Source organism: Halalkalirubrum salinum (assembly GCF_005543295.1).
GTDB lineage: Archaea > Halobacteriota > Halobacteria > Halobacteriales > Haloferacaceae > Halalkalirubrum > Halalkalirubrum salinum.
Window position 1 is genome coordinate 1 of the sequence record NZ_SRSG01000023.1, and the last position, 107,757, is coordinate 107,757.

Here is a 107,757-nt window from a genome sequence, read left to right on the forward strand (position 1 = left end):
GTTGAAGAACGAGAGATGCAAAACCGTCCAAACAACTTTATCGTTAGCGGTGGTTGGTTGAGCCAGCAGAATTTCCATAGGTGAATACAGAGCGCAAGTCGGTCACGACCAACAATCGACAATTTCGTGCGTGACGGTCACGGGATTTGGATGCTCAACACGACGAATACAATCTTATCGACAGCTGAGCCAGTCTGTCCCAGTCTTTATCACCGAGTCACGGAAAATATCCGTTGATTGGAATATGACCGACTATCTAGGGGTGTCCCGGCGAGATGTCGGGGCGGGCCTCGCGGGGGGCGGCTCGGCACTACTCGCTTCCGTTCTGATCAACCCCGAACCGGTTTCGAAGACGTGGTCCAACAACAAACGCGACGAGCAGTGCGGAGCTGATTCCAATAGCCAATCCGGCCGCGTCACCGAACAACGCACTGCCAGCGATCAGGGTCACGACAAAAACGACCGCCGCAATGAGCACGACCAGCCACCCACTCAGCTCCATAATAGCCCACCCTTTTAGGCCTGCTACGAGTTCTTTGAGTAGACTCATATCTATCACTCAAAAAGTCACTGTAACAACTTTTTGGTCGCGTCGCAAAGAGGTCTAGAGTTTCGAGTGGTGGTTGCGTAGACTACTCGGGCTGCTATTTCTAACGCTCTCAAATCACGTACACTTGGTGCACGCCATTCTAACGCAGTATTTTCAGTTGTACGAAGTGCTGTCGAGACGCTCAGCGGCAAACTCTAGAGGACTTTGCGACGCGACCAATCGATTGCTGAATCTATCCTCTGTATCTCGCACGCCAATCCTATCAATACTTATGGATTTTAACATAGCCTATTGTCTCTCTATCTGGTTCGATACTGAGCGTACTGACTGATTGGCCGACGTTGATGTAATACACTTCGACAGTGCCTTTGGTCGGTGTCGTCAGGTTGGTGCTATTCTCCGGTGTGGTATCTTCGGGTGTTCCATTACTGTGCAAAGGAACCCGTAATCGGTACGTATTGAATTGCTAACCTTCCAAACAATTATTATTAGTTGTTGAATTGGTAAAACAAAGAGATGGATGGTTCTGATACGCCTCAAGAAGACAAAGAAGATTCTTCAATAGAAAACATGATGCAGCATCTCCCTGCTGCGAAAGAACGGAAGAAATCAAAGTCCAATACGGGCTCAAAAAAGCCACGTCGGACGGGACTTCAAAGAAAGGTTCGCCAACATTCCAACGTGGCGATCCTGTCAAAAAACTTCTCAGATCGTCTTGACGAACTTGTTGAGTCCGATGCAATTACCCATCGCTCAGGTAAAAAACTAAAATCCGCAGAATCAGCTGTCGACGCCCACGGGCGGCTTCCAATTTATTATCGGAGCGGCGACACTGTCACTCACATCGGTGTGATTACAGATATAATCATCAACCCAGATCCAGATTCTACAGCAGCGAAAAAGTTTCGTGACCACATTAGTAAGGCCGATACCTACAGCGAGTACAACGACGAGCTTGACACTACCACCTATATTGTGAAGAATGGGAAGAAACTCGATGAGCCATTTTCGATGACCCAATTAAACAAAGTAAGCGACAACGAGCCTGTAGATGAAAATTTCTGGCGATCACCAGCATATGTATTTCAGCGAGACGGTGACTTTGATTCGGTACTATAGTAGAGCGTGTCATAGAACTCTTCACGCACTATGATCGGTCTGATCATCAGTATAATATTAGATCAACAGTGCGTCTGCCCAGTGCACGGAGTTCAAAATGGGTTAGAAAGTATCCTTTCGTTTTGGCGGTGTTCAGATAAGTATGAAGAGTGAGGCGGTGTGTTTTCTGAGTGATTCATGCCCGAAAACACACGCCTCAGCGGTACTATCGACCAGATCGAATTAGGTTTTGTGGAACGAGAAGCGACACCGAGATTGCTGATAAAGCTCGGTATTCAGCTCCATCTTGCTGGTCTATCACTTTCGAATACCGTTTCTATTCTTGAAATATTCGGTGTCAAACGTGCTCGATCAATCGTCCATAATTGGGTTCATAAGGCCGATCTACAGCCCGAATCGGGTCGGTCTCCGGATCACATTGCGGTTGACGAGACTGTGATCCGACTCAACGATGAGCAATATTGGCTGTATGCCGCCGTCGATACTGAGACAAACGAATTGCTCCATACAAAGCTTGAACCGACGACAACAAAGGTTCTCGCTCATTCGTTTCTGACGGAACTCTCCGAGAAACACGACGTCTCTGACGCCGTGTTTCTCGTCGATGGATCGCACTCGTTACAAGATGCGTGTCAACGCAACGGCTTCGATTTCAGATACGAAAAACACGGAAATCGGAACAGCGTTGAACGTATCTTTAGAGAGATAAAACGTAGAACTATCTGTTTCTCAAACTGTTTCAGCAACGCCGAAGCAGAAACCGCCGACGATTGGATCAGATCATTCAGTTTCGCATGGAATCAGCTTATCTGAACACTACCTTCGTTTTCGAATAATGATTTTTTGCACAGGTTCAATGCGGTTCTTGGATTGAACTATGCTGTGAGGATGGCTTCGCTGATTTCGTATAATAGGCCCGCCCAACTGAATATGCCAAACCACGTTGTCGAACCTATTGAACATCCGTCTTGAGAGTGATCGACGACTTCATTAGGAGCGTATCGCCGGCGGGTTAGCCAACAGACCCGGGCAGAAATTAGAGTATGTGTTGGTTAAGACAGCTGCTGATTAGAACGGCACGCATCGGCGAGACATACATAGAGCGTGAGAAGTAGTTACCCCAAAGAGTCGAGAAAGCGATTCCGACAGCGACCGAACTTCTGGACGCTAAGAATCATTTGCCCCGGGCGAACGGTGCCGGGGTACTCACCAGTCCGGTCGTTGAATCCTCAACAAAAGCTCAATCAAACGTTCCTAAGTGATTGATCAAGTAAATAACGACGATGAGAAGGTACGATACAACGCAATTTTTAATTTTGCCCGAGTTACGAAACAGTATCTTGAAGATGTCTAACCGGCGATTCCATCGTTGCCAGACGAAGACTTCGAATACCGGTGTTAGAATGCGTGCTGGGTGCTGAGGTATGTTGAGATGGAGTTAACACGTCAGTAGCTCGATTGATTTAATGTGACTTCCATCTCGTAATGATATAGCGTTAATTCCTGAACCGCAGACATCGCATATTCAAGTTTTTCAGATGACTCACTCACAATGAGTCGTCCTTCGACCTCGGCATCAGTGCTTACGCCTTCTAAATCTTCGAGGTGGGCACGAACCCAGCCGACGTAGCGAAGAAGTTGGCCGACTGCCCGATCGCTAGTTCCGCTCCGTTTTAATTCAAGAACACAGACACGCGCATCCGACGTGTGCGTTAGCAGTATATCTGGTCGACCAATGCCAGTTGAGAATTCGACCCCTGCCTGCGGGTCATCCGCGTCAGAATATATTTCCCACTGCTCTGAGAGTCCCATTCGATCCCAATGGTTTACGAGATATTGCTGTAAATGCCGCTCTTTGACGAACTCTCCGGTTCCTCCTACGTCCTCCATTGTCTCATCATCATCAGTTTCCTCACTTTGGACGAGATATCCAAGTAACGCGTCTAGATCCCAGTAATCAAGATCCAATTCGGTGCTGAGATCCTGTAGGACCTCATGCACGCGTCCATACCGCTGGCCAAAATCACTTCCGTACTCGAAATCTGGCCAGAGATCTAACTGTTTGAGAGCCTCTTCGGATCGGTTGTTCCATACTCCATAATCCTCAGGATACGCAGTTACAAGAATCGCAGAGATCGTCGCTTTCCCCATCCCATCGACCATATCCTTGGTTGTCTGAACACGTGACCCAAGATCCCGTTCCTTGTCTACGAGGATTTCTAAACCTTCTCTGAGTTGTTCCATATCTTCCGTCATCATAGAGCCCTTCCGATGTAGCCCGGTCCAGTGACGGTTGTTCTCATATAGTAGGAACTGTTTGAATTCTTGTTCGGTGAGGACCTCAATCTCCTCTGGTTGAAAGAGAGATCGATAATCGGCAAGGGCTGAATCTTTGTGCTCAATAGCGGCCGGTGGATCTTCACTCATTTTGATCTCTGCGGCCCGCAATCGCTCAACTGCGGAATCAAGGCTCATATCACCGTGATATTGATATTTAGCTGTATTAATACCTCAGGTGGTATGCTGCACCCTTACTGGTCATACGCTACACTCGCCACACTAACTAAGCGTCTACAAAATTCTGTGCAAATAATATGTCCAACACAGGATCTATTCTGTTAGCACGAAATCCGACTACTTTTTTCATTATAATCGATGTTTGAATTCTATTCGAAAAACACCCTATCTGACGAATATCACCACCACGAAATAGTACAAAGATCGGTGCCTTCGTGAGACATGATGGCGCGCATTTGGTTACAAATGGTACGCCTATGGCACCGGGAATACACGGACTAAGCACACGCCTTGTCAAATCCAAGCGTATCTGACTCGGACACGAGACAAATAGTAGTCGATGGAACCACAGCAGATCAACAATATCAGTTATGTTGGTTTAGTATTATATTCCAGTATGAACGACTTAGAGCGTGCAATTGACATTGCGTTGACTGCGCACACTGGTGACACTGACAAGGGAGGAGCGACATATATCCGACATCCACTTCGAGTGATGGAACAGATGGATTCCGAAACCGAGCGAGTCGTTGCGGTTCTTCATGATGTTATCGAGGACGCTGAGTACGAACTCGATGACATCCGCACTGAGTTCGGATCGGATGTGCGAGACGCTGTCGATGCACTAACGAAACGTGACGATGAGGCGTATCTTGCGGAGTTCATTCCACGATGTGCGCAGAATAAGATTGCTCGCCGAGTCAAACGGGCAGATATTAAAGACAACATGGACCTTACGAGGCTTCCGGAGGTTACCGAAGAGACCGCACGTCGTCAAATAAAGTACCATCGAGGGCTCCAACGACTCGAATCTCCTGAGAACTGATACCGATCGATATTGGCTGTGGACCGTTCACAAACTCCCGGGCTCCTCAAGAGGCAATGATGCGACTTAACGAACCCTGAACCGAGGGGAAAAACAAGTGACCCTCACCCCCCGTTGTCGATGTGTAAACCCATACTCATCGGCGCTAGTGCGGATCTTGTATACCTTCTCTATCAATATCTTAGTGTTCGCACCGAGATCAAACCGATGTGCTCGACTGTCGTGTTAGCGGCGATCGGGGTGTTCGTGTTCAAAAAAATGTGGCGGGCGTCGTAAGCCGCTTTCAGCCGGCCGTGGCGTGCCTCCCAGCGTGGATTGATACGATCGACCTTTGAGGGTGAGTCGCCCAGAGGCCGTATGATTTGTGAGCTTCGTCGACCGGAACAATCTCTAGGACCTGCACCTCCTTTTTATCTTCTAACACGGTATAACTCAGAGAGAGGTGCATGAGAAACAGATCTCGACAGCGGTCGATCGGGAGCTTTTCTTTGTCTCCCCGGCCACAGTTTGGATACAAAATCGCTTCGAGATCGCCGAGATAGAAATTTCAATTTGATCTGTCTCGGCAACTGTCTGTTGCCAGATACAACAGTTAATGATCATCCTCTACACAGAGTAAACCGTTTCAACAGAGTGATTATGCTAACTCTTCTGTATCAAGCGCGCTGTTGTCAATTTCGAAGATATCTTCGGGTCGGCGACACATCGATCATGCAAAAAATTACCAGTGGAAATACCAACGCTCCTGCAATCGCTATCGGTGAGCGCGTAGCTGAGCTAATTACAGAACATTGAGGAGAAATCCCACGACTTCAGTTGTCTGGAGAATGTCAAGGCTGCACATACAAATTGTCCGATCAAAACCGAGTACCAACGCGAGTCCGACGTAACTACTGTGGCCTAACCGGGTCACCGCACTGGGAGCATTCTGCAAAGAGTCTCTTTTCACCATTTACCTCGTATTCGATGAGTACTGCAGTGTCGGGGACCGCAGCGCTGCAGAATGGGCATGTTCCGATCGTGGATGCTGCATGCGACATGAGTGTTGTGGGAAGGAACTTGGAGCGTGTGACATTGTCCAAGTTCCATGTATTCGTTTGTGTTCTGGAGTGAAAAGCGCCAGCCAACCGTAGTGAAAGTGAAATCGAACTGGCTTCGCTTTGTCACCGATAGACGGCTGAGTACAGAAGATCACGGAGAAAACCCACAACATCAGTCGTATGTGGGGTCACTTTTCGAATCTAAGATCGACCGCGATCGATTCTGGTGCACAGGGGAGCTGGTTGTGTTGCCAGCATTAACAGTATGCACCTAAAAAGTACGGCTGAACGAGAATTGAGCACTACGGTACAGAAGTTAGCTGAGATCACCAGCACCAACCAGTACTGGCACCAACAGTCCGTTGACTGATTTCTGTTCTTCTTTTTGCTTGCCGAGCATAGCAGCTCGGAACATCTCGTTCCGGACGGCAGCTTTCTGTGCCTCCGCTGCAGTGGCCACAGCAGCGCCCGATTCAAACGCATCGTCTGAAGCCGATATTGGCATGAGATAATCCATCTCGACAAATTCCGGATCAAGATGGCCGAACACGATCTCGTCGCCATCGCGGCAGTAAACTCCCGCAATCATTGCCTCTTCGATCCGGTCGGTTGTCGGCGGTGCCTCACTGTTTATTTTGAGTCCAAAAACTAGCGTCGCACTGGTCTGTGTCGGCAGTTTAGCAACCGCAGTCCGGGCCGTTCGCAGTGGCTCTTCGAACATGGCGTGCCACTCCCGTGGTTCAAAATCAGAGAGTAACTTAGCGATACTTTTTGTTAGAACAAAATCGTCTTCTACGAGGTGAGTTACCTTGGCTGGAATCGAGAACTCACCGGTTACTTGGCTGATAGCAAGCGTGTCGCCTTGATGTTTGAGTGATTCAGGATGAGCCAAAATCATCTGTTCACGGCGATCGGCAAGATCAATTTCATCTGCAAGCAGGAACTCAGCAGCCGTCAAATCGGGATCGATGGCGAATCGGGTCTCATCGAGCGTCGGTTCAACCAGAAATTCCGTTTTTTCGAACGTGGTCTGTCCGGTAAATCGTGCATCGCTGAAGTCCGGATGGCCAGCAAACGTCGCCTCATCGAACCAAACTCGGTTACCGAAGGTACTTGATCTAAAAAGTGCCTTTTCTGTGAATTCAGCCCGGCTGAAGTCAGCCTTCTGGCGAACGGTAGCCGAGAATTGGAAATGCTTGAATGAGGCATCTGTACAGTCACAATCTCCGCCGATGGTTGAACCATGCAAAAAGAACTGGCCAGTCGCTACGACCTTTCGAAGCACCAGGTCACCTTCGAACGCTGCATCTCGAAGATGAGACACCCCATTGAAAGTTGCACGCCCGAAATCTGCCCGCTTGGCAATTGTTGCGTGTGTGAACCACACCTCGTCATCGAACGTTACCTCTGTGAAAGATATTCGACCATCCGGGACTGTTAGCGTCCCAAAATCTGCTATCGAATCGAATTGTGCGCCATCAAAATTGATTGTGGTCCCGTCCACAGTTACATCTTCGAAGCTTGCTTCCGATTCAAAATGGGCATCCACTGCGGTGAGATCCTCGTTAATTTTAGCGTGACCCCAATCAGTATCTCCTCCTACGTTGATTTTCCGTAGCTCAACAGCACCGTCAACAGTTGCAGCGATACAGTCAAACTCAGCATCAATTTCAGCGTCGTTCGCAATCAAATCACCCGCTACGGAGAGACTTGTCGCATCTAAACTCCAATCAAACGTCGCTCCTTCGAGAGTCATATCGCCTCTGACTGTTGCTCGCGCCAAGACAAGATTCGACGCAAACGAGGCTCCGTCTAGCAGGAGTGGTCCATCGACAGTAATACCACGCGCATCGACATAGCCCGCGTTCAAATCGGTCCCAATTATTCCACCTTCGACGGTCGCTCCATACCAGTAGATTCGCCCACGGATATCACACTTGGTAAGACTTACAGGTGCATTGAAATCTGTTCCCTCAGCGTAGATTGAGCCAGTTACTGCCGCGCCGTCAAGCAAAATCGGCACTTCGATGGTTGCGTTCGTTAGGTTGAGATCACCATTGATCAGTACCCCGCGAAGGTCAATTACCTCGCCACCTGCTGTCTTGACTGTCTTTCCTTCGAGATTCAGCGTTTCTAGCCTACCACCAGCGAACGTAGGTGAGACAGCTTCGTCTGCGAGAGTCTGCAGGAATTGTTCAGTAAATCGCTCATTTGGATACTCTGTGTTACCTGCATGAAACAAGCATCGCTCTTCATCAGGATCAATCGCTTCGTGCGGACACTGCTCGTAATCAGGGCGATGGAGTTCCACGGGATTGTCTGGCCACGAAGATTCCGGCGGATCATAACGGTATGTACACTGACGGGATGATTCAGTCATGATATCGTGTTATTCATGTTACAATATAAAAACAATCATCGATCAGTGAAGCACTCTCGCCTGAAATTGCACCGATCGTGTCACGGTGGCGGTCCACTGGCGACCAAACACGCAAAAAATGCGATCGAGAAGTACTCAGTATGAATCGGCCCACAACGTACGAATGTGCTACGTGTGTCACAGGCTTTTCGAACACGATGCCCCACACCGAGATCGTACGGCGTGATTTCGTTGACGTTCCGCAATCGTCTCGCATCGAACGGCTCTGTTGAAAGCCTCGACAAATGATCGATTCTAGCAACCGTGCTGAATAAACAGTGTGAACGTAGTATTTTGCTAAAGAACTTCTTGACCGATATATAGTGTGGAGAACCGACTTACCGAATCCCCGAAAAGAATAATTGCCGCTATGTCTCAATGTTAGACAGATATCAACTCTAATACCTGTACCGTAACCACGGGATCCGCATGTACTGTAGCTAAAGCGGTGTCGAGTTCTTTATAATACTTTCTTTCTTTATGTGGATCACTCCTTTCGATTCGAGACTCTGAAGTGCTTCCTCCAGTTCCGAAGTGGGAAGGTCAACTCGATTCCGTAACTCGACTTTCGAAAGGGAGTCGTCAAACGATTGAAGCACCATCAGTTCTCGATACACTCGCTCGGTGATCTCCCCGACGATATCCGAGAGGGGCGTCGAGATGTTGTGTCGCTCTTCCAGTTCCGTAAGAGCCTCGTTCACGTATGTGACGAACAATTCTTGCTCAAGTAGCTCGATTTGTCGCCCCAGTTCTACCTCGACGACATCGAAGTCCAGGCCAGTTTGAATCAGGACGAACATATCCTCAACGTCGTCGGTTCGTCCGGCAACCGCCTTGAACAGGAAGATGTCTTCAGTGCTCACGAGAGCGATCGACAGACCACCGACGTTGAGATAGGTCTGGCTTCGCTCACGCATCCCCTCCGAGAGAACAAGTTTATCCACGACACGGCGGTTGAAGATGTCGATTCGACATCCGTCCTCATTTTCGAGAATCCGTGTCGCGCCTAGGTCATCATACTCCGCATTCGGCTCTCGGACGACGTCGTACCCATTTGCTGTTAACACCCCTTGCAACGCTTGAAGATCCTCGCCATCGGTAACGACGAGATCGATGTCCTTGGTAGTATCCTTGAGTCCGCGGAATGACATCGCTCCACCACCGATAAGGTACGCGGTTACCGAAGTTTCGAGTTCGGCCCCAATACGCTTCAGCTCTGACTCGATGTAGTCGCTGTCGAATCGGTCTCTCATACGGTCACCCCGTACTCGTCGGCAAGATCACGGAACTCGGTCCAGCGCGGCAGACTCCCAGATCGTTCTTCACCCTCACTATCGAGGTACGCGAGCAAGTTTTTGACGATTTCCTTTACGTCGTATCGTTCCGCGGTCGTGAGTAGGGTTTCACGGTCGAAGCTTACCTCGTGAAGAAGGAGGAGGCAATAGGACTGCGAACGGGTTCCGTCGTCGATTACCAGCATGTGGCAGCACAATTCAACCGGCGATATTTCACTGGCTGACTCCGAGTAGAGGTAGTAGCGACGTTGCCGTGCCAAGAGTGGTAATCCGTAATCCTGGAATCGCTCCGGTCCCGTTAGGTGAAACCGTTTGTCGTCGATTTCTTCGTCGGTTTGAACGAGTACTTCATCAAGCGACTCCCAGAGGATAGTGTAGGACGTGACCTGGTCGTCCACACGCTCCCGGTTTCGGAGATGAGAGAACGACTGAGCGAGAACTGAAAGGTCTTCGAACTCGCCGTTGAGAGCATACTCTCCATTGATCTTGTAGACAATACCCCGGTTTTCGAGTGGAGAGAGGGATCGATGGACAGTACTGAGGTGAACATCGGCTTGTTCGGCAAGTTCTGTCGCAGACGCTGGGGAGTCAAGGTTGTACAGAATTTTGAGTGTTGCCCCGGACAGGAGTTCGGGAAACGGGATATGGGTGTAACGGTGGACGAATCGGTCGTACAGTTCGATAGCGTGTGCGTCTGACCGCTGAATGCGCTTCGTTTTTCCTTTCGAGGAGGTGTGGATGAGGCCTTTCGACTCCATCCGCGTGACGAGTTCGGAGGTGTAGCTGAGGCTCCGCTCAAGATTGTCAGCAAGATCGCTGACTGTTGGCTCATCCTCTATTGTCGCCAGCGCACGAAGTTCGGCCTCGCTGTACACAGTATTGCGATAATACGAACTGTATATAAATAAGTTCGTGTTTTCGCAATTCTATTGAGCGATCTGAGCTGAGAGACGCTTATCGACCCCAACTGGTCAAAATGGGTCTGGAATACTTGTGTGATGATCGGATTTTTATGATCTTACAGCAATATTTTCGTATGCTCAAGCAGTTTCGAGAAGAATTGACTGACGGACCACTCGGCGAAGTATGGTATCGTACCAAAAGCCGGACCTCTTGTCGAGAGCGAATCGCTGTATTCGTTGTTGTTCCAGTTCTTCTCCTAATTGTTGCTGCACTCCCTCAACCCGTCAAAGAGGCGTGGACGTTGCATCTCGGCACCCCCTCGCTTATAGAAGCATACCTGACGAATTTCGTTCACGGTGGATTGATCCATCTCGGTAACAATCTTCTTTCGTACGTCTTCCTGATGGCTGTCCTTCTTCCTCTGGCAGTCTTCGCAGATTGGAAGCGAGAGCTGTACGTGACGAGTTTCTTTTTTATCGCTGTTGTCCCCTTCATCGTCTCCTACTACTCCGTGTGGACGCTACAGGGGACTGGAGTTGAGACGACCGTGGGGTTCTCCGGTGTTGTTGCTGCTTTCCTCGGGCTACTCCCTATCCTACTGTTTGCATTCTTCCAGCGAGCAGTCAGCTCGAATATCCGTCTTCATCATGCCTTGGCTCTCGTCGCTCTCGAACTGGCAGTTATCTTCTTTTCTTGGTATGGCGTCTCGACTTCCGTGATCGCTCTCAGTATGCTTGGCACGCTCGGGCTCGGGTTGGTCTGGTGGGATACTCGTGGCGATTGGAAACCGCTCGTGTCCTCTAATGCGAACCTGCTTCTCGTTTTCACCACGATTCTTGTGTTCACCTACGTGTCATACAGCATCCACGCTAATACCGGCCCAAATGTCAACGTGTATGGCCATTTCATCGGATTCGTCTCCGGGTTCATGTTCCCCGGCTTTCTGTCATTGGTGCTGGATCTCCGCGAACGGTTCACCTGGATTGATGACCGACTCTCCCTCGCGGTTTGACACAGTGTGATGGTCAGACTGGCGAAGCAATAATGCGCATCTATTTCATCTTATCAGGTGTCCGTTGTCACGGTATCTTCTCCACAGCGGTACGTAGATCATCTGGATCAGCCCATGGAATACATCGATCATGAAGCTCAAAAAGCCGGAATTCGTTCAAGTGAACCCAACTATACGACGTGAGGTCTGGACCTTCCTCTTCCCGCTCTTCGATTCGATCGTTAAGCTCATCAATTGAGATCTCGATTCCATTTGAGTTGGCATTCTCAACGAGTGCCTCCAATTCCTGTTCGATAGTCTCCTCTTCAGTATCTGGATTCAGGGCGATTCGAACAGCGGCAGCGAACACATCCTCTTTGGTTTCTAGGTTCCGATCAGTCATCCAAGCGTAGTCGCGCGGCAGCACATACGAATGCTCGAAAAACGGTGTCTCGCTGATTTTCCCAAGCTCAGTCACTTCTCCGCCAGCATCTTGCTCGTGGACCGCTGCAATCGTATCAGCGTACGGGGCTATGATGTAAAATCTGATGCGAAAGGTCGGGAGTCGAGGAATCTCGATGTCTCGTAAATCTCCAAGGACAAACGCGTATGTGCTGACTCGTTTGTTTAGTTCATTCTCCACAATACGGAGGCGGCGTTCGTACGGTGATCGGAAACTGCCAAGAATAAAGTATGAGGTTTCAGGCGTCTGAAGGTGTGGAACCTCTTCGTTTGCGAAATTCAATATTTCGGATGTCTCGTGTGGATCGAGTTCGAGTCCGTGTAGAGCTTGATCTACGTGTTCTTTAATGTCGGCTGCGTTCGGTGGAGGCCCGGGGGATGCCATCATGCAGGTTTAACTGACCTACCAATAAAGCCGTTTCGACCAATCTGGTTTTCTTAATCTAAACCATATCAGTTCACCCAAAGTATTAACCGCTTCTCCAGCCAAGCCCTACATGAGTCCAGATGAGCAACGCAACAGAGAGGAACAAAGGCGGCCCCTTCGAGGAACAGCGGGAGATTTACCAATTGCTCTCCCAGGAAACCCGCCACCTCATTCTGCAGTACGTTCTGGCTCACCCCAAGCACCTCCTTTCACTCGACGAGCTGGCATACCTTATTCCAAAGAACAAAGCCGCTATCGGCGATCAGCTCCAGCGTCTTCAGGAAGAAGACATACTCAATCTATACGAATACCCTCCTAATGAGGATTCGCGTGACCTGCCGTCCCAGTTTTATGGACTTACGGAATACGGGATTGAAGTCCTCTACGAGTACAACTACCTCCGAGGACTCCCCGTTGCAAGGGCATTGTATGACAATACCCGCCTCTCAGAAAAGGCAGAGCGGCACCGGGACGCGCCTCGTCCAGAACTCCCTGAAGCAGTAGAGGAGGCACTTCAAATCGGCAACGAGGGTGAGTCGGTAGATTTCGACCGACTTGTCTCCTATATTCAGGAGAGGAAGGACCATACGCACAGTCTTGAGGATCAGATTACTGTTGCAAAAGCCTTCTACAGAAACGATGTCGGTCCGGATCATGAAGGCCTCAAACGTACGGAAGTAGCTGAGCAGTTAGATGTAGATATTCAGTACCAACTTCGGACCATCTTGCTACATTTAGTAGAAATCGAGATCTTAGAAGAGACAGAGCCGGCTGGTCCCGATGTCTTTGCAATAAGCGAACGAGTAGACGAGATTGTGAATGGTCGAGTAGGAGAAGAAGCAGAGGAGAACCTTGAGGCGCTTATTGAACACATTGACGATGAACTTCAGACAGTCCAATTAGAAGAGGATGCCGCAGAGTGGTCTGAGCAGGGTACCCACGTAACCTCACCATCTGTTGCTCTTGCTGACGGTGCTGGCAGGACGATTAGGAGCATCCTTGCGTCAGAATTTGATAGAAACCCAGAAGAAGTCACCAAATTCCTTCGCTCCGGAAACCCCGTAGACCGCCTCAACGCAGCTGTCGAGGCGATTGAGTCATCAGAAGAAGTGACGAAGTCGGAGGACTACGGAAAAATCCTCTTTGTCTCCCCTGCATATCGATACCGCCTCACTCAGACTGCTATCGATCTCTTCTAATCTTGTACAAGTAATCATTACGTGTTGATCTACTGTCGGTATCTTTCCTACAATCTGATCAGTCCAGTAGATAGCTGAACAGTTCCAGCATCTGTTCCCCTTCCTCCGTGATCCAGACCTGCTTCTCCTGCCCGCGACGTTGTTCTTTGATAAAGCCGCGATTTTTCAAAGGTTCGAGGATTTCCTTGTTTACTGGTCCGTATAGATTTTTGAGTTCCTGCCGATCATACTTGGACAGAAGCGGGAACTCCTCTTCCTGCACAAACTCCACCACCTGCCCCTTCGCAATCTGGCCTTGGTCCTCAAGATACCGTAGCACCTCAAGATACTGCTCATCGGGCAAGCCAATCGGATACGCGTTCAGTGACACAGCCTCTCCTGCTCCCTCAGCAATCGTTTCACCATGATATCCTTCCGCCATCACATAGTATGGCGTAGCTCCGGTCGCCATGCACGCAATCATACCGCCAATAGCAGTGATTTTGCTGCCTGTTGAGAGATTCACAAACAGGTTCTCTTCAGAATATGTTTGGACCGTTTCAGCGAATGTCCACAGCGTTCGGTTGAGATCAAAAAAGTCACAGGTTTTTTCTTCCACAGGGATCTTTTCTGCCTCTAATAACCCAGTGGCTGTGTCCAAACAATCGATTCCTTTTTCAGTGTCTTCGTCATGGACAAGCAGCACAACCCGATCCGCATCATGTTCAATCGCCGGTTTAGACACCCGCTCCGTCTCATAACCTTGTGGGGCAATATGAACATCTTCTGGTCCGCTCAGTGTCATTACAATTCGATACCATACGGTGTCTAAAGAGGTTTGCTACTGCATGTCACAATCGCTAGAAAGGTCCAGACCTTATAGACCGGTCGGAATCTACTAGAAATATATAGGAATATTGTTATTTTAAACCCACCGGCCTACAAGCTTACTGTATGCTGTAAAGTCATGGTTGAATGCAAGATCAGTGGTATGGCAGGTATCCGCCCGATCCAGCGAGCGGATGCTGCCCCTGAAGGACTGATTGGGTTTCGTCTGCGTCCATTCAGACACTCAGCCAATTACTACTTAATTCCTTCGGGAGAGATGACGCGCGTCAGACATTCCAACTTGCTGAATGACCGAAGACGAACTTGAAGAATACATCCGACACGAGAAGCACAGTACAAAAAGCGTTGACGAGCAGATCCAGATCACTGTGGCGATGCTGGACGAACCCATCGGGCCACTACACGATGGTGTAAAACGGGCCGATCTAGAGGATTATCTGGGTCTCGATCTCGAATACAATATCGGCACGTCGCTCTTCCATCTGGATGAGATTGGTATTGTTGAAGAGTTCCTACCGCCTGGGCCAAGCGGCTACGCCATCAGCGAACGGCTGGATGAAATCGTCAACGGCCGCGTCGATGAGGTCGCGGAGGTTGACATCGAACACCTCATTGACCACATCCAAGATGACGACCCGACCAGCAGCGACGGTGATGTTGCTGTTGCCGACGGTGGCGGGACTACAGTCCGATCTGTAGTGGCCGACGCGTTTGACCTCGGTCCAGAATCGGTGGGAACATTTCTTCGGCGGGGGGACCAGGTCGAGAAGTTGAACACGTCAATCGACGCCATTGAGGAGAACGAGAAAGTTGAGAGACGCGATGAGTACGGTCGAGTCGTGTTCAGGAATGCAGCCTACCGCTACCGACTCACCGAGTGGACCATTGAGATAGTAGAACGGTAACCCCCCGATTCTCTTTGTGGTCGTAAGCTCAAACGCAGTATCTTCAACCGAAAATGGTTCAATGAGCTCTTTATGTGCGTAGATAGTCTCCGATGGTGCCCCTCAGAGGTTGTCCAAGTATTCTCGGCGCTGTTCCATCTTTTCACGCTTCGTTCGTCGGTCGTAGTGCTGTTCGAGTACCATTTTACTCACATTTGCTCGATCTGAAGTTGCATTTTCGGGCATATCGCTGTTGAGTGAGTGCGTGATGCTACCTCGTCGAATCGCATGTGGGCTCACACTTGATGGACATTCGAACGCTGCGTCTCGGTGCGTCGCATCACACTCATCGGGGTCTCGGTCGTGTGGACACTCCTCTCCATACGCACACGGTCGGGTGACTCGATAGCAGTAGCCTCGAAGCGTAGTTCGGTGAGCGCGTCCCTGCACTGAGGCGAGTAGTGGTTCCCGCCCGTTGTCGTCGGTTACCTCCGGTCGCTTGTTTTCGATCCAGTCATCAAGCAGTTCACAGATCTGCTCAGACAAGGCAACTAGGCGTTCCCCGTCTTCTTTGTTCTTGATCGGCGTCCCAGTTTCAGGACGGTGACAAACTTCGAGGTATTGTTCGTCCGGATGGTAGTCATCCAGATCGAGCGCGTGCGCAGCTCCGACTCGCATCATCGTGTGCCACAGAAGAGCGACGGTAACGTGTCCGAAAGTCGCGTACTCGTACTTTTCGAGATACGCGAGTACTTTCTTGGCCCGTTCCGTATCGAGCATCACGTGTCGGGTGTTCTGCTCGGGAGAGAGCGATGGTGAGCGAACCTTCGTGCTGAGGTCCTGCTCGACGCCATCCACCTGCTCTAACCATCGGACGAACACACGAAGGGTGTCCATCTGCGTCTTCTCTGAGGCGATCGAAAGGTCTCCTTCCTCGCGTCGCCATAGGCGGTACTTGTGGAGTTGGCGGCCGGTGAGGTTATTGAGATTATCTATTTCTTGGTCGTCGCACCAGCGGACGAAGTGGCCGAGTCGTGATTTGTGAGAGTACAGCGTGGCTTCGGTCAGTTCGTTTTCTCTGTCTGCGAGGTACAGTTCGAGTGCGGTCTCTGGGTCGATTGGTTCGAGTGACATAGTTGCCAGTTTGGGTGCGAATCCCTCACCGGCAATCGACTGGCCCGTGCGGAGAGAGCGACTGCTACCGTCACGTTGTCTGTTGAGATTGGATCGATCAGAAGGCGAATGAGGCGCGTTGAAAGTAATTTGTTCAGGTGCTGAACCGATGCCTGCAGCGCCCATATTTTGAGAGATGTAATCGCCCGAAAGCACCGGGTATCCCCTAGTTGAACGCGACGCCGTTGCTTTCGTTCGATAGCTGGTGAGGCGAGTGGTGTCCACGGGAATTCGCGTACAACCTAACTGATCGGAGCGAAGAAAATCAATCGTTGATTGACACGAAACCTTCCTTTTCTGTCAGAATTCGCGTGCTGAATGTAGAGGATGTAGTCAGCATTACAGCTGTGTTTGTTTCACACCGAGACTGCTGATCCAGCCGCTCACTACACGCGTGCAAATTAGTGTATTAATCGTCGTATGATGGAATCTACAGTTGGATAATAACAGTCTTTATATAAACACGCCAACGAATTAGTATTGTAGTGTTTGGACAAGATAATTCGGCAAGTCGGATCGGCTCGCTCACTCAACTCCAGTGGATTGCAATCGCGTTGGTCGTCATCACGGGCGTTCTTCACGTGTTTGCTGGCGTCGTCGAAGGGCGGGCACCAGTGGCACTTGCAGGCGTTGGCTACGCCGGTGCACTTGTGCTTTTTTTCCTCGACTACCGGCGTCGCCTGCTCTACCTCATTGGGATTCCGTATACGGCCGTGCAATTCCCCCTCTGGATTGTGGCAAAGTCAGAATACGGGATAATCGACTACGTTGACAAGGCGGTCCAAGTCGTCTTGATTCTCGTGTTGATCTATCTCTATCTAAACACGCCGTCGGAGTCAACCGGAAACGCGGCAACGGCAGCGGACTGAACGAGCGAATTCACGAGCAATTCGCGCGCTCAGTTTATTCAAATCACTATAATTTTCACCTGGCTTACGCCGTCAAAGTCACGAAGTCGGTAGGTTAATTCGTGACCGCGTTCACCGATCCCTTGACAGAACAAGGACTCCAGATACCACTCCCCTTGGTGCGTGTGACTCGTATTGAGGATCACGTCCTCATAGTCGTGTTGGACGCCGTGGAGTTCCACGATAACCTCGTGATTTGAGGTGCGTGGCGAGAACTCGGAGGCAATGGTCAAGTTTCGAGATTATTGTCACAAAATATATTTCGATAGCGATTACCGCCGTCCACGCCATGTTGCCGATCCAAGGAGAGGGCTACAAGTTAACCGAGACGCAGCGCGAGGCGTTGGTGTGAGCCTACGTGCGCGGATATTTCAACTCGCCGCGCGAGGTGTCGCTCGAAGAGATCACCGAAGAACTCGGGATCTCCCAGCAATCGCTTTCCTCACGCCTTCGACGCGGGCACCGACGCCTCATTACAGCGACGCTCTGCAGTTTCTCGTGATTGTTCGTGCGGACAGTGAATTTAAACCCTGTGTATGGTCAGATCCCTATTCAACCGACACAGACGGCTACCACTAGCCAAGATGGACGCAACCGGATTGGGATTAGCGTTGAAGCGGTTGAGCACCCGCTGAGGTCTGGGACTGTTCGTACCCAGTTCGATGAAAAAACACCTGCGAGTATGACGATTATTGCAACGCTGGCAGACCTACTGGATACCGACCCTGTTGCACTGGATCCGCTCTATTCAACTGACGATCCGGATGCGCTGGACGCACTCTTTAGTGTTCGGTACGGGACAACTGGAGATTTCCACGTTACATTCACTCATGAGTGCCACGCGATAACAGTATACTGCTCCGTTGTATTCAGCATAGATGAAAAAAGGACCCACGGCGAATACCTACGAAACTGACGCCGGGAATGACTTCTGAGGATCTCCCGATTATGTCAAAAGTGCCGTTGAACGCCGAAGTAAAAGCGCTTCTTCCGAGAATCTACGAGCGTTGAGTCATCGTCGAGGGCCGATTCAACTGTCGGGATGGGGCCGGCCATCCTGCATGGAACGTGATTGTCACGGACGTAAAAAAAGCGATCGCACAGCGAGACCGACAATGAGAGTCGGTCGATCGGAAATAGATTTTTGAAATAAGCACACTCTACGGATGATCGTATCGAACAGGTGCTCGAAGCCCAACAGCGGCGAGTATTATAGTAACGTTTGCAACTCTTTGCAAGAGCCACCTCGAAATACAGTCTGAGAGAACGTGAACCGGCAGTTCCTGAATCGAAGTGGAAAAATAATTGCAAACGCTACTATAGATGCGCTCCTAGACGAGCGTGCGATGGTTGCAGATCCGATTCTTTGTGAGGGAGAGACACTGGACTCAGCGGAGTACCTCACGATCTGTTATGAACTCCATCACAATCTACTCCCCGAGTTAGCCGATATGAAGCTTGTCGAGTTCGACAGAGGCGAAGACGAGGTACGCCGAGGACAATGATTCGACGAGTTGCGCCAATCTTTCGAACAGATCGCTGATGATCTTGACAAGTGACTTGGGCTCGCAACCGCTTCGGCACACAACCCGCCAGATGGTTGGTGGGTGGAACAGTTGAGTAGACGGTTGCTGCATGGAAAAGAGCTGAAACAGTGCGTTCGAACGCCTGCGGTAGGTGTGATATCGGCTACCCATCCAGGAAAGCGTTCCTGCAGGCTGGACGGTTATCCGAGAGAACGGCTACCATTGATGACCGCCAATCGAGACGATCGCGCCACAGCGAGCACATTCAGAGACTTGCAACGGATCCGATCGAGAGTGTCGTACGACAACGTTGTCACCCCGGGTGGGACTGTTGCACCGCTTACAGACATCTGGCCAATTTTCTATCATTAGTAGTACTATTCCTCAGATGCTCTGAGTTACCAACAGTCATAGCCTTACCGGCGTATATTATGATTCTATGACAAATCAGCAGGTACGCGCCTACTACGTGCATACGGCCCCCGGCCACGCCCCGCTTGTGACGTCACCACATCAGCAAAGCGGACTACAGTTTCAGTCTACTATCGCTCCTCTATTGCCACCGTTTATTGATGGTACTAAGATTGGACTGATGAACTCCGCAGGCAGCTGTGTGCCAAGGGTGGTCAGCGTAATCTGGTTTTGCTGTGAGTCCCAGGTGAGAAGTCCGGCTTCGGCCAGTTTTGGGAGATGCATGTGGTAAAGTCCGAGCCTGATCGCGGAGAAGTCCTCCTCAGTAGAACCATGCTCCCACTCGAGGAGGTGTTGTGCCACATCCTCGAGTTGCGCCTTTTGCATGTGTTGGAGATATCGAAGCAACTCACGTCTCTCCTCACGGGCCAAGGCTGTATAGATCTGGTTCCAATTCTTCTGGTCAACTGGTGGCATTATTTAAGAGTTCGATGCCGCCTATAGTGAGCCTTCACCTGTTATGTAAGGCAATATAAATCCGTCTGTTGAAATACTTCAGCAGTGACATATGGCAGAGATCATATTTCGCCCCGTTAATTGTGAGATCGCTAGTCCCGGTTATAATCGGTGGCTCAGCCAATTGCACGGATCAAAGCGGCTTTGTCCACAGAATCACACGTGAACTCTATTCGGCTAAACAGACATCATCGCTGCCCCAGTAAGACGTTCTTTAACACTTTGTTGGCCCCTCTTCGGAGGTTCTCCGAGGCAGTCTGTTCGGTGATTCCGATTTTATCCCCGACCTCGCCGAGTGTCGTTCGACGAGGCACTTCGAAATACCCATCTCTCACCGCCTGGAATAGCGTCTCTCGTTGTGAATCGGTCAACTCGAACTTCGGAGGCGTTCCACTGTCTGTCAACGAATACAAGTTGTGCAGTTTGACAGAGATACTGTGTCGTCGACAAAAGGTATTGAACGCAGTAAGTTGTCTGTGAGAATCAAAACGGATTCGAAAGAACCACTTCTCTTTTCGACGGGCCTCTAGAATCGTTGCGTTAGTCTCGATTATCCCATCAATGAGTCCTTCCTGTTCGTCCCCCCACTCGATGCGATACAACGCACTGTCGTCTGTTTGATCTAATTTTGTGAGGGTTTCGACTTGCTCGCTGTCGCGGATGGATGACTCTGTTTGATCAAGTCCGTTCCCATATATCCAGACATATGGCATTATCTGACGACTTGCCGGGACAACGCACTCCAATTCGAGGTGGGCAACTGAGTCCTGCGAAAAGATTTGTCCGAGGAGGAATTCATCGGCATCGATGGTGAACTCTGCAACGACACTCATACCTGATCAAATGGTGTTATATGATATGAATACGCGCTAGTCAAGATGGTATATGAATATGCGATAGTCACCCCTGCCTGTCAGGCGTTGAAAATGTTTGTACGGGTTCTTTCGCGTCTTGCCCCGTCGCATTAGGGGCCAATCTGCTCTATCATCGGGTTCGCTCCCGCCCGCTCTCTCCCGCTCGAATCCGTCCGCCCTCTCCGGTCCTGTAGTGTATCCTCGCCGGTGGCGTACTTCGACGCCGTACCGCGGTTTGCAGTCAATTTGCGGGGTGACGGGGTCGACGACACCAGTTTATCCTTTGGCAACCTACAATAACTTATGACACAACGATCCCTCCTCGTACGCGCGCTGTGGTTCGTGTTTGTCGGCTGGTGGGCAACACCGGTCGTCGTCAACACCGCATGGGCGCTCAATGTCACGGTCGTCCTGATCCCGATCGGAATCAAGCTGATCAACCTCGTCCCAACAGTGCTCACCCTCGCGGAGCCGCGGTCGCTTTCGGAACCTGAATCCGAGCGAGGCCAACGCTCGCTCCTCCTTCGAGCGATCTACTTCGTCTTCGTGGGATGGTGGCTGAGTCTCCTTTGGGCGAACATCGCGTCCATTCTGGCGATCACAATCGTAGGCCTCCCGATCGCGATCTGGATGCTCAACCGGCTCCCATACGTCACGTCGCTGTACCGATTCCACGGGTGATCGTGGCGGTCACGGCTTGATCATTGCTGTCGGCCGTTATTCCTCGATCACTCCAACATCACTAGACAGCTTGTACCTCGCGTTTTATGTAGGAGACTGCGTGTCGACCACAGAATTATGCCGTTCGATCCCGATATCGAACGGGATGGCAGACACAAAAGAGGGGCGCGAAAACCAAGCCGATCGGGAAGAAAAACGCCAGCAAGAGCGCGAGATGGCGGAGGCGCGCACCCGTGCGGACGAAGTCGAACCACCTGTGGAAACAGTGGATGAGACTGAGGGAGCTCACGGTAAAGATGACGATAGCCCAGACTCGCCGCGTCAGTGCCACCGCCGTGGTTGCGACGAACCGGCGACGTTTGCGGTTCTTGAACGGTACCAAGAAGAAACAGGTCACGGTGCAGTTGAGGCAATGGCCGTCTTATGTCAAGACCACGCAGACGAAGAAAGCCCGACAAATCTTGATAGCGCCTACGAAGACTACGTGTTCCAGGTCAAGCCGCTTACACCGACGAGCGAGCCGGACAGAGTGTAAGCAAGGGCGAGCCGGACAGAGTGTAAGCAAGGGCGAGCCGGACAGGGTGTAAGCAAGGGCGAGCCGGACAGAGTGTAAGCAAGGGCGAACTGGACACTAAATGAGTGTTACGAAACGTAACACTCTTCGAAAACATTCATAAAACCCAGACAATTCGACCGATACAGCGGCGTACAAGCCTGCATGTGTTGACCTGAAACCGGTGAGATGCCCTGAAGTATCTTAATCTATCGGGTCGTACCATCAGAACATGTACGATACCATTCTTGTTCCGACAGATGGGAGTCAGGCAGCAGAAACGGCAGCCGACGCGGCGCTTGTGCTCGCCCAACGGTTCGATGCCTCAATCCACGCAATCACGGTCACTGAGCGGGATAACGTTCCACCGGGAGTCGAACTAGATGCGACCGAGAAACTAACCCAACGTGGAGAGGAGACACTGGCGAGATTCGTCGAACAGACAACGGAAGCTGGAGTCGCGATGACGACTGACCTCATAGAAACAAGTGAGCCAATACACCAAGCGATCAACAACTACGCTGCAGACAACGACGTAGATCTGATCGTGATGGGGACCCACGGAAGAACAGGGCTGAATCGGTTCGTCCTTGGGAGCGTTACTGAACGGACGTTACGCGTCTCGCCAGTACCGGTTCTCACTGTCCATGAAGACGCCAGCCTTGCTCCGGGGTTCGAGACGATTCTTGTGCCGACAGACGGGAGTGACGCAGCAATTTTTGCTGCAGAGCACGGGATATCGCTCGCAGTGGCGATCGGTGCGTCAATGCACGTCGTTCATATCACCGACCTGACCCCATTTTATGCAGAGTTCGGGAGTGCTGAGGTTCTCGATGCGTTAGAAGAGGCGGGGAAAAAGGCGGTCGATAATATTCTCGACAGTGCTGACGAGGCGAATGTGCGATCCGTTGAAGCGTCAGTTCTCAGCGGAGCGCCAGCGAAAGCCCTCCTCAATTACGTCAACGAACGCGATATCGATCTCATCGTAATGGGGACACACGGCCGAACTGGGCTCAACAGATACTTACTCGGTAGTGTCACCGAGAAGATTGTCCGTCTCGCAGATGTACCCGTCTTGACTGTGGCACCACCTGAAGACGACTGAACGCACGGCGGAAGCGATCGGCTGTCAAAATTCTATCCGATCGGACCGATACTACAGGAGAGGAGCGAAACCCCACCGATAATCCACAGTAGCTGCCGGTACACATCGAGATGACGCCGACGGTGAGGAGAACAACTAGAAATGGACTGACCCCAGTCAGCCCGCGGCCGCAGCCTGTGACGCCGGTACACCAATCCCGCTCGCTTTGCTCTTCCACTGTCGACACATACCGAACTCGATACTGTCACGGCAGTCCGCAAGCCAGCACGTGCAATGATCGAATACGCTGACGACCACGACACCGATCAAATCGTCATGGGCAGCCACGGCCGCTCAGGAATCGACCGGACTCTCCTCGGGAGCGTTGCCGAGACAGTCACTCGTCGAGCACAAATTCCTGTGACGATCATCAGCTGAGTTGTTCGGACAAGAGGGATAGTAAGGCGCGCCGAGGTGTCGAGAACCCGCTCTCGTATCTCCTTAGACAAGGACACAGTAACATACCTCCAATGCAAAGTCAACACAAACAGTTTGGAGTGATCACGTGACTGTTACTGAATCTCCTCCGTTATCGACGTTTACCATCGAAATCGAACGAAGAGGTGGTCGTGGCGAAGCAGGGGCGCGAGCAGTCGAACGACACCTCCGGGACGCACCTGGCGTCCACGATGTTGACGTCTCGTTCCGAACGGGGAGCGTTCGGATCAGCTACGACGAGAGCGCCACCTCAGAGGAACGGCTTCGAGAAGCGGTCCGCGACCGCGACGTCTCGATCCGGGACGAACCCGACACGGCAACCAACGAGGTGGCTTCCCGCTCGGAACTCAGACGTGAAGCCGTATTCGTCGGTCTGACGCTGCTCGGCATGGTGACCGGTCTCGTAACAGGGTGGCTCGATGGACCACCACTACTCATCTGGACTGGCTACGGTGTCGCATACGTCTTCGGCGGCTGGTACGGACTCAAAGGCGCAATCGAGACGCTCCGCCACCGCGCAGTCGATATTGACCTCTTGATGATCGTTGCCGCACTCGGTGCGCTCTCGATTGGGGCACCGTTCGAGGGTGCGATGCTTCTCTTCCTATTCTCGCTGTCGAACACGCTACAGCATTACGCCATCGGGCGCTCGCGCCGGGCGATCAAATCCCTTGTCGGGATGCGACCGGACGAGGCGCAAATCTTGCGCGACGGTGAGGAAGTCACAGTCCCCATTGACGAAGTGGCCGTCGGCGACGTGTTCGTCGTCCGACCTGGTGACCGAATTCCGCTGGACGGCGTCGTCACGTCCGGTGAGGGGACCGTCAATCAAGCGTCGCTCACCGGCGAGTCGGTGCCCGTGCCGAAGGAACGCGGCGACGATGTATTCGGTGGGACGATCAACGAGAGCGGGAGCCTCGAAATCAAAGTCACGCGGCAGGCTCACGAATCGGCAATCACCCGCCTTATCCACATGGTCGAACGCGCACAGAGCGAGAAAGCACCGACCCAGCGGCTCATCGACCGCCTCGAACAACCGTACGTCATCGGGGTGTTCGCACTCACAATCGCAGCGATTGCGATCCCCCTCGCGCTCGGCGGCGAGTTTACCAGCACGTTCTACCGTTCGATGACGCTCATGGTCGCCGCTTCGCCGTGCGCAGTCATCATCTCGACGCCTGCGGCGGTCCTTTCGGCGATCGCGTCCGGCGGCAGACAGGGCGTCCTATTCAAAGGTGGCGAGCACGTTGAGGCGGCAGCGACTATCGACGCGGTCGCATTCGACAAGACAGGCACGCTCACGAAGGGCGACACGCAATTGACCGACGTCTTCGTCCGCGAGGGCGTGGATGACGGTGCCCTCACTGACGACGATTTGCTCTCGCTCGCAGCTGCGGTGCAAGCCCGGTCGGAGCATCATCTTGCTCGTGCGACCGTGACGGCGACCGAAGAGCAGTCGTTGGAGGTGCCTAGTGCACAACGATTTAAATCAGTCGCTGGGAAGGGGGTCCAAGCGGATGTTAAAAACGGAACCATCCACATTGGGAATCGAAGTTACTTCGAGACCGTGGTAGGAGACGCACCAATCGATGGCCTCCAACTAGGGGTAGACCGGCTCCAAGCACTAGAGGCAGAGGGAAAAACAAGCGTCCTCGTCGCCAGAGAGCAGGATGACGACATCATCGTTTTGGGATGGCTCGCGTTCACTGACACGGTTCGACCGGGCGCTGCCGAGATGATCGACGACCTCCGCTCGCTCGGGGTTGAGCACATCGTGATGCTGACAGGCGACAACGAGCGCGTCGCACAGCAAATCGCTGACGAGGTCGGCATCGACGAAGTACAGGCTGAACTCCTCCCGGGCGAAAAGGTGACTACCATTGAGGACTTGATCGAACGATACGAGAACGTAGCGATGGTCGGCGACGGTGTCAACGACGCACCGGCGCTCGCCACAGCGACCCTCGGCGTTGCAATGGGTGGGGCGGGGACAGACGTCGCGCTCGAAACCGCCGATGTGGTGCTAATGGGCGACGATCTCAGTAAGATTCCATATGTCCTCGGACTGGGACGGAAGACTCGCTGGACACTCACTGTAAATCTCGCCATTGCGTTCGGGGCGATTGCACTCATGGTCGGTACGATCCTCATCTGGGGTATCCCGCTCCCGCTCGCAGTGGTCGGTCACGAGGGCTCGACAGTTCTCGTCTCGCTGAACGGCCTTCGATTGCTCGGCTATCGTGGGTGAATACTCTCTGACCGGATACCGAACTCGAAGTAGTTGGATCGATAGCTTTGGAAGTACTGGTTTAATATAGTAGCGTTTGCAACTCTTTTCAGCAGCCATCACCATATCTGATTCGAGAGAGGCTGTTCCAACAGATTCTGAATTGAAGTGGGAAGATAATTGCAAACGCTACTATATTGCTCTGGGTGAACTCAAGTATAAAGCGTTGTTGTTCACTCAGACCACTGTAGTACGCCACTCTGCTCAGCTTTTTTGTTAAATACCTTTGAGTATAGTATTCACTTGTTACGTTCCCGCAGACGATCGATGCGATCCTGTAATGGCGGACGGCTTTTGAATATCGTCCCAACGCCACCTGATGGGATGTCGACATTCTGTTCTGTGGCCATCCGCTCGAAAGCGTCAGCGACAGTCGCTGCGCCCACTTGGTCGGCGGCGTAGTCGTCTCCGCGTCGGACCGCCTGCCGCGCTGCCCACAGTACTGGCAGCCAGCCGATGAGTGCACTCCCGATCATAATCGCATACCACAGTGCTGATCCCCACGCGAACGTTGCGATGCCAACGATAAGGAATCCGAACAGCGGATAGAGCTTGATCGCCCGGTAATGGTGCGCAATACCCCCGACATTCGCCGCCAGTACTGCACCCAGTGCTTCGTCGTCGAACCTCTCCAGCCCGAATACTGAAATGTACAGGTGGCGTCGTCCCGGGAGTCCGCGCAGGTGGATCTCTAGCGTCTCATCGGCGTCGGTCAAAATCCAGACGCCGTCCACGTCTAGACCAGCACGCTCACACAACGATTTGAGGCGATCGCGCTCCTCGTGGGTAGGTTCACGAACAGACCGGAAGACACGAAGCAGAGCCGGCGTCACGAACGGGAATGCAAATATAACCAGTATAAGCGTCACTGGAGTGAATCCTAGATTCTCTCCCATTACGATCCGTTCGAACGGGACGAACAGGATCGTCAGAAACCCCGTGAGGACGAGGGCGAACCGGCCGACTCGACGAATCGCTGTCCACGTCGAGAGGTCAATCTCTCTTGTCTCTCGGATCGCGGGCACAGTGACGGCATACGCAGCGAGTGTCATACAGGCGGCCGAGAGAAACAGCGTGAACTGCGCTGCAACATCGCCCACAGTCGCAGTCACTGCTGTCGGGATCGCAGCCGGGAAAAGTATCGTGACGGCCTGCTGTGCGACTTCTCCGGTCCCGGCGAATCTGGATAGAAGATACGCGAGTGCCCCGGCGGGAATAAGAGTGATGAGGAGGCGACGAAGCCAGATTGTCGGGGCGGACGTTCGGAGACTCACTCGGGCAGCCACCCAGTACACTGGGAGCGTCACGAGTACAAACCCAAGTGCAGTCCCAATTTGGAGGGCAAGGGACATAGATGAGGAGTTTATAATCCGGGAGTGTAACATATTCGTTTCCGGGCCACGATTACAAACGTCAGCAGCAGGCCGTTCACGACCGTCTTTTCCTGTGGTATTGATTTGCCTTGGTTCTCCTCTACGGCCCCAGAATTTCCGGCAGTCTCCTGGTCAGACCGAGGCAACATCCCGCTACAGCCGGCGATCCACGCCAGTAGTCCGACGACCCCGGCACCCAAATACTGGCGTCTTTACATAACGGAGAGATGAGAGGATTTCACATATAAAATCGGAGTAGAGTCAAACACTCCTTTTATGAAGCTGAACGTTTTTGAGGTTCACAATCTTCCAGCGAAGTAGTGATCCCCGCTATTGACCCCATACGAATACATAGAACAGGCGTCAGTCCCAACGGAGGCTGGCCGAAATAGCGATGCGTCGACGAACGTTTCTCGCAGGCTCTGTCGGATCGATTGCCGCAGTAGCGGGATGTCTCGGCTTCGGAGATTCTGATCGAGCGTTGCCGGACGATCCGACCGGTCAGTGGCACCAGTATGCGTTCGACAGTCGAAAGCGCGGTGAGAGCGATGTCACCGTTCCCGATCGAGGAAATCGGGCCTGGAATGCCGGTGACGCACAGTCTGCGGAACCGCTGGTTGCCGACGGTCTCGTGATCTCCGCCGCAGATAGCGTCACCTCCCTTGATGCGAAAACCGGGGAACAAGAATGGAAACAGGAACTCGAGGGAACGACAGACGAAACGCCGGCGATCGCTGACGAGCAGGTACTTGTCGCAGCTGACGACCACCTCGTGTCGTTGGCCATCGAGGATGGCTCCGAGCAGTGGTCAGAGTCGCTTCCGCGCCGTGCGAATGATCCACTCACGACCGATGGTTCGCAGGTTGTGGTTCCGCTCGAAGCTCGGCGCGATGGTGTGGGGCTCGTCGCATATGACGTCACCGACGGTGCGCAACTCTGGACGGGCCGAACAGTCTCCGCAAGCACGGTGGCGATATACGAGGATGTGGTGTACACCACTGGATACAAGCAGGATGGCGATACAGGGGTGCTGCAGGCACTGTCTGCGACGGACGGTTCCCAGATATGGGAGGTCGAACTCAATCAGCCAGACACCTCGCCTGTCGCTACTGATTCTGGTGTTCTAGTGTGTGACGGCGGTGTGCTCGCTATCCATGACCACGATACCGGTGAACGGATGCGTCAGCTTGGAACTTTCGGTGATCGGATCGCCGAACCGCCTGCCGTAGCGGACGGACTCGTGTTCATCGGATCGAACGACCCGGCGCTCGTCGCCGTCTCAGTCGACGACGGATCGACCCAATGGACCAGTAGTATGGGCGTCGCCGCGAGACCGAGTCTCGGCCGCGAGACGATCGTCGTTTCCGCGGAAAGTCTTCCTGAGGCGAACGCGGCGGGTATTGCTGCGCTCGACCGATCGACGGGCGATCTGCGGTGGGAACACTCGCTTGAAGGATTCGACGTCTACCCGTCGACTGCCCCGGTACTAGCGGACGGTGCAGTCTATTTCGTGAGTAACGAGAGCAGCGGCGTTTCTACCCTTGGTGACCTTCCGTCCGAAGAGGAATCGTGAGCCGAACGGCGGAGTCGCAATCAATTCCGCAACTGCACCATCTGCCCGGCCTCGGAGTACCTATCGCGTTCCTACTCAATGAGTATGCAGTACCGAATTTGGTCTCGTTTTAGACGCTTCTGGCACGCCGATCGAACGAGTCGACCAACGAGATGCGCTACACTTACGAGAGCCATCAATGCTCCCGCAAAGGCGAGGAAAATGAGCCACGTAGGTGAATCGGTACTCGGGGGCAAGACGAGATGGTAGCGGAGTAATTAGTCCCATTAAAGTCGTGGGAATGTTATCGAGCTGTTGACCGGTGGCCACGTACAGTACTCGCTCAACTCCAAACGTCAGAAGTGTTCTCGCGCCTAAGAGGAGAGCCAACACGTGGTTATGTGTTAAACAGGGATAGACCATTTTTGGAGGGATTCGGGGCTTCCATAGGGGAAGTGCTGAACTAGTAGATGATAATAATTCCTCCTACTATGAGTTCCTTTACGACTCTCATTTACATCAGACGACCGGTGCAACCTGGACGATAAATTCGAATGCGAAGAGTGCGGTGACGGCCGTCCAAATCGACTTTGTCCGCGCGTAACCCGCTGCAGCGGACGTGAACGCGACGACGTAGAAAAGTTCCTCAATAGGCGTGTACGGATCGACTACCAGCACGAATAGGCCGACAGCAGCTACCGCATACACCGGTACGAACAGTGGCGAGACAGCGATCATCACGTCCCCAGCGTCGACGGCGCGATAGATGACGCCAACGGCCGCAGCAATGCAGCAAGCCGCGACGATGCCGAACGCAATCAAGGCGAACTGTCTTGGCACGATCGACGAGAGCGATCCCACGCTCAACTGGGTAATCGTCTCGACAGAGACAGGGAAGAATCGGAGGATAACGATGACAGCGGCGGTGAGAACGAGGGCGTCACGGTCGGATAGGCTGACGCGTCGACGGATAGTTTCGTAGGCAACGCCGCAGACGATGAGAGCGTACCCTGCGGCGAACCACGCTGCATTGGAGGCGGCACTGACAATGATGTACCAGTCGGGGACTACCGGGGCGAATCGGTTCGAGGAGAAGAGTTCCGAAACCACATCAATGCCGAATATCGCTCGCGCGAGGATACCGATCGCGATGACGGCCAGCGGAGTGAGAATCGAAGCCACGCCGGCGGTTACGTGGTATGGGTGCCCCGCGTCGACGGAGAGATTTCGAGACCGGACGTAGACGAGTGCCGCGACGACCACGCCACCGACATACGTCACGGCATGGGCAGCGTTGAGGACGATGAACGGCTCTGTCGGGGGAATGAACGGAAGGAGTATATGACGGATGACGACAGACGAGATGCTCGCCGCAAAACAAACGATCACCACGACGTTCAGTTCAACGGGCGGCGAGAGCGATGCAGCGAGGCGATACCGTTGTGCAGAGAGAGGCACACCGACGAATCTGACTGTTGATGATATAGGTGTTTTGAGTGCTCACCGCCACCGACCGCACGTTACGACGGTCCGGTCACTGCCCGCAATGTCTTTCCAATAATTTCGAACGAAGAAGTCGCTAATGCTCTCGTACCCTCAGGATACGACATCCAGCAGCGTACGCCGGTTCCAGCATCGATGCGATCGTACATCGACTATCCGATGGAAACATTCGATATATCTAAAGGAAACAGCGAGGGTTCCACGGGTTTCCGAAAACGAACGGTTTCGGCTTTCGTAAATCTCCAATATGCTCAACACCTGATCCGTGGGCGAAAGACGTTGTGTAGACGTTGAATCGGTTAATTACCGGACTCACAAAATCCAACCGTTGGTTCGGAAGGTGAACCTGTCTGGGTCGAGGCGCTCAGTAAACCGCCCATCCTAATCCCGCGAAATCGCTTCGCATGGAGTGGTCTTGGTGTAGGCTGAGGGAACTACAAACACCACGGGTCACCCGACCCGTGATCGTTTACAGGATTTGACAAAAGCAGGGCTGCTCGATCGTGAGGCTTACGACGAGGTCCCGCCTCGCATAGAATACACACCGACGGAGAAGACAGAACAGCTGTTCCCCGTATTCGCGCACCTCCACCACTGGGCGATCGAGTACGAACTTTAGCTTCGATTTCTGTAGTAACGAGGGTGTCCTAGAACTATTCACAAGGGGCTGTTTCTATCTCAACAGGAGCCGTCGTCTACGATACTGCCTGTTCTTTCGTCTGAAACATTCCGCTCTCGGGACCACAGGTGTACCGATGGCTGTACCACACAGCCGTTACTCTGCCACTCGGACGACCTGTTTGCCGATGTTTTCACCAGAGAACAGGCCGAGAAACGCGTCCGGTGCGTTCTCTAAGCCGTCGACGATCGACTCGCGGTGGACGAGATCACCGTTCGCAACCCATGTCGTCAGTCGCTCGTTCGCTTTTTCGAATCGCGTGGCGTAGTCGGTAATTAGCAATCCCTGTACTTTCGCACGCGGTGCGATGAGCTGCGGCAGCTTTCTGGGGCCCATCGGCACCTCCTCGTCGTTGTAGTGCGCGATCTGTCCACAGACCGCCACACGAGCATCGAGATTGAGTTTTGTAAACACCGCGTCCGTGATCGGGCCGCCGACGTTATCGAAGTAAACATCGACGCCCTCCGACGCAGCTTCCTCAAGAACAGCGCCATAGTCGTCGGTTTTGTTGTAGTTGATTGCTGCGTCGAATCCCAGTTCGTCAGTAAGCCAGTCAGTCTTTTCGTCCGTCCCGGCGAATCCCACGACCCGACAGCCGTTCAGTTTGGCAATCTGTCCAACAACCGATCCAACCGCCCCTGCAGCTCCGGACACGACGACAGTATCACCGGGCTCAGGCGCTCCGACCTCAAGCAGGCCAAAGTACGCTGTCCGACCAGGCATCCCGAGTGTGCCGAGGTACGCCGGCAGCGCAGCAACGTCGGGATCAACGGGGGCGACATCGGCAGCATCGAGAACGCTGTAATCGGCCCATGTTCCTTCGCCGGTCACGAACTCTCCTGCGTCGTAGTGGTCGCTGTTGCTTTCGACGACTTCGCCGACGATACCGCCTTTGAGTATATCGCCGACAGCCCACGGCTCCGCATACGACTCTCTGTCTCGCATCCGGCCACGCATATACGGATCGACAGAAAGGTACTTGACACGAACGAGCAACTCTCCTTCGCTGGCTGTTGGAACCTCTCCGTCCCGAAGTTCGAAATCGTCCATGTCCGGTTCCCCTGTTGGTCGCTCTGCAAGGTACCATCCGCGATTTGTCTCTGTCACACAACTAGTCCACCCGTGACGTCAAAGAGTGTTCGGGGTCTGTCTTAATCCATCGACCGTTCCAATTTTCAGTAGCTTTCAGTAGCACACCGTATAAAACGGGTACACTGTTGGACGACTGGGCCACGTCCATCACTACCATCCGCATTCGACTCGGGCACGGCGACAGCGGGCGCTATGACAGCCGACCCACCACCAGCGGTCGCCGCTGCTTGGTCGGGTTCGTAGGCGACGATGCCAGACCCGAACGTGAGCCGCGTGCCAGCGTCAGAAGCGAGTTCTGACGTGGATCGCGAAGCTGCGCTTCGCTCACCAGCGGAACGGCCAGCTAGCACGGTTTCACAGTCCCCCGTGTAGGAGGATGTGAAACCGTGGTCTAGCTCATCCGTGTCGCTGAAGAACACACGGGCGACGTTCAGCGCCCCGATGTAATCCCGGTCGCCTTCGAACCCACACCGGGCGTTGTCACACCGGAAATGCCCGCCCCACCAGTGTTCTTGCTGGTGGTCGGGCGATTTGCATGTGTGGCCGGTTGAGCCACACCGGGGACACGACCGGCTCGTCCCCTGTGGATAGACTCGTTCAACAGCTACTCCAGCGCAGTCTGCTCGGTATTCGATGTTCTCGATGATCTCACGCCGCGCCCACGACGACAATTCCCACGACAACGTGCCTTCGTCACCCGGTGGGGAGAGCGACCGCAAATCCTCGTGGACAATCGCGTTCACGTCGTAGGTGAGCGCAAGTGCGAGAACCTGGTTGGCTACATCGTGCGTCAGTTGTTCGCGCTTGTGCCGAATCTTGCTGTTTACCCGTTCGTATTCGCTCTGGATGTGCGCGAACTCATCAGTATGCGAGCGACCATCACGGCGCAACGCGGCAAGGCGGTCGTTCAGGCGGGTTCGTTCACGGTGGAGCCGTCGCATCCCGTCACGGTCAGTGAACTGGATGAAATGTGGCTGAGACAGTTGTTCGCCGTCGTCAGTGACCACCACGGCAGTCATATCTTTCCGCATCCCAGCGTCGAGGGCTAGCACGCAATCAACGTCGTCGTTCGTCTCTATCTGATCGACTTCGACGGGAAAGGACAGTTCGTAATAGGCGTCACCGGTCTTTCGCCGGGAAAGTTGGAACTCAGGAGCCGAGAGATCACCGTAGGACAGTAGCTCGTGAAACGCTTCGTAGCCGTCGCGCTCGTACTCCGTCCACGACCAGTCCCCTCGTGTCTCCGGCGACGGCGTGTCTGGCGTCTTGAGCCGGATGATCAACATCTCACTGTCGGCGTCGTACTGGTATTTGACGGCTTGGCCGCTCGTTGGGCCGTCGTCCGCAGAGAACGGCAAGACGCCGCTATCGTACTCAGGACAGTCCTGCATTTCGAAGTACGTGGCTGGATACGCCCCGTGACGGTCGTAGTAGCTGGTGAGTTGGTCGATGAGGATGTCAACGTAGCCAGACGAGAGGTAGTCACCGTCATCCCAGAGTTGTTCTTTGATGCGACGACGGTGGATGCGTCGGATTTTATGCTCGGGCAACACGCTCTGGATAGACTGGAAGGCGTCTCGGCGGTCGGCGTGACTGCGGAGCGTTTCCCCGACTTTCTGCAAGATGCACCGTCGAAACCGCGAGGGGAGATACAGGTCGAGTTCTTCGAACGGTTCGTGTTCATCGAAGTATTTCCACGCCTGATGCGATGCGTCAGCAATCCCGTCCAGATGGACTGGCGTCCAGTGGTCTTCGAGGACGTGGTTGGCGACACGCTGAGTGAGTATTGCCAGTCGCTCGAATCGGTTGTCCTCTTCGTCTGGCAAGCGAATTGGGAGTGAAAGGTGGTCACTCATCGGGTTTCACCTCTGATTCGACGGTATTGACGACCTGCTGTTTTTTATTGGAGCGCATTCCGTAGAGTTTGCCGCTGAAGCTGGCGACGAGTTTGATGAGGTCATCAACAAGTTCTTCCTGTGCAGATTTGTCCGTCTCGTCTTCGGTGACGGTGATGGAGACGCCGTAGCAGTCGAAATACCGTTCGAGATACGAGAAGCCAAACCGAGTGAGTCTGTCCTCGTAAGTCACGAGCATGCGCCCGTAGTCGGCTTCTTGTACGTCATTGAGAAGGGAGTTGAGCCCACGGCGGTCTTCATTGAGGCCACTTCCAACGTCGGTATAGGTGTTTTCGACACTCCATCCGTGGTCGTGAGCGTATTCTGTGAGTCGGTCGAGTTGGCGGTCGAGGTCGCCGTTTTCTTTCTGGCCGTGACTTGAGACGCGGGCGTAGAGTGCAACACAGTCTGTTGGGCGGGTGTCGCCTGCGAGTCGGCGGAGTTCTCGGTGTGGAATTCGACGTTCACCGCCGGGTGTTCGGGTGTAGTCGAGATCGTCGTTGCGACACCAGCGTTTGACGGTTTGGACGTGAACACCGAGTTCGTCCGCGAACTCACCAATCGAGTACGACCGTGGCATCCTGATGTTACTGTTTATTACTGGTAGCTACTTATAAATACTGGATTTTATAACAGTTACACTACCCCACCGACACGACTTCATATATTCCGCGGAAATTAAAATACATGGCTGAATCAGCTGTCTCTGATCCACACCCGCTGGATACGATGCTGGCCGTCTCTGACGTCATTCAAAAAAACCGGTTGGCGCGTCTGTACGCCAGGGTACTGAAACTCGATACCCCGACTGTCGAGGAACTTGCCAGCCGTTCTACGAGCTCCCAAACCACTGTCTACGATGATGTCAAGCACCTCGTCGAGATTGGCGTCCTCGAGCGCGTGACCGATTCCCAACCGCACCGCTACCGAGCTCGTCGGGTTGATATGACCATTCAGACGGGAGAAGAAACATTCCAAATCACTCCAACACTCCTCGTCGCCCTTGCTCAACGCGATTCGTACGAGAATATCGAGCTCTACATCGGACGTCACGGAGTGAGTGGTCTGGCGACAGCCATCGAATACGCTCGGGCCTACACAAAATCGGAGATGAATGCCCGGATAATGGCTCGTGAACAGGAGATTCCTGTCCTCGAAGCCGAAACAATCCTCGATGAACTCCAGGAAATTCTCTTGGATGTAGAGGATGAGAGCTTGACTCAACTCGATATCGAGGCGTTGGATGCAGCAGTAGACGAGGCTGTCGACGAGTAAAAACCGTGCCGGAGCAACTCTTTCACGATGTCGAGAGCCACCTCATCGACACGAACCTCTTCATTCGATTCGAACGCCACGATACAATTGGCCTGCTTGAGCGGGCGATGACCGAACACGATATCGTGCTTTTACTCCCTAAACGAGTGTATGAAGAACTCACGCCAGAATTCTATCCCCATGGCCAACCGCCAATTGACGATGCGATCGAAGCCGGCTGGGCGTAGGTCTTAGAGGAACCAGACTATTCGAATCCCGTTGTTTCTACCACGAGGGATATGGTTCGACACTATATTTCTGCTGCCACAGATCGTCCCGAGCACACGATAGAGCAAGCGGAAGTGGGTGGAGCAGCTGCTACACTTTTCGAAGACGGGTGCACAAATTCGATCGCGATCGATACGAATGACAAAGCTGCATTCCGCGGCATTGAGCGAGCGCTCTCCCAACACAACTACGAGAATCACGTCCAATTGGTCAACGCGTTCGATTTTGTCAACACTATCGAAAAGAGATACCAGTTCACCGAGTGACTGGATCAAGCGACTTCATCGAGAAGTCGGATTTCGAGCAGTACCGTTCGGCGACGTCCAGCAGCGCCCGAGTTCGCCGAATATCCCTGTCCTGATTGGACTTGATCTCCTGTTGAGGGTATCGTCGTCTTCTTGCTGTCACGTGCCTCGAGTTCCGATGTGGAATAACGGGCCCAATGACCCTTCCGGAGCGTTCTCGGAGGATTTCTGCGATGTATAATCTGCTTCCATCACACTGGCAACAACTGTTATGTGGATTTGTCCGGTACGTCTAGGTGGATTATGACGATGGAACTCACGTGGCACGGCCACTCGACGTGGTACGTCCAGGTAGACGACACGAGCCTGCTCATCGATCCGTTCTTCGACAACCCGAAGACGGATCTCAAACCCGAAGATATCGACAATCCAGACTATCTACTGTTGACTCACGGCCATGCCGACCACATCGCACACGCCGGCGCGTTCCCCGACGCGACGGTTGTGGCGACGCCGGAACTCGCGTCGTACGTGAACGACGAGTTCGGCCTGGAGAACGCGATCGGCGGGATGGGCATGAACCTCGGTGGAACCGTCGAATGCGGCGACGCGTACGTCACGATGGTTCGCGCAGACCACAGCAACGGCATCGAAACGGGCTATGATACGTCTGCGGGCATGCCCGCTGGGTTCGTCGTGAGCGATACGAAGCCGACACAGATCGCTGATGAGGATTCGACGACGTTCTATCACGCGGGCGATACGAGTCTCATGTCGGAGATGCGTGACGTGATCGGACCATATCTCGAACCCGATGCCGCGGCGGTTCCGGCCGGCGACCACTTTACCATGGGGCCGTGGCAAGCCGCAATCGCTGTCGACTGGCTTGACGTCAAGCACGCGTTCCCGATGCACTACGACTCGTTCCCGCCGATCGAAATCGACACTGAGGACTTCGTTCGCGAAGTCAAAGCGACCGGCAGCGATACCGAGGTACACGTTCTCGACGGCGACGAGACGTTCGAGTTGTAGCGGCCAATCGAGGCGGCTGCTAGCTCAGTTCTTGAGGGCAAACGGGGGGGAAGGTCACTCGTGCGCGAGGGCCGACCAATGAAGCAATCTTTAGGACCGTTCCGACCGTCTCTTTGAATGCAATGACGGATATCGAAACCACCACAGTTAGCGAGGAAGGGTTTGCAAGCACGAGTCAAGTCGGGGAGTTCGAGCTATCGATCGACGCACTCGATGAGGCCGGCCCGAATCCCAACGCCGTTCTCGTCGCCGATTATGCGTCCTGTTTCTTGCCGGCGTTCCGCGTCGGCGCGCAGAAAGAACGCGTTGACGACCTCGGCAAGGTACAGATCGACGCCGAAGCCGATCTCGACGACGAGGACGACCTCTCGGCGGTTCGATTTACGATTCACGTCGAAGCCGATCTCAGTGACGAACAGTTCGACGCGATCACCGAGCGCGCAGAGGGTATTTGCCACGTTCACTCGGCGTTGAAACCCGAACTCCACGCCGACGTGACCGTCCACGGCGGCGCGTTCTGAGACGGTCTCACAGCCCGAAAGGGGCGACGCAGTTCAAAACGGCTTACTTTTTGTGGTCCAACAGCAGCATATGAGTCTCCACGACGACGCCTATCGTGCGCTTTTTGAGCAATCTAGCGACCCTCTCGTCGTATTCGATCCCAACACAGGGGAGGTGCGCGAGCGCAATCGTCGTTTTGATACACTGTGTGGAGACGAGGAAGGTAATATGGGGCCCACGTCGATCGAGTCGCTATTTAGCGATAATGCCGGGGATGGCAACGTCCTTACAACGCTTCGGGCGGCCGCTTCGGACGCAGAAAGTATCACCGTCTCGCTTGAGACGGCATCTGGGGCAATGCAAGTCGACACTGCCCTGTCGACAGTTCAGACAGCTAAAGACAGTCTGGCGATCGCACGAATCTGCTCGCAATCGCCCTGCGCAGCCAGAGGGAAACTCAAAAGCCAGGTTGTTGACCACGTACCGATCGGGATTCTCCGAACAAAGTTGTCTGACCTAAAGTCAGTTGAGTACGCGAATCCGACTGCGCAGTCGCTTTTTGCTGTTGATTCTGTGGCGACCCTGCGTGATCGCGGGATCGATACGTTCTACCTCGAACCATCGAGGCGTGAGAAGGTAACGGAATTAGTAGAACGCGGTCGCGAGCGTGTCCGATACGAGGCGGTGATCCAGACGATGGCGGGTGACACGAAAGACGTGATCGTTACTGGCTTACTCGTCACCGACGACACGGGAGCCGAATACTGTTATGAGGTATTTCAGGATGCCACCCGCAGGAAAGAGTACGAAAAACAGCTGCGACGGCAGCGCGACAACCTCGAGATTCTGAACGAGATGGTCAGACACGACATCAGAAACGATCTGCAGTTGGTCACGGCGTATGCGAATATGGTTGCAGATCACGTCGACGAGGAGGCACACTCCTACGTTGAGATTATCCAGAAATACGCTACACACGCCGTTGAGTTGACTCAGACCGCCCGTGACATGGCCGACGTAATGCTCTCGACCGAAAGCGATCACAAACCGATCGATCTGTGGAGCACGCTCGAAGGCGAACTTGACGCGATTCGTGCTGAGTATCCGAACGCCGCGATAACCGTCGAGGAGACGACGGGAGAGACCACTGTCATCGCAGACGAGATGCTCGATTCGGTGTTTCGCAATCTCCTGTCGAACGCAATCCAACACAACGACAAGAAGGTGCCGACAGTGACCGTCTCAGCAACACGAACGGACGGATCAGTACAGGTAACGATCGCTGACAACGGCCCCGGAATACCGGACGATCAAAAAGAAGACATCTTTGGCAAGGGCGAGAAGGGTCTCGAGAGCGCAGGGACAGGGATCGGGCTATACCTGGTCAAGAGCCTCACAGAGCTATATGGCGGAACAGTCTGGGTGGAAGACAATGACCCAGCGGGTTCGGTATTCGTCGTTGAGTTGCCGATCGCTGATGCCGACGATCGAGAGCGGCGTTGATCGATTGTTCGCTCGATCAGCCAAGCACGCAATCGATCTCACTGATCGAATCCAGCACGTAATCGGGCTCGATAGGTGAGTCTGCCAGTCGACGATCGTCGGTGATTCCGGTCTGGACGAGAACAGTAGTCATCCCGGCCCGATCGCCAAGGAGAATATCGGTGTCGAGACGATCGCCGATGACAAGACAGCGCTCGGGTGCAGGATCTCCGAGGCGATCGAGTGCCATCGATGCGACGTGCGTGGAGGGTTTGCCACAGATGACGTCGACCGATCGCTCGGTAACTGTCTCGATTGCGCCGATAATCGCGCCAGATCCCGGAATGTTGCCCGTGTCGGTCGGGATGACGATATCGGGGTCAGTTCCAATAAACGGGACCTCCGGATCTGCGAGCACTCGAAGCCCCTGTTGCATGTCGTCGTAACTAAACGCAAAGTCGATCGACGCAACGAACACGTCAGCATCAGTGGGGTGATTGGCCACTGTAATCCCCGCATCGGTGAACTGTTCGGCCAGTTCAGCCTCGCCAACGAGGTAGACCGTGTCACCGTGGTACTCTTCGTCTAAGTACGATGTCGTTGCAGTTCCAGCAGTGATGACCTCCGCTGCGTCGACATCGAACCCCGCACTCGTGAGCCGGCGCTCGTACGCTGGGGGGCGTTTCGTTGGATTGTTCGAGACGAACAACCGATCCAGCCCGGCACCGTCGATCGCACTGAGCCCGCGATCGGCTCCGTCAATTGGCGTATCGCCACGGACGATCGTCCCGTCGACGTCAATAATCGCAGCCTGATAGTCCATACCCATAGTACGTGATCTCTGTAGTTGTATTCGCCGATCGCTCATTTGCATTGGCACCTGCCGGGCTCATTCCGCGAATGTGACGCCCAACAAAAACGGAAAGACACTACCTTGTGCAAACCGAACCAACGTGTACTGTGACGAGAACCCAGTTGACGCTCATCCAGATCGACAACTACGGACCGTGGACGGTCACGCCCGAACCACGCCGGGAGATGGACCTCCAGACCTTGCAATCCCGCCTATTTGCGGACATCGCTCAGTTTATCGGGAGTCGGGACGGCTACGTCTTTTTTACACGGTTTGACAACATGATCGCGGTGACGAATGGGATGGACGAGCGCGATCACCGGACGCTGCAAGAGAGCGTGCGGAACCGCTATCCGGTGACGATCAGCCTCGGGATTGGTGTCGCCGAAACGCCTGCCAAAGCGCTATCGGCGGCCACAGAGCGTCTGCAGGCGGCGGGAAGTGCCCAGGACGCGAATCGGACAGAGGTTCTCGGCGGCTCATATCTCTCTGCGGTGGCACCGAATGATGTTTCGATCGCGCATTTTGACGTCAATAACGCGACAGATAAGTACACCGATAAGCTCAATGAGTTTGACTCGTTCATCCATATCGAACGAAGCTACGCCTCGCTCATGGAACACATGCGGCGCGAACACGGCGCGCTGTCGTTTTTTGTGGGCGGAGACAACATCATCGCGATCTGTCCGTCACTCGATGTGGGCGCGTATCGGGCGGCGATCGATGCGGTCCGCGAAGACGTTGGCGTCGAGCTAAAGGTCGGCGTCGGCCGCGGAGAGTCCGCTCACGACGCGGGGATCGCGGCGAAACACGCCCTCGAGGACTGCCGGTACGACGGGACGACAGTCGAGTTCGCCGGACAACGCGCACACGCAACGAGTGACTGATGACCGCCAGCCGTCGATCGCTGTTTTTCACCGGCCCGCGATCGGTGTCGATCCGCGAGCGATCGGCTATCGATCTCGCTGCAGATGAACTGCTCGTCGATACCGAGTATTCTGCAATCAGTCCTGGGACAGAGCTACTCGTCTACCGGGGCGAAGCACCCGACGAGATGGCCGCCGACACGAAGATTGACTCGCTTTCGGGCTCGCTGTCGTATCCCTTGCAGTACGGCTATGCGGCGGTTGGGTCAGTGCGTGAGACGGGCTCGGCGGTGTCTGATCGATGGCTCGGCGAGACAGTGTTTGGCTTCAACCCGCACGAGACGCACTTTAGCACTGAGCCGGATGCAGTGGTGGCGATTCCCGACGCGATCGATCCGGCCCACGCCACGTTGCTGCCGACCATCGAGACCGCTATTTCGCTTGTACACGACGGCGCACCGATCCTCGGAGAGCGAGTGGTCGTTTTCGGGCAGGGGCCGATCGGGCTCGCATTGACCGCGGTTCTCGCTGGATTTCCCCTCGAGCGGCTTGTCACCGTTGAACCGCTCGAACAACGACGAGCGATCTCAATTGAGATGGGTGCAGACTCGAGTGTCCACCCAGATAGTCTGGCCGACGCGATCGACCCACCGACGGGCGATGCGGATCCCTCAGGCGCAGACCTCGTCTTCGAAATCTCCGGGAACCCAGAGGCGCTGGACGACGCGGTCGGTGTGACGGGATACGACGGCCGCGTGGTCCTCGGGTCGTGGTACGGCACCAAGCCGGTCGAACTGAATCTCGGGGGTCGGTTTCACCGCAGTCGAATCGAAGTTATCTCGAGTCAGGTGAGTACCTTCGATCCATCCTTGCGCGGACGGTGGACACGGGATCGTCGCTACGACGCCGCGTGGGAGCAGCTTCGATCGATCGATGCGGATCAGTTACTGACCGATCGGGTGCCGTTTTTACACGCTGAGCGCGCGTATGAGCGACTCAACTCGACGCCAGAGCAATGCGTCTGCGCATTGCTTGAGTACGACGATACCACGCTACCTGACGTGTGAGATCAGTCTTGCGTACGGCGACGCCACGTTATCGGACGTATGATACCAGACTAGTGCGCGACGACACCACATTATCGGACGTGTGAGGTCAGGCTGGTGTACGAGAACGTCACGTTGTCCGACATATGATCCAGACTAGTCTGTGTTAATTAATTTACTAGCGCCGCTAATACTCCACACACACACATGTCACCGGATACGCCGAACAATGTCGGACGTGAATCAGAAAATACTGCAGTAGGTCCCAAATCGGACGACTCGGCCGCCGGAGGTGAACGCTCCGGGACGTACACTGTCTCTGTCGAGCGATCGTTCATTGCGCAACACTACCTCACTGTTCCGAATCCGGGTCCAGAAGGAACCCTTCACTCACATCAGTTTACCCTTGACGTCACGTTCAGTGGACCCTCGCTGAACCAGTTCGGCTACCTCGTTGACATTGATGCGGTCAACCAAGCGATCGATTCGATCGTCGAGACGTACGCCGACGAGACGCTAAACGATCTACCGGCCTTCGAGGGGCTAAACCCGAGTGTCGAGCACTTCAGCCGGATCGTCTGCGAGGACGTCCTCGATGATACCGAGCTTTCCGTTCCCGATCGGCTCACCGTTCGGATCTGGGAGGACGACAGCGCGTCAGCCTCGTACGAACGAGCGATCTGAGACAGCGCGCCTTCGGACCAGCAACTGCGTCACGGTGGTCACAGCGGGAACCACCAGTCAAAAGAGCCGAACATATACCCGGCGGGCCCGTACAGACGCTATGGCCGACCGTCACGGCACGGACGAATCGCCCGATCGTGATCCCCACGACTCATCCGATCGTGATCCCGAGAACTCTCCCGCGAGTGAGAGCCAGCCGGCGATCGACATCGACGCGGTATACGACGTGATCGAGGACCATGAGCGGCCGATGGTAACCGCGAGCGAACTCGCCCGAGCGTTCGAGATCACACAGGCAGCGGCGATCGACCTCCTGGAATCCTTCGAATCCGACGGCGCTGTCGATCGGTTTGACGTCGAGTCCGACCCGATCGTCTGGTATCCGACTGATCTTGCTGCGGTCGCCCGCCGCGAGCGGATCGTCCTGTTTGACAAGCGACGGGAGATTGTCGTCGATCAGCCCACCCAACGAACCCGGGCCACGCTGTTTCAGTTCGCGCATCTGGTCGATTCGACCGGGACAGACCCCGGGACGCGTGGGTACCTCTACCGGATTCGCCCAGAGGATATCTGGGCGGCCCCCTTTGAGGAACTCTCGGCGCTGTTGCGTTCGGTTCGATCGGTACTGCCACGTCGGTCCTCGTATCTCGAAGAGTGGATTTCTGATCAGTGGAACCGGGCCCACCAGTTCACGCTACGGACCCATCCAGACGGCTACGTCGTTCTCGAAGCGGCGACTGAGAACTTGATGGGCAACGTTGCAAGACAGAAACTGTCGGAAGATCATCTCCACGCGCCGATATCGGACACTGAAAGCTGGGTCCGCGAGGAGGCGATCGGCGAGATCAAGCGGACCCTCTACGACGCAGGGTATCCAGTCGTCGACGCCCGAGAGCTCGAAACCGGCGATCCGGTTGATATCGAACTGTCCACGTCGTTGCGACCCTATCAGGAGGAGTGGATCGAAACGTTCCTCGATCGCAACGCCGGCATATACGTCGGCCCGCCCGGCAGCGGAAAGACGATCGCTGCACTCGGGACGATGGCTGCGATCGGCGGGGAAACGCTCGTGCTCGTACCGAGCCGTGAATTGGCCAGCCAGTGGCGTGACGAACTGGATAAACACACCACAATCGATCCGGCAGACGTCGGCGAGTACCACGGTGGCGAGAAAGATATCTCGCCGGTAACGATCGCCACCTACCAGACGGCCGGAATGGATCGACACCGCCACCTCTTCGACTCGCGAAAATGGGGGTTGATCGTCTATGACGAATGCCAACACATTCCAAGCAACGTGTTTAGACGGAGCGCCGACCTCCAGGCGGTCCACCGGCTTGGTCTCTCGGCGTCACCAGTCCGCGAGGACGACAAGGAGGCTGAGATATTCACGCTGATCGGCCCGCCGATCGGGACCGACTGGTCGGCGCTGATCGACGAGGGATTCGTCGTCGAACCGGAACTAGAGATCCGCTACGTTCCCTGGCGCGACGACACCGCGCAAAATGAGTATTCCAGCGCGGATGGCCGCGAACGGTACCGGCTGGCAGCGATGAACCCTGCAAAGATCGAAGAAACCAGATACTTGCTCGCGCGGAATCCTACCGCGAAGGCCCTCGTCTTCGTCGAGTATCTCGAACAGGGCCGCGAACTCGCCGAGGCGTTGTCGGTTCCGTTTCTCAGCGGCGAGACACCCCACTACGAGCGCCAGCGGCTGTTAGATGCGTTTCAGGACGGTGAAGAGCGAACCCTCGTCGTCTCTCGGATCGCCGACGAGGGGATCGACCTGCCGAACGCCGAGTTGGCGATCGTCGCCTCAGGGCTTGGCGGCTCTCGTCGACAGGGAACCCAGCGAGCTGGCCGGACGATGCGGCCAGCCGGAAGCTCGATCGTCCATGTGCTCGCGACGCGAGGCACCCGGGAGGAGGACTTCGCCCGCCGACAGCTTACTCACCTTGCTGGCAAGGGAATCAAGATCAGAGAGACAAACGTCGGGTGATCACCGAGGTGGGGTTGATAATTCGAGGTGCGGTCGATCGTTACGACTCGATCGCGGCTCCGACCGCATCCATAACCCGATCGACCTTCTCAATTGTCGCGTTGTAGCCCATGTGACCGATTCTGGGGATGTCGTCTTCCATCTTGCCGAGCCCGGTTCCGAGGACGATATCTGTCTCCTTCGCCACGCGTTGTTGGATCGTCGTCGCCTCCCCAGGAAGGCTGAAGGCGGTCACGGTTGGGGATGATCGCTCTGGCTCGGGATACAGTTCAAGCCCAAGCTCCGCTCCGCGAGTGCGACAGCGCTCGGCAGCCTCGCGGTGGCGATCGTAGACGGCGTCGGTCCCCTCTTCGAGAATGCGATCGACCGCGACCGACAGCGCCGCTACGAGCGCGTCGAGGTGGGTGTACGGAAAGCCCTCCGAGACATCTCGCCACGGTAAGAAATTAGTGTACAATGATGTGGGGTCTCGTTTCTCCATTCGCTCCCACGCGCGATCGCTGATTGCGGCTGTCGTCAGTCCCGGCGGTGCGCTGAAACACTTCTGTGAGCCCCCCAGACAGACGTCGATCCGATCGGTCGGGACTGGTGTCCCGCCGAGCGAGGAAACTGCGTCGACGACAGTGAGCGCGCCGTGGTCGCTGATTCTGTCCAAGACAGGATCGAGATCGTTGAGCGTTCCAGTCGGGGTCTCACAGTGGACCATCGTCGCGAAATCGAACGGTTCACCAGCCGCCTCAGCATCTGCGATCGCTCGATCGAGGGCCTCAAAATCGTATCCCGCGTCGTAGTCCGTGGTAACCAACGTTGCGTCTCCGTCGTAGGCGTCAACGAAGTCCGCGAAGCCGTCGCCGTACAGCCCGTTTGAGACACAGAGGACGCGATCGCCAGGGGAAACGAGCGAGGCGATCGCCGCTTCCAGCCCGAGGATTCCCTCCCCGCCGGGGACGACAACATCGTGATCGGTGCCGTAGATCTGTGCGAGGTTGTCGGTAAGTCGATCGTAGCGATCGGCGAACGACGGATCCATGTCTGGGTTCGGCTGTGGCTCGGCCATCGCTTCGCGGACCTCCGGTGGGACCGCGGTCGGTCCCGGGGTAAAGAGCATACGCCACGATCGGGCGGTCGCAAACCTAAAGCTGTCTCTCGATCAGCCGCCAATGTTCACATCACTGTTGCCCTTGTCGCCGTCGTCGAAGGCCGGCTCCGTCCAGCGATCGTCTGGCTCGACTGCTGAGACAGCGTGTTCGATTTCAGCTTCGGTGTAGTCGATATCGCTCAGGATCATGTTCAACCGCTGCCAACGCGCGCTCAGTTCGGACTCGCCCTCTGGACCGACCCGCGCGCCGTGACGCTTGAAAAACCGCGTCCCGCGATCGCGCTTCGACCCTTCGCCAGTATGGCCGTCAAAGATCACATCGTAGCGTTCCTCAGGTTTGAGGTCACCAACCGGGAAGTCGATCGTTGGCTCGCTCCCATCTTTGTGGGCCTTAGCGCGTTCCTCTGCGACAGCCCCGAAGAACGCGTCGGCATTGGCCGCCTCTCGTGTGGAGGGCGCACGGGCGGCTGCCAGAGCGGCGTGGATCGCACACAGTCGGCCTCTCCAGGAGTCGGGCTCCCAGCGATCGGTCGCCAGTTCCTCGTAGCGTTCGATCGTCAGCGCAATCTGCTCGCCGGCTTTGAGATCCTCGACGACGTAGAGATTCAGTCGATCCCAGAGGTTCCACGCGTACCCCGATCGAGCGAGTTCCCAGGCGGCCCAGGCGGCGATTTCTTCGTCCGATCGCCGTACGGCCTTCTGGAGAAGACTCGACACCGCATAGCGGCTGTAGCCGCCGTCGGTCTCGTTCGGGGCTTTCTCCTCGCCGAAATCGTTCGTTCCCGTCGCCTCCGGTGGCGTATCTGTCTCCACGGAGCCGTCCGTCCCAAAGGTCGCCTGGCGGGTCCCGCGATCGTCGCTCATACCCCGCCGTTCGGGTGTTGTGCGCAAAAACGCTTGTCCGTCGTGGCTGTGTTGTGGGCGATCGCCTTGCTATGTGTGGGTGTTACAATCAAGGGACGACGATGCGATCGAATGAGAATTCTTAAGTCAGTTCAAGCGGCTATCTGCATGTACCCGCCCTTAGCTCAGCCTGGTAGAGCAGCCGACTGTAGATCGGCTTGTCCCCCGTTCAATTCGGGGAGGGCGGATCCGAAAAAAAGCCGACGGCACCGCTGTCGGTGATTCGAATCATCCTAACCGCTGTCAACACTGCGACAGCCATGTAACCACCGATTTCTGCCGAGTCTACGGCGATCAAAACGATCGCGTACACCGCTGCACAGCGTGTGACTCGCTGATTCGACTTCGCGAAGGCAGCGCAGCCGGCCTCGACGTCCAAACACCCGATCCTGAGACGTCACCAGGTCGGCAAGGATCAGAGCGATCGAGGTGGTCACGGTGAGTTCACACTCAAAAAGCCGATTGCCCGCTTCGAAGCGCGGCGGATTCAACGCTGAGAGTGCGGTGATCCAGCTCGTCCCAGAGCTTGATCCTGTCTCAGATACCGATGCAACTCACTACGATGCACGGGTTGCTGACGTCTTGTCTCCCTCCGATCGGCTGCCGTTCTACGGCATGTGCGTCCTCGAAGTCGGGACTGTCGTCGAGATCAAATCGACGATGGCGGTGTCTGGATCTAACCAGCGCCGCGGCCGGTTCCATCTTCGCCGGACACAACACGAGCACCTCGTCGAGCAGGCTGGGGTGTACCTATTCGCCGTTTGCGAGCCCACGCCAACCCGCGATCTGATCGCGGCGAAGATCGTCCCTGCGACCACGATCGGCGGGCTCGTCGAATCGTGGATCGACACCGACGACCGCCCACCGTTCAGCAAGATCGCCTGGTCGCGGATCTTCAAACCCAGCGAGGTTGAGCGATGACGGCGATCGATCCGTCGCTGCATCGTGCGATCGCCCAGCTCACCAACAAGCGCCAAGCCTCGAAGATCCTCGATATTCGATCGAGTTCTCTGCTCGTCTGTCGGAAACCGGGCTATTCGGTCTACATCGGTAACTGCGGCGAGTGTCACGCGATCTGGTTGCATCGAGGCACCTACTGTGACGATCGCCACATCTCGATCCCGCAGCTGCTCGCGATCGGACAAGGATACGATACCGTAGACGTCGATCAGTCACCCAGCTCGAAGATCCGTCGTATTTTAAGTGAGTGTGGGGTGGACCAATGAGCCCCGATCCTCGGATTCTCGTCGGCATGCTGGTCGATTTCGCCGCCCTGTGGGTCGCAATTTCGGCCATCATCTATGGATTCGCCTACCTCTTCGCGAAGGTTCTCGCGCTGTTGGGCGGGGTGATCGCATGAACCGATCGCACGTCGAGGCGATCGGAATCTTCGGAACCCACGGTGTGCTCGATTGCCTGAGTACGCTGTGGCTCGCTGGTGAGTTCGGAGCGGCTGCCGAAGGCAATCCCTTCGTGAGAACCCTTCTGTCCACCTCGACAGCGCTCACGGCCGTCGTGATGCTCTCAGCGGTCGCTGTCGTTGCGATCACCTGGGCGAAGATCGGCGAAGACGTCCGATTCGGCCGGCCGTTCGCTGCCGTAACCATCGCGATCGGCGCGATCGTCGTCGCTGGCAACGTGGCAGTAGGTGCGGGGTGGTAAGATGGCTCACATCTCCACCCACCCGCACGAAGTGGAAGGCCACCTGCTGTATACTGCAAGTGACACGGATCGGTTTGATGGACTCGACCCGTACTGGTTGCTCTCATCGATGCTAATTAATGATTTCGACGGCTACAGCCGGAAGCTCGAAACCGAAATTGTCGGGCAGACCTGGGAGATCGAGCTCACGTACTACCAGAGCGGGATCGCACCACGGCCATCTGATTCGGTCGACGAGCGGTTGCTCGGCTTTACTGTCCGCGGAAGCGGTCCAGGCGAGGCAAAAGCAACCTTCCAGATCGAACCACGGTTCCCTGACATGCGTCACTACGAAAGCGGCGATGAGCTGAATATTCCGTGGAATATCACGGACGCAAACGGGAACACGAAAACCGGAATCGATGCTGATTTCCACGGCTCGAACATCGAACCGGAAGCATATCCGCTGTTGTTACGCCGATTCGTCGAAGAATTGGGGGCTGCGGCCGGTCGATCGATTCGGTCGGGATACTTCGAAAACCCACACTCACAAAGCAATCTGTACACCTACGAGCGCTACGTTCGGATCAAGAAAGCGTGCTCCGACGAGATCGTGCGATCGAGCGGGTTGTTCATGCGGGTGATCCACCTGTTGACCAATGAGAAGGGGGTAAAATGGGAGTTTTTGGGCGATAACGAAGACGTGGTCGGGAAGATGCACAAGCTGCGGCTCGAACCCGCGGCCGCGCGGAAGCTCGTCCCGATCCACGAGTTCGGCAAACAGCTCAAACACTACCACATGAAGAACCCCGATGCACAGCAGGGACCGACGGAACACCCGAAATTCGGGGTTCTGGTTACGAAGCGATTGAACGGTAACGAAGCGATCGCGTGGGACCGTCACGAAGAGATGAAGCGCGAGATCGAGGAAACGATCATCAACACGCTCGAATGGGCAGGGCTGGATACCGATCCGTCGAGCGGCGCGTTCGTCGAGGACAAGCACTTCGCGGTTGTTGAGTCGGACGTCGAGATCTCCCGGTTCGAAGATCCAACGCCAGAGCTCGAAGCAGAGCAGGATCACCTCATCATGCGGGTGTTGTCGGATCTCACGACCTCTGCCGACCAGGTGGCGAAGACGCTCGCGACTGACGGCGGTGACGGCGTTCACTACGGCGATCTGGCCGAAGAAACCGGTTACTCGGTCAGCCAGATCTATCGAGCGATCGAGGAATTGGGGGATCTAGTCACCTCGGATAATGGGCTCGTGACGTTTTCGAGCAAGAAGATCCGCCAGGAGGTCGCGGCGCTCGTCGATGGATTCGAAACAGAGTTGAAATCGACAGCCGATCGATTGGCGCACCTGTGCAATGTCGATCTCCGCGGCGCCGCAGATTCAGCGCTGGATTTGTGGATGTCGAACTACGGTGTTGAGTTCGTCGAGGCTGCTAACGACCTGGAGGGAACCGTTCGCATCGATACGCTGCTGACTGAACTGCGATCGCGATCAAAGCTCACGAACCAGGAGCTCCTCGAGGAAGCACTGCGGCGCGGTGAAGAAGCCTGGGAGTCCGCCGGTCGAGACTGGAAGCGCTTCCGGCAGCTGCGGTTCCGTGCGACCGTCGACGGCGAAGAACGGGTCGACACGATCGGGAAAATCCTCGGCTGAAGCGGTCCTCGTGAGTGGCTACACTGGTTTTTCGGTGATTCTTTTATAAGTGTGTGTAGAAACCAGGATTTCGGGTGGAACCCTGCCAGACTTTTTTTCACGATCGACACGTCGAAACGGCGATATCCCGATCGAGGCGTTTGCATCGAACGGGAAAACCCCCTTAGGGAGTGTGCCTAATGGCACAGGGCGGAAAAAATACTCCGCCGGCTTCGCAAATGCAATCGATCCATCCGAACCGAAGGTTCGCGCGAAAAATTCAGACCAGCCGATCGGCGCGTACATCCGCCTGTGGCTTCCAGCGCGGCGCGGTCGGCGCGTAGTACTCGACACGCTCGTGGACTACATGAGCCTCGACACAGCGCATCCTGTCGATCCTCACGCCGTCTCGACGCATCGTATAGACTGCGAAGACGTACAACCCGTCGTTCTTCACCAGCGCCTCGGTTTGATCCTCCCACATCCGAAAGCGCGGATGTCGACCACCGGCGCGGTTCTTCGCCGTTGCTTTGATCTCGACTGGCCGGCCGTCCTGAGTGATCGCGTCCGCTCGAACCCCCGGTTCGATCTCTGCGAAGTAGGGATCGAGGTTGTACTTCTCACGAGCCCGCGCCTCGACGAGATTCCCGTAGCTCTTGATCGATCGCTGCCTGTTCCAATGTGGTTTCTTTGGTCTCATTGGCATCGTTTGTGTGAGTGTATCCGCCTCGATCGCCGGCCGATCGCCACCGATCGCTCGATGAACCGGACGAAATCGACCGTCGATCGGTCAAAATATCCTCTCATTGCCCCCCGCAGCAGCGCGTACTAAATATACTGGTCGGTCGGGGGTGTGCACGCAGGATGATCAACCCGATCGTATCGCGGTCTCTCAGGTTCGATACTCGACTCATCATACCTCGATCTCGATCGCCAGCTCACCGTTTCGGTACTCTTTCATTCGATCGCCAACCCAATTTCGTGAGTAACCGACGATCTCGCCGACGTCTTCGTACGTCATCGAATCGTTTGATTCGTAGAGCTTGATCGCCGTTTTGATCGCTTCCTCGCGGCGAAGAGTGTCCTCGTCGACTGGTTCGGCTTCCTCATCCTCTTCGCCGTCGACGAGGATCTCGAAGTCGCTCGGATCGTACTCATCGTACGTCTCAGCCGTGTCGGTGAGTCCCTTATACGCTTGCAGCTCGTGGAACTCGTCGCTTTCACCCTCACTGTCGAGTAGCCGGGCTCGACCGGGATCGTTGCGGCTTGGCTTCTCGACGGCGAAGGAACTCACTTCTCGAAGCGATTTGGCGGTCTTCTTGCGGGTGTGGCTGACCATAATCACCGATCCTTTCATCGGCTTCGGTCCGAACTCCTGCTTTCGCTTTCTGATGTGCAACAGGCTGTTCGAGAAGGCTTCTGCCTGTTTGTTCTTCGAGCCGAATCCGCTCAGCTCCTGGGCAACCTCGTCGATCAGCGCGAGCACTGGACCCTCGTGCGTAGCCATGTACTCGAACATCTCTCGATCGCTGTTGAAGTGCGCGTCTGCACCCTGCCAGTTGACATTCGCGATGATCCGACCGCCGCTCATCGCTTTCCACACCTGGCAGATGTCGAGCGTCGTCGAGGACTTCCCGCTGCCCGGTACACCGAATACCAGACAGATCGATCCCTCCATCGTCAGCCGATTCGCTGCATCAGCGTACAGATTCGCGCCGTCGCTTTCCGATCGCTGTTTTGTGAGCCCGACTGCTCCCTTCATCTCAGAGATCGAGCCGTGTTTGATCGCTCGATCCATCACGTCGGTCGCTTCGTTTCGCAGGATCAACCGTGCGAGTTCGCTGTCGAGAAAGTCGTCTTCGTCCTCGAACAACCCAGCGTAGTAGTTGAGCAGCTGCAGGGTATCGTCGTGCTCAACGAGCCCAGCGAATTCCCTAATGAGGTCGTTCGGTTTGTCCTGCAGATCGTTTCGAATGAATTCACGTGCTTCTGCTGCGACGTATTGGGCTGATCTATCTGCCATATTCACACTCACTCATAAATATCGCCTCGTTGGCCGATCATCGGTTCCTCGTACTGATCCCAACTGATGATCTCGTCGTCTCCATCACCGTTTGTCATCGCGTCTTTGTCCGTTCGTTTGCTCTCCGGTATCAGCTCCTCCGGCAGCACTTCACGGATCACGTCCGAGATCGTCGTCGAGCCGTCCAACGACGGCGAAACGTGACCCTCCAACACCTCCATCTGATCGCGAGCCCGCTGTCGATCGAGCCGACGAACGATCGAGGGCAGCCGTCGCTGTATCCACCGGCCGCGGCGAGCGTCACGCTCGTACGATCCTTGAAGATCGTCGATCTGTTCGAGCGCCTCGTCGACGGTCGCGTGTTGAGCGAGCTTGCTACCAGGAACCCGCCAGTTCAGGACCGCGTGATTGCTGTTCGGATCGTACGATCGAACTTCGTAGGTTGGTTTCGCGGAATCCCACTGCATGAGCACACCGTCTGCAGGTTCGGTCGACATCGCCTCGAATTGATCCTCGGTGAGCTCGTAGACTGTGCCACCCGTCTGGGCTCCATCGAACGCGACGACCCAGATCGGAAACTCGTCGGGAAACATCGCCATCACTGCACGAGCAGCGACGATCCCCACACCGAACGCGGCCGCCCCGATCGCCAGGAAGATCGGCCAGTATCCCGGTGGATCGTACTGGATGTACCCGCCCGAGTAGGCGAAGAACCCGACGGAACCGATCAGGATCAAGAGCTTCTGATTCTCGTCCCAAAACTCGCGAATATCGTCTTGTTCGATCATCGGAGCCGTCGCACCTCCATCTCATCGCTTTCGCGCTTTCGCTTCACGATCTGCACGGTCGCGAGCGCACCGGCACCCGCCGATCCAAACACGAACAACACGCTCATACCGAACGGGATATCCGGATAGATCCGACTGCGATCGTCGGCGTTGAGAAACGCAGCGCGTCCGTCTTCGATCCCGTCGGCGGTCGAGACGATCATGGCGGGATGGTGCTCGGGTCGCACCGTAACCTCGGTCGTTCCTTCGCGAACGCGCAACTGCTCAATCGCGATGTTCGTCGATCCTTCACTGTCGAAGGGGATCGCCTCGACGACCTGGACGGTCTTGGTTCGCTCGGCGGTGATCTCGATCGTAAGTCGCTCACCATCCCAATTATAGTCTGAGACGGCTGTTTCATCATCGATCTGCGCGACGATCTGGGTCGATTCGTTCGTTTCGGTCGTGTTCTCCTGGGCTGCGACAGGCACCGCAATCGCGGTCATCGCGAATACGAATACACACACTAACACTAACGCTGGAAGACGGGTTTTCATGGATTTAGAAGGGAATAATTGCATCTCTTGCGAAGTCGATCAACCACGATTCGATTATGCTGAGCGGGTCGTATCCGAGGTAAATCAACACCGCGAGGGCTACGAACACGTAGAAGGCGATCCGAAGCCCATCGGTCGCGATGTCGAAGGCTTCACCGACGAATAGCCACCAAAAGAACAGCATCGTCAATCACCGTTGAAGTAGAGTCCGACACCGGTCACTGCGACGAGCCACCCGATCACCGGGATCCCGTAGATCGTGCTCGAAAGGAAGCCCTCTGCACTGTCAGTGATTCCACCAGCGAACAATCCGCCACCACTATCGAGATCTTCCGCTGCTTCTTGTTGCTGTTCAATCTGATATTCTCTCACCTGCTTCAGTTGTTCTTCGATGTTCTCAACATCAGCAGGGTCGTACTCCGGTCCAGATTCAAATTCCACAGAATCGACGCTTTCGCCGTCTTGATTGGTCGCCTCCAACACGGTGAACGGTTCTTCCACGTCGAAGTAATCCGTTGTCTCGGTGATTTCGCCGTCTTCGTTTTCTTCGATGTACGTACCTCGCATCCAGATCGCGGATTCGATCAACGGCGTTTCAGATTCGTCGATTGGAACCGTGTTGCCGTCGCTGTCTTCCTCGGTATCAGCGTCATCGAACTGTTCAATATCGGTGTAGTAGGTCGTATCGACATCGAACGGCGTATGCTCCTCCTCGATATCGCCGTAAATCGATCCTTCGATTTCGATTTGCGATTCTTCGAGATAGATCAACAGCGGTTCGTCCCCGCTTGCCCGAGGTATCCCGAGCGATCCCGCCGCATGAGCACCTCTAAACGAGCCATCATCGATCTCGTTTCTAAACTCTGTGTGAGCAGTGAGCGGATCGACGATCTCCGCAGTGTCGATCTCGCCGGGTTCATACGAGGCGTAGAGATCGGAGACGAACCCAGAGAGTTCGCCGTACACGCGATCTCGTGAGTCCGTTATTTTACTCCAAACATCTCGAAATCGAGCCGCATCATATGTTATGATGGCATCATCGGCGGGCAAAGATTCGCCTCTTAAGTCCGTTGGTGCGGTGAAGGTTTGAACCGGTGATCTGTCCTGTGGACTTGAGTGAGGATAGGTAGACCACGTACCTCCTTCAGAATCATCCAAACTCGCGAACTCTACAGTATAGGTCGAACCATCTGCGAGATCAATATCATAAGTATCAACGTCGAAAGCTGGGCTGTCGGGATCACGTCCATAGAGCGCAAGCACATTCTCATCCCTCAAACCACCACCATCAGGGCTATCAAGATCCAATACATCTGTCGGAGTAATATCAGTGTCACCGTCCCCAGCTGAGAAAGAATTGAGAGCAGAATAGAAGCTTTGTAATTGATTGTAAATATTATCGTGAGAGGTTAGGATATCTGTCTGCACATTAGTATAATACTCATCGATCGCTTCCTCCATATCGGATTGTGCGGTCTCTTGATCTTCCTCAGCATCGAACGCCTTAACGACTGCCTCCATTCCGATCGGAATCGCCGCGTTATCGGCAAAATCAGCAGTGTTCTCAAGACCGCTTAAGATTTGTTCGTTGTTCGCTTCGAGTGTGAGCGATTTTTCTTCGATCGAGGTATGTAGTGCGTCCGATCCGGTGTATCCGCTTAGGTCCTCAGAATCGCTAAATAACCCTGATATTGTCTGTCCGAGCCATGCCGCCGTAGCATCTGCCCGATCTTTGGTATCCTGTTCGTCCTCATCGCTCAAGAACGCGGATGCTGATCCGATCGGTCCTCGATCCATGTGATGCGCTCCGGCTCCGATCCCTACGACTGTGGTTACCCCCGCTGCGGATCGGCGCAAAAACGCTCGTCTATCGATCCTTTGTGAGTGTGTGTCTGTATTAGTCATCTTTCAGGTACATGTAGAGCACTCCGCCGAATCCGAGCACCAGGAGTCCAGTCATTCCGCCCGGTATCATATCGACCCACAATCCCGATCCAGAGCCCCCACCGACACCGGAAACCCGCTCAGTTACGCCGATTTCAACCGATTCGACGGATTCAGTATCGTCAGTTCCCGACGAAATCACTACGTCGTACTCGCCGTTTTCCAGATCTAGCGAATCAACATCCCAATCGAACGATTCTGTCTCGTCGTCCGCGAGGGTCGCTGTTGAGTTGTCAACGAGCTCGCCGCTCTCGTTGAACACTTCAACATGGACATCGCCGGTGTAGTCGGTGGCGTTGTCTGCGTACGTCAGATCGGCGTAGATCGTCGCTGTATCGTTTGTGACCGTGATTGTTTTGTCGTCGATCGATTCCGCACCGCTCATGGACCCATCGCCGTCGTAAGCTGCGACCATACCCGCGAAGGGAGCCATCAGCACCGTTAGTGCAACCAGCAGCAGTGTGAGTTTTCGGATCATTCGAGCACCTCAACCGACAGGTAGGTTCCTGCCGCCGCGATCGCGGCCATACCGAGCCCGACCGCCATTGTTTCGTTCGTCGCCAGCGGGATCGATTCCCACAGGCCGCCGTGCAGTACCTCATGGGCTGCGTAGCTCGCGAGCCCAGCAATGCCGCTGAGTGTGAGTGTGTCGTTCATGGAAGGACCTCCTCGATGTCGATCGCGCCGAAACTGTCCGCCAGCGACAGCGCTGCAGCGATCCCGATCACGCCGAAGACGACTGTCGTTGCTTGTGTGCCTGTGCCGAGTAGCTCTGTCACGAGGTTCACGTCGAGGAACTCCACCAGCGCCCAGTTGAGCGCGGCAATCTCGACGACAACCCACGTCAGAGCGACGAAAAACGGCTGTTCGTTGAATATCATTAGTTGATGTATGAAACCAGCGTGAAGCCGATTCCCTGCACGATGAAGGAAGCGATTCCTGCCGGTGTGTCTGCAATTGTTTCGGCGAACGTCGGGAAGAACGGCGGCGCGATCACGAGCCCGATCGTCACGTAGACGATCCAGACGTCGAGGCCGTTCGTATCCGAAAAGCTCACGTCTCTGTTCACGAGCACCGCGATCAGTGACCCGATCGCGAGCAATCGACCGATCGTCATCTCGATGTTACCCGTCTCGAACAAGACCTGTCCAAAGTCGAGCAAGCCACCGAACCAGACCGCATCGATCAGTCCCAAGCTCGCTGCTGTCCCGACCATGAAGATCGGTCCGAGCAGATAGAGCTCGATATCTAGCTGGTTTTGAGCCATTTGAGCCCTCTCCAGTCGATGTTTTCAAGTGTCATACGACGATCGGAGGGCCCTCCGATCGCACCTAACACTCTGCATTTTGTCTATGGCGTATCAACGCGGCTTCATCGACCCGTAATATTATATGGTATAGGATGGCCCGCCTCTGTGTCGATGTTTAGACGACTCATCAACAACTCCGGTACGCCAACAGTATCGTTGGATAAAGACGAACTACAAATGGACGGGATTCTCGATAAAGACGGTGAAATCCCACGCGAACAGGAGATGCACGTCCAACGGCTCGGTCCGCGAGCGTATCTCGTCCGCGCAGTCGACGAAACGGGAATTCCTGAGCTGGATGAGGTATTCGAATGAACCGCAGTATCCTCGTGGAGAGGGGTTCTCAGCACGGACCCCGCGGGGTTACGCTCAGATGTATTCACCCGACCCGATGTATGCACACTCACAAAGCAAAATCCCGATCGACCGTGCATACATTCGGCCGCGATCGCGCCGGCCGGCGCGGTGATCGAGGCGATCGAGAAGGTCCATTTATAATAGATCGGCCGTTCGGTACCCCGAGATCGACGGGTTTCACCGGTCGGTCATACATCGAGGGATAAAATGGGTGCCAAACGAACCACGATTCGACTCAGTGACGAGCGGCAGCTGCTCCTCGATCAGGCGAGTGCGATCGTTGCGAGTGGTCCAGATGACGATCCGCCGACGTCCGACGTGATCGATGCTGCACTCACCCACCTGATCGAATCCAAAGAGAACATCGAGGACGCTCGCGGCGATCTCGATCCGACATCGATCCAGCGGTTCAATACGTCCGTTCTTGGGCTCCGATACAGGACAAAAATTCAAAGTGAGTGGAGATAACCGTCTATGAACTATCGGTTACAACTACTTCATCAGTTAAAATGATACTGTTACTTGGATCGTGACGAATCTGCAGTTCAACCTCGGAACCGTCGCCTGGATCCTCTGAAGTATCTGAAGTATTGTATGTCGTTGTCTCACCAGCAGATATTGTTTCTCTATTAAATGGTTCGTCAGCATCCACTGCAGTACCATTAATTAGGATTGTTAATTCAGAGGTATCGATGTTGTCTCCACCGTCGTGTTTTAAATCAAATTGCACTTCGCTTGAAGTACTGCTTGCGTTTTCAGTGATAGTCAGTTGGGCGTTCGGCGTTGAATCCCCGATGTCATCCCCTAATCCTATCACAAAAGTCCCGATCACTGCGGCTAAAATCACGGTGATTGCGACCATAAGTATCACACCTATGACAGGTGACACGGCTCGATCCTCGACGAATAGTTCTTTAATATTCATGTTTAGTTGTTGTCGACAGCGCACCAGTAGGAGGCTCGCAACCCGAACCGTGGGAACCTCCGTGTAGATCAACTGTCGTTGTTGGTGATTATCCTCGACACATATATAAAACCTAGCATACAGTTATCAAATATGAAAAAGACGACACAAGAAATTACCCTCTCTATCACCGAGTTGGAGCTGATCGCGACGTACGATCCGGTGAGTGACGTGGACCCTCGCGAAGCCGTTGCTCAATACCGTCGAGTGATGAAATACACTCACAGACACCCAGACAAAGGCTCCAGTGCTGTTTCTACAGCTGTTGAGCTTCCACGAGGTCGGATCCGATCGTGGGTCGATTCTGGTGGCAAACCCGATGCTGTTCGAGCGATCGAGACGGCAGCATCTCTGGGCTGGCTCGACGCAACCGAGATCGATCGTCAGATCGCATTTGCGACCCTGTTAGCCGGCATTTTCAGCGGCGGATCGATCGCAGAAAGAAATTTCAACCCGTCATGGTCGACAGACGATGAGACTGTGGATACGTTCATCGAGAAAGCATTGACCGATCTCGGCTGTGGCTTTACAGTCCGTCACGAAGACAGCGATACTCGATCGACAGAGATTGTACCGGCAGAATATACGTCTCTCCTCGGTCGAGTGTTGGTTGCAATGGGTGCACCGATCGGTTCGAAGGTCGAGGACACTCTTTCGATCCCCGATCGGCTCGTTGAGGCCGCTGATCCAGTCCGTGAGAGGTTCGTCGAGATCTACCTGCGAAACCGTATCGGGATCGTCGACGGCCGAAACGCTGCATCGATCCTCGAAGACCGACCATCGTCGTTCCGGCGTGAGCTGGCCGCGTTGTGTCGAAGCGTTGGCGTAGAAGCCCACAACCGCGATCGGTACGTTGTTGTCACGCTTGATTCGATCCCCTTCGCGATCGAAACCTATTGAGTTAGCGAACCGATTTTAATTCTATTTTAATTCTGATGGATCAACGCTACCAGCCAGAAAAGATCGACCTTTTTCAGTTAGACCGTACAAACCAGACTCATCTTTCCTAAGAAGATCCACTTCTGCGAGTTTTCTACAGTTTTTGCTGGTGTACTGCCTGTCGTAGTCGATATTTACCGCGATCACCTTTGGCGATGCAAGAATGTCGTGGTTCTCAAAGAACATGAGGATCTCGTAATCGACAGGAGAAAACCACGACACTCGTTCTACCATCTCTCGAAAAAGGTCTCTAATCATAAGGCAAAAGATTGGTCTATCTAGTTTTAATCTGACCATATACGTAGTTAAGATATAACTACGAACGTCGTTAGATTTATGTAGTCATTCTTCTTTGTGGGAGATACAGAAGCACTTCGTGGACCCGCCGCTCAGCGTTCGGGTCTGATTAGAAGCGGACCCCGAGTTAGGGCTCGGGCCCGCGCGGGCTTCTGTGGAACAAGCACAAAAGCCATGTTCGCAATAGTTTCGCCGGGGGTTAATTCTCCCGATCGGCGGCAGAAAGCACAGCAAACCCGACGAGGGCGATCGAGTCGAGCGGAGGATTACTTTCAGTTTCACTCTGCGCGTCTGGATTACCGTTTTTATACCCCCGTCCTTCGGGATGACATGATGGATTCGAAGAAAGTCGTGCGAATTGAAGACCGGCAGGACAGGTGGCGGTACGTGTGTCCCCGCGGACATCGATCGTGGGAACCGACGAATCACCACTTCTGGTGTCAGAAGTGCGCTGCTCACCCTGAAATGGATGGCGTATTCCACGAACTCCGCGATCGGAAAACCGACGATCTCCTCGATCGCTCGCAGGTACGGTTACTCGATCGGGTTGGTCCGTATGATATCGATCTCGACAGTGAGGTGGCCGAATGAGCCAGATCTGGGTGTGTCGAGGCTGCGATCGGGTTCGAGAGGTCGATGACGACGGCCATTGTGTTGAGTGTCGTCGAGCCCAACAGCGCCTCGTTACCGATGGTGGCGAGATCGACGAATCTGGCCCCAGCGGGACGTTGATACTCAGCGACGAGCCTGCAAGGCCCCTACGGTGGCATCACTCTGTTGAGTTCGACGGCTACAAGCACACCACGGCGTGCAGCCGAGTGATCGATTGCGACGACATCCGCGACGTGTTTTTAGATCCTGTCGACGAGTGGAACAAACGAGTCAAACCGGCGAATAGCTGCCCGACGTGTCATGATTCGGTTCACCAGCGAGGCGAGTTCAATGCCGAGTGATCGACCTGGAGACGACGTCGATCGCGAGGTGGATATCCTCCAGTTGTCGAGCGACCAGGCGGCCGCGTTGGGCGATGGGCGGCCGGTTGCGATCCATACTGGCGATCGGTCGATCTTCCTGGTGCCTGAGTCGGTTCGTATCTTTGATGCGCTCGCGGAGATCGACGCGGAGGTGTCGTTTGAGTTTGCCACCGATCGCGAGGTGCTCGATTGATGCAGCGTGATCTGCAGTCGATCGGTCCTCGGGAGGCGATGCGATTGTATCTCGATGATCGGGTTGATCTACGGTCGAGATCGGTCGAGGCTCATAGGTACCGGCTGCGGCAGCTGGTGAAGTGGCTCGAAGCGGAGGGTTTTGATGATCTGAATGATCTGACAGGGCGTGATTTGGCTCGGTTCCGTCATTACCGTGTTAGTGAGTGTGGGGTTGCACCTGCGACGTTGCGGGGGAATTCGTACACCTACAAGGCGTTTTTTGATTTCTGTGAGTCGATCGAGGCGGTTCAGGATGGCCTTGCAGCAAAGGTTCGGATTCCGTCGTTGAATGAGGATGATCTGGTTCGTGATCATGATTTGCATCCTGATCGGGTGCGGTCGATTTTGGATCATATTGGTCGTTTCTCGTACGCTTCGCGGACTCATGCGATGTTGGCGTTGTTTTTCCATGTCGGCTGCCGATCGGGTGCGCTTCGGGGGCTTGATATTCGGGATGTGCATCTCGATGATCGGTATGTGGAGTTTCGACATCGGCCGGAGACGGATACGCCGTTGAAGAACGGTCGTGATGGTGAGCGTCCGGTGGCGTTGGCGGATGAGGTCGCGACGATTTTGGGGGATTATTTCGAGGTGAATCGGGTTTCGCAGCGTGAGTCGTCGGGTCGGCGGCCGTTTTTCACGACTGCTCAGGGTCGGGTGAGTCAGTCGTCGATTCGTGAGTCGATGTATCGGGTTACTCGGCCGTGTATGATGGGTGATTGTCCGCACGATCGAGATCCTGAGACGTGTGAGGCGATGGAGACGGGGTTGGCGTGTAAGTGTCCGTCTTCGAGGGCTCCGCACGATATTCGTTCTGCGTCGATTACTCGGATGCTTCGGGAGGATAAGCCCAGAGATGCGATCGAGAAGCGGGTGAATGCGACCGAGGAGGTCATCGAGGAGCATTATGACGAGCGTACGCTGGAAGAACGGCGAGAATTTGCTCGGAATCGGATGGAAGAACGTCGTGATTATTTTGATGAAATCTGACACTCACAAAATGAGCTTACAAGACTCAATTCGTGCGATCTCAAGTCAACAACTTGATTGTTCGCAGCGGGGAGGGCGGACTTTCTTTCTGACCGATTCCGATTCGTAATTGACTGTAGATCGGCTTGTCCCCCGCCCTCGTGAGCGGAGCGAACGAGGGCTCGGAAGTGTGTTTTTTGTCCGGATTTACCAGGAATCGAGACTCAACATATCAGTTCACCTGTCAGAATAAATAGCAGTGCGTGTGTCAGAAATTCGAATTTGAGCTGAACGTGAATTCTACTGATAGGGCCTCGATTTCACTCGTGGGTTATTGAGCTGCTTGGCAGACTCGAAATAATCGATCGAGTAAGGGCAGGCTCGAGTCCACTATCCCGGTATCCTGCTGCCAAGTTGACGTCGACAGCCCAATACTGGTCCTCGGCATCTCTGACAAAATCAACTCCGACACCTCGGAGATCGAACCGTTCAACGAGTTGGCGAAGAGACGCTGCAAGTGCGGGTCTGACCTGTGTGTCGCCGACGAACTGTTTCTCGCCATAGAGTTTCGAGGTGACGCGTTTCCCTGCGATGTGTATCCGTTTCCCGTCATTAACCGCATAATACTTGTAATCAACCGGCTCCGTCGGGATCAGCTCTTGATAGAAATCTCCCTCGCCGTTGAGTTCGGGTTCGCCGTCCCAGATGTAGTAGCCTTTTGCGACGTACTCGATCGTTGGTTTCACAAAAGAAACTGCAGGTGTGCGAAACCCCATCTCCGAAAGCGCTCGAAGACCGACCAGCCGTGAACTGAACAAAATCGTTGCCTGAAGGTTGTTCCACAGCGGCGTTCCCTCCCGATAAGCCTGCCGCAGAGCCGGGAGTGCGCTCAGGAGTGTCTTTTTGTTGACAATCACCGAGAGGCTGGCGATCTGTTCTACTGAGAGCTGAGATTGCGGATCGAAGAATCGAACTCGAAACCCTTCGTTCCGAAGACGATCGGCCACCTCCCTGAACACTGGCTTGTGCTTTTGACACAGGATGCCGATATCACCGCTTTTTCCCATGGTCGGAATCTACATTGCTGTTCAAGCGCGGATCTGAATAGCATTCGGGTGCGTAATTGAACGAGTTCACCAACAGTCCGCCTGTGTCGTGGAAAATCAAAGGCGTTGGAAGTGTGATACGCACCGAAAAGTTCTATTCAATTTATTATCGCTCGTCGTATCGGATCGGCAACGATTCCACGCCGTAGATGAACGAACTCCGGGTTGGTTGGAGGGGTGCCTCGGCGAGTTGTACGTTTTCGACGCGATCGAGTAACTCCGACAGTCCGACTTTGGCTTCGAGTCGGGCCAGCGGCGCGCCCAGACAGTAATGTGTCCCGTAACCGAACCCGAGATGCTGGTTTGGCGATCGGTCCGGTCGGAACGCATCGGCCGCTTCAAACTGCCGTTCGTCGCGGTTCGCGGAGCCAAGCCAGGCAATGATACGATCACCTGCACCGATAGTCTCTCCATGCATCGTCACGTCTTCGGTGGCGACCCGGCTCATGGCCTGGACTGGCGATCGATATCGCAGCACCTCTTCGATCGCGCTCGTGAGCGCGCGATCGTCCCCACGCAGCTCGTCGAACAAGTCGGCGTCTACCTCGGCGAAACACCGAACCGCGTTCGCGATGAGATTTGATGTCGTGATGTTCCCTGCAACGAGCAGCAGGATACACATTCCGAGCGCCTCCTCCTGGGAGAGTCGTTCCCCCGAACTGGACTCGGCGGTGACGATAACAGAGAGGAGATCTTCTTGGGGGTTCTCACGGCGGTCCTCTATCATCTCCAAGAAGTACTGTGCCATCTCCATCTGGATCTGCTGCTGGCGGTCCGCGAACGCGTCTACGCTCTCATCGTCGCTTGCGGCTTCGACGAGCGTGTCCGACCACGTCTTGAATCGATCGCGGTCCGACGACGGGACGCCGAGCAGTTCAGCAATGACCGTTACCGGAAACGGATACGCGAGGTCCTTGACGATATCCAATTGCTCGTCTGCCCCAACGGCATCGTCGAGCAACTCGCCAGCCAGCTCGCGGAAGTGAGGTTCGCGATCGGCGAGGGCACGGGGTTGGAACCAGTCGTCTACGACGCCTCGAAGCTCGTCGTGGCGGGGCGGGTCCTGGAACAACATCGTATCGAAGATCAATCCCTCTCCCGGCCGTTCGGGTTCGACAAAATCGTCTGCCTCCCGAGGGTTTACTGAGAACACAGCGTCGTCGTCCAACACGCGCTTCACGTCTTCGTATCGGAAGATGTCCCACGTACGACGCTCCGGATCGTATCGAACTGGGGCCTCCTCACGCATCCGCTCGTACCACTCGAAGGGTTCGAGCCATGACTCACGATCCTGCAGTTCTTTGGGGACGGCTTGGAGTCCTTGTGGGCCTGCTGAACTCATGGCTTTGAATTTGGGGACGAATATTCTAAAACTCTCCGTCGGTTATTCGATCGAACGTCCTGGCTCTCTTCTTTGCCTCACTCTCACAGGGTGGAACTGTTCGGGCTGACAGAACTATAGTAGCGTTTGCAATTATTTTCCCACTTCGATTCAGGAACTGCTGGTTCACGCTCTCTCGGACTACATTTCGAGATGGCTGTTGCAAAGAGTTGCAAACGTTACTATAGCTCCTGACCGAACAGTATTTTCGAATGAGAGATCCAGCGGAATAAACGCTGGGCGGACTACATGCGCCTATGGAAGTCTTGCACCGGAGAATTACAATTCACTGTACTCTGAAATCTCGTTTGAAAATTGTGAATACTTAGATACCACCGATCGGTTGAGACTACCCAATAGCGATTTCGCACGCATCGATCGGATACTGTCGCTCTCCGATTGTTGCGTTTAGTGCGTCGATTCAACGCGCTCTCCTCGTATCGAGAAGTAAATTAGTATCCCGAGCAGGCCGGGAACCAGACCCGCTAAAAATAACAACGCGATGCCAACGCCCCATTGCCACGCCCAGTCACTCCCTCGAGATTTCGCATCTTGGTAGACCCATCGACCGATTAACCCGAAAACGATGAACAGAACCAGGAGGACCATCAGGACGAAAATTAGTAACTCTGGACCGAAAGGGAACTGCAATATATGGAGTGGCATAATCTGAGGCTTTCTTAGAATTATTTAAATTTTTTCACCGAAATTGGTGCGGTCTCTATCGACTGTGCCGAGAATCGTCCGTATTGAGGTTCGATCGTGCTTCACTGAGGAGACACCACAAGCATGTAGCAGAATATAGAGACACATCCCAACCGCGTTTTTTATTGGAGAGCTATCGCTTTTGGTAGGATGTATATGAACGACGCTCCGGTAGTAACTTCGACGAGATTTGTTCAAGGATCGTTCGGACACAGTCAGGATACTGGATTTTTCTCACAGTAATGGGGAAGCAACTAGAGCGCGATTTGGGTCTTCCAGCAGTAACGGCGATTAGCATCGGCGCGATGGTCGGCAGCGGCATCTTTATTCTGCCTGGGTTGGCGATGAAAATGGCTGGGCCTGCGGTCGTGTTTGCGTACTTTCTCGCGGGCGTACTCGTGTTGCCGGCGGCGCTGAGCAAATCCGAGATGGCAACGGCGATGCCCGAGGCTGGAGGGACGTATCTGTATATCGAGCGAGCGATGGGGCCGCTGTTCGGGACAATTGCCGGCGTCGGGACGTGGTTTTCGCTGACATTCAAAGGCGCGCTCGCGTTGGTGGGCGGTGCCCCGTATCTAGTATTGTTGTTCGACCTCCCGGTGACACCCGTTGCGCTGGCAGTCGCCGCTTTGTTGATCGTTTTAAATATCGTCGGGGCGAAACAGACCGGACGGATGCAGATCGCGATCGTCGCGGTCATGCTGGCCGTAATGATCTGGTTCATTGTCGTCGGGGCCCCAAGCGTCGAGGGTGCCCGATTCGAGGGGTTCTTCGGCAGCGGATATGAAGGAATCTTGGGCGCGACTGGATTTGTGTTCGTCTCCTACGCGGGCGTGACCAAGATCGCCAGTGTTGCCGAGGAGGTAGAGAACCCAGATCGGAATCTTCCACTGGGCATCTTAGGCTCACTGATTATTACCGCAGGGATCTACGTCGCGATCGTGACCGTAATGGTCGGTGTCGCAGACGAGGCAGCGCTCACCAACACGGATACGCCGATGCAGGTCGCGGCTAGTGCCGCGCTACCCACAGTCGGCGTCGCAGCCGTCGTGGTCGCTGCGCTGCTTGCCTTGATCAGCACTGCAAACGCGGGAATTCTCTCCTCGTCGCGGTATCCATTCGCGATGAGTCGCGACGGGTTGGCCCCCGGCATCTTCGAGAGAGTTAGCGATCGATTCGAGACGCCAGTCAACGCGATCACGATCACGGGCGGAGTGTTGCTCCTCCTCATCGCGTTTGTGCCGATCGACGACATCGCCAAACTGGCCAGCGCGTTTAAGATTCTCGTGTTCATCCTGATCAACGTCGCCCTCATCGCCTTTCGTCAGGGATCGATCGAGGCCTATAACCCCAGTTTCACGTCGCCGCTTTATCCCGTCCCGCAACTGGTGGGGATTGTCGGTGGGTTCGTCCTGCTTCGGTACATCGGATTTGTTCCGCTGGTCGGAGCCGTTGTGATCATTGCCGGCTCAATGGCGTGGTATTACGCATTCGTCTATCGTCGCGGCGGCGTTGCCCGCGAGGGAGCGATGACCGACGCCCTTCGTCGCAGTGTCGGCAGAGACGTGGTCGAACAAACTGAATCAGAGATTGAAACCGACAGCAACGAGGTCCTTGTGGCGGTTACAGAGCAGACTGACCCTGCTGTCGAGCAATCATTAATCGACCTTGCGAGAGACCTCGCGCGAACTCGAGAAGGAGGAATTCGAGTCGCCCAGTTCGACGAGATACCCGATCAGACACCCCTTCCACAGTCAGCCGCGACTCTCACAGAGGCTGATCAGGCGTTCGAAACTCGAATGACCAATCGGGCAACCGATTCGAAAATTCCGATCCGCTATGGTGAGGTCGTCAGCCACGACACTCGACACGCTATCGTCAACTACGCTGATGAAGTTGAGGCCGATACGCTACTAATCGAGCGATCGACTGGATCAAAGACGCTCCTCGGTCGCGACACAGACTGGATCGAAGATCACGCACCCTGTGATGTTATCGAGGTTTCGAATTTTGATCACGACACCGTCAAGCACATCGGTGTCATCACCGATAAGGGACCATTCGATCCAACCAAGGTTGCGTTGGCCGATGCACTGGCGACCGCAGTCGGCGCCACGATCACATTCTACTTCGCTGTGGATGCAAATGCACCCGAAAGCCGGCGGAACACCACTGCGGATTACCTTTCGGAGTTGGTGGCACTCTGTGAATCACCGGTCGAGACTCGGATCCTCGAGTCGACCACTGATGACGCAATTGAACTCGCGGCCAACGATTCCGACGTCCTCGTCGTCAGCGGCATACAAAACGACCTCACAGATCGACTATTTACTCGAGGGTCGGATCCTGTGACGGCTGGAACCGAACACGGGACACTTCTCGTCTATGGAGTGAGCCAACCGGGACGACTGCGCCGAGCAGTCGAACGGCGACTGTTCTAACTGACGATCTGTACCTATCTACGGTCAGGATCTCACAAACGTGGGTCCGATCTCACAAACGTGGGTCAGAAGTTATCCCAATTGGATCTCGACAAGCGACATCTCATCTGAACCGAGTGCATCTCCCAACATTTCCTCAAGTTCATCCCAGTTCTCGGGGCGATATCCCTCGATACCGAAGCTCTCGGCGAACGTCATGAAGTCGGGATTCGTGAGTCCCGTTCCAAACGACTCCCCGCGATGGGCGCGTTGTTTCTCGGAAATCAGCCCGTAATCGTCGTCGGAGAAGAGGAGGATCGTGTAGGTACACCCCACTCGCGTTGCGGTCTCGATCTCCACGCCGTTCATCAGGAAACCACCGTCGCCGGTGGCTGCAACGACCGCTGCGTCGGTCGCGAGGTCCGCAGCGATCCCGCCCGGGACCGAGATCCCCATCGACGCCAGGCCATTCGAAATAATGCACGTGTTGGGTTCGTACGTGAGGAAATTCTGTGCGATCTGCATCTTGTGGCTTCCGACATCGGAGATCAGGACATCCTCGGTGTTCATCACATCCCGTAACACCGGCAGCACCGTCCGGACAGTAAACGGACCGTCTTCGGACGGATCGGCGGCGATATCCTTGAGAATATGCTCCCTGAGATCCCGATACCACGTCTCGTCGAACTCGGTCTCGCTTACGGCCATCAGATCGGTGAGTTTCGCAAGTCCCGTCGAGAGCGTACAGACGAGTTCGAGGGTTGGATTGTACGCCTCGTACACCTCTGCTGGCTCGCTGTCGATATGCACAATAACGGTGTCAGTGCCTGTGTTCCAACCCGCCGGATCGTGTTCGGCGATATCGTAGCCAACCGTAACGATGAGATCGGCCATCTCGATCGCATCTGATGCCTCCTGGTGGTCGCCGGAGTCCAGAGTCAAAAGCGACTGTGGCGATCGATCCGAGATCGCCCCTTTCCCCATATACGTCGACGCGACGGGAATACCGGTCGTCTCGACGAACTCGCGGAGTCGTTCCGTGGCGTTCGTCCGTACTGCGCCGTTCCCCGCGATAATTAGCGACCGATCGGCCGCTTCCAGCAACGTCTGAACTTGTTGGAGTGATTCGGCGTCCGGGGGTCCGAGTCGAACCCGTTCGCGAGCGTCCATTGGGGTGGTGTCGGTCGCAAAACCCGCGACGTCTTCGGGGAATTCGAGATGCGTCGCGCCGGGTTTCTCGTATTCTGCGACCTTAAACGCCTTCCTGACGGATTCGGTGATGATGTCGGGGTCGTTGAGTTGGGTGTTCCACTTCGTGATCGATTCGAACATGCTGACGATATCGAGTGCCTGGTGGCTCTCCTTGTGCAGGCGCTCTAATCCGCCCTGTCCCGTGATCGCCACGAGGGGTGCTTTGTCGAGGTTCGCGTCCGCGACGCCAGTCATGAGATTCGTCGCACCGGGGCCGAGTGTTCCGAGACAGACGCCCGCATCGCCGGTGAGTCGCCCGTGAACGTTGGCCATGAACGCGGCACCCTGCTCGTGGCGAACCGGAACGAACGTGATTTCTGAGTCCCGAAGCGAAAAGAGCAGGTCTTCAGTCTCCTCGCCGGGAACACCGAATACGTGCTCGACGCCTTCGTTCTCAAGGCAGCGTACGAGCAGATCCGATGCGATCATTCGGTCGGCACCTCGTCTTCGTCACTCATTTTTGGCTGCTGACGCCAGATTGTCTTTCGATTGACGAACTCCTTGATCCCGGCTTCCGAGAGCTCGCGGCCGTAGCCGGAATCTTTCACGCCACCGAACGGAATCCGCGGATCGGATTTCACCAGTTCGTTGATGTACGCACAGCCAGTGTCGATACGACTGGCGACCCGCTCGCCGCGCTCAAGATCGTTCGTCCAGATACTGGCTCCGAGGCCGAACTCGGTGTCGTTTGCTTTCTCGATAGCAGTCTCCTCGTCGGGAACTCGGTAGACGGCTGCCACGGGGCCGAACACCTCCTCAGCATCGACAGGACATCCCCGTGGAACGTCTGTAAGCACTGTTGGCGGATAGTACGCCCCGTCGCGATCGAGTGGCGCACCACCCGTGAGCGCCGTTGCACCCGCGTCGACGCTCTCGATTACCTGTTCGTGAATTCCTTCCATGAGATCCTGTCGTGCCTGCGGTCCGACGTCCGTGTCGTGGTCCATCGGGTCACCAACGGTGAACGACTCGACTTCCGCGACGAACCGATCGATGAACGCCTCGTAGACGGCGTCGTGGACGACAAATCGCTTGGCAGCAATACACGATTGGCCACCGTTGAGGTTCCGCGCCCAGGCCGCAGTCGTCGCAGCAACCTCGATATCCGCGTCATCGAGGACGACGTACGGGTCGCTCCCCCCGAGTTCGAGGACTGTCTTTTTGAGATTCTCGCCGGCCGTACCAGCAACAGCTCGCCCCGCTGGGCCGCTCCCAGTGAGCGTCGCCGCTTTAATACGCGGATCCGAGAGGACTCCCTCGACGCGGTCAGACGGGATCAGTAGTGTCTGGAACGCGCCTTCGGGAAACCCGGCATCGCGGAACACTTCCTCGATCGCGAGCGCACACTCCGGCACGTTTGAGGCGTGTTTGAGGAGGCCGACATTCCCCGCCGTGACGTATGGGGCGGCGAATCGAAACACCTGCCAGAACGGGAAGTTCCAGGGCATGATCGCGAGCACAGGCCCGAGCGGTTCGTGAACCGTCTTCACGGTCGATCCCGGCGGACTCGGATGCTGTTCGTCCTGGAGGTAGCGTCCCGCGTGTTCGGCGTAGTGATCACAGACCCACGCACACTTTTCTACTTCGGCCTCGGCCTGGGCGATCGGCTTGCCCATCTCTTGAGTCATTAGTTCGGCGTACTCGGTCGTCCGCTCCCGGAGCAACGTCGCCACCTCCGCGAGTTTCGTTTCACGTTCAGCGACGGACCACTCGCGGAACGTTTTGAACGTCGATTCGGCCTTTGCAAGCCGCGCTTCGACCTGCCCGTCGTCGTGTTCGTCGTACGTTTCGATCGTCTCGCCGGTCGCAGGGTTTGTTCGTTCCATTAGTGTGTTACTCCCGTGTCGCTGTGTTCGCTCTGGTGGCCACCTCTGGGACCCCTTCGACGCAGCACCCCACAGATCGAGACGAGCCAGTTTCACTCCGTTCTAAGGCGATCTTTCGCTATTTCCGACACTCAGAGAACCATCAGCAGTTCCGTTTTTGGGTTTCAGGCGAAGCCACCTCTTTCCAACTGTCGGAGGCTATTACGACAACTCACACTTCATCGCGGATTCACTTGAATACCGGCGGTAGAACACCTCTAAAGTGGTGAATATAGCATTGAGAATTTAGCGATAGAACCTCCATCAATTTCGATTGACGAGGTTGATTCGTGCGTGCGTCCGATTCGCTCTTGGATAAAATCTGAGTGATTCCACTCCTGTGGGACTTCTCAGATGATTTCGATGCCACGGAGTTCGTCACCGTAGATTCCAGTTGAGAAACACGCTGTTGGATCGAGTTCAGGACCGGTAGTGATCGTAACTAGGAGACGAACCGGCTCACTCAGCGAGGTACCGAGGGGGTACAGAATTCACAGATCCCTCCGTAATCCATATAAACGGATTATATAATTAATATATAGACCAATACGGGTGCAGGTGGCTTGTTCCGTCACATGGCAGCAAAAACCCGTGTCGATGATCGAGAACGCGCGATCGACCCAGAGCGATACCTTCCCGTCGGGACCACCCCGCCGGCCGAAGCCAGTCACCTCGAGCGTCTCTGGGGACACCTGTTCAACCACGGCGGAGACACACGAAGTAGATAGTAATGTCTGGACGCCAACACCACTCGAACCATCCCAGTATCGACCAGTCGGATCGCACCATCCCAAGAAACCTACGGCAAACAGGCGACGCGGACATCGATCTCGTGATTTCGACGCGGGTCCGGAAGTCTCCGTTTTGGCACCTCTCCGTCGAGGAAGGCTGTCACGAGGCGACGATATACAACCATATGTATCACCCCCGGGCGTACATTGATCCCGAAGACGGGGGGTCACAGGCCGAATACGATCTGTTGGTCAACCACGTAGCCCTGTGGGACGTCGCAGTCGAGCGCCAGATTCGTGTCGAGGGCCCCGACGCCGAGGCATTCGTGAACTTCGTCATCACGCGAGACGCGACTGACATTGAGCCGATGCGTGGCAAGTACGCCATCTGCTGCAACGAGGAGGGCGGCATCCTCAACGACTTCGTCCTGCTGCGGCCCGACGACGACGAGTTCTGGTTCTCTATCGCCGATTCAGACCTCCTGCAGTGGTTACAAGGGGTCACGGTCGGGAACGACTTCGATATCAATATCGACGAGATCGACGTCTCGCCGATGCAGATTCAGGGGCCGAAATCCCCCGATGTGATCGAGTCGCTCATTGAAGCCCCGGTCGAAGACGTTCCGTACTACGGACTGTTGGAAGCGACTATCAACGACATCCCGGTGTTGGTGAGTCAAACGGGCTTCTCCGGCGAAGCGGGCTTCGAAATATACGTCCGTGAGGCAACGACGGCCGGCGAAAAGGTATGGAACCCGGTCCTCGAAACGGTCAAAGACCACGGCGGTGCCGCAACGCCGGTAAACGGTCGGCGACGGATCGCTGCCGGCATCCTGTCATTGGGGCAGGATATGGATCACGAAACGTCGCCGTTCCAGGTCAACCTCGGCTACCAGGTTCCTGATGACAAGGAGGCAGACTACATCGGCAAAGCCGAACTGGAACGACAAAAAGAAGCCATCGAAGACGGTGCGTATCCATTCACCCACAAACTGGTCGGACTGAAAATGGCCGGCGAACCGATTCAAGAGTGGGCCTCGGACTTTTGGCTCATCTCGGACCCGGAGACGGGCGAGGAATGTGGCTACCTGACGTCGGCGGGGTGGAACCCGGACCTCGAGGCCAACATCGGCCTCGGATTCGTGCCGGCGGAAAAACTGCAGGCCGTGACCGACATTCCACTTAATGACTCGATCTACGACGCGGACCTCGACTTAGAGTTCGAGGTACACCTCCCGGACGAGTATACCGAGGAACCCGGCGAACCGGTCTATGCGACGCTGGCGAAGGTTCCGTTCAAACCGTCGGCCAATCCCAGTGCTCGCGAACAGGCCAAGATTCACGACAAGGACGATATGGAGGAGTAAACGTCGTTTCTCCGTGAAGTACCTCGGGGTCAAGCCCCGAGGCACTCGCCTTGCTCATCTGTAGATACAATACTACGAGAAGGGGAGTTCGTGTCGATTAGCCCAAAACCGATCGATTGTAAAGCTCGTCTCGTTAACGGGGTGGAATTCGTGTCTCCGAACACGATCGGTGCGTCCCGTGGACGATAGAAGCGGAACTCCGAACTGCGGTTGAGGAACTTCCGTCACCGACGCCACGTCCAGAGTGGGAAACGAGTGAGGAACGGTGACCTATCCTGCGCTACTCGGTCGCTCGTACACAGACGGGAGTGTGTCGGTCTCGGCGGTTGCCTTTGCGCTACTCTACGGGGCTATCCTCGATCGACCACTAAGTCCTTCAAATAGGACTGCCAGAAACCAACCTAATTCACGCACGGCAGTCGTTACGGTAACGACTCGCACGCAACCCCATCCCCGTCTTGATCGAGATTGTGCGGATCGCCGTTCGTATTTTCGAGCACATACTGCGCTTGGTCTTGCGTCTCGAAATCATCACAGTTGTAGTCGCCGTCTGACGGGAGTGGTGGAATGTCAAGATCACCGTCATCGTCGTCTGGATTCAGTTCACTCTCGGAGTCGCTGTAGTCCCACAGGCCGACCTCATTAGTCTGTGCCCGCGTTTCGACCGCAGCAAATTCATCGTGGAGGCTAAACCGACTGTCGTACATCCGGGCGTAGCCATCAGACAGCAACTGCTCGTTGAAATTCTCGTCATCGATGTAGATGTATACAAGCAATCTGCCAAAGTAACCGCGCCGATCGGACTCCGCATCGAAAACGATTCGCACTTCCTCACCGCTGAGTTCGTCCTCAGCAAACGTGGTCGCCCGCTCACCCCACTCGAAAAGGTGATCGCGGCCTGCCGTTGAATCAGGAATACCTTCAAATTCATCGGGAGAAACGCGCGACAGTGTCGTTTCGGGCGTGTCGACGCCCAACAGACGAACGGTGTCTTCGGTGCCGTTCGCGTACGTGATTTCCATCGTATCGCCATCGATTACACGAGTTACAGTGACCGTCTGTTCGTCAGCTACGTCGGGCGTGGTAGCCGATCCCGTGTCGCCTCCACTGAGATCGCTGCCAAGTCCTCCAACACACCCAGTGAGGGCCAAAAGCATGAGCGCAGCAATGAGGAGCGGTAGCCGGGACCGTTGCATACAGTCATGTCGTTCTTATGAGGGATGAATCGCCCGGTTGATTTCCTTATGTAAAACTACAGTACGTTTTGTCTTGTGTAGTTCACGCGGATTAGGAGGCAGGATACATGGCCCGGTGTTTATACTACACACTGGCCGCCGGACATTGGATGATCGATTCAACCTGCAGTGTAGATACTCCTGAAGTGGGAGAGGTGGCATTCTACTGTTCATTTGAATGTTAAAAAGCACGCAAATGACTCACGTGCGTCGTATCGAACGCCGGTTCACTTGAGCGGTGGTTACTCTAACTGATGGTAGTCCAATTCGTAACCTAAATCGAGTGCCGATTGAACTGCCTTACTCGGTGGCTCAACTGAAGCGGTAGACAGGCGCATCCGTCCAATATCTGCTCGCTCAAAACAGATGTTGCGTTGCCAGTCGTCGTCCACGTCTGGATAATCGCTCCGGTAGTGCGCCCCGCGAGATTCGGTTCGTTCGAGTGCACCACTCAGGACAGCCTCCGCAGCCGTCAACATGAACCCGAGATCGATCGCCAGTTCGAACGATTCGTCGGTACCGTCCCCGATTCGGATATCAGCCGCCTTTTCGCGGAGCATGTCGAGCTGATCGAGACCCGCCTGAATGGATTCCTCTGTTCGAAGAATGCCCGCATGATTCCACATGAGTTCTCGGAGCTCAGCGAGAACGCTATCCACATCGTACGTGCCGCTTCGGCCGGCGGTGGTAGCGAGGTCCGCAACGTGTGGCTCAAACACGGAGTCGATGACTTCCTCCGGTAGGACTCCTGGGCCGTCGATCCGATCGGCGATCCGCTCGCCGGCAACGACACCGTACGCGACTGTTTCAGCGAGTGAGTTCCCGCCGAGCCGGTTGGCTCCGTGAACGCCGGCCATCGTCTCACCGATCGCAAATAGCCCCGCAATGTCTGACTCGCCGTACGCGTCGACACGAACACCGCCCATCCCATAGTGTGCTGTTGGAGCGACTTCAACCGGCTCCGCAGCCATATCAACGCCCAGTTCAAGGAACCGTTCGTGCATTCGGGGGAGCCGCTCTTTGATGAACTCGGCGTCTCTGTGTGAGATGTCGAGATAGACGCCACCGTTTTCAGTGCCGCGGCCCTCTGCGATTTCTTTGGCGATCGCTCTGGCGACAACGTCGCGCGCATCGAGTTCCATCTGGTCCGGCGAGTACCGCGCCATGAACCGCTCTCCATTCGTGTTGTATAAGCGCCCGCCCTCACCACGAACGGCTTCGGTGACGAGACGACCACTCCACGGTTCCCAGTTAGGATCGCTCTCATCTACGGCCATCCCAGTCGGGTGGAACTGCACGAACTCCATATCCATGAGCGTCGCACCGGCATCGTACGCCAGGGCGGGACCGTCACCGTTGTTCTCATCGTCCCGCGAGGTGTGCCGATTGTATATCGCAGCGTAGCCTCCGGCCGCGAGGACGATACAGCCGGCATTGAACAGGACGAACTCACCGGTGTCCATATCGAATCCGACAGCGCCGTACGCTCGAGTGCCATCTGAGAGAATCTTCGTGATCATCACGTTCTCTCGGTATGGCACATTGAGTTCCTGTGCCTTTGCGACCAGCGTATTGAGCATAGATTCTCCGGTGTGATCTCCTGCAAAGGCCGTCCGTCGGAACGACTGGGCGCCAAAGTAGCGCTGATCGATCTCGCCGTCGTCGGTCCGCGAAAACGCCATTCCCCACTCGTCTAGCTCACGGAGCCGATCGGGCATCTGCCTGGTAACGGTTTCTACCTTCTCGGGGTCGTTGACGAAGTGGCCCTCGTTGATCGTATCCGCCGCATGGATCGCCCAATTGTCTTCGGGGTCGTGGGTTCCAAGGGCGCCGTTGATTCCGCCACGTGCCCAGGTGGTGTGTGCGTCTCCGTGTCCACGCTTGCCAAGTACGAGGACGTCATCTACGCCGCGGTCGGCGAGTTCGATCGCTGTTCGAGCACCAGCAGCTCCAGCACCGATGACAAGAACAGAGACATCGACACGGTCATAATCCGGAATTGGACGCGAATCGCTGTTTGCCTCTTGATCAGTTTTCACAGGTGGATATAGGTGCTCGAGGTGTATGAACCCCACGCGCGCGTGCGCGCGAGCAGGCAATGAGTCAATTGCCAGTCACTGAATGAGTCAATTGCCAGTCACTGAATGAGTCAATTGCCTGTCACTGAGCTACCAGCGCCCTTGATCTTCCACTGAACGACCTGAGGCGACTTACGATTCGATGAACTCCACAAGCGTCCCATCAGGGTCACGTACAAAGAAAATCCGCGTGCCGCTTTCGGTCGTTTGCGGTTCACTGATTGGCCCAACTTCATCTTTGATTTCTTCGTAGAACCCATCTATGTCGTCCACAGCGAGGCCAACGTGCGTCCCGCCAGGTCGATTGATCGTCCCCGGCGTCCGTGCTTTGCCGCAGGGTTCGTATTCGACGAGTTCGATTCGGGCACCGCCAGCATCGACGTGCGCGAACGAGCCAGTTGCCCCGTCGACATCGACCGCCGTTGCGAACGCTTCCCCGGATACTGAAAATCGAGTCAGAATGTCGAGGCCAAGCGTCTTGCTGTAAAAATTGATCGCCCGTTCGAGATCCGCTACCGTGATTCCAATGTGATGAGCAGACGGTTCCGTCATGGCAAACACCGCACGCCGGAGAGACAAAATGAATGCGATCGCAGCCGCAGCGCTCGAATACACAAACGAATTCGATCGCACCCACACAGCGTGGATACGAGTACGATCACGGTCACACGACGTAGTTTACTCTCGATCGCCCCACACGCGCTTATCCTCAATCAACCAGACGGTCATGTCTCGATCGACCGTAATTTGACACGATAGCCGAGGATATCCAAACCGATCGGCGAGCGCATCATGCCAGTGGTCGGCCTCGCGGTCGACCGGATCGACGAGCCGGACGCCACAGGTCGCACAGAGCCCACGGCCACCGCAGTTAAGCCGCTCTGTGAGCCGTGTGTACGGTGACAGCCCCGCCGCAATGAGCACATCACGGAGTGGCTCACCGGGCGTGGCTGTAATTTGCGTCGGTCCGTCCGAGTGCAGAACGGTGACGATCGGCCCCTCATTTACTGACGAGTCGTCAGTGAGATCGCCCTTCGTCATCCTTGCCGTCCGTACATTGTCCCGCGGACCCATCCGGTTGCCCCGCTGGGAAACGCCTCAGACTCGGTTTCGGCCTGTAGCGTTCCGTCGGCTTCCCGGGCTCTGACGACGACCTCGTGTTCGTCGGCCCGCTCGTACTCGTATTTCCACATCCGCCACGCGTCGCGGGCCTGCTCAACCCCGTCAATGCCCGGAAGCGGGTCGGTGAGCTCGGTGTCGACCCACGTTTCCCCGCCGTCAGTCGACACTTCGACTGTGGAAATCCCGCGAGTCCCTGCGTAGGCGTGCCCGCCGATCGTCACCTGATCGCCGTCACGAGATTTGTGGTGAAGCTTTGCGACTGTCTCGACCGGCCCGGAGCCGTGCCATCCTCGCTCTTCCCAGTAGCCGGTTGCTGGCTCCTCGCGGATCTCGATGTCAGTCAGCCACTTGACGTTGATTTCGCCCCAGTGACCGGGGATCAGCACCCGAACCGGTGCACCGTGAGCCCGCGGGAGCAGATCGCCATTCATTCCCCACGCCAAAAACCCGGATTCGAGTGCGGCACGCGGGAACGCGTGGTAGTAGCCGTCTTCGGCCGCCAACCGGACACAGCAGCGATCGCCAACACCGGCGTCGTCGAGGATCGGCGCGATCGGTGTCCCGGTCCACAGTGCCGTGTCCATGTACCGTCCGTTGAGCTCGTCGCTCACGCAGCGAAGCGTAATAAAGCGGTGTTCGACCGGGTTATCGAGCAACTCCTTGTAAGATAGCTCGGTCGGGGAGTCGACGGCTCCCGCAATTTTGAGCGACCATTCGTCGGTCGTGATCGTCGGATCGCCGGTGAGGTTGATGTCGACCTGATAGAACCCCTCCGAGACGAGCGGTTCAGCGTCTGAAAGTTCGAACGACTGCTGTTTGGCCTGTGTGAGCAACTCGTCGATTACCGGATCGTCGATCGTGGCGCGAGCGCGTGCGGAGGGGCTCTCAGAATTCTCTGTCGACTGTCCGGAAGAATTGAGTAGCCATCCAGCAGCTGCTGCTCCCGCGATAACCGCGCCGCTCCCGAGGATGTCACGCCGACGCGACCATGCACTTCCAGCGGCCGAGTTAGTGTCACTCTGGTCGCCTGTATTCGTGCCGTTCACCGGCCGCGTGAACCACCAGATAACGATCGCTCCGAGCGCACCACCGACAAGCCCTGACCAGAGATCAGCAGCGACGAGCCCGATCGCCCCCAGTTGCAACCCGAGTGTCGTCCCTGCTGAAGCGATTCGATAACGCGAAGTGCGATCGCCGATCGCCATCGCGGTCCACGCCAGCACGCCGAGTGCCAACGCTGTTCCGACGGTTGCCGACGCCAAAAGCAGCGGCCGTGCGAGTCCACCGAGTAGCGGAATGCCGATCGCGAAAACCTGGTCTGGAAACCACTCAAGCAGCGTCTCACCGATCGCTGCACCTACGAATCGATCTGATTGTCCAACAACGAGAAACGAGCCACAAACTGCGGCGATCCCGCTGAGCAGTGAACCGATCGCCCCAATAGCCCGCGTCGACGGCTCCGAACGAACCGACATAGGGTATCCATGCGACGAATACACAAGGATTTGTCGGCAGGGGTGGTCACTCTCGCGTTGTGGTGGTTTCGTCGTCGAACCGCAACCGCTATGAAATCAGTTACCGCATGAGGCGATGTGTCCCGTGATCCGATCGTCCCGCCGATCGCCGCGGTGGCTGTTGCGATCTTTGCAGTCAGCGGCGGGGCGATTCTTGTCCGACTCAGCGACGCGCCGAGTGCGGTGGCGGCGTTCTATCGCGTGCTGTTTACCACGCTGCCGCTGGTGCCGATCGCCGCTTTCCGGTATCGAGCGGCGTTCAGCCGGGTCTCCACCCGGGATCTCGGTTTTGCGATCGTCTCCGGAATTGCGCTCGCGATCCATTTCGCCGCCTGGTTCGAGAGTCTCGAGTGGACAAGCGTCGCAGCGAGTGTCACCCTCGTGCAGTCACAGCCGCTTTTTGTCGCGGTTGGGGCGTATCTGTTCCTCGCAGAGCGGCTCACTCGACAGATGGTCGCCGGTATCCTCGTCGCCGTTGTCGGGATGGCAACGATGTCGGTGGGGGATCTGCTCTCGGGGGCAGCCCTCGTCGGGGCGGATCCACTGTTTGGCAATCTGCTCGCGATCGTCGGCGCGGTGATGGCCGGGGTGTACGTGCTCGCGGGGCGATCGCTTCGCCAGCGACTCGCGCTGGTACCCTATGTGACGATCGTCTACGCGGTCTGTACAGTGGTGCTCCTTGGGATCTCGGTCGGCCAGGGCCACGCGTTGACCGGCTATCCGCCCCGCGAGTGGGCCATCTTTGCGGCGCTGGCGATCGGCCCCGGACTGCTCGGCCACACGGTGTTGAACTGGGCGCTCGGCCACCTCGAATCGAGCGTCGTCAGCGTCTCGCTGCTCGGTGAGCCGATCGGTGCGAGCGCGCTCGCGGTGCTCGTGTTTGCCGAGTTTCCCACCCCGTCGACGATCGCCGGCGGCGCAATCGTCCTCATCGGCATTGTGCTCACCGCGAGAGATCGATCCGCCGAATCACGGGTCGACGAACCGACACCGTCCGACTGAGTACCCTGCAGGCAGACCTAGATTATCCGCGAAAGTCCAGACTACGACTCAAGCGCCGCCTTTGTCCGGCGATGTCGATCGCGGAACATCCCCTCGAAGCCGACCCGTGACACGGGCAATCCGGCGCGACCGATCGCCCCAAAGGGCAACTCGTACTCGACCGTATCGACGAGGATCGTCTCGTCGCCGTCACCGTAGAACTCGTGGGTGTGGATCCACAGCTCAAAGGGCCCGCCGAGCATGTCGTCGCGAAACATCGCGTAGCCGTCGCTTTCGGTTCGATCGACAATCCGTGATGTCCACCGCTGCCGTGGTCCGACTCCGAATGGACGCATCGACATATCCATCTGGGTCCCTTCATAGAGTTCCGCTGGATCGGCCTCGCCGTCCGGTCCGGTGACCGTGTGGATCTCGAGGTTCATCCAGGCCGGCGTGAGCGTTCGTAATCCATCGAGCGTCGAGTGAAACTCCCACACTGCTGAAAGCGGCGCAGCGATGCGAGTTCGCCGCGAGAATATAGCCATACGTCCGTTAGGGGGTGGTCGAAGAAAAGCCTGTTACCACGGACCGATCGATCGACGACCGTCATGACGAGCCGACCGATGACCGCCATGACGGGCCGACCGACGACCGCCGTGACGGGCCGACCGACGACCGCCGTGACGGGCCGACCGACGACCGCCGTGACGGGTCGACTGACCGGCGCTCCGCTCAGATCGAGAACCGCTCGACAGTCGTACCGGCCGATCGCAGGTCGGCGCCGGTGGCCGCGGCGACACTGACGTTCGTTTCGCCGCGATTGATCGGCACTGCGAGTTCGAAACTTCCGCCAGCGTCGGTCTCGATCGCCGTGTTCTCGCCGGCTTTGACCGCGAGCACGCTCCCGTCGGTCTCGCCGGTGACGTGCAGTTTGTCGTCGATAATCCGCCCTTCGACGCGGAGTGAGGGTCCGTCGGGGCGATCATTCTCAACGTACCGCTGTCTGACCGCTTTGGGAGTTTCCACGGGTTCGCCAGCGTCGACGCCGTGGGCAAGCCGAACGAACTGTGCCATACTCCACGACAGCGGCGTCGCCGAGCCTGTGCCCTCGGCAAACTCCCAGTTGTAGTCGGTACTGTGGCCGCGATCCCACACCTGCTCGGCGAGCATCCGGCCGCTGTTTGCAAAGCCAGCCATCGTCCGGAGCAGCCGATCGGGGGCGAGTTCGCCCTCCGTTGTCCCGGCAAATAGTTCGTACTCAGCGCGCTCGCCGGTGAAAATCGGCCACAGTCGGCCCTTGCCTTTGGTTTCAACGGTCCACGGTGCGCCCTCGTCTTCGACAGCCTGTTCGCCGTAGCCGTCGCCGTTGTAGCGATAGAAGGCAGGGCCAATGGGTGTATCGACGCGGATCGTGTTGTCGACTTCGGTGATCGAGTTTTTGATTATCGGATCGTCGGCTGGCTTCATGCCGAGCCGCGTCAGTTCGAGGAATCCACCGTCGATAATCTCACGCTCGTCGAGGGTCGGTCCGGCGTTCGCAAGCGTCCGGAGGTGCCCTGCTTCTGGATTGCCGTCCCGGGTGACGCGCACGTAGTACGGCGTGTGGGTGTGGAGTTTCGTCCCTGTACTCGTTGCACACCACTCTTCGACCCGCTCTGTCCACTCGTCGGCCAGCGCTAGCCAGACGAGCGCGTCCGCAGGTTCGTCCTCGTCAATCGCGAGGTCGGCTGCACAGACGAGGCCTGCCACTTCGGCGGCGATCGACGACGGCGAGTACCCTGCCTCTTCTTCCCAGCGCTCTTGGGCGGTCGCTGGGCCGTTCTTTGCGACGTAGTCTGCCGACTGTTTGACGTTCTCGAACTCGTAGCCGACATCATCAAACGTGAGTCCACGCTGGGCGAGCTGGTAGGCCATCACCTGCGGGAACGAGATATTGTCCATCTGCTCGCCGCCCCAGCGGGTCCGTCCGTCGACGTAGGTATTCTGTGGAATGAACCCATCGTCGTCCTGTTGGCGGGTGTAGATGTATTCCAGCGCGGCGTGGGCGGTCTCGAGGTCGTCGATCGCCTCGAAAACGGTGAACACCTGATAGAGGTCCCTTGACCAAACGAAATTGTAACCGTATCCTCTGGCCTGCTCGGAGACGACCTCTTCACCCCACGGCACTGACGGCGAGGCAAGCCCCGCACCAAGGAACGTCTTGTCCTCAACCGCGCGCAGTGCCATCAAACTCGTCTTGTACTGCGGCTCAAGCGTCTCGTCGCCGGCCACACTGTTGGGAATTGGTGCCGCATTGAGCCACTCGCGCCACGTCTCGACGTATGCCGATCGAACTGACTCGTAGGGTCGCGTCAGCGATCCTTCCGCTTCTCCGAGCGCAGCTGCGGTGTCTGCATCCTCTCCAAAGCCGATCGCAACTGTCTCCGAAACCGTCGAATCACCTGCCTTCGAGGCAGTATTCAGCTGGCCGACTAACACGACGTTGTCGTCGTCGACCCGTCGCTGAGAGTCAGGGCGGATGCCATCAGTAAACAGCTCGGTAAGGTAGCTGCTCCCGGCGACGCCGACCGTCGCCCAATCGAAGCGACCAGCCGCAGCCATCGCGACCGCGACGCTGTATGGCTCGCCGTTTTCGTCGGTCAAAAGCGAATCGGCGGTCTGATCGTAGGCGTCAGAGTCTCTCGCAACCAGATGGTGTCGACCCCGCTCACCGAGTGTCAGCCCGCGATCGGCGGTACCGGTGTTCGTCAAGGCGGTGTCGGCGATCGCGTATAGTTCGTACTCGTTGTCGTCGTCAGCCTCGAACTCAACGGCGGCGAGGACCGCATCGTGATCGGGGTCGGCCGCGTACTCGATAGTGAGCCGCCAGGCATGCCCTCGGCCGTCGCCTTGCTCTTGAATAATGTGCCGAAACGCGAGCGCGTCGTCCTCCGTCGGCTCTACGCGGCGCGAAACCGTATCGGCGTCATCATCGGTTCGGGTTTCGTTGTACGTACGGGCGGTGTACGTGGAATCTTCGGCTGCGTCAGCAACGAGAAAGTCGACCGTCCGAACGTTCATCAGATCGACCCGTGGGAACCGAAGTTCGGTCAGCGCGCCCTCGGTGAGCGTAAACCACACCTTCGATGGTTCGGGATCTGTGTGATCGGCGACTGTTCCGACGCCGTACTTTTCGCCGGTCGTCCACGTTGGGCGATCGCCCGGCCCAGCCGGTTCGCCGCCGTGGACCGGCAGCGCGTCGTGTTCGCGCAACAGCGCGGTCGCATACAGCCGGAGCGCGTGGGACCAGCCGAGTGGTGTCGCACTGTCGTGGGTACCGTCGTCGAACACCTGTTCGGCCAGATACCCCGCGTCTGTCGACAGCGGGCCATCGGGCAATAACAGCTCGTAAAGCTCACCTGCTCGAAAGAACGCGTTCACAGCAGCCGTCTCGAGCTGTTCTTCCTCATCATCGTCTTCGGCTTGTTCGGTAAGCCGCTTCAACAGCGCACCAAGCGTCGCATTGGCAGTCGCGCCCCACGCCGTCGAAACTGACCACACCTTTTCATCGGATTGGCCGTGGGTGCGCCACTTGTCGCCCTCGAATCGTGTGAGTCCAGAGACTGGCCCATGCGGATCGCGGAACAGCTCCGTCGAGAGTGTTTCAACGTGTGTCGTGAGCTGATCGATCGTCTCGTCGTCGAGATCGGCAATCCGACTGTACGCGTCGAACGCATCGACAAGCGCGAAGCCCGCTGAATCGAGCCGATCGTCAATCCAGCCGTCGCCGCTCGTGCGCATGATATAGGCCTCACGATCCGACGACCACAGAGCTTCGATCGCCTCCGCAGTCGCCTCGGCTTGCGTTTCCGCGTGGTTGGTGAGTTCATCAGGAAGCGGGGCGGCCGCGACTGTCGCGTACGCCGAGAGATACGTCGCAGCGGTGTGGAGGAACTGCCCGTTCATATTCTCCCAGAGATTCTGACACCGCTGTGGAAGCCCGTTGTCAGCGATCGTCTCCTCGAGCGCGCCAACCGCGGCTTCGATCGTCTCGACGATCGAGATTCGGACGGCTGGATCTATCTCCTGGCCGTGTTCAGCCACCAGCTCTGCGAGGAACGCGGTAACGCTCGCGGTCTGGTCGGCCTGATACTCCTCGGAATTACCGCCTTCGAGGCGTCCGTGGGCCCACCCGGGCGCGAGCGATCCGTCAATCGCCCACGCTCTGTGCGACCAGCTCCCGTCGGGCAGTTGCGTATCACAAAAGAAGCGGGCAGTTTTGACGTGCGAACCGTTCATTTCGAGGTCGAGCAATCGATCGGCCGTCAGGAGGTATCTCGACGTTTCTGACTCGTCGCGGAACCACGTGTAGCCGTAGCCGCCGGTGTGGGTGTAAAACGGATCGAACTCCGGCGCGGCAATATGGACGCCCGTCGGTGCCGTCAACAGCGAGAGCGATCGAAGATCCTGTCTGACGATCTGCGCGTTCGGCGCGCTCTTTGGGACGCGGATGTTCGCTCGATCTTTGGCCGCCTGCCTCAGTGCATCCGCCGAATCGTGGTTGATCGCACAGCTCCGCAAGTCCGCAAGGGCGTCCTCGCGATCGAGTTCGCTATGATCGGATATCTGGGTGACGAGCGTCGTCTGGGCGGCCCGTCCCGATCGCTCCAGCGGTGCGCTCACGACGACGTCTCCGCTGAGGTGGGTGTCCTCGTAGTTTTCCAACACGGCCTCCCGTGGGAACTCCAGCGCGTGCTCTGCGAGGATTTCGTCGAAGCGCTCTGGGATCTGTCCCCGGACGTTCGAGATCCCCGTCGAGGCGGTAACGTAATCGTGTTCGGTTCGATGGAACACCTCCACGGCCTTCGAGCCGTCTGGGCCGCCGTCGTTGTGGATAAGCCGGCCGACCTGACCTTCCTTGCCCTCGGGAGCGAATGTGAGGAACGCGGTCAACTCTGCGTCGACAGGAATCGCCCCCCGTAGCTTGATGTGTGTTGTGTGCGCCCGCCCAAGCGTGAGATCGTACTGGTGGACGGTGAAATCACCCGCGTCATACTCCGTTTCGACGAGATTCGTCTCCCGATAGTAGTGCTGTCTGACCGTCTCAAACTCGTCGAACCACCGGGTCCCATCGTTCGTCTCAATGCCAAGTCGCGACCTATCAAGCCCGTAGAGTCCGGAAAGAGATGAGGAATAATCCCGCAGCTGCCCCGACGGATCGACGTGAACGAGCCGATCGCCGTGCGCAGAGAACGCCCCTTCGGTTGTCGGGCGCTCCTCAGGGAACGCAGATCCGTGGCGAGATTTGTATTCGTTGATTGCAGTACGCAGTCGCATATACTTCCAGATGAGTGTGGAAGAATAAGTATTACTGGCTTTTCGCAGCATTCACCGCCGGATACATTCAATCAATTCACAAGTACGGGAATCTGTTCCCGAAAGATAGCGGTTGTCTCCGAAAATCGTCCTACGACAGGCTACTAGATCATCTATCATTGATTATTGACTACATCTGTAAGAAATACTTTCGAAATACACAACACCAAAGTAACAGAAGTCGTTTGTAGAGACATGCACCATCCTGGTCCGCCGCGGTTCATTGCCGTGGGAGACGTTGTAGAGCTCGCACCGCGTGATCCAGATCCAGAGGCGACGTACGAGTGGTCAATTCACGATGCGCCGATCGCAAGTACCATCGAACTGCCCGAGGGCGCGGTTATTGGTTTTACCCCGGACGCGGCCGGAACCTACCGGCTCGAACTCGATGCACCCGACGGGACCCACAGACAAACCGTTCGAGTGTTCCCCAGCGACAAGCGCCCCGCAGACGTGGGCGCCGCAGCCGCAGGCCGCAGCGGGTTGAGCGGCTTTAGCGGATCGGGCTCACTTAGACCGAGCGGCAGAAGCGGTCGAAGCGGCCAAAGCGGCGTGAGCGGGTCTGGCTCGGGTGCGATCGGCGAGTCACTTGAGCTGCCAACCGGCCGCCCTCGGATCCGTCTCGACGGTGGAGTCTCCGAGGATGGCGAGCGCGTTGTCGTTCGCGCGACGCCGACCCCTCACCCAGACTCTGCGCGAACCGCAGCTGATCTCAGCGTGGAGTTCGTCCTGGACGATCGCGACGGGGTTTCCCGAAGCGACGTAACGGTGACCGATCGAACCGTCGAGATTCCTGCAGCAGTCCTCGCCGATGTTGATCAGCTCCGGGTACATGGGGTCGCCGTTGGCGACAGTTACAGCGTTGCTGACGCGGTGAGCGTCAGCGCATCGGTCGACGCGGTACACGACGGTGACGGCTTTGATGTGGACGCCGTCGACGTCCTCCGGCTGAACGATCCCCCAGAGTGGGCAACGGATGCGACCCTGTACGAGGTGTACGTCCGTGGCTTTGCGAACGGTGATGATGAGGCAGATACGACCTTCGAGGCGATCGAAAACCGACTGCCATATCTCGAAGAACTCGGTGTCGACACCCTGTGGCTCACGCCCGTGCTCCAACACGACGGCAAGCCCCACGGATACAACATCACGGACTTCTTTTCGATCGCCGACGACCTGGGCGATCGCGAGTCGTACGAATCGCTCGTTGCGGCGGCCCACGACCGTGGGATGTCCGTGCTTTTCGACCTCGTGTTGAACCACTCTGCGCGCGATCATCCGTTCTTCGAGGATGCCTACCAGAATCCGGAGTCTCCGTACTACGACTGGTACGAGTGGCAGGACTCTGGCGAACCAGGGACCTACTTCGACTGGGAGCTGATCGCGAACTTCGACTACTCGAACCTCGAGGTCCGCAGGCACCTCCTGGACGCAGTCGACGAGTGGGCCGCGGTCGCCGACGGATTCCGCTGTGACATGGCGTGGGCGGTTCCCGACTCCTTCTGGCGAGAAATCCGAGAACGGGTCAAAGCGCGCGATCGGGACTTCCTGTTGTTGGACGAAACGATCCCCTACATCGAGGACTTCCACGAGGGGATGTTCGACGTCCACTTCGACACCACGCTGTACTTCACGCTCAGACAGATCGGTCGCGGTCACGAGCCTGCAGAAGCAATGCTAGACGCGATCGACGGCCGCACCGAGAGCGGCTTCCCGGATCACGCGGCGTTCATGCTCTATCTGGAAAACCACGACGAAACCAGATACCTTGTCGAGTGCGGTGATGACGCGGCATTTGCCGCGGCGGGTGCGCTGTTCACGCTCCCGGGAATTCCGATGCTGTACAGCGGCCAGGAACTCGGCCAGCGCGGGCGTCGTGACGCGATCGCGTGGGAACACGCCCGCGACGACGTCCGGAGCCACTACGACGACCTGATCGAACTTGAGGCCGAACACGAGGCAGTCGGGTTCGGCGGCGAACTCGAGCGGATCGACTACGGTGTGACAGTTCCAGACGACTCAGCGGCCGACGCCGACGATGCGGTCGCGTTCGTCCGTTCCGATGACGAGGAGACGCTACTCGTCTGTCTGCACTTTGGCCCTGACACGGTGGAAGTCGGCGTCGATCGCGACGTCGATGCGACCGACCTCGTCAGCGGTGACAATCGGGCAGCAGAAAACGGATTGACTGTCGAAGACGTCGCCGTCTTCGAGATTACCGAGTAACACCGCAACTGCAAGGCTGTCGTCGAACTGATGGCGCTCTTGTTTCGATAAAATACGACCGATTGATACACCCCCGAAAAATAGCTATCCCCGCGGATATCCAGATACGATTGCAACGAACACCAACGGCGATCGACACCAAATGACGACATCTACTATCGTATGACGACAACTGATACTCCGACGATCGACATCGAGAGAACCGAGAAACTGTGTGCGTGGCAACGACGCCAACAGACAACTGCCGAAACCGAATTCGACGCTGCTGCGGCGATCGCCGAGCGCCTGGGAGTGGATGTAACTGACGAGGAGGCCGCAACGATCGGCGTCTGGACCCCAGAACTCGCCGACGCTGACGTGGACGAGACCGATGTGTTCCTTGAGGTATACACGCCGATCGAGTCAGTCGATCCCGGACGCGACGCAACCGTCGAGTTCCAGCGTGATCGCGTCCCAGTCCGGCGGGAGGGCGAGTACACCTGGGCGGCGATCGAGGGGATCAAGCCCGGCACGCGTGAGACGCTCGGAACCCTGTACCAGCTGATCTACCGCCGCCCAGAGCCGGGCGAAGCACTCGGTCGGGAGTCGGACCTCGGCGACGAGACGTGGGGTGTGATTCCCGATCCGCTGGCAGATTCGGTGCCATTCGGTGTGTACGCGCCCGCTGAGATCTATGATATGGGCCGACTCGACGCTGAGCGGGCCGATCGCGACTACTTCGAGGCGCTCGGAACTGCGGCCGAGCGTGTATCGACTACAGAAGACGATGGCCTCCCGCGGGTCGATCCAGCGGTGAGTATGCTCGAGATTCACCCTGGAACCGCCACAGAGGCCGGCAGCCTTGGCGGACTCGCGCGGTGGTATCGATCGATCGGCGAGAAACAGCGCGCAGAAGAACCGTTGACCCCCGCCGAGCGGAACTTCGTCGGCTACGACGCGATCCAGCTCATGCCGACTGAGCCGATTACTCAACACCCAGATCGGCATGCGTGCTGGTCGCCCCAGTCGATCGATCGCGCCGCAGAATCAGAGACGGTTACCGTCACTACCGAGTCGCCCGACATGATCAACTGGGGGTACGACATCGTCGTCTCGGCGTTTTCAGCGACGAACCCCGCGATCCTCGAAACCGGTCGGCCCGACGAGCTCGTCGACTTCATCGCGGCGTGTCACAACCTTCCAGAGCCGATCAAGGTCGTCTTTGACATCGCGCTCGGACACGCCGATAACGGAGCGATCCCGCTCTTGACCGATCACTTCTTCGAGGGGCCGGGGATGTACGGCAAGCATCTCAATTATACCCACCCGATCGTTCGGGCGATTCTCTTGGAACTGCAGCGCCGGAAGATGGACTACGGTGCAGATGGAATTCGCGTCGACGGCGCACAGGACTTCCGGTACTGGGATCCCGATCGCGAGGAGATGGTCCACGACGACGACTTCCTCGCGAGGATGGACGCGGTGACACAGGAGGTCGCAGGCACCGAGTACCGCCCGTGGATGATCTTCGAGGACGGCCGGCCCTGGCCACAGGAAGACTGGGAGCTCGCGTCGACGTACCGGACGCTGATCGAGCAACACCTCCACACCTTCCAGTGGTCGCCAGTGACGTTCGCCCACAACACGCCGGCGCTTTTGACGTTCTGGGCCACCAAGTGGTGGCGAGTTCGTGAGGTCGCCGAGTTCGGCAGCCAGTGGATCACCGGCGTTGCGAATCACGACACGCTGCGGCGAGGCACCCAGACGGAGGTTGGTGACGCGTGGAATGCTCCACAGGAGAACCCACATCTCGCCGATAGCTTGCCGGAGACGATCAACGAGGCGTACAACAGCCCGGCAGCGACCATGCTGTTTTACTGTTTCATGCCGGGTGTGCCTATGGACTTCATCGGCGCAAACATGCGATCGCCGTGGGGGTTCATTCGTGACACTGACCCAACGTGGAACGTGAAAGTCGTCGCCGAGGAGGCGTACCTCGTCGACTGGCAGATCCCAGACGATATCTATCCGGACGATCGGTTCTTCGACGGCCTCAAATCGCTCGGATTCACCGAGAAAGAGGATCTGCGATCGTTCGTCCGCGCGCTCGCCGCGACGGTCGAGACGACCGACTACGATCTTGCGGCGATGGCGACAATTCTCTCGACGATCGACTCGCCGCTGGGCGATGACATCTCTCCTGAGGATCTTGAGGCGTTTGCTGACGCGTGGATGGAAGATGTCCATGAGTACGCGAACCTCGCTCACTGGACAGACGAACAGAGCGACGAGCGGACCGCGTTCGATCGCTCCGTCCGGCAGTTCCGCCACGAACGACCGTGGCTCCGATCGGATGTCGATATCGAAGATAACGAAGCATACGGCTACAGGCATCCGACAGAGGGGACCGTCCTGTACTACGGGCTCAGGGAATCTCCAGACGCCGACGAGCAGTTGCTGTTCGCAGCGAATATGGAGGGGACACCAATCGACGTATCGCCCGAAATCCTCGCCGCCGAGATCGACGGCCTGCCAACCGACGGCTGGGAGCCCGAACTGGCTGCGCCAGCGGTTTCGACCGACGAAGAGCCAATAGAACTCGGAAACGTGCAGGCGATCGTTTGGTCAAGGCAGAAGTAGTGTATTTCACAATTTTAAATATAGTCAAACAAACATACAATAATTTCTAGTTGAGCTAAGCTATTTACAGTGTAATTTCGTAATACGGTGTATGCCAACAACAGATAACTCTTCGGCGCCGATACCACGGTGGGGTGATCCCGACCATTGCCCGTTCTGTGCTGACGAATTAGCCGACCCTGGTGCGGGATTCATCGATCATCTCGACGAAAGCCCCGAGTGCGCGTCTGGGTTCGAACAGTGGCGCGATCGCGTCGCCGGCGACATGATGCGCGGTTGGGGTGGGTAATCGATCAAAATTGCGTGACGCCCAACTGAGGATCCGTGGACGGATTTACTGAACAAATTTTCAGTAGTCCGGCTTACAGAAATATCATTCTGAATACACTTAACGGCTCAGAAGCCATTGGTGTATCCATGCAAGCGAGATCACACACGATCAGGTCGCACAGCCGATCGAGGCCGACCCACCTCGGTCCCACCGAGATGATAGGATACGATCACCCTTTAGCCGAGGGACGTTCGAGCGTCGCCGGAATCGTTGGATACCTCGGCGTCCTCGTCGGGTTGTTGGCATTTGCGAGCGCCCCACAGCTCGTCGGAGCCGCGCTCGCGGGTGCGATCGTCGCGAGATACGCCGGATGGGTTATCTGTGGACTTCGGGAGGCGATCGCGGGCAGTTATTTACGTGTCCGGCGAGCACGTCCCCAGCATGACGTCGCCACCGGACGATGAGGGGCCAGCGTTGACGCCGGACCAGGCGTTCAGCGCGCTCGGGAACACGACTCGGATGGATATTCTTCGGACGCTGGCGGATGCAGACACCCCGCTTTCGTTTTCTGCGTTATACGATCGGATTGAGCTCTCTGACTCAGGGCAATTCAACTACCACCTCAACAAACTCGTCGATCACTTCGTTCGAAAACGCGACGACGGCTACGAGCTCACACGCGCGGGCGAACGGATTATCGAAGCGGTCCTCTCGGGCGCGGTCACTGAGCATCCGATAATTGAATCCACAGAAGTCGACCAATACTGTCAGTACTGCGGTGCGCCGATCGGAATCTCCTACAGCGACGAACAGCTCTTGGTGTTTTGTACTGAGTGTCCTGGGACGTACGGTCGTCAAGAGTTTACCGGCGAGTATGGTCATCTCGGGCGACTCTACCTCCCACCAGCCGGGGTTGGCGATCGCTCGCCCGACGAGGTCTACAGAGCCGCACGGATCTGGGGCGGCTTGGAGACGATGGCGACGGTCACCGGCGTCTGCCCGCGGTGTTCGGCCTCGCTTGAGGAGTCACTCGACGTCTGTCCAACCCACGACCCTGCCGATGGCGTCTGTCCTGCCTGTGGGAATCGCTACGCCGTGTCGATCGACTTCTCGTGTCCGAACTGTATCTACAATCGCAGCGGACTGTTCGGGGTGAAACTCACCGCTCACACCGAGATGCTGGCGTTTCTCGCCGGCAACGGGATCAATCCAATCGCGCCACTCTCGCACGCATCGATTGGGTCTGCCATGAACTACACCGAAGATATCCGCTCAGTCGATCCGCTGGATGTGCGATTTATATTCGAAATTGACGGCAAAACAATCACCTTCAGGGTTGACGACGACCGAACCATTCACGTCGAGTGATCGCCCCGTTCGTCTTTTTGCACAGACAGCGCCCGTAGCTGCTCAACCGCCGGTGCCTTCGAGAGCGGCTCGTTTGCATTCCCACACTGGGGAGACTGTACACACGATGGACAGCCGTCCGCACAGTCACAGGCGTCGATCATATCCGCCGTCCGTGTCATTAGCTCTTCGACAATCCCGTATCCTGCCCGCGTGAGGCCGACCCCGCCGGGGTAGCCGTCGTAAATGAACACTGTCGGCCGATCGGTGTGGGGGTGGTATGGTGTCGAAATCCCACCGATGTCGCCGCGATCGCACAGCAGGCTGAACGGGAACAACGAGATCATCCCGTGTTCGGCGGCGTGGATACCGCCGTTGAAGACGTCGTCGCTACGGTCCGCGCGAATAGCAACCTCCAGATCCGGCGGTAGCGTGTAGTACAGTGCTTTTGTCCGTAACGTGGTTTCGGGGAGATCGAGCATTCCGTCACCGATCGTGTTCCCGGTCCGACGATCTTTGCGTTGAAACCCGGTCACCCGTTCTGTCATCGTTACGTCTGCAAACCGAACGCTTGCGTCAGGGTGACCCGAAAGCGACGTTTCGAGCAGATCGGCGTTCACCGTCATCGACTTGTCGGTCAGCACCTGCGTATAGTAGTCTGCCCACGTTGGCTGGAGAATTGCTGTATCGCGATCGAGATCCAGCGAAGACACTTCGTAGGTCTGACCCTGCTGATGGTAGATCGCCCCTTCATGGGCGTCTCGTAGGGCGTCGGCGAGCGGGAGTGACGCAATTGTCTCGTTTGAGCGGCCATCGAGCAGTTTGATCTCGCGATCGCCGATCGTTCGGAGGCTCATGCGGTGTTGGGGACTATCTCCGCCCGCGTAGGTCCAGCGGATCCCATCATCGGTCGATCGGCGTTCGAGCTGCCCGTCGGATTCGAGTCGCGAAATGATGTCAGGAAACGGTCCGCCGAAGTGCCGTTCGTCGTCGACAGAAAGCCAGTTTTCAGCGGCAGCCGCGGCGACGTGGTCCGGAAGGAGCATTTCGTTTTCGGGATTCGAAATTGCCCGCTCCGGATCCGCGTCGAAGAACGCATCCGGGTTGCGCATGAGATACTGATCGAGTTGGTCCTCACCACCGATCAAGACAACAAGCGCAGGATCGTCGCCGCGGCCCGCCCGTCCAGCCTGCTGGAACGCCGACATTCGAGTCCCCGGGTAGCCGTCCATGACAACCGCATCGAGGCCACCCACGTCGACGCCGAGTTCGAGCGCGTTCGTGCTCCAGACACCGCGGAGTGTCCCGCTGTGGAGATCGGCTTCAATTTCTCTTCGGGTGTCGTGTCCCAGCGCGGCCTGGTACGCCCGTACCTGTCCGGCCAGGTCATGCTGGCCGCGATCGCGCAGCTCCTTGGCACTCTCAGTCGCGTACCGCTCAGCAGCTTGCCGGGCGCGGGTGAACGTTAGCGTCTGATACCCGGCGGTGAGCAGATCACAGAACAGCCGTTTAGCCTCCGTGTGGCTCGATCGCCGTCGGCCAGAGCCGCGCGCTTGCCAGTCGTCTTCGTACTCGGGTGGATTCCAGAGTACCCACTGCCGGGGTCCGTGGCCGCTCGTGTCTGTGTCGACGAGCTGGAAGCTGTCTGGGTCGTGGCCGGTGATCCGCCCGGCGTGTTCGACCGGGTTGCCGATCGTCGCCGAACAGCACACGAACTGTGGCGACGAGTCGTACCGCTCACAGAGGCGGTTCAGCCGGCGCATGAGGAGTGCAACCTGCGTGCCGAAGACGCCGCGATAGCTGTGTACCTCGTCGATCACGACCAACTCGAGCGAGGAAAAAAACCACTCCCACAATCGGTGGGCGTGCGGTAACAGCGCGTAGTGCAGCATGTCCGGATTAGAAAGGAGCACCGTTGGGCGGCGATCGCGGACGGCCCGTTTTTCGGATTTCGACAGCCGACCGGTATACGACGCAACTGACACCCGGCTTCCGAATCCGAGCCCCCTGGCCAGCTCTGACAGCGACGATTCCTGATCGGCGATAAGTGCGTTCTGTGGGCCGATGTACAGCGTTCGGCCGCCGTGGGCCATCGCGTTCTCGAAGGCCGGAACGGTGTACGCCAGGCTCTTGCCGCTTGCCGTTTCGGTCGCGATCACCGCGTTGTCACCATCACGGATCGCTTCGATCGCGGCCGCCTGGTGTTCGTAGAGACGGTCGATCCCCTCGGCTTCGAGCGACGATCGGAGCCGCGGTTCGAGTTCGATGTCTGCGAAGGAGGGCTCGCGGGCCGGAACCGTTCGATCGGCGACGATCTGGCCGGCGTAGGTGGGGCGATCGCGAAGCCAACTGAGGATGTCGTCCACAGGGATACTCAGGAGTCATCACTGCTAACGGTTTCGGCGAGACAGAGTGCCCGATTTTACTGGCGATAACCTATGTGCTAACATTCACCATTAAATCAGTAGGTAAGCTTCCATGAGGCGTTTATTGAGGAGACACCGTTTGCGGACGGCGATCGGCTTGTATACGTCCAAGCGTTCGCCCCGGAGCAGTGCTACAAATTGGAGCTGACCGAAGCGCCGTTCATCGCTGAAAATGGGCACCCAGTTGTTGAAACAGCCGTATCCCGGACCGCGTCCGACGATGACGTGTGCGAGGAGTCTGACACGGCCATTAGACTGCTCGTCCGGCTATCGTTCGATGCTGACGGTCCGCCGGCTGATGTCGTGACCGTTCGCGTCTCCGGTGCAACAGACAACAGAGAAGAAGGCTTTCAGATTGAAGCCGAACGGTAACTCGAGCTAAGTATTGGGGCTTCATGTTTGCTGAAGTTACGACACTGGGAAGAATACTGGACAGAGCGACCCACCGACGTCGGGCGTGGGGTCGCGATCGATCGCCGTTTCGAGTTTCTCGAAGCGATCGTTGAGCACTCGGATTTCGAAGTTCCAGATCACATATTACAATCCCAGATCGGACTTTCAGTCCCAGATTGGGTATCAGAGCCCCCAGATCGTGGCAATACCGACAGTTGTCACGACCGCAAGCATAAATTGCAGGGGACCGCCGACTTTCAGAAAATCCGTAAACTCGTAGTCACCAGGGCCGTACACCATCAGGTTCGTCTGGTATCCCACGGGCGTCATGAAAGACGTCGCGGAGGCGAACATCACGGCCAGCAGGAATGCGAATCCGTTCGCGTCGAGTCGCTGTGCCGCTTCCACTGCGACTGGGATCATCAAGACGATCGTGGCGACGGGTGTGATGACGTTCGCCAACAATCCAGTCACAATGTAGAACAACAACAGGACTGCAAGCAGGGGGAGGACGTCAGCCGTGGCGACCAATGCCGCCGAAATAAGCGCGGCTCCGCCGGTCGCCTCCATCGCGAGTCCCAGCGGGATCACACCTGCAAGCAGGAAGATGATATTCCAGGAAACGGCGTCGTAGGCGTCGGGCGGTGAAAGACACCCGGTCACGATCATCAAAAAGACGCCTCCAAGGGCGGCGATGACGATCGAAAACACATTCAGTGCTGCCGCGGCGATGACCGCAGCCATGATGGCGACGGCGATCGGTGCCTTGGGTGACAGCGGTGCGACTTCCTCGATGCCGTCTTCGATCAGTCGATCGAAGGCGTCCTCTTCGATCAGCACGAGGTCGCCGGTCTCCCTGAAGTATCGGATCGCGTCTGGGATCGTCTGCACCAACAGCGTGTCGCCCGCTTCGAGTTCGATCTCATTGAGGTCGGTACGTATCAACTCACCCTCCCGTCGGATGGCCAGGACGGTCGTGCGGTGAAACTTCTGCAGACGAGCCACCGCGAGCGTTTCCCCGACGAAGGGTGAGATCTCAGGGACAACCGCCTTGGCGAGGGTATCAGATGAAAATGACGCTCCGAACGTCTCTTCTGTCACGTCCTCACGGAGGAGATGGCTGAGTTGCTGTTTTTCCCTGAAGCGGTTCAATGCCTGTAGCGATCCGTGGACGATCAGAATATCATCATGCTGTAACCGCTGATCGGTGTCTGTAGCGAGAAACACCTCGCCATTGCGTCGGATCTGTAGAATCGTCACGTCTGCTTCGGTCACCTCGTCCAGTTCGTCGACGGTGAACCCGATAACTGCAGAATCCTTTCGAATGCGAAGTTGCGCAAGATGGTCTTCGAGGTCGAACTCCTCGACTAGATCCGCATCGACGGGGACACGGGCTGGCGTAAGCCACCGACCGACAGTCATGAGATAAACCGTGCCGATGATGAGGATCACTACTCCGAGGGCGGTGAATTCGAACATCCCGATCGGCCCGCGGGGAAGCAGTGTGGCGGCGAGCTCACTCGCCAGCAGATTTGTCGACGTACCGATGAGTGTCAATGTTCCCCCGAGGATGGCTGCATAGGACAGCGGCAACAACAGCTTCGACGGGGAGATACCGCTCTGTCTCGCTAGATCCGAAATCATTGGAATGAACACAGCGACGACAGGGGTGTTGTTGATGAACCCGGCGATCGGCCCAGTGGTGACGACAGTGGCTGCTAACGCCCGGGTCTCACTGCCCTTTGTGAACGCCGCCAGATGGAGGCCAAGCCGCTGGACCAGCCCCGTGTCTTGAATACCGGCGCTCAGCATGTACATGGCGACGATGGTGATGGTCGCCGTGTTTGCGAACCCAGAAATCGCCGCGCGTGGCCCCACCTGCGTCCACGGTTCAAGCGCTGCAAGCGCGAAGATGATGCCAATCGCGGTGATGTCATTCGGGATGATCTCAGAGACGAACAGGATCAACGCGACGCCGATCAACGCAAAGACGACCAGCGCGCCGATCGGGATCCCTGCGACTACCATGGAGTGTTCAATACGGTGGTTTTGTTTAATTGTTGGTCAAGTAGTGGTATAGAACTGACAATTCCTGGTCTGCTGGTCGTTTCAGCATGAGAGCCGATCAGTCCTCATATCCGCCCTCAAAACAGCCGTGACTGCTCGGATTGCCCGCAGATCGCGAGGATGTCCATCCCCTCCCTGAGCGCAGTTTCCTTCTTAACACGATAATTTCCGCCGTCGGTCCGGTACAGCTCTGTGGGGTCAAAAAAGTACCATGCCTCGTGATCGAATCGCGCAGCGACGATCGCCTCCGCGCCAAACGAGTCTGCAAAGTAGGAAAGCGACTCAATCTCGTCGGCGTCGAGGTAGATCGGTCGCCCGCTCGAGGCCTTCGCTTCGATCGCGTAAAACCGCTGGCCGTCCCCCGCGAGGACATCCGGCAGATCACGATCGGTCGCCGCACCGCTGGCGGGCGCGCGCATGACCGCAAATCCGTGTTCGTCGAGGAGATTGACCAGTTCGCGCTCGCGGCGATCGCCCTTGCGGCTCGGCACTCACCACCACCTCATAGCGTGAGGAATGCCGCGATCGAATATAAAACGATTGCCGTTGTGTGAGTATCTTCGGCGCAACTCGAAAACACTTAACCGCGCTCTCCGGCTTCGAATTCGTATGAGCGAGATCGCAGTCGTCCTTCCGGACGGATCGAATCTCTCGGTCCCCGAAGGATCGACGGTCGAAGACGTAGCGTTCGAGATTGGCCCCGGACTCGGACGCGACACAGTCGCCGGGAAGATCGAGGGGGAACTGGTCGACAAAGCCACGCCGGTTTCTGACGGCGATCGCATCGAGATCGTCACGGACCAAAGCGACGAATACCTCGACGTGCTCAGACACTCCGCAGCGCACGTCTTCGCCCAGGCCCTGTTACGATTGTACCCCGAAGCAACGCTGACGATCGGCCCGTGGACCGACAAAGGGTTCTACTATGACATCACGGGTGTCGACCTCGATGAGTCGGATCTCGAGGCGATCGAATCTGAGATGGCCGAGATTGTCGAGGAAGATTACGACATCGAGCGCCTGGATCGATCCCGCGAGGAGGCGATCGAGCGATACGAGGAGGCAGACAACCCCTACAAGCTCGAAATACTCGAGACGGAAGCCGCCGACGAGGAGGAGATCTCCTTCTACAAACAGGCAGAGTTCGAGGATCTCTGTAAGGGCCCACACGTCGAATCGACGGGTAAAATCGGCGCATTCGAGCTGACGAATATCTCTGCGTCCTACTGGCGCGGCGACGAGGAAAACGAGACGCTCACGCGAGTCAGTGGGACGGCATTCGAAAGCGAGTCCGACCTAGAGCAGTTCCGCGAGCGCCGCCAAGAGGCCAAAAAGCGGGATCACCGCCGGCTGGGCCAGGAGCTCGAGATCTTTTCGATCGACGAGACGACCGGCCCCGGTCTGCCGCTGTATCACCCAAACGGCAAGCGAATCCTCACCGAGTTGAGCGACTTCGCTGAGTCGTTGAACCTTGAGGCGGGCTATGAGCCTGTTGAGACACCGCACCTGTTCCGCACGGAACTGTGGAAGAAGTCCGGCCACTACGACAACTACGTCGACGACATGTTCCTCCTCGACGTCAATGACGAGGAGTACGGACTCAAGCCGATGAACTGTCCAGGCCACGCGACGATCTTCGATCAGCGATCGTGGAGCTACCGAGACCTGCCGGTCCGATACTTCGAGGACGGGAAGGTCTACAGAAAAGAACAGCGCGGCGAGCTCTCGGGGCTCTCGCGGGTGTGGGCGTTCACGATCGACGACGGGCACCTCTTTTGTCGCCCCGATCAGATTGAACGCGAGATCAACACGATCATCGACAACATCACGACCGTCTTCGAGACGTTCGGGCTCGACGCAGAGGTTGCGCTCGCGACTCGTCCGGAGAAATCTGTGGGCTCCGACGAGATCTGGGAGCAGGCCGAATCACAGTTGGAGTCGGTGTTAGAATCGAGTGGCTTCGAGTACGATCTCGAGCCGGGCGATGGGGCCTTCTACGGCCCGAAGATCGACTTCGCGTTCACCGACGCGCTGGGGCGAAGCTGGGACGGCCCGACCGTTCAGCTGGATTTCAACATGCCCGATCGCTTCGGGCTGACCTACACGGGTGAGGACAACGAGGAACACCAGCCGGTGATGATCCACCGCGCGCTGTACGGCAGCTACGAGCGGTTCCTCATGGTGCTCATCGAACACTACGACGGCAAGTTCCCGCTGTGGCTCGCCCCCGAACAGGTCCGTATTCTGCCGATCTCGGACGACGAACTCGGCTACGCTTACCGGCTCCGCAACGAACTCACCGACCAGGGTTTCCGCGTCGAAATCGAGGACCGATCGTGGACGCTCGGTCGGAAGATCCGCGAGGCTCAGGAGGATCGCGTCCCGTACATGCTTGTCGTTGGTAGCAACGAACAGGAAGCCGGCACGGTCTCGGTACGCGACAGACAGGAACGAGAAAAACAGGACGTCGAACTGGAGACGTTCCTTGCACACCTGCAATCCGAACGAGCTGAGAAGCGACAGATGCCGGACTTCCTTGACTGAGTACTCTGCTGACGGTTATAGCGAGTACTCCACGCACAGGTGGTCTGCGGCGGCTTCCCAGCACAATTTTCGACAACCATCGCGTTTTTATTTCCCACAATTAATCAATCGATATGGTCGAGAAACCAGCCGTCGACGAACTGAGGCCGCCGGATCGTACCCTGATGGGCCCGGGACCGAGCGACGTCCATCCGCGGGTGCTGAAGGCGATGAGTACGCCACTCGTCGGACACCTTGATCCGTCGTTCATCGAGATCATGAACGAGGTCCAGGACCTCCTGCGGTACACCTTCCGCACGGACAACCAGTGGACGATCCCGGTCTCGGGGACCGGATCGGCGTCGATGGAGGCTGCGATCGGCAACCTCGTCGAGCCGGGCGATACGATGTTGGTACCGACGAACGGCTACTTCGGCGGGCGCATGGAGAGCATGGCCCAGCGCGCCGGCGGAGAGGTTGTCCACGTCGACGCGCCGTGGGGCGAGCCGCTCGATCCCGCCGACGTCCAGGAGGCGTTTGAGGAACACCAGCCAGACGTGTTCGGGTTCGTCCACGCCGAAACATCGACTGGGGTGTTACAGCCGGGTGTCCCCGAACTGACGTCGATCGCCCACGATCACGACGCGTATGTAATCGCAGACTGTGTCACCTCTCTCGGCGGCGTCGAGATGCGCGTCGACGAGTGGGACGTTGACGTCGCCTACTCGGGCCCACAGAAGTGTCTGTCCTGTCCGCCGGGTGCAAGTCCGCTGACGCTGTCAGATCGCGCAATGGAAAAAGTGCTCTCTCGGGAGACACAGCCGCGATCGTGGTACCTCGACCTCTCGCTGCTGGAGGGCTACTGGGGCGACGATCGATCTTATCACCACACCGCGCCGATCACGAACGTCTACGCAATCCGCGAGGCGCTGCGGCTCGTCGCCGAGGAAGGCATCGAGAACCGCTGGGCGCGCCACCGCGAGGTAGCCGGCGAGCTCAAATCCGGCCTGCAGGCGATCGGGCTCGAAATGAACGCCCCAGACGAGTACTGGTTGCCGAGTCTCAACGCCGTGCGCGTGCCCGACGGCGTCGACGACGGCGCGGTCATCTCGTACCTCCTCGAGGAGTATGACCTCGAAATCGCGAGCGGACTGGGCGATCTCGCCGGCGACATCTGGCGGATCGGGTGTATGGGCTACTCTGCACGGCCGAAGAACGTCGAATACGTACTCTCGACACTCGAAGAAGCGTTAGCTGAGCAAGGATACGAGGCCTGATCACGCTCTCGGCGCGATCCGCGGTACCGTATTTCACACACGCTTTTTTCAATCGCACGTAACCGACCGACATGGGAAATAGCGTCGAGCCGGACGCGTTCGGTCGGGCGGTGTACGACCACTACCGGGGCGAACAGGCGGGACCGCTCTGGCAGTGTGATGGGCCCGATCGACGCGAGCACCCGATCGAGGCGTTCTACTTCGAGCCGTACGATCCCAAAAGCCATTGTGGATCATGGATCGACTCGCAGCTTTCAGGGCCACTCATCGACATCGGGGCGGGAGCGGGACGCGATACCCTGTACTTCCAAGAACAGTTCGAGACTGTCGCGATCGACGCGAGCCCAGCACTCGTCCAGACCATGGACGATCGGGGTGTCGAGGACGCCCGTGTGGGAGACATGTTCGGTTTGCGATCGGAATTCGATCGCGATCGGTTCGCCGCAGCACTCGTGTACGGCACCCAACTCGGGCTCGCCGGCTCGATCGCTGGCATTCGATCGTTTCTGTGCGATCTCGCGTACGTTACGGAGCCAGGTGCGACCGCGGTTGTCGACGGGTACGATCCAACGGCGATCGAATCTGGTGACAGGCTTGGATACCGCCGAGATCCGACGCCGGGACTCGCCCATCGTGTTATGTGGTTCGAGTATGACGGCGAGGTGGATCCAGTCCTCCAGTTTCGGCTCTTCTCTCCGGGGCGACTCCGCGAGGCGGCGATCGGCACAGGGTGGGAACTCGCTGATGTTACCCGTCGCGAGCCCGGCGCAGCCCACTACCTCGCTGCGCTTCGATTGCGGTGATGAGGCAGATCGGCTGTGAGCGCGAGAAAAAACCAACTGCGAGTCTACGAGAAACGCAAAGTAACGCACGTATTAAGTCTGAAAAACCACCGGTGTGGTGGTTTGTGGCGTGTAGTGACAGAGAGGTTGGGACCAATACTGCACTACCCGCCATATTTTGCTCCGTGCTGCACCAATATAGAAGTATTGTGATTAAGTGGGTGAACGAATTTTCAGAACTGATTTTTATATGCCCAGAGACGCATTTCTTCGCCATATTGTGTGATGTTTCGAGTGACACTTGTTTGGGGCGGGGCGACGTACTAAAAACCTAGGGGACAAAGTGAATTATAGTGGACGAGGTTGGGACCAATGGACAACGTTTCAAATCAAAATCAAGCAATCGAGTTGCTCCAGCAACTCGGACTGAAAGAATATGAGGCTAAATCGTTTGTCGCGCTTGCGCGACGGCAGTATGGAACGGCAAAAGACATCAGTGAGACCTCTGAAGTACCTCGCACGCGGGTCTACGATGCGGTACGCGTGTTAGAAACAAAGGGACTCGTAGAGACACAACACTCGAATCCCCAGGTGTTCCGAGCGGTCTCGATCGACGAAGCGGTCAATACGCTCCAGTCGGAGTACGTCGAGCGGACAGAATCACTCCGGGGAGCACTGAGCGGACTCGAACCGAGTGACGATGAACACACAACAGAAGCGACCCACGAAGTGTGGGTGCTCTCGGGCGATCAAGGGATCACGAGTCGAACACAGCAGTTGATTGAGGGTGCCACAGACGAGTTGATTCTCGTCGTGGGCCATGAGAGCATTTTCACCAACCGATTAGCCAAACAATTAGACGCCGCTCACGAACGTGATGTGGACGTCATCGTTGGGACGATCGACGACGTACTCAGAGATGAAATTCAAGACGCGCTCCCGGACATCAACGTGTTCGTCTCGGGATTGAACTGGTTGGACCGATCGCCACTCCCCGGTGACGACACGGAGATCAGTCGGTTACTATTAGCCGATCGAGAGGCAATTTTGGTGAGCTCGTTCACCAAAGCGAACGGAGATAGCCGCGAACACGAACAGGGTGTGTTCGGTCGTGGCTTCCATAACGGCCTGGTTGCAATCACCCGGCGGCTGATGGCGACGGGGTTGCTATTCCAGGACGATCCCGGCGAGGGAGATACGCTTGTGAACGACTAGTCCGAATGCGGTTGACCCGCGTATAGCGGACTCACAGTTTGAGGGCGTCGTAACGGCACCTTACTCGCGCTCTTCGATCGTCCTGTACTATTTGTGCTATCATAACTAAAAATTGTGGACAATTAGCTTCCGTCGCTGGAATCACAGTATTATGAGCGACCAGGAAACCGGTATCGGCGAGTGGCACTCCCTAGGCGATGCTCCTGTCAGCGATAGTGATGCTGCCGTGGTATTCGCCCACGTCAGCGACCTTCACGGGCAGCTAACGCCGCGGTATCAGGTCTACTACGATAATCCAACGTCGGAGCCGGACTTCGACTTCGGTAAGGACGATCGCATCATCGAGCGCGGCGGCGGGATTCCCCTGCTCGCAGCCAAACTCGACGAGCTCCGTGAGGCTCACGACGTTTGTACGCTCATGAGTGGAGACACGTTTCACGGCTCTGCGGTGACCACCTACACCGATGGGCGAGCGATGCTCGATCCCATCAACGAACACCTCGCGCCGGACATCTATGTCCCGGGAAACTGGGACTATTCGAGCGAAGCCGCCGAGGTGGGCAACTTTGTGGAGCTGATGGACGACCTCGACGCCCCGATTCTCGCGAACAACCTCTACGACTACGAGACAAACGAGCAGTTATACGACGCGTACCGCGTCTTCGAGATCGGCGGACTCTCTGTGGGCGTTGTCGGGATGACGAACCTCTACGTCGATCGGATGGCCCCCGCGTTCTACGAGGGGAGATATCGCTTCGGCAAGCATCCGACACTCCTCGAAGAGTCCGCACAGGCTGCCCGTGCGGACGGCGCGGATGTCGTGGTCGCAGTCACAGAGATCGGCCTCCCGTGGATGGTCCAAGCCGCCAAAGACTGTACGAGCGTGGACGTGATGTTCAGCGCGCATACCCACGAGTACACCTACGACCCGATCGTCGTCGAGGAGACTAACACGATCGTGGTCGAGTCCGGCATGGGCGAGGCGCTCGGGCGTGTGGATCTCCGTGTTAGAGATGGGGAGATACAGTTCCGACACCACCTCTACTGTCTGACCGAGGGTGGCGAACACACGCGGGAACCTGAGGTCGATGCGCAAGAGACCGTCGAAGCCGTACGTGCCCCCTTCTTCGAGGACGATCCGGGATTCGAGCGAGGTGCGGGCACACTCGATCGGCCGCTGGATACGGTCATCGGCCGGACAAAAAAACCACTCTACCGCCAGTCATTCCTCGAGAGCGCGTGGAACACGCTATTCAACGACGCGCTCCGAGCCCACTTCGACACCGACCTCGCTGTCTCGCACGGGTTCCGGTACGGGACTGCCATCCCGCCCGGCGACATCACACTCGGGGAACTATACACGTTCTTCCCGATGACGACACCTGTCGCTCGCGGCGTGGCCTATGGCCAGCAACTCACGACTCACATGGAGCGGTTCCTTGAGGACAACTTCACGCCCTACCCCTACGATCAAGAGGACGGCCGCGTCAGGAACTTCTCTTCGAACGTCGAGGTAACCATCGATCCGACCGCAAAGCGCAGCCGTCGCCTCGTCGAGATGCAAATCGACGGCGAACGGGTCGATCCAGAAGAGACGTACTCGGTGGCGACATTCCGTCGTCCTGGAGACCCAGAGCGTGATCTCGGCAACTGCGGGTTTCCGTTTCAAGAAGTCGAGGTCGACGACAGAACAGTTCCGGTTGACATTATCGTTGAGTACCTCAAAGAACACTCCCCTGTCGACTACGAAGTGATGGGACTAGTCCAGACCGCAGTCGACGGCGGCCGTGCGCAGAACACGCCCGCAGACGGGCCGTACCCGTTCATCCAACCGGGCGTCGACTATCAGGACGGTGAGGCCTACTGTGAAACATCCATGATTCCCCGTGAGAACGCCTTCCCCGAGGAAGGACGGAATCGAACGCGTTAGACAACCTCGCACTCGTGACCGCTCCGACAAACAGCGACCCAGACGTGACACTGATAATAGACAATGGTTAAGAAAATCACTGCGCAACAGCTTGCGGACAAGATCGACACCGACGAACAATTCACGCTAATCGACACGCGTCCGGAAGACAGCTTCGAGGCCTGGCACGTGCAAGACGCTGAGAACGTTCCGTATGACCCTTACGAGGGCTTGCGTGATGACCAACTGAACGAAGTGAATGCACTGGTCGACGGCGGACCGCTCATCGCGATCTGTGGGAAGGGTTTGACATCGACGCAGTTTGCGTTCGATCTCGACGAACACGGCTACGAGGACATCTCGATCGTCACTGACGGGATGGAGGGGTGGAGCAAGCTCTACGAGGTCGTCCCTATCGAGACGTCCACTGACGACCTCATTGTTCGACAGGTGCAGCGCAGAGCAAAGGGCTGTCTCGGCTACGTGATCGGCTCGAAAGAGAGTCAAGAAGCCGTCGTTTTCGATTCGACCAGACAGACCGACCAATTCAAAGTTGCTGGCCAGGACGCTGGGCTCTCGATAACGCGCGTGATTGATACGCACGTCCACGCCGATCACATATCAGGGGGTTCGGCACTTGCCGACGAGATCGGCGTCCCCTACCACCTCGGCGAACCAGCCAGTGAGCGCGGTGTCGAGTACGAATACGAACCACTGTCAGATGGTGCGGTCATCCAAGTCGGGAATGTCGAGATCGAGGCACTCCACACACCAGGGCACACTTCGGAGATGATGAACTACCTCGTCAACGGCGAGCTCCTATTGACGGGCGATACACTGTTCGTCGACTCTGTCGGGCGGACGGAACTCCAGTTTGGCGAGGACGACGCCTCCCGTGGAGCGGAACTGCTGTACGACTCGCTCCACGAGACGATCCTCGATTTCCCAGACGACACCATGATCCTGCCGGGTCACCTGACCGTCACGAGCGACGGACGCTATGAGAACGGCACGCCCGGCGAGCCCCTTGGAGCACAGCTCGGGGACCTCCGCGACGAGCTCGACTTTCTCGAGCTGGACCGCGACGCGTTCGTCGATCGCCTGACCGAGGACGCACCGGAGAAACCCCCGAACTACGAGACGGTTATCGCGATCAACACCGGCAAAGAGACCGTCGAAGACGAGAGTGAGGCGACAGAACTCGAAATGGGGCCGAACAACTGTGCCGCCTAACCAGTAGCGCCCGCGCTCCCGCCGGAGACTTCCCGAGCTGACAGAGAGGGCCATCTCGATGCGGGGATAGCGCGAGTGATACGATCTGGCGAGTGAATCGATTGCGACCCGCTTTCGGGTCGTTCATACTGTCGTTTCCGTGGTAGTAATCCTCATTCGAAAGAAGCGTTGAGCGCCAATCCGGTGAATTCGAGCCGGATGAACGGTCTCGTCCCTAAGAAACGATTAGATCGGCGTAAAAACGTTCTCGAACGTTCTCATCCGTGGGTTCACACCCATGATGATAACTCCGGAGCAGGCCTACGAGTAACTGAGGAGAAAAACAATGACTGAAATCAAATTCGGCCGCTGGCTACTCGTGGCGTTCGCGATCGTCGGACTCGCGGTCGCCGCGCCCGTGGTCAGTGCCCACGGCAACGACACGACTGCTGACGACGCGCCTACGGACAATGCCACCGCCGATGACTGGGCCACATGGATGGAGGTGCAGATGACCGAACACATGGGCCCAGGGAGTGTCGAGTGGATGGAGTCGCACATGGGTGTGACCGTCGACGAGATGGGCAAAGACATGGCTGACGGTGAGCACAGAGGCGGGATGTACGGACAGGGCCACTGCTCAGGACCCTGACCGTTTCGATCGCTCCAGCTGAACATCGCGATTCACCAACTCAAGATAATGACGCTACTTACCACTCACATCGGACGCACTGCTCGTCAGCTGACGATACTCGCTGTCCCACTGCTTGTCGTGGCAACCGGGACGATCGTGGCGACTGGAACGGCTGTTGCCCATGATGGTGGAAGCTACGAAGGCATGATGGGTGGGAGCGGTTGGGGCCTCTTCGGCGGAGTGATGGGGCTTTGGGGACTTCTCTGGATGGGACTTCTCATCGCTATCCCTCTCTACATCGTCTATGCGCTTCTTAATCGAGAGTCCACAGGGAACGACGAGCAGGCGCTGTCAGTTCTCCGCGAACGCTATGCTCGCGGCGAGCTCTCTGAAGAGGAATTCGATCGACGGCGAGACAAACTCGAACGTTCCAAGTAACTGGCAAAGTACCGCTCATGATCAAAATTACTCTGTGGCCCGATCCACAAACTGTTGATTTGGTTCTGAACCACAACCGCAACTGATCTCTCTCGATGGGTTTGATCTGGGACGCTTTCGAAATATCTCGGATGTCGCACTCGTCGTCCACTAAAACGTACGCCCCGAGTTGAGTTTCAGTTCTGTCCGTTCGGTCGCTCGATATCTTCTGCGGCCTTGATTTCGTCTGTCTTCTCGACTTCGGCGAATAGCTCTCGGTACGCATCGAGATCGAAAAGCTTGTTCCGATCGAACAGTTCGCGGGCGGTGTCCGTAAGCTGAAAGAACCGGTATGGCTTGCCTCGTTCGAACCCTTGGCGATCTCGTTCGATGGCCTCGATCAGTCCAACCTCCTCCAGGCGGATGAGGTGGTCCGTGAGCGTCGACGCGGCAACGCTCGGATTGTAGTATTCCAGTTCTTTCTTCGAGGGCGCACCTTTCGGATGGCCGACGATCGTCCCGATGATATTCCTGCGGGTCGTGTCGTCGAGGACACTCAACGCTGCGATCGGATCGAGGCCGATCGAGTTCCCGGCTGGCGTGAGCGAGGCGACGTCAGGCCGGGACATTGTGTATCCGTTCTTGGACCCCGATCGAATAATCATTTCGGTGAAATTCGAATTGGTAGCCAGAATGCTTCCGTATTCCACTTTTGATCGTATTTCCGTACTTCTAGGTGTCGGTGGTAAATGATGCCAGCATTACTAACGACGGCGCTACCCATGCCGTCATCGACAAATTAGGTGACCAGCCGGGGAGACGCTCACACCCGAACAGGTCGAGGAGATCCAGACCGCGATGCACGAGAATCTCGGACGATTCATCAACAACACGTCCTACTTCGTTCTCAGTTCCTACGGTGAAGAGGAGCGGCCACGATTGGAAGCTGTTTGCGACCAACTCGCGAGCGGTGCCGCAGCCTCGAATTCCGATGACAGGGTCGACTCGTTCCTGATGGACGATCTCCTGGATATCTCGGAGTTCTTCACGTCGAAATTCAAGCTGCTGGTCAGCTACGCAGATCATATTGTGGGGGTGTACGAACACTCCTAGGGCGGGCACGCGTGGGAAGCGGGCTACATCGATCAGCCGACCGATCGGGATCAGACGCAAGCGTTCTATCGAACTTACGTGACTGAGGAGGAACAGTATGCAGCCGACGACGGGATGTTCGCACACTATCTCCTCTGGATAAAGTGGGTGGACCGTGCGTTCTCGTGGACGACGCCCGAGGAACTTCGTGACTATATTGAGGATGCTTACGCGTCCGATTGATTGGGGATCCTCAATTCACACAAATATCCCTACGGTCGCCCGGTGCGTCCCGCGAGAAGCACGAAAATAGAGAGTAGCACTGTAGTGAGGCCCAGCCACTCACAGCAAAACACTGCTGATTGCTACCGAAAATAGGAACGGTCATCACTGAATTATCTCCCATACTGACTCTAATCGGTGTTACCAGATTAACAACTTCTATGTGGTGAACATATATCTCAATAGATGCCGCGCGACAGTATGGACAGACCACAGTTCGTCTGATTGTAGCTCGATAGATTACGGCTCAACGGATCGGGAGCCGTCGAGTGCGACTAAGACGGCAGTTGCGCGGTTGGTTGTGCTATATTTGCGCCACTTTCCGTCTTTTCGTCGTGTGAGGAGCCCGGCCTCTGTGAGCTGGGAGAGTGCATGGCTAATCGCACTGTCGCTCACATCAAGCAGTGAGGCGAACTCACAGACGCACAGCTCCTCACCAGCCGTGTGAATAATTCGAACGATTTTGTACCGCGTTTCGTTGGCCATCGCTGACAGTAGGTCGACATCCGATTCGAGATCAGGCCCGCCGACGGCCGCATCCAACTCTTCAAGTTCCTCGAGTCGCTCTCGAAGCGCGTCGTTCGTACAACTCCCTCGTTCGTCGGTTAGATACCGCTGGAGTCGATCGCTCGCTGACATACAGATAGTTGACCAACAAATAAATTAACTCTTTTGCAGTCACTGTCCACTCTACAGTCACACCTACAACATATTAATTTAGCCTTTACTAATACGATTTTTGTATGATAATCTATACGGTCCACCGAGAGACGACGTAGTCGACATCGCCAGTGCGAGAAATAGAGGCGATAGAACAGGTGGTGCACTCCAACCCTTTGAGATAGAGCTGATGTCTTACATACGAGTCTACTACAGTGCGCTCGCCTCCCGATGTATCGCTACTGCTGAAACGAACGACGACGACGGTTCGTGATCTGGATCTATCCAAATGAAGTGTGATCGTGGAAGCTACACAGAGACTCCTCTCAGAACTCAATCAGGAATACCGCGTTCTGCTAAAGAAATAACGGATA

At 56.4% G+C, this 107,757-nt stretch carries 105 protein-coding genes, 1 tRNA gene and 5 pseudogenes; 61 read left to right on the plus strand and 50 right to left on the minus strand.

Going from position 1 to position 107,757, the window contains the following annotated elements:
• Nucleotides 1–310 precede the first annotated feature (310 nt).
• Complete coding sequence (locus E5K03_RS08810) at nt 311–502, minus strand: hypothetical protein (RefSeq protein WP_138006489.1); 192 nt, start codon at nt 500–502, stop codon at nt 311–313.
• A 564-nt stretch (nt 503–1,066) separates the two neighbouring features.
• On the opposite strand from E5K03_RS08810, the gene E5K03_RS08815 reads away from it, so the two are divergent.
• Nucleotides 1,067–1,669, plus strand: coding sequence for a hypothetical protein (locus E5K03_RS08815; RefSeq protein ID WP_138006490.1), 603 nt, complete (start codon nt 1,067–1,069; stop codon nt 1,667–1,669).
• Between the two features lie 177 nt (nt 1,670–1,846).
• Nucleotides 1,847–2,482, plus strand: coding sequence for an IS6 family transposase (locus E5K03_RS08820; protein ID WP_138006491.1), 636 nt, complete (start codon nt 1,847–1,849; stop codon nt 2,480–2,482).
• Nucleotides 2,483–3,115: 633 nt separating this feature from the next.
• On the opposite strand, the gene E5K03_RS08825 is transcribed toward E5K03_RS08820, so the two are convergent.
• Nucleotides 3,116–4,144 (minus strand): hypothetical protein, encoded by a 1,029-nt coding sequence (locus tag E5K03_RS08825; protein ID WP_205742978.1) that lies wholly within the window; start codon nt 4,142–4,144, stop codon nt 3,116–3,118.
• 439 nt (nt 4,145–4,583) lie between these two features.
• Between E5K03_RS08825 and E5K03_RS08830 the strand changes: the two genes are divergently transcribed.
• Nucleotides 4,584–5,012 carry an HD domain-containing protein gene (locus tag E5K03_RS08830; protein ID WP_138006492.1) on the plus strand — a complete coding sequence of 143 codons (429 nt, stop codon included), beginning with the start codon at nt 4,584–4,586 and terminating at the stop codon, nt 5,010–5,012.
• 890 nt (nt 5,013–5,902) lie between these two features.
• Here E5K03_RS08830 and E5K03_RS17995 read toward each other — a convergent pair.
• The 4 genes from E5K03_RS17995 to E5K03_RS08860 all read right to left on the minus strand — a co-directional run bounded on the left by E5K03_RS17995 (nt 5,903) and on the right by E5K03_RS08860 (nt 10,641).
• Nucleotides 5,903–6,052 carry a DUF7837 family putative zinc-binding protein gene (locus E5K03_RS17995; RefSeq protein WP_449267297.1) on the minus strand — a complete coding sequence of 50 codons (150 nt, stop codon included), beginning with the start codon at nt 6,050–6,052 and terminating at the stop codon, nt 5,903–5,905.
• Nucleotides 6,053–6,368: 316 nt separating this feature from the next.
• On the minus strand, nt 6,369–8,432 hold the full coding sequence (locus E5K03_RS08850; RefSeq protein WP_138006495.1) for a pentapeptide repeat-containing protein: 2,064 nt from the start codon (nt 8,430–8,432) through the stop codon (nt 6,369–6,371).
• Nucleotides 8,433–8,911: 479 nt separating this feature from the next.
• Entirely contained in the window at nt 8,912–9,724 is an 813-nt protein-coding gene (locus tag E5K03_RS08855) for a nucleotidyltransferase (protein WP_138006496.1), read from the minus strand.
• Complete coding sequence (locus tag E5K03_RS08860; RefSeq protein ID WP_138006497.1) at nt 9,721–10,641, minus strand: helix-turn-helix domain-containing protein; 921 nt, start codon at nt 10,639–10,641, stop codon at nt 9,721–9,723. Before E5K03_RS08860 ends, E5K03_RS08855 begins: the two co-directional genes overlap by 4 nt.
• 161 nt (nt 10,642–10,802) lie before the next feature.
• Here E5K03_RS08860 and E5K03_RS08865 point away from each other — a divergent pair, with 161 nt between their 5' ends.
• On the plus strand, nt 10,803–11,681 hold the full coding sequence (locus E5K03_RS08865; protein WP_138006498.1) for a hypothetical protein: 879 nt from the start codon (nt 10,803–10,805) through the stop codon (nt 11,679–11,681).
• 67 nt (nt 11,682–11,748) lie between these two features.
• On the opposite strand, the gene E5K03_RS08870 is transcribed toward E5K03_RS08865, so the two are convergent.
• Nucleotides 11,749–12,507 carry a hypothetical protein gene (locus E5K03_RS08870; RefSeq protein WP_138006499.1) on the minus strand — a complete coding sequence of 253 codons (759 nt, stop codon included), beginning with the start codon at nt 12,505–12,507 and terminating at the stop codon, nt 11,749–11,751.
• Nucleotides 12,508–12,629: 122 nt separating this feature from the next.
• Between E5K03_RS08870 and E5K03_RS08875 the strand changes: the two genes are divergently transcribed.
• On the plus strand, nt 12,630–13,748 hold the full coding sequence (locus E5K03_RS08875; RefSeq protein WP_138006500.1) for a hypothetical protein: 1,119 nt from the start codon (nt 12,630–12,632) through the stop codon (nt 13,746–13,748).
• 58 nt (nt 13,749–13,806) lie between these two features.
• Here E5K03_RS08875 and E5K03_RS08880 read toward each other — a convergent pair whose 3' ends face one another.
• Nucleotides 13,807–14,532 (minus strand): HFX_2341 family transcriptional regulator domain-containing protein, encoded by a 726-nt coding sequence (locus E5K03_RS08880; protein WP_138006501.1) that lies wholly within the window; start codon nt 14,530–14,532, stop codon nt 13,807–13,809.
• A 331-nt stretch (nt 14,533–14,863) separates the two neighbouring features.
• On the opposite strand from E5K03_RS08880, the gene E5K03_RS08885 reads away from it, so the two are divergent.
• Nucleotides 14,864–15,481, plus strand: a complete 618-nt coding sequence (locus E5K03_RS08885; protein WP_138006502.1) for a hypothetical protein — start codon at nt 14,864–14,866, stop codon at nt 15,479–15,481.
• A gap of 102 nt (nt 15,482–15,583) precedes the next feature.
• On the opposite strand, the gene E5K03_RS08890 is transcribed toward E5K03_RS08885, so the two are convergent.
• Nucleotides 15,584–16,594 (minus strand): tyrosine-type recombinase/integrase, encoded by a 1,011-nt coding sequence (locus E5K03_RS08890; RefSeq protein ID WP_138006503.1) that lies wholly within the window; start codon nt 16,592–16,594, stop codon nt 15,584–15,586.
• A gap of 524 nt (nt 16,595–17,118) precedes the next feature.
• Between E5K03_RS08890 and E5K03_RS08895 the strand changes: the two genes are divergently transcribed.
• Nucleotides 17,119–17,502, plus strand: coding sequence for a DUF7475 family protein (locus E5K03_RS08895; protein WP_138006504.1), 384 nt, complete (start codon nt 17,119–17,121; stop codon nt 17,500–17,502).
• Nucleotides 17,503–17,540: 38 nt separating this feature from the next.
• On the opposite strand, the pseudogene E5K03_RS08900 reads toward E5K03_RS08895, so the two are convergent.
• Nucleotides 17,541–17,738 (minus strand): annotated as a pseudogene (locus E5K03_RS08900) (CopG family ribbon-helix-helix protein); the annotation flags it as partial.
• Between E5K03_RS08900 and E5K03_RS17910 the strand changes: the two are divergent.
• From E5K03_RS17910 to E5K03_RS08920, 3 genes and pseudogenes are all read left to right on the plus strand, one after another.
• Nucleotides 17,737–18,043 (plus strand): annotated as a pseudogene (locus E5K03_RS17910) (helix-turn-helix domain-containing protein); the annotation flags it as partial. The pseudogenes E5K03_RS08900 and E5K03_RS17910 overlap by 2 nt on opposite strands.
• A gap of 180 nt (nt 18,044–18,223) precedes the next feature.
• Entirely contained in the window at nt 18,224–18,457 is a 234-nt protein-coding gene (locus E5K03_RS17915) for a HalOD1 output domain-containing protein (RefSeq protein ID WP_171006649.1), read from the plus strand.
• Nucleotides 18,458–18,887: 430 nt separating this feature from the next.
• Entirely contained in the window at nt 18,888–19,046 is a 159-nt protein-coding gene (locus E5K03_RS08920; protein ID WP_171006650.1) for a hypothetical protein, read from the plus strand.
• 555 nt (nt 19,047–19,601) lie between these two features.
• Here E5K03_RS08920 and E5K03_RS08925 read toward each other — a convergent pair.
• Nucleotides 19,602–19,955, minus strand: a complete 354-nt coding sequence (locus E5K03_RS08925; RefSeq protein WP_138006507.1) for a DUF7344 domain-containing protein — start codon at nt 19,953–19,955, stop codon at nt 19,602–19,604.
• Nucleotides 19,956–20,182: 227 nt separating this feature from the next.
• The gene (locus E5K03_RS08930) at nt 20,183–20,827 is read right to left on the minus strand and encodes a helix-turn-helix domain-containing protein (RefSeq protein WP_138006508.1); all 645 of its coding nucleotides are present in this window, start codon (nt 20,825–20,827) and stop codon (nt 20,183–20,185) included.
• 324 nt (nt 20,828–21,151) lie between these two features.
• Between E5K03_RS08930 and E5K03_RS08935 the strand changes: the two genes are divergently transcribed.
• The 5 genes and pseudogenes from E5K03_RS08935 to E5K03_RS08955 all read left to right on the plus strand — a co-directional run bounded on the left by E5K03_RS08935 (nt 21,152) and on the right by E5K03_RS08955 (nt 25,912).
• Nucleotides 21,152–21,529, plus strand: coding sequence for a YccF domain-containing protein (locus E5K03_RS08935; protein WP_138006509.1), 378 nt, complete (start codon nt 21,152–21,154; stop codon nt 21,527–21,529).
• Between the two features lie 145 nt (nt 21,530–21,674).
• Complete coding sequence (locus E5K03_RS08940; protein WP_138006510.1) at nt 21,675–22,064, plus strand: hypothetical protein; 390 nt, start codon at nt 21,675–21,677, stop codon at nt 22,062–22,064.
• A 250-nt stretch (nt 22,065–22,314) separates the two neighbouring features.
• Entirely contained in the window at nt 22,315–23,187 is an 873-nt protein-coding gene (locus E5K03_RS08945) for a universal stress protein (RefSeq protein WP_138006511.1), read from the plus strand.
• A gap of 231 nt (nt 23,188–23,418) precedes the next feature.
• Nucleotides 23,419–23,604, plus strand: a pseudogene (locus E5K03_RS08950) (universal stress protein); the annotation flags it as partial.
• A 127-nt stretch (nt 23,605–23,731) separates the two neighbouring features.
• Nucleotides 23,732–25,912 (plus strand): heavy metal translocating P-type ATPase, encoded by a 2,181-nt coding sequence (locus tag E5K03_RS08955; protein WP_138006512.1) that lies wholly within the window; start codon nt 23,732–23,734, stop codon nt 25,910–25,912.
• Nucleotides 25,913–26,190: 278 nt separating this feature from the next.
• On the opposite strand, the gene E5K03_RS08960 is transcribed toward E5K03_RS08955, so the two are convergent.
• Complete coding sequence (locus tag E5K03_RS08960; protein WP_138006513.1) at nt 26,191–27,303, minus strand: M48 family metalloprotease; 1,113 nt, start codon at nt 27,301–27,303, stop codon at nt 26,191–26,193.
• Nucleotides 27,304–27,718: 415 nt separating this feature from the next.
• Between E5K03_RS08960 and E5K03_RS08965 the strand changes: the two genes are divergently transcribed.
• Nucleotides 27,719–28,897, plus strand: a complete 1,179-nt coding sequence (locus E5K03_RS08965; RefSeq protein WP_138006514.1) for an outer membrane protein assembly factor BamB family protein — start codon at nt 27,719–27,721, stop codon at nt 28,895–28,897.
• Between the two features lie 498 nt (nt 28,898–29,395).
• Here E5K03_RS08965 and E5K03_RS08970 read toward each other — a convergent pair whose 3' ends face one another.
• On the minus strand, nt 29,396–30,334 hold the full coding sequence (locus tag E5K03_RS08970; protein ID WP_138006515.1) for a hypothetical protein: 939 nt from the start codon (nt 30,332–30,334) through the stop codon (nt 29,396–29,398).
• 520 nt (nt 30,335–30,854) lie between these two features.
• Between E5K03_RS08970 and E5K03_RS08975 the strand changes: the two are divergent.
• A pseudogene (locus tag E5K03_RS08975) lies at nt 30,855–30,998 on the plus strand (winged helix-turn-helix transcriptional regulator); the annotation flags it as partial.
• A gap of 156 nt (nt 30,999–31,154) precedes the next feature.
• Here the strand turns inward: E5K03_RS08975 and E5K03_RS08980 are convergent.
• The 3 genes from E5K03_RS08980 to E5K03_RS08990 all read right to left on the minus strand — a co-directional run bounded on the left by E5K03_RS08980 (nt 31,155) and on the right by E5K03_RS08990 (nt 34,625).
• Nucleotides 31,155–32,165, minus strand: a complete 1,011-nt coding sequence (locus E5K03_RS08980) for an NADP-dependent oxidoreductase (RefSeq protein ID WP_138006516.1) — start codon at nt 32,163–32,165, stop codon at nt 31,155–31,157.
• A 68-nt stretch (nt 32,166–32,233) separates the two neighbouring features.
• A complete protein-coding gene (locus tag E5K03_RS08985) occupies nt 32,234–34,006 on the minus strand; it encodes a zinc ribbon domain-containing protein (protein ID WP_138006517.1) in 1,773 nt (590 codons plus the stop codon).
• Entirely contained in the window at nt 33,999–34,625 is a 627-nt protein-coding gene (locus tag E5K03_RS08990; RefSeq protein WP_138006518.1) for an IS607 family transposase, read from the minus strand. Before E5K03_RS08990 ends, E5K03_RS08985 begins: the two co-directional genes overlap by 8 nt.
• Before the next feature lie 107 nt (nt 34,626–34,732).
• On the opposite strand from E5K03_RS08990, the gene E5K03_RS08995 reads away from it, so the two are divergent.
• The 6 genes from E5K03_RS08995 to E5K03_RS09020 all read left to right on the plus strand — a co-directional run bounded on the left by E5K03_RS08995 (nt 34,733) and on the right by E5K03_RS09020 (nt 38,868).
• On the plus strand, nt 34,733–35,320 hold the full coding sequence (locus tag E5K03_RS08995) for a DUF7437 domain-containing protein (RefSeq protein ID WP_138006519.1): 588 nt from the start codon (nt 34,733–34,735) through the stop codon (nt 35,318–35,320).
• A gap of 5 nt (nt 35,321–35,325) precedes the next feature.
• A complete protein-coding gene (locus tag E5K03_RS09000) occupies nt 35,326–35,547 on the plus strand; it encodes a hypothetical protein (RefSeq protein ID WP_138006520.1) in 222 nt (73 codons plus the stop codon).
• 51 nt (nt 35,548–35,598) lie between these two features.
• Nucleotides 35,599–35,853, plus strand: a complete 255-nt coding sequence (locus E5K03_RS09005) for a hypothetical protein (protein ID WP_138006521.1) — start codon at nt 35,599–35,601, stop codon at nt 35,851–35,853.
• 288 nt (nt 35,854–36,141) lie between these two features.
• Entirely contained in the window at nt 36,142–36,864 is a 723-nt protein-coding gene (locus tag E5K03_RS09010; protein ID WP_138006581.1) for a metal-dependent hydrolase, read from the plus strand.
• Nucleotides 36,865–36,986: 122 nt separating this feature from the next.
• Nucleotides 36,987–37,385 carry an OsmC family protein gene (locus tag E5K03_RS09015; protein WP_138006522.1) on the plus strand — a complete coding sequence of 133 codons (399 nt, stop codon included), beginning with the start codon at nt 36,987–36,989 and terminating at the stop codon, nt 37,383–37,385.
• A gap of 70 nt (nt 37,386–37,455) precedes the next feature.
• On the plus strand, nt 37,456–38,868 hold the full coding sequence (locus E5K03_RS09020) for a sensor histidine kinase (RefSeq protein ID WP_138006523.1): 1,413 nt from the start codon (nt 37,456–37,458) through the stop codon (nt 38,866–38,868).
• A 16-nt stretch (nt 38,869–38,884) separates the two neighbouring features.
• Here E5K03_RS09020 and E5K03_RS09025 read toward each other — a convergent pair whose 3' ends face one another.
• The gene (locus E5K03_RS09025) at nt 38,885–39,670 is read right to left on the minus strand and encodes an HAD-IIA family hydrolase (protein WP_138006524.1); all 786 of its coding nucleotides are present in this window, start codon (nt 39,668–39,670) and stop codon (nt 38,885–38,887) included.
• 137 nt (nt 39,671–39,807) lie between these two features.
• Here E5K03_RS09025 and E5K03_RS09030 point away from each other — a divergent pair, with 137 nt between their 5' ends.
• From E5K03_RS09030 to E5K03_RS09045, 4 genes and pseudogenes are all read left to right on the plus strand, one after another.
• The gene (locus E5K03_RS09030; RefSeq protein WP_138006525.1) at nt 39,808–40,587 is read left to right on the plus strand and encodes a GTP cyclohydrolase III; all 780 of its coding nucleotides are present in this window, start codon (nt 39,808–39,810) and stop codon (nt 40,585–40,587) included.
• Nucleotides 40,587–41,633 (plus strand): zinc-dependent alcohol dehydrogenase, encoded by a 1,047-nt coding sequence (locus E5K03_RS09035; protein WP_138006526.1) that lies wholly within the window; start codon nt 40,587–40,589, stop codon nt 41,631–41,633. The genes E5K03_RS09030 and E5K03_RS09035 overlap by 1 nt, the downstream gene beginning before the upstream one ends.
• Nucleotides 41,634–41,921: 288 nt before the next feature.
• Nucleotides 41,922–42,296 (plus strand): annotated as a pseudogene (locus E5K03_RS09040) (6-pyruvoyl trahydropterin synthase family protein); the annotation flags it as partial.
• 100 nt (nt 42,297–42,396) lie between these two features.
• Entirely contained in the window at nt 42,397–44,295 is a 1,899-nt protein-coding gene (locus tag E5K03_RS09045) for a DEAD/DEAH box helicase (protein ID WP_138006528.1), read from the plus strand.
• Nucleotides 44,296–44,335: 40 nt separating this feature from the next.
• Here E5K03_RS09045 and E5K03_RS09050 read toward each other — a convergent pair whose 3' ends face one another.
• On the minus strand, nt 44,336–45,403 hold the full coding sequence (locus tag E5K03_RS09050) for a pyridoxal-phosphate-dependent aminotransferase family protein (protein WP_138006529.1): 1,068 nt from the start codon (nt 45,401–45,403) through the stop codon (nt 44,336–44,338).
• 42 nt (nt 45,404–45,445) lie between these two features.
• A complete protein-coding gene (locus E5K03_RS09055) occupies nt 45,446–46,258 on the minus strand; it encodes a hypothetical protein (protein WP_138006530.1) in 813 nt (270 codons plus the stop codon).
• A 153-nt stretch (nt 46,259–46,411) separates the two neighbouring features.
• Between E5K03_RS09055 and E5K03_RS09060 the strand changes: the two genes are divergently transcribed.
• The 7 genes from E5K03_RS09060 (at nt 46,412) to E5K03_RS09085 (ending at nt 49,607) form a co-directional block, all read left to right on the plus strand.
• Nucleotides 46,412–46,485: transfer RNA gene (locus E5K03_RS09060), tRNA-Tyr, on the plus strand.
• Nucleotides 46,485–46,739 carry a DUF7563 family protein gene (locus tag E5K03_RS18000; RefSeq protein ID WP_138006582.1) on the plus strand — a complete coding sequence of 85 codons (255 nt, stop codon included), beginning with the start codon at nt 46,485–46,487 and terminating at the stop codon, nt 46,737–46,739. Before E5K03_RS09060 ends, E5K03_RS18000 begins: the two co-directional genes overlap by 1 nt.
• The gene (locus tag E5K03_RS09070) at nt 46,736–47,218 is read left to right on the plus strand and encodes a hypothetical protein (RefSeq protein WP_171006652.1); all 483 of its coding nucleotides are present in this window, start codon (nt 46,736–46,738) and stop codon (nt 47,216–47,218) included. Before E5K03_RS18000 ends, E5K03_RS09070 begins: the two co-directional genes overlap by 4 nt.
• Nucleotides 47,215–47,523, plus strand: a complete 309-nt coding sequence (locus E5K03_RS09075) for a hypothetical protein (RefSeq protein ID WP_138006531.1) — start codon at nt 47,215–47,217, stop codon at nt 47,521–47,523. Before E5K03_RS09070 ends, E5K03_RS09075 begins: the two co-directional genes overlap by 4 nt.
• Nucleotides 47,520–47,657 (plus strand): hypothetical protein, encoded by a 138-nt coding sequence (locus E5K03_RS17205; RefSeq protein ID WP_171006653.1) that lies wholly within the window; start codon nt 47,520–47,522, stop codon nt 47,655–47,657. The genes E5K03_RS09075 and E5K03_RS17205 overlap by 4 nt, the downstream gene beginning before the upstream one ends.
• On the plus strand, nt 47,654–47,959 hold the full coding sequence (locus E5K03_RS09080) for a DUF5658 family protein (protein WP_138006532.1): 306 nt from the start codon (nt 47,654–47,656) through the stop codon (nt 47,957–47,959). The genes E5K03_RS17205 and E5K03_RS09080 overlap by 4 nt, the downstream gene beginning before the upstream one ends.
• A gap of 1 nt (nt 47,960) precedes the next feature.
• Nucleotides 47,961–49,607 carry a DUF7845 domain-containing protein gene (locus E5K03_RS09085; protein WP_138006533.1) on the plus strand — a complete coding sequence of 549 codons (1,647 nt, stop codon included), beginning with the start codon at nt 47,961–47,963 and terminating at the stop codon, nt 49,605–49,607.
• A 259-nt stretch (nt 49,608–49,866) separates the two neighbouring features.
• On the opposite strand, the gene E5K03_RS09090 is transcribed toward E5K03_RS09085, so the two are convergent.
• From E5K03_RS09090 to E5K03_RS09135, 10 genes are all read right to left on the minus strand, one after another.
• Nucleotides 49,867–50,286 carry a hypothetical protein gene (locus tag E5K03_RS09090; RefSeq protein WP_138006534.1) on the minus strand — a complete coding sequence of 140 codons (420 nt, stop codon included), beginning with the start codon at nt 50,284–50,286 and terminating at the stop codon, nt 49,867–49,869.
• A 213-nt stretch (nt 50,287–50,499) separates the two neighbouring features.
• Nucleotides 50,500–51,609 (minus strand): hypothetical protein, encoded by a 1,110-nt coding sequence (locus E5K03_RS09095; RefSeq protein WP_138006535.1) that lies wholly within the window; start codon nt 51,607–51,609, stop codon nt 50,500–50,502.
• A gap of 8 nt (nt 51,610–51,617) precedes the next feature.
• Nucleotides 51,618–52,397, minus strand: a complete 780-nt coding sequence (locus E5K03_RS09100) for a hypothetical protein (RefSeq protein ID WP_138006536.1) — start codon at nt 52,395–52,397, stop codon at nt 51,618–51,620.
• A complete protein-coding gene (locus tag E5K03_RS09105; RefSeq protein WP_138006537.1) occupies nt 52,394–52,882 on the minus strand; it encodes a hypothetical protein in 489 nt (162 codons plus the stop codon). The genes E5K03_RS09100 and E5K03_RS09105 overlap by 4 nt, the downstream gene beginning before the upstream one ends.
• A gap of 55 nt (nt 52,883–52,937) precedes the next feature.
• The gene (locus E5K03_RS09110; RefSeq protein WP_138006538.1) at nt 52,938–53,117 is read right to left on the minus strand and encodes a hypothetical protein; all 180 of its coding nucleotides are present in this window, start codon (nt 53,115–53,117) and stop codon (nt 52,938–52,940) included.
• A 2-nt stretch (nt 53,118–53,119) separates the two neighbouring features.
• Complete coding sequence (locus E5K03_RS09115) at nt 53,120–54,730, minus strand: hypothetical protein (protein WP_138006539.1); 1,611 nt, start codon at nt 54,728–54,730, stop codon at nt 53,120–53,122.
• A gap of 100 nt (nt 54,731–54,830) precedes the next feature.
• The gene (locus tag E5K03_RS09120; protein WP_138006540.1) at nt 54,831–55,355 is read right to left on the minus strand and encodes a hypothetical protein; all 525 of its coding nucleotides are present in this window, start codon (nt 55,353–55,355) and stop codon (nt 54,831–54,833) included.
• A complete protein-coding gene (locus E5K03_RS09125) occupies nt 55,352–55,534 on the minus strand; it encodes a hypothetical protein (RefSeq protein ID WP_138006541.1) in 183 nt (60 codons plus the stop codon). Before E5K03_RS09125 ends, E5K03_RS09120 begins: the two co-directional genes overlap by 4 nt.
• Entirely contained in the window at nt 55,531–55,758 is a 228-nt protein-coding gene (locus tag E5K03_RS09130) for a DUF378 domain-containing protein (RefSeq protein ID WP_138006542.1), read from the minus strand. Before E5K03_RS09130 ends, E5K03_RS09125 begins: the two co-directional genes overlap by 4 nt.
• The gene (locus E5K03_RS09135; RefSeq protein ID WP_138006543.1) at nt 55,758–56,144 is read right to left on the minus strand and encodes a hypothetical protein; all 387 of its coding nucleotides are present in this window, start codon (nt 56,142–56,144) and stop codon (nt 55,758–55,760) included. Before E5K03_RS09135 ends, E5K03_RS09130 begins: the two co-directional genes overlap by 1 nt.
• A 153-nt stretch (nt 56,145–56,297) precedes the next feature.
• Here E5K03_RS09135 and E5K03_RS09140 point away from each other — a divergent pair, with 153 nt between their 5' ends.
• Nucleotides 56,298–56,501: a hypothetical protein gene (locus E5K03_RS09140; protein ID WP_138006544.1), complete on the plus strand. Its 204-nt coding sequence runs from the start codon at nt 56,298–56,300 to the stop codon at nt 56,499–56,501.
• Between the two features lie 54 nt (nt 56,502–56,555).
• Here E5K03_RS09140 and E5K03_RS17700 read toward each other — a convergent pair whose 3' ends face one another.
• Nucleotides 56,556–56,678, minus strand: coding sequence for a hypothetical protein (locus E5K03_RS17700; RefSeq protein ID WP_265338722.1), 123 nt, complete (start codon nt 56,676–56,678; stop codon nt 56,556–56,558).
• Nucleotides 56,679–56,750: 72 nt separating this feature from the next.
• On the opposite strand from E5K03_RS17700, the gene E5K03_RS09145 reads away from it, so the two are divergent.
• A complete protein-coding gene (locus tag E5K03_RS09145; RefSeq protein WP_138006545.1) occupies nt 56,751–57,011 on the plus strand; it encodes a DUF7386 family protein in 261 nt (86 codons plus the stop codon).
• Nucleotides 57,012–57,015: 4 nt separating this feature from the next.
• Here the strand turns inward: E5K03_RS09145 and E5K03_RS09150 are convergent, their stop codons facing one another.
• Entirely contained in the window at nt 57,016–57,468 is a 453-nt protein-coding gene (locus E5K03_RS09150) for a type IV pilin (RefSeq protein WP_138006546.1), read from the minus strand.
• 132 nt (nt 57,469–57,600) lie between these two features.
• Between E5K03_RS09150 and E5K03_RS09155 the strand changes: the two genes are divergently transcribed.
• On the plus strand, nt 57,601–58,407 hold the full coding sequence (locus E5K03_RS09155) for a hypothetical protein (RefSeq protein ID WP_138006547.1): 807 nt from the start codon (nt 57,601–57,603) through the stop codon (nt 58,405–58,407).
• A gap of 21 nt (nt 58,408–58,428) precedes the next feature.
• Here E5K03_RS09155 and E5K03_RS09160 read toward each other — a convergent pair whose 3' ends face one another.
• Nucleotides 58,429–58,680, minus strand: a complete 252-nt coding sequence (locus E5K03_RS09160) for a MarR family transcriptional regulator (RefSeq protein ID WP_138006548.1) — start codon at nt 58,678–58,680, stop codon at nt 58,429–58,431.
• A 393-nt stretch (nt 58,681–59,073) separates the two neighbouring features.
• Between E5K03_RS09160 and E5K03_RS09165 the strand changes: the two genes are divergently transcribed.
• From E5K03_RS09165 to E5K03_RS09180, 4 genes are read left to right on the plus strand one after another with little or no spacing between them, the layout of a single operon-like run.
• Nucleotides 59,074–59,334, plus strand: coding sequence for a hypothetical protein (locus E5K03_RS09165; RefSeq protein WP_138006549.1), 261 nt, complete (start codon nt 59,074–59,076; stop codon nt 59,332–59,334).
• Nucleotides 59,331–59,696 carry a hypothetical protein gene (locus E5K03_RS09170; RefSeq protein WP_138006550.1) on the plus strand — a complete coding sequence of 122 codons (366 nt, stop codon included), beginning with the start codon at nt 59,331–59,333 and terminating at the stop codon, nt 59,694–59,696. The genes E5K03_RS09165 and E5K03_RS09170 overlap by 4 nt, the downstream gene beginning before the upstream one ends.
• Complete coding sequence (locus tag E5K03_RS09175) at nt 59,686–59,910, plus strand: hypothetical protein (RefSeq protein WP_138006551.1); 225 nt, start codon at nt 59,686–59,688, stop codon at nt 59,908–59,910. The genes E5K03_RS09170 and E5K03_RS09175 overlap by 11 nt, the downstream gene beginning before the upstream one ends.
• Nucleotides 59,910–60,941: a tyrosine-type recombinase/integrase gene (locus E5K03_RS09180; protein ID WP_138006552.1), complete on the plus strand. Its 1,032-nt coding sequence runs from the start codon at nt 59,910–59,912 to the stop codon at nt 60,939–60,941. The genes E5K03_RS09175 and E5K03_RS09180 overlap by 1 nt, the downstream gene beginning before the upstream one ends.
• Before the next feature lie 299 nt (nt 60,942–61,240).
• On the opposite strand, the gene E5K03_RS17565 is transcribed toward E5K03_RS09180, so the two are convergent.
• Complete coding sequence (locus E5K03_RS17565; protein WP_240729988.1) at nt 61,241–61,987, minus strand: hypothetical protein; 747 nt, start codon at nt 61,985–61,987, stop codon at nt 61,241–61,243.
• A 145-nt stretch (nt 61,988–62,132) separates the two neighbouring features.
• The gene (locus E5K03_RS09190) at nt 62,133–63,368 is read right to left on the minus strand and encodes a cytochrome P450 (protein WP_138006553.1); all 1,236 of its coding nucleotides are present in this window, start codon (nt 63,366–63,368) and stop codon (nt 62,133–62,135) included.
• Between the two features lie 986 nt (nt 63,369–64,354).
• On the opposite strand from E5K03_RS09190, the gene E5K03_RS09195 reads away from it, so the two are divergent.
• On the plus strand, nt 64,355–66,553 hold the full coding sequence (locus E5K03_RS09195) for an amino acid permease (RefSeq protein WP_138006554.1): 2,199 nt from the start codon (nt 64,355–64,357) through the stop codon (nt 66,551–66,553).
• A 72-nt stretch (nt 66,554–66,625) separates the two neighbouring features.
• On the opposite strand, the gene E5K03_RS09200 is transcribed toward E5K03_RS09195, so the two are convergent.
• Together E5K03_RS09200 and E5K03_RS09205 are read right to left on the minus strand one after the other, a co-directional pair.
• On the minus strand, nt 66,626–68,212 hold the full coding sequence (locus E5K03_RS09200) for an acetolactate synthase large subunit (protein WP_138006555.1): 1,587 nt from the start codon (nt 68,210–68,212) through the stop codon (nt 66,626–66,628).
• Entirely contained in the window at nt 68,209–69,609 is a 1,401-nt protein-coding gene (locus E5K03_RS09205) for an NAD-dependent succinate-semialdehyde dehydrogenase (RefSeq protein WP_138006556.1), read from the minus strand. Before E5K03_RS09205 ends, E5K03_RS09200 begins: the two co-directional genes overlap by 4 nt.
• Before the next feature lie 614 nt (nt 69,610–70,223).
• On the opposite strand from E5K03_RS09205, the gene E5K03_RS17210 reads away from it, so the two are divergent.
• Complete coding sequence (locus E5K03_RS17210; protein WP_171006655.1) at nt 70,224–70,376, plus strand: hypothetical protein; 153 nt, start codon at nt 70,224–70,226, stop codon at nt 70,374–70,376.
• Between the two features lie 2 nt (nt 70,377–70,378).
• The gene (locus tag E5K03_RS09210; protein WP_171006656.1) at nt 70,379–71,746 is read left to right on the plus strand and encodes a glycine cleavage T C-terminal barrel domain-containing protein; all 1,368 of its coding nucleotides are present in this window, start codon (nt 70,379–70,381) and stop codon (nt 71,744–71,746) included.
• A gap of 422 nt (nt 71,747–72,168) precedes the next feature.
• On the opposite strand, the gene E5K03_RS09215 is transcribed toward E5K03_RS09210, so the two are convergent.
• From E5K03_RS09215 to E5K03_RS09235, 5 genes are all read right to left on the minus strand, one after another.
• Nucleotides 72,169–72,942: a thermonuclease family protein gene (locus E5K03_RS09215; RefSeq protein WP_171006657.1), complete on the minus strand. Its 774-nt coding sequence runs from the start codon at nt 72,940–72,942 to the stop codon at nt 72,169–72,171.
• 281 nt (nt 72,943–73,223) lie between these two features.
• Nucleotides 73,224–75,020, minus strand: coding sequence for an L-aspartate oxidase (locus E5K03_RS09220; protein WP_138006557.1), 1,797 nt, complete (start codon nt 75,018–75,020; stop codon nt 73,224–73,226).
• 171 nt (nt 75,021–75,191) lie between these two features.
• The gene (locus E5K03_RS09225; protein WP_137198553.1) at nt 75,192–75,611 is read right to left on the minus strand and encodes a VOC family protein; all 420 of its coding nucleotides are present in this window, start codon (nt 75,609–75,611) and stop codon (nt 75,192–75,194) included.
• A gap of 126 nt (nt 75,612–75,737) precedes the next feature.
• On the minus strand, nt 75,738–76,100 hold the full coding sequence (locus E5K03_RS09230; protein WP_138006558.1) for a 2Fe-2S iron-sulfur cluster-binding protein: 363 nt from the start codon (nt 76,098–76,100) through the stop codon (nt 75,738–75,740).
• Nucleotides 76,097–77,656 (minus strand): molybdopterin-dependent oxidoreductase, encoded by a 1,560-nt coding sequence (locus E5K03_RS09235; RefSeq protein ID WP_138006559.1) that lies wholly within the window; start codon nt 77,654–77,656, stop codon nt 76,097–76,099. Before E5K03_RS09235 ends, E5K03_RS09230 begins: the two co-directional genes overlap by 4 nt.
• Before the next feature lie 117 nt (nt 77,657–77,773).
• Here E5K03_RS09235 and E5K03_RS09240 point away from each other — a divergent pair, with 117 nt between their 5' ends.
• Nucleotides 77,774–78,697: a DMT family transporter gene (locus tag E5K03_RS09240; protein ID WP_138006560.1), complete on the plus strand. Its 924-nt coding sequence runs from the start codon at nt 77,774–77,776 to the stop codon at nt 78,695–78,697.
• A gap of 41 nt (nt 78,698–78,738) precedes the next feature.
• On the opposite strand, the gene E5K03_RS09245 is transcribed toward E5K03_RS09240, so the two are convergent.
• Nucleotides 78,739–79,221, minus strand: a complete 483-nt coding sequence (locus E5K03_RS09245; RefSeq protein WP_138006561.1) for an SRPBCC family protein — start codon at nt 79,219–79,221, stop codon at nt 78,739–78,741.
• Between the two features lie 187 nt (nt 79,222–79,408).
• Nucleotides 79,409–83,992 (minus strand): glycoside hydrolase family 15 protein, encoded by a 4,584-nt coding sequence (locus tag E5K03_RS09250; RefSeq protein WP_138006562.1) that lies wholly within the window; start codon nt 83,990–83,992, stop codon nt 79,409–79,411.
• Between the two features lie 234 nt (nt 83,993–84,226).
• Between E5K03_RS09250 and malA the strand changes: the two genes are divergently transcribed.
• The 5 genes from malA (at nt 84,227) to E5K03_RS09275 (ending at nt 90,515) form a co-directional block, all read left to right on the plus strand.
• Entirely contained in the window at nt 84,227–86,257 is a 2,031-nt protein-coding gene (gene malA, locus E5K03_RS09255) for an alpha-amylase MalA (RefSeq protein WP_240729989.1), read from the plus strand.
• A gap of 162 nt (nt 86,258–86,419) precedes the next feature.
• Nucleotides 86,420–88,876 carry a glucosylglycerol hydrolase gene (gghA, locus tag E5K03_RS09260; protein WP_138006563.1) on the plus strand — a complete coding sequence of 819 codons (2,457 nt, stop codon included), beginning with the start codon at nt 86,420–86,422 and terminating at the stop codon, nt 88,874–88,876.
• Nucleotides 88,877–88,967: 91 nt separating this feature from the next.
• Entirely contained in the window at nt 88,968–89,165 is a 198-nt protein-coding gene (locus E5K03_RS09265) for a DUF7501 family protein (RefSeq protein ID WP_138006564.1), read from the plus strand.
• A 128-nt stretch (nt 89,166–89,293) separates the two neighbouring features.
• Nucleotides 89,294–89,611, plus strand: a complete 318-nt coding sequence (locus tag E5K03_RS09270) for a hypothetical protein (RefSeq protein ID WP_138006565.1) — start codon at nt 89,294–89,296, stop codon at nt 89,609–89,611.
• Nucleotides 89,589–90,515, plus strand: a complete 927-nt coding sequence (locus E5K03_RS09275; RefSeq protein ID WP_138006566.1) for a winged helix-turn-helix domain-containing protein — start codon at nt 89,589–89,591, stop codon at nt 90,513–90,515. Before E5K03_RS09270 ends, E5K03_RS09275 begins: the two co-directional genes overlap by 23 nt.
• Here the strand turns inward: E5K03_RS09275 and E5K03_RS09280 are convergent.
• Nucleotides 90,503–92,860, minus strand: a complete 2,358-nt coding sequence (locus E5K03_RS09280; RefSeq protein WP_138006567.1) for a DEAD/DEAH box helicase — start codon at nt 92,858–92,860, stop codon at nt 90,503–90,505. The two genes, E5K03_RS09275 and E5K03_RS09280, sit on opposite strands and share 13 nt — an antisense overlap.
• 198 nt (nt 92,861–93,058) lie before the next feature.
• On the opposite strand from E5K03_RS09280, the gene E5K03_RS09285 reads away from it, so the two are divergent.
• Nucleotides 93,059–93,292, plus strand: coding sequence for a hypothetical protein (locus tag E5K03_RS09285; RefSeq protein WP_138006568.1), 234 nt, complete (start codon nt 93,059–93,061; stop codon nt 93,290–93,292).
• A gap of 36 nt (nt 93,293–93,328) precedes the next feature.
• Here the strand turns inward: E5K03_RS09285 and E5K03_RS17705 are convergent, their stop codons facing one another.
• The 3 genes from E5K03_RS17705 to hjc form a co-directional block, all read right to left on the minus strand.
• Nucleotides 93,329–93,454, minus strand: a complete 126-nt coding sequence (locus E5K03_RS17705) for a hypothetical protein (RefSeq protein ID WP_265338723.1) — start codon at nt 93,452–93,454, stop codon at nt 93,329–93,331.
• Nucleotides 93,455–93,496: 42 nt separating this feature from the next.
• Complete coding sequence (locus tag E5K03_RS09290; RefSeq protein WP_138006569.1) at nt 93,497–95,341, minus strand: SLC13 family permease; 1,845 nt, start codon at nt 95,339–95,341, stop codon at nt 93,497–93,499.
• A gap of 116 nt (nt 95,342–95,457) precedes the next feature.
• A complete protein-coding gene (gene hjc / locus E5K03_RS09295) occupies nt 95,458–95,871 on the minus strand; it encodes a Holliday junction resolvase Hjc (RefSeq protein ID WP_138006570.1) in 414 nt (137 codons plus the stop codon).
• A gap of 118 nt (nt 95,872–95,989) precedes the next feature.
• On the opposite strand from hjc, the gene thrS reads away from it, so the two are divergent.
• The 8 genes from thrS (at nt 95,990) to E5K03_RS09335 (ending at nt 105,370) form a co-directional block, all read left to right on the plus strand.
• Entirely contained in the window at nt 95,990–97,924 is a 1,935-nt protein-coding gene (gene thrS / locus E5K03_RS09300) for a threonine--tRNA ligase (protein WP_138006571.1), read from the plus strand.
• 113 nt (nt 97,925–98,037) lie between these two features.
• Nucleotides 98,038–99,180, plus strand: a complete 1,143-nt coding sequence (locus tag E5K03_RS09305) for a pyridoxal-phosphate-dependent aminotransferase family protein (RefSeq protein WP_138006572.1) — start codon at nt 98,038–98,040, stop codon at nt 99,178–99,180.
• Between the two features lie 71 nt (nt 99,181–99,251).
• A complete protein-coding gene (locus E5K03_RS09310; protein ID WP_138006573.1) occupies nt 99,252–99,983 on the plus strand; it encodes a class I SAM-dependent methyltransferase in 732 nt (243 codons plus the stop codon).
• A 351-nt stretch (nt 99,984–100,334) separates the two neighbouring features.
• Nucleotides 100,335–101,177: a TrmB family transcriptional regulator gene (locus E5K03_RS09315; RefSeq protein ID WP_171006658.1), complete on the plus strand. Its 843-nt coding sequence runs from the start codon at nt 100,335–100,337 to the stop codon at nt 101,175–101,177.
• 151 nt (nt 101,178–101,328) lie between these two features.
• A complete protein-coding gene (locus tag E5K03_RS09320) occupies nt 101,329–103,107 on the plus strand; it encodes a 5'-nucleotidase C-terminal domain-containing protein (RefSeq protein ID WP_138006574.1) in 1,779 nt (592 codons plus the stop codon).
• 63 nt (nt 103,108–103,170) lie between these two features.
• Nucleotides 103,171–104,319: an MBL fold metallo-hydrolase gene (locus E5K03_RS09325; protein WP_138006575.1), complete on the plus strand. Its 1,149-nt coding sequence runs from the start codon at nt 103,171–103,173 to the stop codon at nt 104,317–104,319.
• A gap of 325 nt (nt 104,320–104,644) precedes the next feature.
• On the plus strand, nt 104,645–104,950 hold the full coding sequence (locus E5K03_RS09330; protein ID WP_138006576.1) for a hypothetical protein: 306 nt from the start codon (nt 104,645–104,647) through the stop codon (nt 104,948–104,950).
• 48 nt (nt 104,951–104,998) lie between these two features.
• Nucleotides 104,999–105,370 (plus strand): SHOCT domain-containing protein, encoded by a 372-nt coding sequence (locus E5K03_RS09335; protein WP_138006577.1) that lies wholly within the window; start codon nt 104,999–105,001, stop codon nt 105,368–105,370.
• 176 nt (nt 105,371–105,546) lie between these two features.
• On the opposite strand, the gene E5K03_RS09340 is transcribed toward E5K03_RS09335, so the two are convergent.
• Nucleotides 105,547–105,978: an ArsR family transcriptional regulator gene (locus tag E5K03_RS09340; protein ID WP_138006578.1), complete on the minus strand. Its 432-nt coding sequence runs from the start codon at nt 105,976–105,978 to the stop codon at nt 105,547–105,549.
• A 229-nt stretch (nt 105,979–106,207) separates the two neighbouring features.
• Here E5K03_RS09340 and E5K03_RS17570 point away from each other — a divergent pair, with 229 nt between their 5' ends.
• Nucleotides 106,208–106,462 carry a hypothetical protein gene (locus E5K03_RS17570; RefSeq protein WP_240729990.1) on the plus strand — a complete coding sequence of 85 codons (255 nt, stop codon included), beginning with the start codon at nt 106,208–106,210 and terminating at the stop codon, nt 106,460–106,462.
• 78 nt (nt 106,463–106,540) lie between these two features.
• Complete coding sequence (locus E5K03_RS17575; RefSeq protein WP_240729991.1) at nt 106,541–106,684, plus strand: hypothetical protein; 144 nt, start codon at nt 106,541–106,543, stop codon at nt 106,682–106,684.
• Between the two features lie 279 nt (nt 106,685–106,963).
• On the opposite strand, the gene E5K03_RS09350 is transcribed toward E5K03_RS17575, so the two are convergent.
• Nucleotides 106,964–107,362 (minus strand): ArsR/SmtB family transcription factor, encoded by a 399-nt coding sequence (locus tag E5K03_RS09350; RefSeq protein WP_138006579.1) that lies wholly within the window; start codon nt 107,360–107,362, stop codon nt 106,964–106,966.
• Nucleotides 107,363–107,757: the final 395 nt, after the last annotated feature.

Excerpts from the sequence above, each read along its gene's own strand:
- E5K03_RS08810 (WP_138006489.1), bottom strand. The coding sequence starts at position 502 with ATGGAGCTGAGTGGGTGGCTGGTCGTGCTCATTGCGGCGGTCGTTTTT.
- E5K03_RS08815 (WP_138006490.1), top strand. The coding sequence starts at position 1,067 with ATGGATGGTTCTGATACGCCTCAAGAAGACAAAGAAGATTCTTCAATA.
- E5K03_RS08820 (WP_138006491.1), top strand. The coding sequence starts at position 1,847 with ATGCCCGAAAACACACGCCTCAGCGGTACTATCGACCAGATCGAATTA.
- E5K03_RS08825 (WP_205742978.1), bottom strand. The coding sequence starts at position 4,144 with ATGAGCCTTGATTCCGCAGTTGAGCGATTGCGGGCCGCAGAGATCAAA.
- E5K03_RS08830 (WP_138006492.1), top strand. The coding sequence starts at position 4,584 with ATGAACGACTTAGAGCGTGCAATTGACATTGCGTTGACTGCGCACACT.
- E5K03_RS17995 (WP_449267297.1), bottom strand. The coding sequence starts at position 6,052 with ATGTCGCATGCAGCATCCACGATCGGAACATGCCCATTCTGCAGCGCT.
- E5K03_RS08850 (WP_138006495.1), bottom strand. The coding sequence starts at position 8,432 with ATGACTGAATCATCCCGTCAGTGTACATACCGTTATGATCCGCCGGAA.
- E5K03_RS08855 (WP_138006496.1), bottom strand. The coding sequence starts at position 9,724 with ATGAGAGACCGATTCGACAGCGACTACATCGAGTCAGAGCTGAAGCGT.
- E5K03_RS08865 (WP_138006498.1), top strand. The coding sequence starts at position 10,803 with ATGCTCAAGCAGTTTCGAGAAGAATTGACTGACGGACCACTCGGCGAA.
- E5K03_RS08870 (WP_138006499.1), bottom strand. The coding sequence starts at position 12,507 with ATGGCATCCCCCGGGCCTCCACCGAACGCAGCCGACATTAAAGAACAC.
- E5K03_RS08875 (WP_138006500.1), top strand. The coding sequence starts at position 12,630 with ATGAGCAACGCAACAGAGAGGAACAAAGGCGGCCCCTTCGAGGAACAG.
- E5K03_RS08880 (WP_138006501.1), bottom strand. The coding sequence starts at position 14,532 with ATGACACTGAGCGGACCAGAAGATGTTCATATTGCCCCACAAGGTTAT.
- E5K03_RS08885 (WP_138006502.1), top strand. The coding sequence starts at position 14,864 with ATGACCGAAGACGAACTTGAAGAATACATCCGACACGAGAAGCACAGT.
- E5K03_RS08890 (WP_138006503.1), bottom strand. The coding sequence starts at position 16,594 with ATGTCACTCGAACCAATCGACCCAGAGACCGCACTCGAACTGTACCTC.
- E5K03_RS17915 (WP_171006649.1), top strand. The coding sequence starts at position 18,224 with ATGACGATTATTGCAACGCTGGCAGACCTACTGGATACCGACCCTGTT.
- E5K03_RS08920 (WP_171006650.1), top strand. The coding sequence starts at position 18,888 with ATGGTTGCAGATCCGATTCTTTGTGAGGGAGAGACACTGGACTCAGCG.
- E5K03_RS08925 (WP_138006507.1), bottom strand. The coding sequence starts at position 19,955 with ATGCCACCAGTTGACCAGAAGAATTGGAACCAGATCTATACAGCCTTG.
- E5K03_RS08930 (WP_138006508.1), bottom strand. The coding sequence starts at position 20,827 with ATGAGTGTCGTTGCAGAGTTCACCATCGATGCCGATGAATTCCTCCTC.
- E5K03_RS08935 (WP_138006509.1), top strand. The coding sequence starts at position 21,152 with ATGACACAACGATCCCTCCTCGTACGCGCGCTGTGGTTCGTGTTTGTC.
- E5K03_RS08940 (WP_138006510.1), top strand. The coding sequence starts at position 21,675 with ATGGCAGACACAAAAGAGGGGCGCGAAAACCAAGCCGATCGGGAAGAA.
- E5K03_RS08945 (WP_138006511.1), top strand. The coding sequence starts at position 22,315 with ATGTACGATACCATTCTTGTTCCGACAGATGGGAGTCAGGCAGCAGAA.
- E5K03_RS08960 (WP_138006513.1), bottom strand. The coding sequence starts at position 27,303 with ATGTCCCTTGCCCTCCAAATTGGGACTGCACTTGGGTTTGTACTCGTG.
- E5K03_RS08965 (WP_138006514.1), top strand. The coding sequence starts at position 27,719 with ATGCGTCGACGAACGTTTCTCGCAGGCTCTGTCGGATCGATTGCCGCA.
- E5K03_RS08985 (WP_138006517.1), bottom strand. The coding sequence starts at position 34,006 with ATGAGTGACCACCTTTCACTCCCAATTCGCTTGCCAGACGAAGAGGAC.
- E5K03_RS08990 (WP_138006518.1), bottom strand. The coding sequence starts at position 34,625 with ATGCCACGGTCGTACTCGATTGGTGAGTTCGCGGACGAACTCGGTGTT.
- E5K03_RS08995 (WP_138006519.1), top strand. The coding sequence starts at position 34,733 with ATGGCTGAATCAGCTGTCTCTGATCCACACCCGCTGGATACGATGCTG.
- E5K03_RS09005 (WP_138006521.1), top strand. The coding sequence starts at position 35,599 with ATGGTTCGACACTATATTTCTGCTGCCACAGATCGTCCCGAGCACACG.
- E5K03_RS09010 (WP_138006581.1), top strand. The coding sequence starts at position 36,142 with ATGGAACTCACGTGGCACGGCCACTCGACGTGGTACGTCCAGGTAGAC.
- E5K03_RS09015 (WP_138006522.1), top strand. The coding sequence starts at position 36,987 with ATGACGGATATCGAAACCACCACAGTTAGCGAGGAAGGGTTTGCAAGC.
- E5K03_RS09020 (WP_138006523.1), top strand. The coding sequence starts at position 37,456 with ATGAGTCTCCACGACGACGCCTATCGTGCGCTTTTTGAGCAATCTAGC.
- E5K03_RS09025 (WP_138006524.1), bottom strand. The coding sequence starts at position 39,670 with ATGGACTATCAGGCTGCGATTATTGACGTCGACGGGACGATCGTCCGT.
- E5K03_RS09035 (WP_138006526.1), top strand. The coding sequence starts at position 40,587 with ATGACCGCCAGCCGTCGATCGCTGTTTTTCACCGGCCCGCGATCGGTG.
- E5K03_RS09045 (WP_138006528.1), top strand. The coding sequence starts at position 42,397 with ATGGCCGACCGTCACGGCACGGACGAATCGCCCGATCGTGATCCCCAC.
- E5K03_RS09050 (WP_138006529.1), bottom strand. The coding sequence starts at position 45,403 with ATGCTCTTTACCCCGGGACCGACCGCGGTCCCACCGGAGGTCCGCGAA.
- E5K03_RS09055 (WP_138006530.1), bottom strand. The coding sequence starts at position 46,258 with ATGAGCGACGATCGCGGGACCCGCCAGGCGACCTTTGGGACGGACGGC.
- E5K03_RS09075 (WP_138006531.1), top strand. The coding sequence starts at position 47,215 with ATGACGGCGATCGATCCGTCGCTGCATCGTGCGATCGCCCAGCTCACC.
- E5K03_RS17205 (WP_171006653.1), top strand. The coding sequence starts at position 47,520 with ATGAGCCCCGATCCTCGGATTCTCGTCGGCATGCTGGTCGATTTCGCC.
- E5K03_RS09080 (WP_138006532.1), top strand. The coding sequence starts at position 47,654 with ATGAACCGATCGCACGTCGAGGCGATCGGAATCTTCGGAACCCACGGT.
- E5K03_RS09085 (WP_138006533.1), top strand. The coding sequence starts at position 47,961 with ATGGCTCACATCTCCACCCACCCGCACGAAGTGGAAGGCCACCTGCTG.
- E5K03_RS09090 (WP_138006534.1), bottom strand. The coding sequence starts at position 50,286 with ATGAGACCAAAGAAACCACATTGGAACAGGCAGCGATCGATCAAGAGC.
- E5K03_RS09095 (WP_138006535.1), bottom strand. The coding sequence starts at position 51,609 with ATGGCAGATAGATCAGCCCAATACGTCGCAGCAGAAGCACGTGAATTC.
- E5K03_RS09100 (WP_138006536.1), bottom strand. The coding sequence starts at position 52,397 with ATGATCGAACAAGACGATATTCGCGAGTTTTGGGACGAGAATCAGAAG.
- E5K03_RS09105 (WP_138006537.1), bottom strand. The coding sequence starts at position 52,882 with ATGACCGCGATTGCGGTGCCTGTCGCAGCCCAGGAGAACACGACCGAA.
- E5K03_RS09110 (WP_138006538.1), bottom strand. The coding sequence starts at position 53,117 with ATGCTGTTCTTTTGGTGGCTATTCGTCGGTGAAGCCTTCGACATCGCG.
- E5K03_RS09115 (WP_138006539.1), bottom strand. The coding sequence starts at position 54,730 with ATGGATCGAGGACCGATCGGATCAGCATCCGCGTTCTTGAGCGATGAG.
- E5K03_RS09120 (WP_138006540.1), bottom strand. The coding sequence starts at position 55,355 with ATGATCCGAAAACTCACACTGCTGCTGGTTGCACTAACGGTGCTGATG.
- E5K03_RS09125 (WP_138006541.1), bottom strand. The coding sequence starts at position 55,534 with ATGAACGACACACTCACACTCAGCGGCATTGCTGGGCTCGCGAGCTAC.
- E5K03_RS09130 (WP_138006542.1), bottom strand. The coding sequence starts at position 55,758 with ATGATATTCAACGAACAGCCGTTTTTCGTCGCTCTGACGTGGGTTGTC.
- E5K03_RS09135 (WP_138006543.1), bottom strand. The coding sequence starts at position 56,144 with ATGGCTCAAAACCAGCTAGATATCGAGCTCTATCTGCTCGGACCGATC.
- E5K03_RS09140 (WP_138006544.1), top strand. The coding sequence starts at position 56,298 with ATGTTTAGACGACTCATCAACAACTCCGGTACGCCAACAGTATCGTTG.
- E5K03_RS17700 (WP_265338722.1), bottom strand. The coding sequence starts at position 56,678 with ATGGACCTTCTCGATCGCCTCGATCACCGCGCCGGCCGGCGCGATCGC.
- E5K03_RS09145 (WP_138006545.1), top strand. The coding sequence starts at position 56,751 with ATGGGTGCCAAACGAACCACGATTCGACTCAGTGACGAGCGGCAGCTG.
- E5K03_RS09150 (WP_138006546.1), bottom strand. The coding sequence starts at position 57,468 with ATGAATATTAAAGAACTATTCGTCGAGGATCGAGCCGTGTCACCTGTC.
- E5K03_RS09155 (WP_138006547.1), top strand. The coding sequence starts at position 57,601 with ATGAAAAAGACGACACAAGAAATTACCCTCTCTATCACCGAGTTGGAG.
- E5K03_RS09160 (WP_138006548.1), bottom strand. The coding sequence starts at position 58,680 with ATGGTAGAACGAGTGTCGTGGTTTTCTCCTGTCGATTACGAGATCCTC.
- E5K03_RS09165 (WP_138006549.1), top strand. The coding sequence starts at position 59,074 with ATGATGGATTCGAAGAAAGTCGTGCGAATTGAAGACCGGCAGGACAGG.
- E5K03_RS09170 (WP_138006550.1), top strand. The coding sequence starts at position 59,331 with ATGAGCCAGATCTGGGTGTGTCGAGGCTGCGATCGGGTTCGAGAGGTC.
- E5K03_RS09175 (WP_138006551.1), top strand. The coding sequence starts at position 59,686 with ATGCCGAGTGATCGACCTGGAGACGACGTCGATCGCGAGGTGGATATC.
- E5K03_RS09180 (WP_138006552.1), top strand. The coding sequence starts at position 59,910 with ATGCAGCGTGATCTGCAGTCGATCGGTCCTCGGGAGGCGATGCGATTG.
- E5K03_RS17565 (WP_240729988.1), bottom strand. The coding sequence starts at position 61,987 with ATGGGAAAAAGCGGTGATATCGGCATCCTGTGTCAAAAGCACAAGCCA.
- E5K03_RS09190 (WP_138006553.1), bottom strand. The coding sequence starts at position 63,368 with ATGAGTTCAGCAGGCCCACAAGGACTCCAAGCCGTCCCCAAAGAACTG.
- E5K03_RS09195 (WP_138006554.1), top strand. The coding sequence starts at position 64,355 with ATGGGGAAGCAACTAGAGCGCGATTTGGGTCTTCCAGCAGTAACGGCG.
- E5K03_RS09200 (WP_138006555.1), bottom strand. The coding sequence starts at position 68,212 with ATGATCGCATCGGATCTGCTCGTACGCTGCCTTGAGAACGAAGGCGTC.
- E5K03_RS09205 (WP_138006556.1), bottom strand. The coding sequence starts at position 69,609 with ATGGAACGAACAAACCCTGCGACCGGCGAGACGATCGAAACGTACGAC.
- E5K03_RS17210 (WP_171006655.1), top strand. The coding sequence starts at position 70,224 with ATGGCAGCAAAAACCCGTGTCGATGATCGAGAACGCGCGATCGACCCA.
- E5K03_RS09210 (WP_171006656.1), top strand. The coding sequence starts at position 70,379 with ATGTCTGGACGCCAACACCACTCGAACCATCCCAGTATCGACCAGTCG.
- E5K03_RS09215 (WP_171006657.1), bottom strand. The coding sequence starts at position 72,942 with ATGCAACGGTCCCGGCTACCGCTCCTCATTGCTGCGCTCATGCTTTTG.
- E5K03_RS09225 (WP_137198553.1), bottom strand. The coding sequence starts at position 75,611 with ATGACGGAACCGTCTGCTCATCACATTGGAATCACGGTAGCGGATCTC.
- E5K03_RS09230 (WP_138006558.1), bottom strand. The coding sequence starts at position 76,100 with ATGACGAAGGGCGATCTCACTGACGACTCGTCAGTAAATGAGGGGCCG.
- E5K03_RS09235 (WP_138006559.1), bottom strand. The coding sequence starts at position 77,656 with ATGTCGGTTCGTTCGGAGCCGTCGACGCGGGCTATTGGGGCGATCGGT.
- E5K03_RS09245 (WP_138006561.1), bottom strand. The coding sequence starts at position 79,221 with ATGGCTATATTCTCGCGGCGAACTCGCATCGCTGCGCCGCTTTCAGCA.
- E5K03_RS09250 (WP_138006562.1), bottom strand. The coding sequence starts at position 83,992 with ATGCGACTGCGTACTGCAATCAACGAATACAAATCTCGCCACGGATCT.
- malA (WP_240729989.1), top strand. The coding sequence starts at position 84,227 with ATGCACCATCCTGGTCCGCCGCGGTTCATTGCCGTGGGAGACGTTGTA.
- gghA (WP_138006563.1), top strand. The coding sequence starts at position 86,420 with ATGACGACAACTGATACTCCGACGATCGACATCGAGAGAACCGAGAAA.
- E5K03_RS09265 (WP_138006564.1), top strand. The coding sequence starts at position 88,968 with ATGCCAACAACAGATAACTCTTCGGCGCCGATACCACGGTGGGGTGAT.
- E5K03_RS09270 (WP_138006565.1), top strand. The coding sequence starts at position 89,294 with ATGCAAGCGAGATCACACACGATCAGGTCGCACAGCCGATCGAGGCCG.
- E5K03_RS09275 (WP_138006566.1), top strand. The coding sequence starts at position 89,589 with ATGACGTCGCCACCGGACGATGAGGGGCCAGCGTTGACGCCGGACCAG.
- E5K03_RS09290 (WP_138006569.1), bottom strand. The coding sequence starts at position 95,341 with ATGGTAGTCGCAGGGATCCCGATCGGCGCGCTGGTCGTCTTTGCGTTG.
- thrS (WP_138006571.1), top strand. The coding sequence starts at position 95,990 with ATGAGCGAGATCGCAGTCGTCCTTCCGGACGGATCGAATCTCTCGGTC.
- E5K03_RS09305 (WP_138006572.1), top strand. The coding sequence starts at position 98,038 with ATGGTCGAGAAACCAGCCGTCGACGAACTGAGGCCGCCGGATCGTACC.
- E5K03_RS09310 (WP_138006573.1), top strand. The coding sequence starts at position 99,252 with ATGGGAAATAGCGTCGAGCCGGACGCGTTCGGTCGGGCGGTGTACGAC.
- E5K03_RS09315 (WP_171006658.1), top strand. The coding sequence starts at position 100,335 with ATGGACAACGTTTCAAATCAAAATCAAGCAATCGAGTTGCTCCAGCAA.
- E5K03_RS09320 (WP_138006574.1), top strand. The coding sequence starts at position 101,329 with ATGAGCGACCAGGAAACCGGTATCGGCGAGTGGCACTCCCTAGGCGAT.
- E5K03_RS09325 (WP_138006575.1), top strand. The coding sequence starts at position 103,171 with ATGGTTAAGAAAATCACTGCGCAACAGCTTGCGGACAAGATCGACACC.
- E5K03_RS09330 (WP_138006576.1), top strand. The coding sequence starts at position 104,645 with ATGACTGAAATCAAATTCGGCCGCTGGCTACTCGTGGCGTTCGCGATC.
- E5K03_RS09335 (WP_138006577.1), top strand. The coding sequence starts at position 104,999 with ATGACGCTACTTACCACTCACATCGGACGCACTGCTCGTCAGCTGACG.
- E5K03_RS09340 (WP_138006578.1), bottom strand. The coding sequence starts at position 105,978 with ATGTCCCGGCCTGACGTCGCCTCGCTCACGCCAGCCGGGAACTCGATC.
- E5K03_RS17570 (WP_240729990.1), top strand. The coding sequence starts at position 106,208 with ATGCACGAGAATCTCGGACGATTCATCAACAACACGTCCTACTTCGTT.
- E5K03_RS09350 (WP_138006579.1), bottom strand. The coding sequence starts at position 107,362 with ATGTCAGCGAGCGATCGACTCCAGCGGTATCTAACCGACGAACGAGGG.